Raw genomic sequence first — 84,493 nt, 5'->3', positions numbered from 1 at the left:
GGCGGCGGCGCTGGCCGCAGAGATCCACGGCGTGAAAAAAAACGCGCTGTACCGTCATGCGCTGGAGCAAGACGGGGAAAAGTGAGTTAACGGGGATGACAAGGACGGCGATTTGCCCTATCATCCGCGCCGGAGTTGACCAGACAGTCGCCGCTTCATTGCCGTCCCTTTCGGGGGAGACAGATGGAGGGGAGGAAAGTCCGGGCTCCATAGGGCAGGGTGCCAGGTAACGCCTGGGGGGCGCAAGCCCACGACAAGTGCAACAGAGAGCAAACCGCCGATGGCCCGCGCAAGCGGGATCAGGTAAGGGTGAAAGGGTGCGGTAAGAGCGCACCGCGCGGCTGGCAACAGTTCGTGGCACGGTAAACTCCACCCGGAGCAAGGCCAAATAGGGGTTCACATGGTACGGCCCGTACTGAACCCGGGTAGGCTGCTTGAGCCAGTGAGCGATTGCTGGCCTAGATGAATGACTGTCCACGACAGAACCCGGCTTAACGGTCGACTCCCTCACTTTCGACCGGCGTGTTGCTGATGCAATGCGCCGGTTTTTTTATTTCAGCATGGCTCCCTCGGCACATATTGCGGATACGCAAAATAGGTTTGTTACTGTAACGCGGTCCATCAAGGCGTATGCATCCATTCTAGCGCGATGTTTTTCGAACGTGGGCCGTCTGAGGATTGATAAACTGATAAATCATATTTTGCGTCTGTCATCATAGCCAAAACCAGTTTCACCGACGCTATAGCCGAAGCGATGAACACATTGTGCGTGACGGGCGCAGTCGTGATCTCCCCTAGTTGATATCTCTGCCTGGTCGCAAGGCCGTTATGCTGCAGTCCTGAGCGATACTGTATGTTTACTCCGGATGAAAAACAGTTTGCTTTAGTTAGTTTCGCTTCGCCGCATAGCCGTCTGGGAGTTCGGAGGGCGCGCAGTCAATAACTTCCTGATTGTTCAGACCACAGTCTTCAACGAATATAACCTTTGCAAACTCGTCTATCACTACCTTTGGGTAGGTTGGCCCGGCATCGCGATAGCGGCGCATCAGGTCGAGATGTTCATTTTGGAAGCAGATCGCCTTAAAGGGATCTTTGGCGACCCACTGTGGGAGGAAAATAACCCCATGCAGCTGCATCTCGCTGAAATTAATGGCTAAACTGACCGCTGTGCCGGTGGGTTCATCCCAAGAGCATTTGCAGATGTCGTCAGCCAGACGGACGATGTGGGCTTCTTGGTCACGTACCCAGCGCCCGCCGCCCATGCCGCTGTGCATGCGATAGTCGATGGTACGGGCGTTCTTCAGATATATCTCGTATTGCCAACCATTATCGTAGTTATAGATGAAGTGCTTGCCAAGGAACTGTGTGAGCTGCTCCGCTTTAGTAGACTTGAAAGGATCCGACATAAAATGTCTCCTTGTGTCATCAATATTTATGACTGATTTGCCCGAGGGGTTATTAAGATAATAGATAGGGGTACGAATTCTATCCAATGCATTGTTTCATTCGTTATCTTCTTCGTTGCAGATACCGCCGAGGCCGCTAAACGCCCGGATACGGTGGTCACTCTCACTAGGCTGGCAAATCCGGTATCTAAAGCTTACGTCAGCACTTCATTATCCGAACGTTTGGGATGCCATAACGAAATGACTCAACCCGCTCGATCGCTTCTGAGCGAAGTGTAATTTACGCTGGCTCAGGTCGACTGTGCGGAGGGCGGGGTGGAGACCGGGTGACTGCTGCGGGTGATGAGATGAATACGTTGCATAGATAACCATGACCTGTTTTTGTAGACGGTTACCCATGCTGATCTTGCAACTGGGTGGAGCTGACTTGGCGTTCTGTACCCGCCCTGATAGCGTGTTGGGAACTTATTTTACGCTCTGCATAACATTCATCCAGCCGCTCCAGGACTTGATGAGGGCGTGTGCTGGTTCAGTTGAACTTGGCCATCGCTGACAGTCCTTTCTAAAACAGGGACTCGGCCTGTCGATTCAAATTTTTTGACGCTTTTGGTCATCGTTATCCGACTGTTTTCCAACGATCTGACGCGTAGAGTAACGGCCATACACTCACCTGATTTCGACGCTGACCAAAAGGTACTGTTATGAACGTTTCCCGGATGCCCGCATTTTTCCTCGGTCATGGTAGCCCGATGAACGTGCTGGAAGACAATCTCTACACGGAGAGCTGGCGGAAACTGGGTGAAACGTTTCCCCGTCCGAAGGCGATAGTGGCGGTATCCGCCCATTGGTTTACCCGCGGCACCGCAGTGACGGCGATGGACGCGCCGCGTACGATTCATGATTTCGGGGGTTTTCCACAGGCGCTGTTTGATACCCAATACCCCGCACCGGGATCTCCGGCGCTCGCTCGGCAAATTCAGCAACTGTTGGCGCCCGTGCCGGTGCGTCTCGACGAACGCGATTGGGGGCTGGATCACGGCAGTTGGGGGGTCTTAATCAAGGTGTTCCCGCAGGCGGATATTCCGGTGGTCCAGTTGAGCGTCGATGGTACGCAACCGGCGGCGTATCACTATCAACTGGGGCAGCGTCTCTCCGCGCTGCGCGATCAGGGGGTGATGATGGTCGCCAGCGGCAATGTCGTCCACAACCTGCGTCAGATGAAGTGGGATGGCGAAGCGGCGCCGCATCCCTGGGCTAGCGCCTTTAACCAGTTTGTCCGAGATAATCTGACCTATCGCGGCGACAACCACCCGCTGGTGGATTTCATGCAGCACCCGGATGCGGCGCTCGCTAACCCGTCCCCGGATCACTTCCTGCCGCTGTTATATGTCTTAGGCTGTCGACAGGATAAAGAACCGGTGTCGATACTGATCGATGGTATCGAAATGGGCTCTCTCAGCATGCTGTCGGTGCAGGTCGGTTGAGCGGGACTCACGCCGGAGAGCCGCGTTGACGGCGGGCTCCTGTATGCGCTTTCGCCGCGTTAGGCCGCCTTTAAGGGGCCCTGTTCTCATCAATAAAGGCGATCATGTTGTCTGCGCCCTCTTTCAACTGCGGTGTGGCGTCCGGGTTATTTAAGGCTTTTTCCGCCCACTGCCTGGCCTGTTCAAAATCCCTCGGCAACTGCGGGTGTTTGCTCAAAATGACAGACATCAGCAGTTGGGCGGGAGCAAAATTGGCTTCGGCCGACTTTTTCAGGTAGATCAGTCCACTTTCCGGATCGTTTTCATTTGGCATTCTGCCAAGGTAAATCTTGGCCAGTCGGAATTGCGCCCGCGCATCATTGGCGTCCGCTTCCTGCTTCAACCATTTAATACCCTCCGTCCGATATGGCGGCCAGTTACTGCGAAGCAGCTGATCGGTGAGCTGATGTCGGTCTTCTTCGCTACCGCTCTCCGCCTTGTCCCTCAACGTGTTGAGCCGTTGTTCTTCCTGGGTGATTTCCTGTGCCAAAGAGCGGGGCGTCGTGTCTTGCGCGGCGGGTTCGTTTTGCGCGAAAGCTGCCGTATGAAGACCGGCCAGGAGTGCCATCACTAGCGTTTTTTTCATGTTCGTCCCTTGTGTTTAAGTGCATCAAAAAATCAAAACAGCCTTCATCGAGATGATTATGGTCATCACTGATTTCTACTGCGGCTGGATGAAATATTTAACCAAACGGAGGCGTTTTCAAAGCGCGAATAAAAGGGAGAAAATGATTTTCTTGCTGAGAACAGGGCCAACAAGTAAGAAAAACGGAGGTGCCGAAGACGGGGGGGCTGCCGCCTTCGGGAGCGTCAATCCAAAATGATGTGCGGATAAAAACGCGATAAATCCTGTGTAATCAGAGAGGTGTCTTCACGTAAGCCGATGCCGCCGGCTTTGTCGCCGACCAGCCAACTGCCGATCAGCGTGTAGCTGTCCCCGAATTTCGGCAGCGGATGGTACTGCTGCACAATTTTTCCCTCTTCGCCGTAAGGACCGTCGGCAGAGGCGATTCGCTGACCGCTCTGGACGATCTCGATGTTCGCGCCTTCACGTGAAAACAGCGGTTTGACGACGTAATTTTCCATCGGTGGATGTGCATCTTCCACGAAGTAGGCGGGAAGCAGGTTCGGATGATTGGGGAACATATGCCAAAGCAACGGCAGCAGCGCCTTGTTGGAGATAATGCTCTTCCAGCCGGGCTCCAGCCAGCGTACGCCCGCGTCGGCCAGCTTGGTGGAAAACGTTTCGCGCAGCATGAATTCCCACGGATAGAGCTTGAACAGATTGCTAATCACCTGATCCTGAGGATCGGTGAACTGGCCGCGTTCGCCCAGACCGATTTCGTCGATATACAGAAAATCCGTCGCGATGCCCGCTTCCTCAGCGCAATCCTGCAGATATTGGACGGTGCCGCGATCCTCTTCGGTGTCCTGACAGCAGGTGAAGTGCAGCAGGCCGAAGCCATACTGCTGATGCAGTGCGGCGAAGCGTTCAATCAGCTGCTCCTGAATGCTGTTGAACTGATCGGCATTCTGCGGCAATTTTCCGGCGTTGATCTGATCTTCCAGCCATCCCCACTGGAAGAACGCCGCCTCGTAGAGCGAGGTGGGGGTGTCGGCGTTGTTTTCCAGCAGTTTCGCCGGATGAATACCGTCGTAGGCCAGATCCAATCGGGAATACAGCGCGGGCTGCTGGCTTTTCCACGATTCACGTACGAAATCCCAGGTGTGTTTAGGGATGCGAAACTGGGTCAGCAGCGCTTCGCTGTCGACGACTTTGTCCACCACCTGCAGGCACATTTGATTCAGCTCTTCCGTCGTTGACTCCAGCTCTTCGATCTGCGCCAGCGTGAACTGATAGTAAGCTTCTTCGCACCAGTAAGGTTCGTCATACATCGTGTGGAAATTGAAGCCGAACTCGGCGGCTTTTTCACGCCAGTCAGGGCGTTCCGCTATCGCTATTCTTTTCATGGTGTCAGCGCCTTACCCACCCATTGAACTGTGGCTGCGGTAACTTGAACCCGAGCGGGAAGAGGCTTTGTCTCGCTCTTTTCTCAGTTGCTGTTGTTGTCTATTAATGGACTCGCCGAAGCCGCCGCGCATCGTTGTGGTGGTGGTCGCTGGTTTCGGCGTCATCGCGGTTTTAGGTACGGTGATTGTGCGGCCGCTTGTTGCGCTGCCATAGCTTTTGCCGCTTGCGTCGACGAACTGACCCTTAGCCGGGCTGGCCGCCGAACGCGAACTGAACAGCGGCTGCTGAGCATATCCGCCGCCGCTCATCATGCGACCCATCATATAGCCCGCCATTAACGGCATCCAGAAACTGCCGCTTTCATGCGGCTGCGCCGTCATACCGGCCTGGGCCGGTGAGTTTTGGTTCGATGCGGGTGTCTGCGTACACTGTGCTTCGCCGAATTCAGCGACGCAATCTTCCTGACTCCGATACTTCGGTGCGGTCTTCTCGGCTTCTTTCAGTGCGTTGTTATAGGTTGTGGTGCACTGGTCTTTCATGGACGGGTTAGCGCGAGTACAGTCGTCCGCGTTTTGATAAAGCGAAACGGTTTCATCCGTCTTTTCGCAGCCGGCCAACATGAATACGGAACCCATGGCCAGCGTCAGCGGTGCCAGAGGAAAGCGACGCCAACTTTTACGGAAGCGGTCATAGTTGATGTTGCGTGTTCTTTTCATTGTGTGGTGTCTTCCCGAGGAAAGGGCATCTTGCCCAACATAGCAATAAAGGTTTGTAGAATAGGTGAACAGCCTGGCTTTTAAAAGCCAGGCTCGGGTGGGCGCGAGCATTTTTACGCTGCTATACAATCCGCTCTGAAAGAAAATTTTCGTTTTGGAGGACGTTCTCTGTGAAGGGCGTTGTTGTGCAACGATGCGGCGAGGACAGGCTCCCGCCGCATCATGCTCCGGCTTTGTAAAAAGCGATTAATTACCGGCGGCGAAAACGGTGCGGGTGCTGTCGTCAGCGGTAGGCACCGGAGTCGTGGAAACCGGTTTGCCTAACGTGGCGTTCAGCGTGCGCAGATCGTTTTCGTTCAGCGTTCCCAGCGCGTATTTCAAGTTCAGCTCGTTGATCAGATAGTCGTAACGTGCGCCGGATAGCTGCTGCTTCGCGTTATACAGCGTGGTCGTCGCATCCAGAACATCAACGATGGTGCGGGTCCCTACCTGATAGCCGGCTTCCATGGCGTCCAAAGAACTTTGCGCGGAAACGACGGCCTGCTTGTAGGCGGCGATGCTGCTGATGGATGCGGCGATGTTGTTGTGAGACGAACGCAATGTTTGAATCATGCTGCGATGCGCGCTCTCCAGATTTTCGCTGGCGGCCACATAGCTATGCTGAGCCTGTTTGACCTGAGAGTTGGTCGCGCCACCGCTGTACAACGGCAGGGAGAAACTCAGACCGACCTGATTCTGGCCGATATCGCTGTCGTTGTAGCTGCCTTCTGTTGCGCGAGACCCGGAATAACGGGAGTTGCTTACGCCGGTAGAAGCGGATAAATCCAACGTCGGCATGTAACCGGTCTGCGCCGAGCGAATCTGCTCGCGGGCCAGATCTTGGCTCAAACGGGAGGACAACAGGCTCAGGTTGCGGCTTTCCGCCGTTTTCATCAGCGTATTAATCGGCTCGGGTTTTTTAGGCGCGAAGTTGTCGGTATTCACGCTGGCCAGTTCAGGGTAGACATTGCCGGTCACCTGACGCAGTACTTCCAGATAGTTGTCCAGCGCATTGCGGGCGGTGACTTCGCTTGCCAGCACGCTGTCGTACTGCGCACGGGCATTCTGCACATCGGTGATGGCGACCAGACCGACGTTATAGCGCTGAGTGGTCTGATCCAGTTCGCGATAAATAGAGGCTTTCTGGGCGGTGACATACGACAGCGAATCAATCGCTCGCAGGACGTTGAAATAGGCGGTGGCGGAGTTCAACAACAGCGTTTGCTGCGCGGTCTGATAGGTAACGTCTTCGACACCGGCTTGTTTTTCCTGCAGCGTCAGCGCGCGCCATTTGGACATATCAAACAGGGTTTGGGTCAACTGTAGCGAAGCGCTCTTGACGTTGTTATTCACGTCTTTGCTGTCACGGAAACCGCGGGTATAGGTATAATCCGCACCCAGACCCAGCTGCGGCAACAAAGGAGAACGCGCTTCATTGATTTTCTCGAAGGCGGCATCACGAGTCGCTGCGGAACTGCGTAAATCGGGGTTTGTCGTTTTAGCCTGCTGATAAATCTGTAGCAGATCTTCCGCCTGGCTCATGAAGCTGAAGCCGCTCAGACCCAAGCCTATAAGAAGAGGGAGCAATTTCTTCATTTGCATTCCTTGTTGTGCAGCAAAGTTGCTATGGTAGCGCCATCTGGAGACGATAAGTTGCCGATTCTAGCAGAATCTTACAATACGATGAGGTGGCTGAATGTGCCATCCTACGGCGACATCAGCGACCTGACGCATAATATCGACCGCCGCAAAGTGGGAACAATTTCCCGTTGATGCGCCCGGTTCCGTCAAAAAGCCGTGAGCATAAATTTACCGTTTCTGACGGTTTCGTTCTGTCTTGACGGTAACGTCGGACGTCAGGTTCGGGTCAGTATCGTTTCAATCGCCGGGGACTCCGGCCAACATCCCAAGTAGCAATATACACTGAGATTACGAGACTTATCACAGGAGTACAAAGATGGCGTCTTCAAAAACTCGTCCCTTCACCTTTACCAAAGACGATGTTGAAATTATTGCACGTGAAACGCTATACAAAGGTTTTTTTTCGCTGGACCGCTATCGCTATCGCCACCGTCTATTCAAGGGGGGCATGAGCGGCGAAGTCAGCCGTGAGATTCTCGAACGCGGCCATGCGGTTGTTTTGTTGCCCTACGATCCGGTGCGGGACGAGGTCGTGTTGATTGAACAGATTCGTATTGCCGCCTACGATACCAGTGATTCGCCGTGGCTGTTTGAGCTGGTCGCTGGCATTATTGATCCCGGCGAAAGCCATGAAGACGTTGCTCGGCGTGAAGCGCAAGAAGAAGCCGGGCTGACGGTGGGCCGTTGCCGTGAGGTGCTCAGCTATCTGGCGAGTCCGGGCGGAACGAGCGAGCGCCTGACCATTATGGTGGGAGAAGTGGATACCCGTAGCGCACAGGGCGTACACGGGCTGGCCGAGGAAAACGAAGATATTCGCGTTCAGGTGGTCAGCCGTGAACAGAGCTACCGCTGGGTCGAAGAGGGAGTGATTGATAACGCAGCCTCTGTCATTGCCTTGCAATGGCTGGCGTTGCACCATGAAAAACTGAAAACCGAGTGGGTGGATTGAATTAATGAAACGTTATACTCCCGACTTTCCCGAAATGATGCGGCTATGCGAAATGAACTTCGCGCAGTTGCGCCGTCTGCTGCCGCGTCAGGATGAGGTGGGTGAAAAAGTGGAGTATCACGTGCAGCAGGCTCGCTATCGTTTAACGATTCTTGAGTCTACCCGCTATACCTCGCTGGTGGAGATCCAACAGATTGCGCCAGCGGTCAGTTACTGGAGCCTGCCGACGCTGGTTGTGCGGCTCTACCATGATGCGATGGTCGCGGAAGTGTGTTCCAGCCAGCAGATCTTCCGCTTTAAGGCACGTTATGATTATCCTAATAAAAAGTTACACCAACGTGACGAAAAGCATCAAATCAATCAGTTCCTTGCTGATTGGCTAAAATACTGTTTAGCGTATGGTTCGATGTCGGTTCCGGTTTATTAGGCAGATTTCACAGACCAAGGACACCATTTGGAAAGCCAGTTGACACTTCCTGTGGCGCGTGGGGCCAGAATCAGGATTTTACAGATCACAGATACCCACCTGTTTGCTGGCAAGCAGGAAACCCTGCTTGGTGTAGATACCTATCACAGTTACCACGCGGTGCTGGAAGCTATCGCCGCGCAGCCACACGACTTCGATCTGATCGCCGCTACGGGCGATTTGGCGCAAGACCAATCGCTGGCGGCGTATCAACACTTCGCTGAGGGGATCCGCCGCTTTGACGTGCCCTGCGTCTGGCTGCCCGGCAATCATGACTTCCAACCGGCGATGGTGGATGCACTGGCGCTGGCCGGGATTGCGCCGTCCAAACATGTGCTGTTGGGAGACCATTGGCAGGTGATCTTGCTGGACAGTCAGGTGTTCGGCGTACCGCATGGCGAGTTGAGCGACTATCAGCTTGAGTGGCTGGAGCGGATACTGAGCAGCCATCCCGAACGCTTTACCCTACTGATGTTGCACCATCATCCTTTGCCTTCGGGCTGCACCTGGCTTGACCAGCACAGCCTGCGCAATGCTCACAGTCTGGATGACGTGCTGTCTCGCTACCCCAACGTCAATACGGTACTTTGCGGGCATATTCATCAGGAACTGGATCTGGACTGGCACGGTCGACGCCTGCTGGCGACGCCCTCCACCTGCGTGCAGTTCAGGCCACATTGTACCAACTTCACCATAGACAACGTCGCTCCGGGCTGGCGTTATCTGGAACTCTTGCCGGAGGGCGGCGTTGAAACGCAGGTTGTCCGTCTGGAAGGCAACGCCTTTCTGCCTGATATGGATTCGGACGGTTACTGATGCCTACCTTGCTTTATCTTCATGGGTTCAATAGTTCGCCTCACTCGGCGAAGGCAACGGCGCTGAGCCGTTGGCTGGCTGAACACCACCCTGACATCGATATGATCGTTCCCCAATTGCCTGCCTATCCGGCGGAAGCGGCGGAGCTGATGGAGAGTCTGGTCATGGAGCGCGCGGGTCGGCCGCTGGGCATTGTGGGCTCTTCGTTGGGCGGATATTACGCCACCTGGCTGTCCCAGTGCTTCCTGTTACCTGCGGTGGTGGTGAACCCCGCCGTCAGGCCGTTCGAGCTGTTGATCGATCATTTGGGGCCTCAGCACAATCCCTACACCGATGAACAATATGTGCTAGAGTCTCGGCACGTTTACGATCTTAAAACCATGCAGGTCGAACCGTTGGAATCCCCGGATCTGCTTTGGTGCTTGCTGCAAACCGGTGATGAACTCCTGGACTATCGGCAGGCCGTTGCCTATTACACCGCCTGTCGTCAGACGGTGGAGTCCGGCGGCAATCACGCGTTTATGGGATTTGAGCACTTTTTTGCGCCTATCGTTGATTTTCTGGGGCTGAACAAGCGCTGACTGCCATGACGTTCATGGCGGCGAACGGGCCGGAGCCACAGCGCAGGGGGCCCGTCATCCGAGTGCCGGTTGTACGACGTCATATCATTTCAAACAACGACTTAACTCATTCAAACCATGACACAATCAAGTTATAACGCTGACGCCATTGAAGTCCTCAGCGGACTGGAGCCGGTGCGCCGTCGTCCAGGTATGTACACGGATACCTCCCGCCCGAATCACCTGGGACAAGAAGTGATCGATAACAGCGTCGATGAAGCGCTGGCCGGTCATGCCCGTCGCATCGAGGTGATTCTGCATGCCGACCAATCGCTGGAAGTCATTGACGACGGCCGAGGAATGCCGGTCGATATCCACCCGGAAGAGGGGGTGCCCGCGGTCGAGCTGATCCTGTGCCGTCTGCATGCAGGCGGTAAATTCTCCAACAAAAGCTATCAGTTCTCCGGTGGTCTGCACGGCGTGGGAATTTCGGTGGTCAACGCCTTGTCTACGCGTGTCGAAGTCACCGTCCGTCGCGGCGGTCAAGTCTACGATATGGCGTTTGAGAACGGCGACAAAGTCCAGGATCTGACGGTAACGGGCACCTGCGGTCGTCGCAACACCGGTACGCGCGTTCATTTCTGGCCCGACGGCAGCTTCTTCGACAGCCCGCGCTTCTCCGTTTCCCGTCTGACGCATCTGCTGAAAGCCAAAGCGGTGCTGTGCCCAGGCGTAGAGATCATCTTCAAAGACGGCGTCAACAATACCGAGCAACGCTGGTGCTACCAGGACGGTCTGAACGACTATCTGAGCGAAGCGGTCAACGGCCTGCCGACGCTGCCGGAGAAACCGTTTACCGGCGCGATCAAGGGCGACAGCGAGGCGGTCGAATGGGCGTTGCTGTGGCTGCCGGAAGGCGGAGAGCTGCTCACGGAAAGCTACGTTAACCTGATCCCGACGCTGCAAGGCGGTACGCACGTCAACGGCCTGCGTCAGGGACTGCTGGACGCGATGCGGGAATTTTGTGAATTCCGCAATATTTTGCCTCGCGGCGTCAAGCTGAGCGCGGACGATATCTGGGAGCGCTGCGCTTATGTCCTGTCTGTGAAGATGCAGGACCCGCAGTTTGCCGGTCAGACCAAAGAGCGTCTGTCGTCACGTCAGTGCGCGGGCTTCGTGTCCGGCGTCGTCAAAGACGCTTTCAGCCTGTGGCTTAACCAAAACGTACAGGCGGCGGAGCAACTGGCGGAAATGGCGATCTCCAGCGCTCAGCGCCGTCTGCGCGCCGCGAAGAAAGTGGTGCGTAAAAAGCTGACCAGCGGACCGGCGCTGCCGGGTAAACTGGCGGACTGCACGGCGCAGGATTTGAATAAAACCGAGCTGTTTTTGGTGGAAGGGGATTCCGCGGGTGGCTCCGCTAAACAGGCGCGTGACCGTGAGTATCAGGCGATCATGCCGCTGAAAGGCAAGATCCTGAATACCTGGGAAGTCTCCTCCGACGAAGTGCTGGCGTCGCAGGAAGTTCACGATATCTCCGTGGCGATCGGTATCGATCCGGATAGCGAGGATCTGAGCCAACTGCGCTATGGCAAGATCTGCATTCTGGCGGATGCCGACTCGGATGGTTTGCATATCGCTACGCTGCTGTGCGCGCTGTTTGTCCGACACTTCCGTTCGCTGGTCGCAGGCGGTCATGTGTATGTGGCGATGCCGCCGCTGTACCGCATCGACCTCGGAAAAGAGGTGCACTATGCGCTGGATGAAGAGGAAAAAAACAGCACTCTTGAGCGTCTTAAACGCAAAAAAGGCAAGCCTAACGTTCAGCGCTTCAAAGGTCTGGGCGAAATGAACCCGCTCCAACTGCGTGAAACGACGCTGGACCCGAACACGCGCCGTCTGGTGCAGTTGACCATCGGCGAAGACGATGTCGAAAAGACGATGGCGACGATGGACATGCTGTTGGCGAAGAAGCGCTCGGAAGATCGCCGCAACTGGTTGCAGGAGAAAGGCGATGAAGCGGAAATTGAGGTCTGACGGCTAACGCAGTGGAATGCCGATGAAAGTCACGCTGGAAGAAATGCAGGCGTTTGTCGTGGTGGCGGACAGTGGTTCCTTCACCGCCGCCGCTGACCAACTGGGGCAAACCACCTCCGGCATCAGCCGGGCGTTAAGCCGGCTGGAGAACAAACTCGGCGTCACGCTGCTGCACCGTACGACGCGTCGGCTGGTCTTGTCCGAAGAAGGTCAGCTGTTTTTAGTGCATGCCCGCGGCGTCATTCAGGCGGTCGAGCATGCGGAAGAGCAGCTGGCGCTGTCGCGGGAGCAGCCCTGCGGGCGTCTGCGGATTAATGCCGCTGCCACCTTTATGCAGCACGTCATCGTCCCCCTCATTCCCGAATTTCGCCGCCGTTATCCACACATCGTCTTGGAGCTGAATACGGATGATGTCTTTATCGATCTGCTCGAACAGCATACCGACATCGCCATCCGCATCGGCGTGCTGCGGGATTCCACGATCCATGCCCGACGGCTCGGCGCCAGTCAGGTCAGAGTCCTGGCCAGCCCAGACTATTTACGGCGACATGGCGCGCCGCAATCTGTAGAGGCGTTAAATGAGCACACGCTGCTGGGCTTCACTCAGTCAGAAAGCCTGAATCAGTGGCCGCTACGGCACGCTGGCGGAGAGTTCTTCACGATCACGCCGACCATTTCGGCCTCTAACGGCGAAATGCTGCGCCAGCTGGCGCTACGGGGAGAGGGAATAACCCGGCTGTCGGACTTTATGACCTGCGAGGATGTGGCGGCGGGCCGATTGGTGCAGATTCTGCCGGAGCACACCGTTGATATGCGCCTGCCGGTGAATGCGGTGTATTACCGAACGCACCAGTTGGCAGGGAGAATCGCCTGTTTTCTTGATTTTTTGAGCGAAGAGATGGCGCAGCACCCGCTATAACCTGGACACAGGAGCGAAGGCTGCGCCGATGAGGATTAGTCGAAGATTCTGCCCAGGTGCTCGCGGTAGCGGGCGATATCGCCGTCGATGTCGGGCTGCTTGATCACGTCGTTACAGATGAACGTCGGGAGGGCGGCCAGTCCGATGAACTCATTGGCCTTATGGAACGGCAGATAAACGCCGTCCACGCCGACGCCGTGGAAGAACTGATCTTTGTCGGTGAACGCTTCTAACGGCGCGTTCCAGGTCAAGGACAGCATATAGGTTTTGCCTTGCAGCAAACCGCCTGAGCCGTACTTTTTGCTGTCGTCGGAACGGGTTCGCCCGTCACTGGCATACAACGAACCATGGCCTTCGGTAAAGACTTCATCGATGTATTTCTTCAGCGTCCATGGCGCGCCCATCCACCATCCGGGCATTTGATAGATGATGGTGTCGGCCCACAGGTAATTTTGGACTTCCTGCTGGATATCGTAACCATCGTCTACCTTAATAACGCGGACATCATAGCCTTTTCCGCGCAGGAAACTGGTCGCCACATCTGACATCGTGTCGTTCAGTTGTCCTTTGGAATGGGCAAAAGTCTTGCCCGCATTGATTAGCAAAATGTTATGCATAGCCGAGATCTCACCTTCGATGAGTCGTTAATGAATAAAGAGATAGTGTACTCAGCGGCGTCGGGGAGAAAAATGTGTGCTGGCGCACAACACTCTTGACTGGTAAGCAACAATCGTAGGGGAACGCCGGGGGCGACGGCCGTATCGGGCACTGTGACAGTCAGCCACAAGTTGCGGTACTATCGCGGGCAGCTTCTATCACACTGACGGGGTTGATCTGTTTGAAACAGCCAACGCCACGGTTTAAGGATAATCAATGAGTGAATTGACTCATGACGGCGCAGAACGCCTTGCGCTGCACACGTTTACAGAGAACGCCTATCTCAACTACTCCATGTACGTCATCATGGATAGAGCACTGCCGTTTATTGGCGACGGCCTGAAGCCGGTACAGCGCCGCATCGTTTATGCGATGTCGGAGTTGGGATTGAACGCCAGCGCCAAATTCAAGAAATCCGCGCGTACCGTCGGCGACGTGCTGGGTAAATATCATCCGCACGGCGACAGCGCGTGTTACGAAGCGATGGTGCTGATGGCCCAGCCGTTCTCCTATCGCTATCCGCTGGTCGACGGCCAGGGAAACTGGGGGGCGCCGGACGATCCGAAGTCTTTCGCCGCGATGCGTTACACCGAATCCCGCCTGTCCAAATACGCCGAAGTGCTGCTGGGCGAATTGGGCCAAGGTACGGTGGACTATACGCCAAACTTCGACGGCACGATGCAGGAGCCGAAAATGCTGCCGGCTCGACTGCCGAACGTGCTGCTGAACGGCACCACCGGTATTGCCGTCGGAATGGCGACGGATATTCCGCCGCACAACGTACGTGAAGTCGCGGCCGCTACGGTCGCGTTGATCGACAACCCGGACGCGACGCTGGACGAGCTGCTGGAACGGGTTCAGGGACCGGACTTCCCGACGGAAGCGGAAATCATCACGCCGCGGGAAGAACTGCGCAAGATGTATCGAACAGGCCGCGGCTCCGTCCGCATGCGGGCCGTATGGAAGAAAGAAGAGGGCTCGGCCGTCATCACCGCGCTGCCTCATCAGGTGTCCGGCGCCAAGGTGCTGGAGCAGATCGCCAGCCAGATGCGAGCCAAGAAGCTGCCGATGCTGGAAGACCTGCGGGATGAGTCGGACCACGAAAACCCCACGCGTCTGGTGCTGGTTCCCCGCTCGAACCGTATCGATTTGGAAATGGTGATGAACCACCTGTTCGCCACCACGGATCTGGAAAAAAGCTACCGTATCAACATGAACATGATCGGTCTGGATTCCCGCCCCAGCGTGAAAGGGTTGCGCGAAATCCTGACCGAGTGGCTGGTCTTCCGACGTGCAACCGTCCGCCGTCGACTGAACTACCGGCTGGAGAAGGTGCTTAAACGCCTGCATATCCTGGAAGGTCTGCTGATAGCGTTTCTGAATATTGATGAAGTGATCCACATCATCCGCACGGAAGACGAGCCCAAGCCGGTATTGATGAAGCAGTTCAGCCTGAGCGAAACGCAGGCGGAGGCGATTCTGGAGCTGAAATTGCGTCACCTCGCCAAGCTGGAAGAGATGAAAATCCGCGGCGAGCAGGACGACTTGGCGAAAGAGCGCGATCAGCTGCAGGCGCTATTGGCCTCCGAGCGCAAACTCAACACGCTACTGAAAAAAGAGATTGAAGCCGACGCCAAGGCGTATGGCGACGAGCGCCGTTCGCCGCTGCATGAACGTGGCGAAGCGAAGGCGATGAATGAGCACGACTTGCTACCGTCCGAACCGGTGACGATCGTGCTGTCCGAGATGGGCTGGGTACGCAGCGCCAAAGGGCATGATATCGATCCCGCTGGGTTGAGCTATCGTGCTGGCGACACGTTCCGGGCGGCTGCGCGTGGGAAGAGCAACCAGCCCGTGGTCTTCATCGACTCCACCGGCCGCAGCTATGCGCTCGACCCGTCGACGTTACCATCGGCCCGAGGGCAGGGCGAGCCGCTGACCGGCAAGCTGACTCCGCCGCCGGGCGCGACGGTGGAGCGGGTGCTGATGGCGGCGGACGACCAGCGCTTGCTGCTCTCTTCCGACGCCGGCTACGGCTTTATTTGCACCTTCAGCGATCTGGTGGCGCGCAACCGCGTCGGGAAAGGGGTGCTGACGTTGCCGAACAACGCTAAGGTCATGCCGCCGCTGAGCGTCCAGAGCGACGACGACCTGTTGTTGACGATCACCGCCGCCGGGCGGATGCTGCTTTTCCCTGTGGCGGACCTGCCGCAGTTATCGAAAGGAAAGGGCAACAAAATTGTCGCCATCCCTGCCGCTCAGGCGTCCAGCGGCGAAGACAAGATCGGCTGGCTGTTTATCATCACGTCGAAGTCCTCCGTGACGCTGTATGTCGGTAAACGCAAGCTGACCCTGCGGCCGGAAGATTTGCAGAAATTCCGTGCGGAACGCGGCCGTAAAGGCACGCTGTTGCCGCGGGGTCTGCAACGGGTGGATCGGGTGGAAGTGGTTTCTCCGCCGGCCCCTGAGGATAAGAGCGGCGACGCGTAACGCGCGCGTTGTCAGCGCCGCGGCGACCGCGGCTGAGATATTGACGCCTTATTTTTCGGTGTATTACACCGGGGAATAAGGCGTTTTTAGGTTGTACTTCTGACCACGACGTTCATGCTGAATATTGGATACATTCGGAAGCAAGGTTCGCCGTGTGTTTTGGAAGGAAGCCGCTATACTACGGCGGCAGTTGGCTAATGAGGTTGTTATGGTATTTCTTCTTCGCTTGGTGGTCGTGATAATGTCCGCGATCCTGATTTGTCTGTTTGGCTTTATTTACTGTTTATTCAGCCCGAAAAATCCGCAACACGTATCGACGTTTGGTCGTATGTTCGGGCGGCTTTCGTGGTTATTTGGCCTTAAGGTCGAAATTCGCATTCCTGACGATGTCTCTCGCTACGGCGACTGTATCTACATCGCCAATCATCAGAACAACTATGACATGATCACGGCGGCCAACGTCGTACAGCCTCGCACTATTACGGTCGGGAAAAAGAGCCTGGCCTGGATCCCGTTTTTCGGCCCGTTGTACTGGATTACCGGTAACCTGCTGATTGACCGTGACAACCGTACGCGCGCGCATGGCACTATTGCGCAGGTGGTGCAGCACATCAAAGAACAGCACATTTCCGTGTGGATGTTTCCGGAAGGTACCCGCAGTCGCGGGCGCGGCCTGATGCCGTTTAAAACCGGCGCTTTCCATGCGGCTATTGGCGCGGGCGTCCCCGTGGTGCCGATTTGCATCTCCAACACCCATAACAAAGTGAAGCTCAATCGCTGGAATAACGGTCTGGTCATCGTCGAAATGCTGCCGCCGGTCGATTGCAGCGCCTACGGGAAGGATCAGGTCCGGGAACTGGCGGCGCATTGTCACGATGTGATGGCGGAAAAAATTCAGCAGCTCGATGCGGAAGTCGCCGCTCGGGAAGCCGCTAAAAAACGGTAGCCGTTAGTCCAGCCGCACGGTCCGGTGGCGGCATTTCAGCAGGTCTGTACTTCCTTCGGGAAGTGATAGGTAGCATGCGGTTTTACAGGTTTTCGGAGTGATTATGTCATTAAGCCGGCGTCAGTTTCTTCGGGCATCTGGTGTGGCCCTGTGTTCCAGCGCCATACCGTTGACGGCCAAGGCCGATGTTTCTACCAACATGTTACCTATTCCCCCCCTTATCGAGTCTCGTCGCGGGCAGCCGGTCTTTCTGACTTTGCAGCGCGCGCACTGGGCTTTTTCCGGCAATCGCAAAGTCCCGGTCTGGGGAATCAATGGCCGCTATCTTGGCCCCACCGTCCGGGTTTACAGCGATGATGACGTCAAGCTGATCTACAGCAACCGCTTGGCTGAGCCGGTGTCGATGACCGTCAGCGGTCTGCAGGTGCCGGGCTCGCTGATGGGGGGCGCCGGCCGCATCATCCCGGCTGGTATGGATTGGTCGCCGGTGCTGCCGATCCGCCAGCCCGCCGCCACCTGCTGGTATCACGCCAATACGCCGAACCGCATGGCGCCGCACGTCTACAACGGTCTTGCTGGCCTGTGGCTGGTGGAAGATCGCATCAGCCAGTCGTTGCCGATCCCCAACCATTACGGTGTTGACGACTTCCCGCTGATGATTCAGGACAAACGGCTCGACGGCTTTGGCACGCCGCAGTACGACCCACCGAGCCGCGGCGGTTTCGTCGGCGATATCCTGTTGGTCAATGGCATGCAGACGCCGTTTGTCGAGGTGTCGCGCGGCTGGGTGAGGCTGCGGTTGCTTAACGCCTCCAACGCGCGCCGCTACGTGTTACAGATGAGCGATAATCGGCCGATGTACCTGATCGCCAGCGATCAGGGCTTCCTGCCCGCGCCGCTGGCGCTGAATCAGCTGCCGATCGCGCCGGGCGAGCGTCGTGAAATTCTGATCGATATGTCGAAAGGCGACGAGGTGACGCTGAACGCCGGGGAGTCAGCCGGCATTATGGACCGCCTCCGCGGCCTGTTTGAGCCATCCTCGATACTGGTGTCCGGCCAGGTTCTGACCTTGAAGCCGACCGGCATGCTGCCGCTGGTGACCGACACGCTGCCTATGCGGTTGATGGCGGACAACATTGTGGATAGCACCATCAGCCGCACCCGGGAATTCCGACTGGGCGATACCCTGCCGGGCATCAACGGTGCTATGTGGGATATGAACCGGACGGATGTGCAGACGCAGGTCGGACGCTGTGAGCGCTGGCTCGTGCATGCGGACACGCCGCAGCCCTTCCATATTCAGGGGGCCTCTTTCCTGGTGCGCAGCGTTAACGGCGGCAGAATTCCGCCGGAGGATAATGGCTGGAAAGATACGGTATGGGTGGAGAACGACGTGGAGCTGCTGGTGTACTTCAATCAGCCCTCGGTCGACCGCTTCCCGTTCCTGTATTACAGCCATACGCTGGAAATGGCCGACAAAGGGTCGGCCGGACAACTGGTGGTGCAGGCGAACGCCTAAACGCGTTCGCCCGATGAAGCTAGTGATGCGGGACTGAGGCGAAACGCCGCTGCAACTCCTGCCAGTCCGGCGCGCCATTTGCGCCGGGCCGTGATACCACGCAGGCGGCGACGCGATTCGCCAAATCCACCGCGTCGGCCAGCGGCCAGTGTGCCGACAGAGCGGCCAGCAGCCCGCCGCTGTGCGCATCACCGGCGCCGATAGTGTCGACCACCTCCACGGGATAGATCGGCGCGTGGCGAGGGGACTCGCCCGGTGCGCACAGCCAGGCGCCGTCTTTGTCCAGGCGGCAAATCAGCGTCAGATGATGGCGAGCGGCGTACTCTGCGGACAGGGCGATAGGATCGCCGTCGCCGCACAGGAAGTGTGTTTCGTCCCGGTTCAGCGTCAGCAACACGTTGGTGTTGTCCAGCGCCTTGATGAAGGCGGTCGGCACATCCGCAATACGCGGTCCGAGGTCCACGAGCTTAGGCTGAGGCTGGGCCAGCAGCCAGTCGCGCAGCAGCGCGCCATGCTCACCGCTGAGTTCGTAGCCGCTGGCATAGATCATCGCGTCTTCCGGAATGACCAACTGCGCCAGCTTCTCCTTCGACCACTGCGACTCACAGCCTGACACCGATATAAACGTGCGTTCGCCATTCTCTTCGGCCAGCGCGAGGCACCAGCCGTTATCCTGATCATCGCTACGAAGCTGCACGTCCAAACCCAGCGCGGCCATCTCCGCCTCGACGCGTTGACTCCACGGTCCGGTGCCGACGGTCATTCCGTTGATGACCGGTACCTGAAGTCGACGGAGGGCGCGGGCGACGTTGAAAGCGCAGCCGCCGATCTGGTAGCCCAGATCTTTCGCTTCAATATCTTCACCGCTTCTAGGCAGTCGCTTCACGGCCATGACGTTGTCGCCGACGGCGGCGCCGATCACCACCACAGGCGTGGTGGCCTGAAAGTCCTTCTTCATGATTTCTCCTTGGGGTTACACAGCAAATACAGACCGTACGTTGCCAGGCTAATGCCAAAAGAGAGGAAAATGCCCAGGCTGGAATTGGCGAAGATCCCGACCGCCAGCGGACCGTCGATGAACCCGGTTTTGGTGACCAGCAGGCCGCAGACGGAACCTAATAGCCAGCAGCCCAGCGGGATCCAGCGTACGCCGCGATTTTCTCCGTTCAGGCCGAAGAGCGACGCGGAGGAGTAGCCGCGATGCTGCCGCAGACTTAGATAGTCGAGGATAAACATCGCCGCCCATGAGCCGAGGAATACGCCGCAAAAGATCAGGAATGAAATGAATGGCGTGAGAAAATCGCCGGAAACGAACAGGACGTAAATCGCCACGCCCAGCATCAGAATGGCGTCGATGGTCACCGCTACCGACTGGCGGACTTTAATGCCGATGGTCAGCAGGTTGAGGCTGGCGGAGTAAAGGCTCAGTACCGCAATGGTGACGACGCCCGCGGTGGCGGTTAACAGATAGGGGACAGACATCCACGGCGGAAGCACGGTGCCGATCAGCGCGATGGGATTGGCTGAACTGGCGAGGTCGGTTAGCTGAGAAGAGAGCAGTATGCCTGCCAGCATCAGTAGAACTAACGGCAGGCAGGCGCCGCCGACCACGGAGGCGAAGATGCTTCGGCGCGGCGTGGAAGGGTGAAGATAGCGGCTGTAGTCCGCACCCGCGATGGTCCAGCCGACCCCGGTGCCTGCGGCAATCACGGAAAGCGCAGGCAGGAAACCGGTCAGCCAACTGCCGGACGGCATCGCCAGCACCTGCTGCCATGGCGTATTGAACAGAATGTAGATGACGACAATCAACGTCATGGTGCCGAAAATCTTGCTGAACCAGTTTTGCATCGCGAACAGCACATTTTGACCGAGCAGGCTGACGATGATGGTCAGGCCGGCGAACAGCACCAGACAGATAGCGGTCAGCGTATGGCTGGCGCTGAAGCCCGCCGCCGTAAATAGCGCGGCCAGCGTCATGGTGCCGGTAATGACGTTAACGGCTTCCCAGCCGATCAGGCAGAACCAGCTGAACGCGGTGGGGGCGATATTGCCGCGCAACCCGAAAATGACGCGAGAGAGCGTCAAGGTCGAGGTCCGGCCCGTTTGTCCGGCAAAGGAGGTGTAGCCAACGAGAGAGAAGCTGGCAACGCCGATGACGGCAGCCAGGACGGACTGTATGAAGGAGAGTCCGAAGGAGACGATTATGGCGCCGTAAACGATGCCGAGGATGCCGATATTGGCGGCGCACCAGATCCAGAAAAGCTGTAGCGGGGTGCCCGTTCGTTCGGCCTCGGGCACCAGATCAATCCCTGTTTCTTCTACCTTCCAACCTTTGGATTCAGGTTGTGTATCACCTCGTTGCGTTCCATCCATTCCAATGTGCTCCTCTTTATTCTGAATGCATAAAGTTTTGCAGCATGAGGAGTTAAGTCAATCTCATTGGCCTGATTGATGATGGAGACCCATGCTGCGGGAAAGGCATTGATGCCATGAAGCGCACCGCAAATCGCGGTGGCCATCGCGCCAATTGTATCCGTATCGCCGCCAAGATTGGCAGCTAATATCGCACAGCGTTGAGGTTGAGTGACGGCGAGGTCGACCAGCGCCAGCGCCATCGGCACGGATTCCAGCGTATCCATGCCTGCGCCCAGCGTATCGTACAGTTCTGAAAGCGCCAGAGCGTCAGGCACATTACGCAGCGTAGCGGCCTGGGTGAACGCCTGTTCGATGCGGCGGCTCAGTTTTGGACTGAAGGTGGTGATGCGCTGCAGTTGGACTTCCTCCGCCAGGCGAGGCAGTTCGTTTTTGATCGTCTTCCATTCCGCGCCGTCGATGGCGCGGCTGATGGCCCAGGCAATGACCACTGCGCCAGCAACGGCGATGTCGGACTGATGCGTCGGGCTACAGGAGAGCCGTACCGCGTGGATAAATGCGGCCTTATCGGCGGTGGACATCAGGCAGCCCATGGGTGCTACGCGCATGGCGGCGCCGTTGGTCACGCCGTTGGCGTTGATTTCATGCACGGGGGTGCCAGAACGAATGGCGTTCAAGGCGGCCTTGGAACTGGGTCCAAGAACGTTTTTTTCAAAAGCGTTGATACGTGTCGCCCACGCCAGAATGTGTCTGGCTATGCGTTCAGGCTCGACGGCGCCTTTGGCTTCGATCACCGCGTTAATCAGCGCGATGGCCTGCTGGGTGTCGTCGGTGAATTCCCCTGCGATGAGACCGCAGGCGGCGATATTGGTGTCTGGTCCTGGCAGAAAACGATCAATCCAGCCGAAGTGCCGACGGACCCGTTCCTGCGGCCAAAGTTCTGATGGCATCCCCATCGCGTCACCCGCCGCTTGCCCATAAAGACAACCGAGGATGGCGTCGTGGGGATGTTTTATTACGGTCATGAAGACCCCTGGTGTTGGCTTAGTTTCCTAATACCGTGGCTAATGTATAAAAAGCGTGCGTTAATTGCAAGTCCAATTTAAAGCCTTTATGATGCCAATGTAAATCCTAGGTACTTTACCCTGCATATTATAAGTATCCAGGCGGTGGGGAATTGATAAAAATTGCCTCATTAGAGACCCTAACCACAAGGCAGCTATGGAAGAATTTTTTATTCAGTTACGGTCCTTGCTGGACAAACCGTCATCGGCTCCGCGCTATATGCAACTGGCGAAAGCGCTCGAACTTACTATCCATCAACGGCGTGACCTGAGCGGTCATTTTTTACCGCCGGAGCGTCAGCTTGTGCAACTGCTGGGTCTGTCCCGCGTCACCGTTTCTCGTTCTCTTGCGCTGCTCGAGCAGAAAGGGTTGATTCTCCGCCAGCAGGGCGTTGGTACGCGCATCGCCCTCCAGCTCGACTATGCATTGACCAGCGACGAACCGGGTTTTTCCGCGCTGGTTCAACAGCGGGGCGGCGTAGCCAGTAACAATTGGTTGGAACGCATCACCGACGTCGCCATGACCCCGGCGCAGGCATTGACGATGAATCTTCCGGAAAGCGTGGTGTTGACCAAACTTCGCCGCGTAAGACTGCTGAACGATGAGCCAGCGTCGCTTGAGACGGTATGGATCCCACAGCGCTGGTTACCGAAACCGGAAGAGATTGAACATTCGCTGTACGGCTATTGGCGTGAACGACACATATTTCCAGAAAATCGGCGTTATCGTGTACGTGCCGTTAGCGCAACGCGGGAAATTTCGAAACTGCTGAAGGTGCCGAATGGTATGCCGCTGCTGTTCAGCCGTCAGCACACCTTCGACGCTAAGGGTGAGTTATTGGAATACTGCGAAATTTATTGCCGTAGCGATATCTACGAATTTGAAGTGTCTGACTAAATAACCACGCCCGCGGTAAATGCAGCACCGGTCAGACCGGCGCTGCGACGGCATGCTATTACTTACGCTTCTGCGGGGGGCTGATCCGGATCGGGGCCGAGGCGCTTGCCGCTGTCTAGCGTGGTAATTTGGCTCAATTCCTCTTTTTCGAGTTTGAAATCAAACACATCGAAGTTCTCGTGGATGCGCGTTGGCGTGACGGATTTCGGGATCACGACTAACCCGTTATCAAGATGCCAGCGGATCACGATCTGCGCCGGCGTCTTACCATATTTTTTCGCTAAATCGCGGATGATGGGTGTGTCGAATACGCCTTTCCCGCCTTGCGCCAGCGGGCTCCAGGACTCTGTCTGAATGTGATGCGTCGTGTTCCAGGCATGCAGCGAGCGCTGTTGCAGCAGCGGATGCAATTCGATCTGGTTAATAACCGGCATCACCCCGGTAGCTTCCTTGAGACGCTGCAAATGGTGCGGATGAAAGTTGCTGACGCCGATGCTTTTGGTCAGCCCTTGTTCCTGCAGTCGAATCAAGCCTCGCCATGCCTCAACATAGGTATCGTCTGGGCTGCCTTTGGGCGGCCACGGCCAGTGGATCAGGTAGAGGTCGACATAGTCCAGTTTCAGCTTACGAAGGCTCTCCGTCAGCGCTTGTACCGGGCGCCCTTGATCGCTGTTCCAGAGTTTGGTGGTGATATACAGCTCATTACGCGGCAGCCCGGCGGACTGTAACGCTTCCCCCACGGCGGCCTCGTTTTGATAGATGGCCGCGGTATCGATGGCCTTGTACCCCGTTTTCAGCGCTTCACTCACCGCCACAATCGTGTCTTCATGGCTGGCTTGCCATACGCCCAGTCCCAACTGCGGGATGGTTTTGCCGTCACTCAGTTTGATGATGGGTTGTGTCGTCATAGCATTCTCCTTGTTCCGGCCCGACCACGGAGCGCGGTCGATGCAGACTGCAGGTCCGCTTTCGGCTTGCCGTAAAGCGAATAACGGCGGTTTACGCGATGCGAAAACCGCCGGAGTGCGTGTTACCGCTGGGGGATGTTTTCCCGATTCGCAGCGCTAAACAGCAGTGTAGCTGAAAGATGAAGGGGGGCGATTTGTCTTAGCGAGCGGCCTCGTAGACGCGTTGGCTGTCGGCCAGCGTTATATCCTTGTGCTCACCGAGCGACGTCATGCCGTGCGCCTTGAGTTTTTCCACCAGCGCCGGGATGCTGCTACCGTCCAACTGATAGTCCGACATCCGCGTGGGGACGCCCATACGTTCGAAAAACCTACGGGTAGCTTTAATCGCGCCATCAATGCGGTCCTCTTCGCTGCCATCACGAAGATTCCATACCCGCTCAGCGTACTGTAGCAGTTTCTCCCGTTTCTGCGCTTTACGGTCACGCAGCATGGCGGGTAGAACGACCGCCAATGTTTGCGCATGGTCCAGACCGTGCATGGCGGTGAGCTCATGTCCCAGCATATGGGTGGACCAGTCTTGCGGAACACCGGCGCCGATCAGACCGTTTAACGCCAGCGTGGCGCTCCACATCACGTTGGCGCGCACGGCATAATTATCCGGTTCTTCCAGCGCGCGCGGACCTTCCTCGACAAGCGTCAGCAGCAGCCCTTCCGCGAAGCGATCCTGCACTTTCGCGTCGACCGGGTAGGTCAGGTATTGCTCCAGCGTGTGGACAAAGGCATCGACGACGCCGTTGGCGATCTGACGCTCAGGTAGGGTGTAGGTGACGACCGGATCCAGCACGGCAAACTGCGGACGCACTAACGTTGAGTGAAACGCCTGCTTATCGCCGCTGGCTTTCCGCGTGATTACCGCGCCGCTGTTGGACTCGGAGCCGGTTGCCGGCAGCGTCAGCACCACGCCGATGGGCAGTGCCTGAGTGATATCCTGCCCATTGGTCTGCAGGATATGCCACGGATCTTCTGACGCCGTATAGTTGGCTGCCGCCGCAATGAACTTGGTGCCGTCCGCTACCGAACCGCCGCCGACGGCAAGCAGGAAATCGATGTGCTCCCGCTGCACGACCTCCACGGCCTTCATCAGCGTTTCGTAAGTCGGGTTAGGCTCAACGCCGGGAAACTCCGTGATGCTGCGGCCCGCCAGTGCGGCGTGGACCTGATCGAGCACACCGTTGCGTTTGATGCTGCCGCCGCCGTAGACGATCAAAATATGTGCGTCTTCAGGGATTTCAGCGGCGATGCCGGCGATCTGTCCTTCTCCGAACAGAATTTTTGTCGGGGTATGCAGGGTAAAATTATTCATAGATTACTTATCCAGTTTGAAGCCTTGCTGAAGCAGGGCGGGTAGAACTTCGGGGAAGTAGATGTGCTGGTAATAGTCCGCAGTGTTGGATCCCCAGGCGGCGCCGTCGGTGCGGCCGATTTTTTCCCAGTGTTTCGTCAGCGTTTCATCGTATTGTTTGATGGCGTCATTCAGCGTGTCGTCCTGATACACTTCTTCATGACGGAAGGTGCTGATGGGCAGACGGGGCTTCTGATGCGCCGGCTGGTCGACGTGGCCCAGCACCAGACCGGCGACAGGGAACGTGTGTTCCGGCAGTTCGAGGAGCTTGATCATTGCTTGCGGATCGCGGCGGACGGCGCCGATGGGGACGATGCCCAGTCCATAGGAGTGTGCCGCGGCGATCAGGCTGCCCAGGGCAATGCCCACATCGGTACTGCCGGAGACAATGCTCTCCACGCTTTCGTGCGCATGCTGCTCGAAGCCTGCCAGGGCGATGGCACGTTCGCTTTTATGCATGTCCAGCACCAGCGTCAGGAAGACCGGAGCCTGCGCAATCCAGGCTTGTCCGCCGGCCAGTTCGGCGATGCGGGCGCGTCGTGCCGGATCGCGAGTGACGATAACGGAAACCTGCTGTGAATTAACGGAAGTGGGGGCGCGGTAGGCGGTTTCGATGATCGCGGAAAGGACGTCCTCAGGAATCGCTTTGTCCAGATAGCTGCGTTCGCTGCGATGGCTGTTTAATAACTTGATTGTCTCGTTCATGTTCTCCACCCCTTCTTGATTTGATTTTCTTCTGTCCATCGGGTTAGCCGACGGCATTGTCTGTGGTTCATTCTCGGGATCTGTCGGCGCGGGTACAATGCTCATTTCTGTTTCGTTATTGCCTATTTCTGCAAAGAAGTGCAGGAATTGATGCTTGACGGCCGGATTTATGTCATTTTATTGCCATATTCTGCAAAGGATGAAGATATGCAAAGCGAAACGCATCGCCAGCGACTGGCGAATATGGCCAGGCAATACGTGGGGCAGGGCTGTGTTACCGCCACACCGATCCCGCAGGTCAGAGTTATCTATGCCGAAGAGCACTGTGTGCGTCGGCCGGTGATGTATGACCCCAGTATCGTCATCGTGTTTCAGGGCCACAAAGTGGGGTTCATGGGTGAGAAAACCTTTCGCTACGATCCGGACAATTATTTGTTGATGACGGTGCCGTTGCCCTTTGAGTGCGAAACGTTCGCTACGCCGGAGCAACCGCTGATTGGCCTTTCGATAAGAATGGACAGCGCAATGTTGCAGGATCTGCTGATGGATATTGGCGACGATGAGTGTCCGGAACGTCCGCGCGCCGAAACCACCGGCGTGTGCAGCGTACCGCTTTGCGACAAGATGCTGTGTGCGGCGGAACGATTGCTGGAGGCGATGGCGACGCCTAGAGACGCCAGAGTGCTAGGGCCGGGGATCGTGCGTGAGATCATCTATCATGTGCTCTGTGGCATAGGCGGGGCGGCGCTGCAAGCGGTGGTCAACCGGCATACCCACTTCAGCCAGATCGCGCGCGCGTTGCGGCGCATCGAACACGACTATGCGAACAGCCTTAACGTAGAACTGCTGGCCGCGGACGTGAACATGAGCGTGTCGGCCTTCCATCACAATTTCAAGGCAGTGACGAATACCTCGCCGCTGCAATATCTGAAATCTTATCGTTTGCACAAGGCGCGATTAATGATGCTGCATGATGGACTGAAGGCCAGCGCAGCCGCGCTGCGGGTCGGGTATGAAAGCCCATCGCAGTTCAGCCGGGAGTTCAAGCGCTATTTCGGTACGACGCCGGGCGACGAGATGGTTCGGCTGCGGTCGGGCAGCGTGCTGGTGGAAGGTAATTAACAGACGTCGCCGCGCAGGCGTTCAGCCCGGCGGCGGAAGGCGGCGTCAAACGCTAACGCGTTTTTTACGCCATAGCATGATGGCGATACCGACCAAACTGCTGAGCAGCAACACGACGGGCAGCAGGCACAGTCCGGTCATCACCTGGTCTTCGTAGCGTTTCACCAGCGGAATGTGGCTGATGGCGTAGCCCAGCGAGACGATGCCGCAGACCCAGAGCAGGCCGCTTAGCCAATTGAAAACCTGAAAACGGGTATTGCTCAGCCCGGAAATCCCGGCGATGGTCGGAAGCAGCGTACGAACAAAGGCCAGAAAACGGCCGATCAACAGTGCCACCAGTCCATGCCGGTGGAATAGCGAATACGCGCGCTGGTGATAATGCACTGGCAGTTGTCCCAGCCAGGTTTTGACCAGTCGGGTGTGGCCCAGCCAGCGCCCTTGCAGGTAACTTAGCCAGCAGCCGAGGCTGGCCGCAATGGTCAGCAGCACCATGGTCGGGATGAAATTCATCACGCCTTTCGCGATCATCGCGCCCGCCAGCAGCAGCAAGCTGTCCCCTGGCAGGAAGGACGCCGGCAGCAGGCCATTCTCAAGAAATAAGGTGACGAAGAGAATGCCGTAGACCACCCAAATAACGTGAGGATCGGCCAGTGCGCTGAAATCCTGCTGCCATAGCGCCTGAATTATTTCGTGAACAACACTCATTTTGCGTCCTGTCTGGTTTTGCTGGAACCCTCTGAAGTGAACAACGTATTGCTGCTCCGTGCCGCGGTTCGGGTATGTAATAGGGTGAAAAACGTGGGTTTGTCGTTATAACTGCTGTGTAACGACCATAATACACGTTTTCCCCATTCAATCGCAGCGAAATCAGGGGGTGTAGCGCGACAGGAACCTTTACGATTCCTGAATTCTTCTGAACCCGTCGGCAAGATCCTCGATCAGATCGTCGCAATCTTCCAGTCCAATATGTAACCGAATCAACGTACCGTCGAAATCAACGCCGCCGGCCGGTCGAATTTTGGCTAGCTCTTCCGGCTGATTAGCCAGAATCAGCGATTCGAAACCGCCCCAGGAATAGGCCATGCTGAAGTGGTTGAAGTTATCAAGATAGCTGGCTAGCTGCGCAGGCGAGAGTTTTTGTTTAAACAAAAGAAAAAAGCCCGTTACAGCCGCTGAAGTCGCGCGCGAAGGTCGCGTGGCCCTTACATCCCGGCAGAGCGGGATGATTGACGACATCGACTTCAGGACGTTCCGCCAGCCAGCGCGCAATGCGCAGGCTGCTTTCCTGATGCTGCTTCAGACGCACGCCCAGCGTACGCAGACCACGGCTGGCGACATAGGCGCTGTCGGCATCCGCCATTTGTCCCATCAGATAAGACTGTTCGCGCAGCCTGTCCCAGCAGCGGGCATTGGCGACCGCGGTGCCAAGCATGGCGTCCGAGTGTCCAACGATGTACTTGGTGCCGGACTGCACGGAGATATCCACGCCTGCATCCAGCGCCTTAAACAGAAGGCCCGCCGCCCAAGTGTTGTCCATGATGATGACGATTTCAGGATTGACGCGGCGTACGGCGGCAACAATCGCGGGAACATCCTGCACTTCCATCGTGATGGAGCCAGGCGATTCCAAAAATACCACTTTGGTTTCCGGCTGGATCAACCCGGCGATGTCACTACCAATCATGGGATCGAAATAGGTGGTGCTGACGTTCATTCTACCCAGCACTTTGTTACAAAAGTCCTGCGTAGGTTCATAGGCGGAGCCGGTCACCAGCAGATGATCGCCCGATGAGATGAATGACAGGATCGCGTTAGCAATGGCCGCAGCGCCGCAAGGGTATAGCGCACAGCCCACGCCGTTTTCCAGCTCGGTCATGGCTTCCTGAAGAGAAAAGTGCGTCAGCGTACCTCGGCGGCCGTAGAACAGCGCGCCTTTAGCGCGATTGATGGTCGCTTGTTTCTTCTCTTCCACGCTGTCGAAGACGAGTGAGGAGGCTCGCTGGATCACGGGATTCACTGAACCTTGGGTAAATTTTTTCTGTCTTCCGGCGGAAACCAGTGCTGTGGCGGTTTTTTTGCTAGTCATGCTTCACCTGTTGCTCATCGGCCTTGATGGCTCCTGTCATTGAGGAGTGCGGCGGTTTTATCTCTTTAACACCTTTCTCTTTACGTTATCATGGCTGACACCGAGTGTGTCGGGCGGAAGGCTAAAAAGCACACTCTTGCTGCCAGTAAGGGCGGTAAAAGGGGATTGTGCTGTAAGGAAAGGCGGGGTGGTGGCCAGAAGCGCCGACTGCCATGGAGATATATGCGCAATAATAATGAGAATAGCTATCAATTAATTTTGGCTTTGGTATCATTTTGACCAAAATGGTTGACTAATGAATAGCACTGAACGATTGGCGGAGGAACAGCGTGAATACGGCTGACATTAAAGGAAAGCAGCAGGTTTCATCAGCCCGGCGGACGATTGGCGGCGCCTTTGGCGCAGCGTACCGGGGCCTGCTGGCGTTATTGCTGGTGGCGGGCTTTAGCGGTTTTGCGCTTGCCGCGCCTTCATCTTTACCGCTCTCCACGAACGGTGGCGACACGGCGGCGACATCTCCGCTCTCGCTGCCGCCAGGCCCCGACGCTGCTGCGCCGGGCAATCTGATGCAAATGGATTTATCCGTGCTGGGGATGTACCAACATGCGGACATCGTGGTCAAGATCGTGATGATCGGCTTGATCCTGGCATCGGTGATCACCTGGGCCATCTTCTTCGGTAAAAGCGCCGAGATGATCGGTGCGAAGCGTCGTCTGCGTCGCGAGCATGATGCGCTGAGCAACGTACGCTCGCTGGACGAAGCGGCGGAAATGGCGCGTCTTTGCAAAGTGGGCAGCGTCGCGCAACAGTTTGTTGCCGATGCGCAGGACGAAATCTCACTGTCGGCCCGTTCCGACGACAATCAAGGCATTAAAGAGCGCACCGCATTCCGCTTTGAGCGCCGTGTCGCTGCCAACGGACGCCATATGTCGCGTGGGACCGGGTACCTGGCGACCGTTGGCGCCATCGCGCCGTTCATCGGTCTGTTTGGTACGGTTTGGGGCATCATGAACAGCTTCATTGGTATCGCCCATACGCAGACGACCAATCTGGCCGTTGTCGCGCCGGGTATCGCCGAAGCGCTGCTGGCGACGGCCATCGGTCTGATTGCCGCTATTCCTGCGGTGGTTATCTACAACGTGTTCGCCCGCTCCACGACCAGCTACAAAGCGATGGTAGGCGACGTGGCGGCGCAGGTGCTGCTGCTTCAGAGTCGCGATTTGGACATCGCCGCCAGTGAAAGCAGCGCGGCGTCTTCTTCGACGCAGAAACTGCGGGCGGGTTGAGTCATGGCAATGCATCTGAACGACGGACAGAACGAAAACGGCGAAATGCATGACATCAACGTCACGCCGTTTATTGATGTCATGCTGGTGCTGCTGATTATCTTTATGGTGGCGGCGCCGTTGGCGACGGTCGATGTTCGCGTCAATCTGCCCGCCTCTTCCGCCGCGCCTCAGCCGCGTGAAAAGCCGGTCTATCTGACGATTAAAGCCGATAAACAGCTTTATCTGGGGGAAGACCCGGTCACGCAAGATACGCTGGCGCAGACGTTGAATGCGAAAACCAACGGTAATAAAGAGAACACCATCTATTTCCAGGCAGATAAAAGCGTGGACTACGAGACCATGATGCAGGTGATGGACGCGTTGCGTTCCGCCGGGTATCTCAAAGTGGGGTTGATGGGGATGGAGAAAGTGTCCCGTTAATCACACCCATGTAACACGTTTTACGTTAAGCGCGGCTTCTGCCGCGCTTTTTTGTTTCCGTTGTACGCTGCGGCATTGGCTGTGTTTGGCTTTGCGCGTCATTGCTTCTATCGAGGGGAGCTGGCGGCTGAGCGAGGGGGTAGCTTCTGGTCAGCCCCATGCTCAGGCAACGTCTTTTCCCTGTCGTGAAGGTGTCATCGTCGAATAGCATGATTAATAACCTTTTCGGGGCGTTTTCATCCTCGATGCGTAGTCACTCGCCCCACTGCGATGCGGGGCATTTACCAATGCTTTGAACTGATACTCAAATCCTGGATAAGTCATCAGCTGTTTCAGCCGTTCAAAAATGGCCTTTACTTGCTCTGGGGTCGTTTGGGCGGGGGGATGGCAAAGTTGATAGATACACTCCTGCGCTTCTGCCCGATGTGTTGAGTAAAAAAAGCCCTGATTTCCTCCCACAAGCTCATTGCCGGGGGCGTTTCCGATGCCAGGATATCGTTGGTTTTTTCACTGCTGATGTCTGCAGGGAAGTCGCCAGTCCCGACATAAAATGACATCACATCCCTCCATTCAATGAATGGCGTATGGGGAAACATAACGGGTAATACGGCGCGTTTGGATAGGGCGAAAGCCCGTTTTTTCGGGGCGGGTGACGGACAACCACATTGAACCAGGCGCGTCTTGGCCTGGTTCAATGCGCTGCGGGAAACCGGTGACGGGAGCGGTTTATCCGCGAGAGTCTGGGTGTCGCCAGTGGATGCGACTGGGGACGTAAATGCGTTTCTCGGGCAGGGCGCGACCATCGATCAGCGCGGTGATCATCTCGAAGCTTCGGCTGGCCAGCGCTTCGCAATCTTGCGCGACGGTATCGATTCGCAGCGGCAGACAGTCAAACAGATAGTGGTCGTCAAAGCTGCACAGTCGGATCTCGCTGTTCATTAGCTGGTGCTGGTTTAGGTAACGCAGCACCCCTTCCAGCAGGCCGCAGGCGGCGACAAACAGGGTTTTGGGCGGACGCCCGAGCGTCGCGCACAGCTCGGCAAACATCTCGTAGCCGGAGCTGGGACGATAGTTGCCGTGAATAATCCAGTCGGGATGACAGTTGACTCCGGCGCGCTCCAGCCCTTGTTGGAAACCGGCCAGACGGTCGCGGGTGGGCGAAATGCGGGACTGGCCGCCAATGAAATAGAACTCGCCCCGATGCTGACGCGCGACGGTTTCCACCAATTTGGCTGTCGGCTCGATCGACTCGGTGATCACCAGCGGCAGCTCGGAGTCACCTATCATGCGGTCGAACTGTACGACAGGCAGTTGCTGGTTAATCTTCTGATACTCGGCATCGTTCAGCATGCTGGAGGCAACAATCAGCCCGTCGACCTGGCGTTGAATCAGGCTATTCACCGCCATGATCTCCTGGCTGGGATTCTCGTCGGTACAGGCAATAAGCAGTTGCAGACCGGCTTCGCGGCACAGCATCTCCAGCTCGTGAGAAATCAACGCAAAGCCATAGTTGGTCATTTCCGGCACGACCAGACCGAGCGTGTTGCTGCGGGTAGAGCGAAGCGAGCGGGCGTGAATACTGGGAAGGTAACGATGCTGTTGAGCGAGAGCGAGAACGCGGTCGCGCGTGGCGTCCGAGACGCGAAACTCTTTACTACGACCATTTAAAACCAAACTGGCGGTGGATTTGGAAACCCCCGCCAGCTTGGCGATATCACTGATGGTTACGCGCTTAGTTTGTTTCACCACTCGTTCTTAATGGTAGAAAAAAGGGAAACTATTCTATCACGCATGGCGCTAACAGCCAGTGCTGCAGCGTCAACCTCCCTGAACCACTGAAACTGACGGTGGCATCCCGCAGTGGGAAATAGCGGGCCGACATCACGGCAGTACCGTGGTTGATGAAGATCTCCACGCTGGAGCGATCGCACAGGATATGCAGGTGGCGCAGTTCTCCGCGCCAGTAACGGTGTTCCGGCTCGCCCGTACGCAGGTTGTGACGACTCAGCGTCAGCCGTTCGCCGTCCCAGCACAACACCATAAGGCCGGCGAAGTTGATCTGGAACTCGCCCTGCGTATCCACCATCAGTTCGGCGCTGCCCACTGGCAGTACCGGCGCATAGTCCGCGACGCCTTTCCAGACATGCTTCTGCGTGCGCAGGCTCTGCAACTCCCGGGCGGGCTGCTGATAAAGCATGCCGTCCTGCATAGTCAGCTCACGCGGGCAGGTCATGGTATGCAGCCAGCCGTATTCGATGGTGGGCTGCTGGAACTCGTCCTGATCCGGAACCGCCATCCAGCCGAACATCAGGCGACGGCCATCCTGGCTCGTCGTGGTCTGTGGCGCATAGAATTCAAAGCCCAAGTCCAGCTCTTGGAAGTCTCCGTGGGTGAACTGTCCTTTGTCATAATCCAGCTTGCCGACGAAGTAGCCCGCCTGGAAGATGTTCAGGTAACGTTCTTCCTCGGCCGCCAACCCCTGAGGGCTGCAAATCAGTACGTCGTGCTGCCCCAATGGGAACAGATCCGGACATTCCCACATGTAGCCGAAATCGCCCAATCCGCCGAGGCGAGAGCCGGCGATTTCGCCCAGAGACTGCCATTGGTGCAGATCGTCGGAGGAGAACAACAGCACCTTGCCTTGCAACTCGGCGTCTTGAGCGCCGAGCACCATGTACCACTTGCCGTCATGACGCCAAACCTTGGGATCGCGCACATGACCGGTATAGCCTTCCGGCAGCGGCAGTACAGTGCCGAGCTTGTCGAACCCGCCGTCTGCATTTTCCCGCGCCAGGCACTGGTTAGCCGTGCGTGAGCCGTCGTCGTACTTCACGTTGCCGGTATAAACCAGCGTCAGCATGCCGTCGTCGTCTTCCACCGCAGAGCCGGAGTAACAACCGTGGCTTTCATAACTTTCTGCCGGTACCAGCGCCACAGGTTCGTGACGCCAGTTGACCAGATCGGCCGAGCTCCAGTGCCCCCAGAATTTCGCTCCGTGGGCGCAAGCTAATGGATTCCACTGATAAAACAGATGGTAACGCCCTTGGTGCTCAATGAATCCATTCGGATCGTTGAGCAGACCGACGTTCGGTGACAGGTGCCACTGCGGACGGTAAGGGTCATAGCACTGGCGCGATTGAGCCGACATCAAGGCATGAGCCATACGTTTTAATAAGTGGGTTTCTCTCATTATTTGCTATCCGTTTTGTATCTCAGGAGCAGTGAAAGCACGAAGGCTGTCCCAAACGCTATCAGCATGCCGATCACGTAACTGAGGAATGAGTCGGGTTTTACGATCGCCATGCCCGGAATACCGGTCAGGCCCACCGCGGTCATGCCGACGTGGTTCGCCACGACCCAGGCGCCGCCTAGCGCACCGCCAGCGATAGCGGCCAGGAACGGTTTCACAAAGCGCAGGTTGATGCCGAACAGCGCCGCTTCGGTAATTCCCAGCAGTGCCGAGAAACCGGAAGGGATAGCAATCGCCTTGATGCGGGCATCTTTGGTTTTGAAGTAAACCGCCAGGCAGGCGCCGCCCTGAGCGATGTTAGCCATACACCAGATCGGCAGCAGGAAGTTGACGCCGATATTCGGGTTGCCCAACAGGCCCGCCTCGATGGCGTGGAAGCTGTGGTGCACCCCGGTAATCACGATTACGGAATAGAGACCGCCGAAGAGCAGACCCGCGAACCAGCCTGCATGCGCGATCAGAGTGCTTAGCACCATGGAGATGCCGTCGCCCAGCATCCGGCCCGCAGGACCAATCACCAGCATAGCAACAAAGCCGGAGATGATGACGGTCAGGAACGGCGTCAGAATAATATCCAGCGCGTTAGGGATGATTTTGCGCAGGCGTTTTTCCACCAGGCTCATGAACCAGACCGCCAGCAGCACCGGGAACACGGTTCCCTGATAACCGATCATGGCGACGTCATAACCGAACAGGTGCATGGTTTTGAACCCTTCGGTGACGCCCCAGGCGTTGGTCAGCGCGGGGTGAGTCAAGATCCCCCCAAGCGTCGCGCCCAGATAAGGGTTACCGCCGAATTCGCGCGCGGAGGTGAAACCAATCAAGATCGGCAGAATGATGAAGGCGGCGGAGCTGAAGATATCCAGCAGAATGAAAATGGCGCTATCCGGATTCACCCAGTTATACGTTTTGATCATTCCCAGCAAGCCCATCAGCAGGCCGGAGGCGACGATAGCCGGAATGATAGGAACGAAGATGTTGGACAGCAGACGCGCCAAGCGCTGTAGCGGGTTCAGTTTTTTGGCGGCGGCCGACGCGGCTTCCGCTTTGCTGGACTCATGGACGCCAGCGGCTTTGATGAACTCCGCATGGACCTTGTTGACCAGACCAGAGCCAAAAATGACCTGCATTTGCCCCGAGTTTTGGAAACAGCCTTTAACGCCTTCCAGTTTCTCGATAGCGGCTTTGTCCGCCTTATTATCATCTTTTAACACCAGACGCAGTCGTGTGGCACAGTGTGCCGCGCTGGCGATATTGTCCTTCCCGCCCAGCAGGGTGAGAAGGGAAGCCGCAGTGGCTTTAATGTCCATAAGTTTCCTCATAAATCAAATAACACTACATCAGCTGAAACCGCGGCAATGCGAAGACGGCCGCGGGTAAAGGCTGAATCAATTAAAACCAGGTTTCCATCTGAACGCCGAAGGTCCATTCGCCGCCAGCCGTAAAGCCGGTGGAGCCGAAGGCATCCTCGTTAGAGTAGTTGTCCAGACGTTTATCCCAGTCCATGTAGCTGGCGAAAACGCGCAGCTCGGGCCGGCTGAAAAAGTTGGCGATATCGCCAACTTTGAAGGTGGGCGCAAAGGTCAGCTTGTAAAAACCGCCGCTGACCTGATTGCGCGCTAAATAGCCTTGCGGATCGAGATCCATGTACTGATAGCTACCTTCATACGCCAATGCGAAATTGGGAGTGATTTCCTGAATGAAGCGGGCGTTAAACGTTACCCACTGATAGTCATCTCCGGAGACATAACGATCTTTACTGCTCTGCGCCATTAGCGAGGGCGCGAAGCTCCAGGTCTGATTGATGGCGGTGGTACCGTAGGTCGCCAGACGCCAGGTATCGGCGTTTTGCGTCAAATTACCGTCGGAGCCGATCCCTTTGACTTCCGCGCCCAGGCCGTGACCGTACAGCAATGCAACGAGTGAGCTACCGTCCCGCAGGCCGTAGAAGTTGTCGCCGCGCCATGCCACCGCGGCGTGCACGCCGGAATCGCCAGCTTGGCTGTTGACGATATGGCTGGCGCTGTTGGCGCCGGTGTTGGTGGTGAGATCGTTGTTCTTCGCCCGCAGTCCACTCAGCATGAACTGGAACGGGCCGACGAAGTTATTGCTGGTCACGATGTAGTTCTGGATCTCGTTATCCAGCGCCTCGTTGTCGCCCAGGCTGCGGCCATACAGAGAGAAGTTGGTTTTCCAGCCGTCGACGGGTTGAACATCGTAGATACCGCCGCCGGTGCCGGCCAGGAAGACGACGTCGGAATCCAGCCAGTGGATATCGAAGTTGTCACGGTCGAAGCGTTTACCGGCCCACAGCGTGGTGTCCTTGAACGCGCCGGTAAAGGTCGGCAAAGAGCCTAACTCCACGAAGGCTTCGCGGATATTCAGGTCGCTGCTGTCCGCAGTCCAGTCGTTATAGCTGCGCTGTCCGTCGGCCATCATCACTTTGAAACGCGTGGTCGCGCCGTTATCAAGCTTGGTTTTATGCTCTAGCTTGAGTTCCAGATAGGTGTCGTCTTCGTTGCCCAGACGGCCGATGTTGCCGCCTACGCTGCCGGCGGGCGAGATGCCCGGACCGATATCCGCTTTGCTGCTGGTCGCGGAGTCATGTATCGCCAATCCTGATCGCGCATAGCCGTGAAATTCGAAGCCATCGGCGAGGCTGCCTTTGTCAGCCAGCGCGGTGGTGCGTTCCGCGACCTGTCGCGTCTGCTGCTCGTTTTGCGTGGTGCGCTGTTCGACTTGATGCGCCTGCTGTTCGATCTGAGCCGTGCGGGTAGAGAGCGTCTGGGCCTGCTTTTCCGCCGCGTCGGCGCGCGCTTCCGCCCGTTGAGCGCGCAGTTCGGCCTGCTGCACGCGCTGTTCCAGCGCATTGAGCCGATCTTCCAGCGTGGTAGTTTCCGCCCCGGCGGCATAATGAGAACACAGAAGGAGCCCTATCGTTGCAGAGAGGTAGTTGAGTTTCATGGTTTTTATTCTCTTTTTAGGTTGAGCTATATTATTTTTGCTAAATTGCTAAACCGGTTGCGCAGCGAAATTAAAGGGGAGTGAGGGGGTTGGCAAGGGTTTTTGCTAACTCGGTTCTCTATCTGTGATCCTGGCTACAAAATACCTGTTCCCGCGTCTTTTTTTTTACGCGGGAACAGGAAATTTTTAGGAAAGCGGCGTTGCTAGCTGATGCGCATAAGGCAGCGCCGTCATTGCGCCTTTGGCGGTGGTCGCGAGAGCGCCGCAGCGCTGCGCCTGATCCACGATATCCATCCATTGGGCGATGTTATTCAAATCGTCGTGCTGCGCCAGACCTTGCAGCAGGCCGGCGACAAAAGCATCGCCAGCGCCGGTCGTATCGACAGGAGTGACGTACGGGGCGTCGAAATGTTTCAGGTTCTTGCTGTCGCGCAGCCACACGCCGTTGCCGCCCTGCGTGACCAGCAGCAGTTTCAGGCCGTAGCGGGACATCAGCGTTTCCGTTCCTTGTTCGATCTCGGACGTACCGCTCAGGAACAGGAATTCATCTTCCGACAGTTTCACCGCATCGGACAGAGATAGCGCTTGGTCCAGACAGTCACGCAGTTCTTGTTCGCTTTCCCACAGGTCTTCACGGATGTTCGGATCGAAGCTGACCCAGCCCTGCGCTTCCCGGATGCGTTTCATCGCTTCCAGCGCTGTCCCGCGCGAAGGTTCCTGAGAAAGAGCAATAGAGCACAAGTGCAGCCATTCGCCGCGCTGAAAATCAGGCAGGTCGTGCGACTGAATAAACAGGTCGGCGCTTGGGCGCACCATGAAGGTAAAAGAGCGCTCGCCCTGATCGTCCAGCTCTACCAGCACGGTAGAGGTACGATGCTTACGGTCCAGCTGCATAAAACCGGTGTCCACCTGTTCCTCGATCAGTACCGTGCGCAGGAAACGACCGAAGGCGTCTTCGCCCACGCGGCCGATAAATGCGCTTTCACCGCCGAGACGGGCCACACCCACGGCGACGTTTGCCGGTGCGCCGCCCGGACATTTCAGATAACGATCCGTGCCTTCTGGAATCAGGTCAACTACGGCATCGCCCATGACCCACACTTTATGTGACATAACTATGCTCTTTAACTGGAATTGATAAACCGGCCGCTAAAATAGAAGAATCGGTTTAGCTAATCAACACCTTCCTGCGCCGAATGTTACCGACCGCACACATTAATCCTCAAATTAAGCGCGAGTCGGTGAAAAAACCGGCATTTTCGCCGAAATTGATAACGTGGAGAAGTCATTACCTATTGTGAATATTGCGGGCGAAAAATAAACGGGAGAAAGATAGAAAATAACGGCATGAGTCGCGTCGATGCAGTGGTATTTCGGTGAGTGGACCAGGCCGCGCCTAAGCGTCATGGGGTGAACTCCGCACCGTCAACGGGTGCCGATAGCGCGGGTGACTTCGTCAGCCGCCTCAAGGCGTGAGATGTTGATATATCGAGGTTAACGTTCACTCATTAAAACTACCGAAAAGAAACTATGTTATTGATGACTAAAATATCAAACGATGCCCTACGGAAAATAGATGGGCTATAAGGTTTATTCTCTCATTCCTCATGCAGATTTAACGCTGAGCGCGTCCTTTTATTGACCCTTTAATTAATATTGATATTTCGTTTTATTAATGCGATATGTTAATGGCGCGACTCAATTGGGATTGAATGGAAGGAAATGCGAGTGCTGGAAAATTTGAAAGCGTTCAGGATGGTCGTGGAATATCAGGGATTCAGATCCGCGGCGGTTGCAATGAAAATATCCCCCGCGATGGTGAGCCGACGAATAGAGCGGCTAGAATTCGAAGTAAAAACGCAGCTGATTAAACGTAATTCAAGAACAATATTACTGACTGCGGCCGGAGAGCAATTATATCAACGCTGTCTGTCGATCATTGATGATTACGAATCCTGCATGAGAGATGTGAAAAGCCTTAATGCTGAAGTCAGCGGATGTCTTAAAGTCGGTATTCCCCATTCGATTAATCATTTGCACGTTATTCCCAACCTCAGGAAATTTATCGAGCGCTATCCAAAACTTAAGCTTGAGACGGTGACCGGAAATCACTGTATGGAACTATTCAGCCATGGTTTTGATTTAGCGTTGCACTGTGGCCCGTTGCCTGACAGCAACCTTTACTACTCCCTATTAGGTTACTGGCGAAAACACACCTGCGTTTCGCGCGAATATGTGCAACAGCACGGTATTCCCCGTCACCCGGAAGATTTGCATAGCCACACCTGCCTATTCCATTTCGATAACCATCAGCGCTCATGGAAATTCATCGTCGAGGGTAAAGAAACCGATATTCGGCCTCATTGTACGTCCAGAGTCAGCAATAGTCTGGACCTCTATCAGATGGTGAAAAACGGCCAGGGAATATCTTATCTGCCTGATTTTACAATAAGAGAAAGCATTAACTCCGGCGAAATCATCTCCGTGCTTGATGAATTTATGCCGCCGCCGCTCCCTATGTATGTGGTGTATATCAATCCCCGGCCGTCGCCGAATGAGCAGGCGTTTATCGACTTTATCCGGACGTTAAATTTAGCGACGGTCGAGGGTCCAGCATCCTGAGAGGATGTAATCGTGTCACTGCATCGATTTGGTCAGGCTTCAGGCCGGCGTGGCGAAACCAACGTTCGCTGTCGATCAGCCACTGACTGACCTCCGGTTGTTCGATTTGGCCGAGATCGGAGCTGTACACCACATTGTTCACTCCTGAGAGCACGTCGTACATATCTTCTTCCGTTTGGTAGCCGAGGTAGACGGTAAGCGCGCACTGTTCAACGTAAAGCCAGTCGTAGCTCCCCAGCTCGGCGAGCTCCCGTGAAGAAAATCCGCTGATGGGATTCGCTGGCTGATTGAGCATCAATCGACAACCGCCCGCTTTCTCCACGGCTTCGATCAGGCGCAGAGTTTGGTCCTTCGTCGTATGACCTGATGAGATCACGATATTGTGATGCTGGGCGAACGAAATTAACGCCTTGAGTTCGGCGCGTATTTTCCCATCATCGTCGGTAATGGATAATGGGTGTTTGGAAAATTCACGTGCGTACTCGTTGGCGAAGGTCCGCGACAGCGCGCTACGGTGCGCGGTGCGGACAATCGTCGGCAGGTGTACCAGCAGCCGCGGCGCAGCGTCGAATTGATATTGGCTAAGCGCCTGCTTTACCGTATTCAGGCTCAGGCCGCCGGCCAGCGTATTCAGCACGACGGAGCCAAATACCGGTAATCCCAGCACTTGCATAGCGGTAGCCAGCGCGGATACGCTTCCCAGATGGCTTTTCAGCACCACACCGCCCTTGGCGCCGGCGTACTGCTGACCAGCTTCGAAGGCCGTGCAGCGTCTTCGGTAACTATCCGGACCGGCGTGATAATGAACGTCCAGAAAACGCAATCGCGACGCCCAATAATCGACAAAAGAGCATGTCATGCTTTCGACTCCCACGGCACCGCATAACCGAGCGTGTTTCTTGCCTCCTCCAGTTTTTTTCCCTCTTTGATCGTCCCGAGGATGCGCTGTTCTGTTTTTTCGACATTTTCAGCGCGCAGGATAACCTCCATCAGCCGTTCTCGCGGTATAGCTAATACGCCGTTATCGTCGCCCACGATCCAGTCATCAGGCGCGATCTTCACGCCATGAATAGTCAGTTCACACTGTTTCGCCCTGACGCGCGCGCGATTTTTCCCGGAGACCATGTACACGTTGCAGGCGTACAGGGGGTAATTCATTTTGCGGATATCGGCTATATCTCTGACGGACCCGTGGATCACCGTGCCTGCGATCTTCTGCTGCAGGGCTCGGGTCGTAAGGATATTGCCCCAGCTGGTGCAGTCTGTCCGCCCCTGATTATCGACGACGACGATCGCCCCTTCCGGCACCTCGTCAATGTAATTACCGGCATTCATAAAGGTATTTTTTTCCGGCTCGTAGGCTTCATATTGCACCGTGAAAGCAGGTCCGGCGATTTTCATATTCGATACCTGCGGTTTAATCCCTTGCAGTCCACCGGCGATGTAGAGGCTGTCCATCGCATCGGAGAGGGATGCCGTGTCTAGCGCAAGCAGGCGATCCCGAAGCTTAGTCAATGCGTTCATCGTGTTTTGGTCCATTGTGAATTGTCAGGGTGTTTAATACGCACCAGGCGGCGTATTCCGGGAGCGTTCGCGTCAGCAACGTTTTGTTATACGGGAAGGTTATGCTGTATTGTTTGCCGTCCTGACGGCTAATCGACATCGTCGTGTTTCCCACCAAATTATCGCTGGCAAGCAACTCGGAGAGGGGGGGCGCCACAGCAACCTCAACCTCGGTCGTCAATCCTGTGTCGACGGTGTGGTTTTCATCATGCAGACAGGCCGACAAGGCAGAATCGGCGGTGCGCCAGCGCACGTTGCCAATGTCACGCAACCGCTCCCTGGCAGTCTGGTTGTTTTTGCTGACCAGATACGGGCGGAAGATATCATCGGCGGCAGCAACAATAGATTGCGGCAATGGGCTATGCAGCGGCGTTTCTACCCGTACCAGGATATAGGGGCTTTTCCACAAAAAATGCACATCGCAGTTGGCAGACGGCAGTAATTGCTCGAATTTTGCCCCCACTTCGCTTTCGCTGATGCCGATTAGCATCCAATCATCGTTGTGGCTCGACGCTTCACCTTTATCGGTGAATGACAAATAGTGCTCGAGCATGGGCAACGCCTGGGAAGGGGGGCCGGGCAGCACAACGACCTGAGTGTTCTCCACCGTGACATGGAACCCTGGCGCCGTGCCCGAAGGATTCGGCAATACGCTGGCGCCCGACGGGAACAACGCCTGTAGGCGGTTGGAATCATCATGCTTGACCCCCAGCCTGCGTAACTGTTCCTGAATCGTTATCCAGACATTTTCATGATGAACCAGCGGACGATGGATGGCATTCGCCACGGCCTCGCGGGTTTTATCGTCGGAGGTCGGTCCTAAGCCTCCGCAAACGACGAACAGCGCGTCCTGACCGGCGCTAGCAATAATCAGGTCTCTGATTTGCTGAATATTATCGGCACAGACGGCTTGTGATCGGATGCGATAGTTCGCTGCAACCAACTGTTGGCTAATGTGCTGCTGATTACTATTGAGGTATTGACCGGACAACAGTTCATCTCCGATGGTCAACACGCTGGCCGTTTTGGCGGCGGTCGGCAAGGTGATGGCGCTGATGATCGCTCCCGCCATCTGCTGGGTCGTGGCTATGCCGCCGAGATCGTAGGTCGTCGTTTTCCCTTCGCGGATCACGTGGTCGACGGCCTGGTTTATGCGTTGAGCTTGCTGGCTAAAGCCCAGATATTCCACCATCATGGCGATGGTATAAAACATCGCAGAAGGGTTGGCTTTCCCTTTCCAGGCCATGCCCGGCGCGCTGCCGTGTACGGGTTCAAAGTAGGCGATATCGCTGCCGATATTAGCACTGGGGGCCAGTCCCAGCCCCCCCATAACCCCTGCAGCCAAATCGGATAAAATATCACCGAACATATTTTCAGCGACAATAACTCCGAACTCATGCGGTTTACGCACCAGCCATAACGCCATCGCGTCGATGTTCTGTATATCTGCTGAAATATCAGGAAAACGCGATGCCACCTCATGAAAAACAGTGGCGGCGAAGTGACCGCTTTCACGCATGACATTGGGCTTATCCGCAAACGTCACGCGGTTGAAATGGTGTGCACGCGCGTGATTGAACGCCGCGTCAAACAGGCGCTCCAGTCCGAAACGCGTTTGCAGACGTACCGTCCAGGCGGCTTCATCCAGTCCATATTTTTCCAGGTTAGGATGCTTAAGCCACCCAGAGACATTTGAGCCGACGCCTTTAAAATCCAGCCCGGAATAAAGCCCTTCGGTATTTTCACGGATGACGCAGCAACGGAAAGGTTGTCGATTTCCACCGACATATTTTACCGGGCGGACATTCGCAAAAAGCCCCAGTTTCTGGCGCAGTTGGATGACTGGCGATGTATACGTAATATTTTTATTCTGCAAATGCTCAGGCAGCGCCTGCTGCGCTTCCGCCTTGCCTTTGCTGGTAATCGCGCCCAGCAGCACGGCGTCCGCCTGACTGATTTTTTCCCACGTTTCAGCCGGAATCGGGTCGCCTGCTTTTTTCCAGCACTCCCAACCGATATCTCCCCAACAGAGCTTAATGGGTAAATTGAGCGCGTTAATAACGGGTAATGCCGCTTCACAGACTTCCTGACCGATGCCATCGCCCGGTAAAACAAGAACTTTTTTCATAGACCCTCGATCCATTCTTTGATCACTTGGTTAATGGCGGACCCATTGTCATTCCATGGCCGCATTCCTGCTTCCGGAATACATGCGTAGGTATGCGCGCGATGGCGGCTATGCGTTTGGTTATCCCAAGTGGCCAGCTGGGATTTTTCGCCGACGATGCCGAGATACTTACCGTGGTACTGCGCCATGGCTGGACGCGCGTCTAATTGCAATAAAATAGAAAATCCGGTTTTCATTCTGTCGATAGCCGTTTGTTGCAGGGAATCTGGAATGCGTAGCGTTCCAATCTGTGCGGTGTGGCCTTCGGGGACGACAAACTGATGTAAGGCCTCAATGGCCGAATCTATATGGCCGTTATCCAGCATCGACACGAGATAACCAATACGCTCTTTCAACAGCGGATCCGCATAACCCGGCGCGCTGATGGATATCACGCCAGTCAGGCAATCCAAACGCTGCGACAGCAGTTGAACCAGTGTGCCAGCCATTGCGAATCCCACTAAAAGGAAAGGAGAACGCGAGCGGGAGGCGAGTTCTTGCTGAACGGCCTCGACAGCTTGTTGTGGATTGGCGGTGGGAATGAGAGATAAGGTATCAATAATCGACACGTTGTAGCCTTGACTCGCCAGGAGTGAAACCAGCGGCGCGCAAAATTGTCCGTCGTCCCAAAGAGGCATGACGGGCGCCAGAATAACGGCATCCTTTTTTTTCATACCTGGCTCTCCGCGGTTAATTCTCTAATATGTCTGAATGAGGAAGATGATTTCTGTTTGAGAATATTTTCGACGGAACTTCTGTAATCAGCGCTGAGGTTCGTTAGCCCCATCACCATGTCAAGGACGCTACGTTTAGACGCGGAAAAAAAATCATAAGATTGCAAGCTTTCAACCTGATTGAATACGGTTTCAACATCGTAAGTCACGTCGTTTTTATAGGCATTAAGGAAAGTGAGCCAGGTTTCAAGCGCCAGATTTCCTGACCCTTTTCCCATTCCCGTCAGCGAGCAATCGATAAAAGTGGCCCCAGATTTGATAGCCTCAATGGAGTTTGCCATCGCAAGGCCAAGGTTATCATGCGCGTGAAACCCTATTTTAAGTTTCGTTGAGCATTTAATCATATGCACTAGGTTGGAAACCTGTTCAGGTAGTAAACTTCCGTTAGAGTCGGCCAGGCAAATAATATCAGCACCGGCCGTCTGAGAAAGATTCGCCAGCTCGATTAACCGACTGCTTTTTATCTGGCTGACTCGTACTACATTCATACTGACCTGTATGCCCGCCTTTTTGCAAATTTGCATAGCTCCAGTGCGGGTTGTGGATTGGCCGCTTTGATACACAAGCGCAGCATGCTGACGCCGTGCGCTTTCATTTTTGTAATATCGTCAGTGGTAATATTGTGTGGATGGGCGATAACAACAATCTTGACATTCGGTGCGGATTGATGAATGGCATCGATATATTTATCCGGCGATATTCCTGTTAGTCCAATATTGGGTATCGGTTTGAACGACCCGTTGCGATATCCTATTTCAATCCATTCTACTCCGCTTTCGGTCAGTGTCTTGGCATGTTTGACTGCGTAATTTGCAGGGAAACTAAATCCATTCTGATAACCGCCATCCCGTAAAGTCACATCAATATTGTTGATCATTTTGTTTCACTTTCTTTATTTTTCACATAATTCACAGAGGTCAATTGTCCAAGGAGGTAAATCACAAATCCAGCCACGCAAACTAAAGCAATGATCAGGGCCGTCATTCGAGGAGAATGGGCCGTTATTTTCCCGATAAGAAAAGACGATAGCGCCGCGCTTCCCAACTGCAATGCCCCCATCACACCTGAAGCCGTACCGGATGCCTGCGAATGGGCGGCGATAGCCGAAGCTGTGCCAAGCGGCAGTAAGAAGCCGTTTCCGAAGGTCAGAATAGAGATAGAGATTACGGTGGAAGCTAAGGCATGTGGGCTGAGAAACATTTGTAGCGCAAATATGATGCCGCCGACGACAAAAACCAAATAGCCTTTGCGAAGGGTCGATTCAATACTTTCCGTCCGTGATACTCTTTTTGCCGTTAAATTACCGGCGACATAACTTGCTGATAACAGCACGTAGGTATATCCCACATAAACGGGTGATAATCCCAGTTTGCTTAGCATAAAGGGTGATTCGACAATATAGGCAAAATAAGCGGAATAGGCGAAGCAGGGAATTGCCGCGTAATATAAAAAACTTTTATTGAGTAAAACGTGATAGGTGCTTTTGGCCGACAGTGTCAGGCTGAGACGCTGCCGTTTTTCCGGAGGTAAAGTTTCTTTCAATGAGGTGAAGCATAATACTAGAGTCAGAATAATAAATGCCGTGAGGAAAATAAAGCATGAGTGCCAACCGAAATGCTGTGTTAATACGCCGCCGATCATGGGAGCTATGGCAGGTGACATCCCGACAAAAGGGAAAATAACCAGATATAATTGCGCCGAGGCTTTTTTATCCATCATATCGTTGATGACCGCCCGACTAATGGTAATGCCGGCGCAAGAGCCTATTCCTTGAAGAAGCCGAAGGAACAATAGCTCATTAATGTTCGTGCTATATATTACGGCGATAGTAGATATGAGCCATATAATCCCGCCAGCGATAAGGACTTTCTTTCTTCCCAGACTATCGCTTAATGGGCCGTAAATAAGCTGAGAGAAAGAAACGCCAAATAAGAAAATAGCGATGGCGTTTTGAATCTGTGCTTCGCTGACTTTATAAAACTCGCTCATATTACCGAGCGCGGGAAGAAATATATCTGTGGAGATCAACCCGCCTACAGATAGGCACGCGATCAACACCACCAGGGGCATTGCGAGAGTATTTTTCATTAGACGTTAATAACAATCTATTGTTGGGTAGCTGGAAGATAAATTAAACGGGGAATAACTAAAATCCTTAACTGCTAAACGCACTGTTGCAGATCAGTAAACAGCGGCCGTTTCATCGAGCGACAGAAACCGCCCCTGGGTATATATGGAATCGCCATCGGTGATGTGTTGCGTTGACTGTCGATGCAGACTAAGGCGACGGCGAAGTGCGTTACGAAGCGGTGCGGCCCGCAGTTTCTGTGTATACCGCCGTGAGGCAGCACGGCCTGCTATGCTTAGGATGACGCAAAGGGAGGTGAATCATTATGAAGGCAGAGCATGATTTGGCGTCAATATCGCGTTACCTGCGACGAAATCACGTCCTGACGCTGTGCGCGGGCGATGCCGTCAACCTGTGGTGCGCCAACGCTTTCTACGTTTATGACGCCGAGGTGGCAGCCTTCGATATGATGACCCCGGCGGACACGCGACATGCCCAACTGATGCGGGACTTCCCGCAGGTGGCGGGCACCGTCAGCGATCAGCAGAAAAACGAGATGTTGATTCAGGGCGTGCAGTTCCGGGCCGAGGCCCGCCTGCTGCAAGGCGCGGAGGCTCACGTTGCACGCGATCGTTACAATGCGCGCTTCGCCCATGCTCGACGCTCCAGCGCGCCGCTATGGCGCTTGACGTTGACGGAACTGAAGATGACCGATAACCGGCTCAGATTTGGCGCCTGTTTACTGTGGCAGCGGGAGGTTGTAGACGCGGATTCACGATGACGCTTCAACGCAGGCGATGGATGACCTGATTGCTGCTGCCGCGCCAGATTAGCGAGGGATCCTTCAAATCCTGTACAAATTTACCGTCCACCAGCACGTTGATGAGGTCTACTACCTGACGCTGCTCCGGCGTCAGATCCGCCAGCACATATCCTGTCCAAATCCAGATATCCTTGCCCTCGCACTCGCGGCGAATACGTTGCACCAGACGCAAAATGTCCGGCACGTTCTGCGGATGCAGCGGATCGCCGCCGGAGAGCGTTACGCCCTGACGCGGGATGTCGGTGTCTTGCAGATCGGCGATGATCCGATCCTCCTCAAGCTGCGTAAATGGCTGACCGGCGCTGAGACGCCAGGTCGTTTTGTTGTAGCAGCCTGGACATTGATGTTCGCACCCCGCGACAAACAGCGTGCAGCGTGTGCCGGGTCCATTGACGACATCCACGGGGTAGTACTGAAGATAATTCATCACGGTGTCCCTATCCGGGGTCGTCCGGAGACGGCCTGACTTGATATGCGAGTGGTTCGAATCTTAAGACGACTGCGTATTGGCGCTTGATGCGCCGCAGGGAGAGTCAGCGCCTGACCGCGGCGTAAATGTATCGGTCAGGCGCTGAGAACGCGGGGGTTAACCCAGCTGTCCGTTGGCCAGGTGTTTGATTCTGCGTTTCACTTCTTCCTGCTTGCCCGCGTTAAACGGACGCGCGTCCGGGCTGCCCAGATAGCCGCATACACGGCGGGTGACGGAAACACGGGAGGAGTCGTGGTTCCCGCATTTCGGGCAGGTGAAACCTTTGCTGGTGCAGGCGAACTCGCCGGTGAAGCCGCACTCGTAGCATTCGTCGATCGGCGTATTGGTGCCGTAATAAGGGACGCGGCTATAGCTGTAATCCCAGACGTCTTCCAACGCTTTCAGGTTGTGCTGCAGGTTGGGGTATTCGCCGTAACAGATGAAGCCGCCGTTCGCCAACGCCGGGTAGGGCGCTTCGAAATTGATTTTTTCGTACGGGTTCACTTTCTTCTCAACGTCGAGATGGAAGCTGTTGGTGTAATAGCCTTTATCGGTGACGCCCGGGACCACGCCGAACTCCGAGGTATCCAGACGGCAAAAGCGGTCGCACAGGTTCTCGCTCGGCGTGCTGTACAGGCTGAAACCGTAGCCGGTTTCTTCTTTCCAGCGGTCGGTCGCCGCTTTGAGATGCGCCACGATTGCGACGGCTTTTTCACGCAGCGTTTCGTCGTCGAAGAGGTGTTTCTCGTTGCCGAACAGCGCATTGATGGTTTCATGCACGCCGATATAGCCGAGAGATATGGACGCGCGGCCGTTCTTAAAGATTTCAGCGACATTGTCGTCGGCTTTCAGGCGTACGCCGCAGGCGCCTTCCATATAGAGGATGGGCGCGACGCGCGCTTTCACGTTTTCCAGGCGCGCCACCCGGGTCATCAGCGCTTTCTTCGCCAGTTCCAGTCGCTGGTCGAGCAATGTCCAGAACTGCGACTCATCCCCTTTGGCTTCCAGGGCGATGCGCGGCAGGTTCAGGCTGATCACGCCGAGATTGTTGCGGCCGTCGTGGATCTGCTCGCCGTTCTCTTCATAGACGTTGAGGAAGCTGCGGCAGCCCATCGGCGTCTTGAATGAACCGGTGACTTTTACCACCTGATCGTAGTTCAGAATATCCGGGTACATGCGTTTGCTGGCGCACTCCAGCGCCAGCTGTTTGATGTCGTAGCTTGGGTCGCCCGGTTTGTGGTTGAGACCGTCGCGCACGGCGAAGACCAACTTCGGGAATACGGCGGTTTTGCGATTTTTACCCAGCCCGGCGATGCGATTGCGAAGGATGGATTCCTGAATCAGGCGAGACTCCCAACTGGTGCCTAGCCCGAAGCCGAAGGTGACGAACGGGGTCTGACCGTTGGCGGTGTGCAGCGTGTTGACTTCGTATTCCAGCGACTGGAAGGCGTCATAACACTCTTTTTCGGTGCGGCTGTGCGCATAGCGTTCGGCATCGGGGATATTCCACTCTTCCGCCACGGCCTGATGCTTCTTGTAACTGGCGGCGACGAACGGGGCCAGAATTTCGTCAATGCGGTTGATGGTGGTGCCGCCGTAAATATGGCTGGCGACCTGCGCGATGATCTGGGCGGTGACCGCTGTCGCGGTGGAGATAGAGCGAGGCGGCTCGATCTCGGCGTTGCCCATCTTGAACCCCTGAGTCAGCATTCCGTTCAGGTCGATCAGCATGCAGTTGAACATAGGGAAGAACGGCGAATAATCCAGGTCGTGGTAGTGAATTTCGCCACGCTCATGCGCCAGTACCACGTCACGCGGCAGGATATGCAACTTGGCATAGTGTTTGGCGACGATACCGGCCAGCAGGTCGCGCTGAGTCGGGATCACCTTGCTGTCTTTATTGGCGTTCTCATTCAGCAGGGAAACGTTGCTCTGTTCGACCAGACCTCGGATTTCCTGCGTCAGGCGTCCCTGACGCTCGCGCGAGACGTCGCGATCGTGGCGATATTCGATATAGGCGCGGGCGACGGGTTTGTAGTTGCTCGACATCAGCAGGTTTTCGACCGCGTCCTGTATTTCGCGGATTTCGACGCGAGAGCGATCCTGCATCTGCGCGGTGACGGCGGCCGCCACGGTGGCGCAAAAATCGAGATCGTCAACGCCCGTAGCGCTGGCGGCTCGTTCCACCGCCTCACGGATACGAATTTCATCAAAAGGTACCTGACAGCCGTTCCGTTTAATCACCACTGGTTTCACGTTCGCGTCCTCATTAATGTCTGTGCAGTAGTTATCCACAGGCACAACCACGTCGCGTAAGGGCTGCACGAGGTTGTGGATGATTTTGTGGATAAACGCTATATGTAGGTCTAATTAAGAGTATAGACACTATATATTGAATTTTGCCAAGCGGGATTATAGTGATTTTGATTGGGAGGTTTATCTCCAATTTCATGCTGCGGTTGATGCAGAACAAAGAAATTTCAAAACAGCTTAAATTAGAGACGAATAGCGTGATGCCTTTTTTGTAAACGTTCGACATGGCGTTGGAAACCCTGTTTAAACGCCCAAAAAGGCATTAAAAAAATAGGGTTTTTGGTCCTTTGTCAGCCGTTTTTTTAACGACTGTTTTCCCATGTGGATTCGTCACGTAGCCTGGCCCTTGAGCGCACGCTTTTTGCATGTGTCGCGGAACACATTTCCGGGCCGCTCGTGTTCTACATGGGTGACGTTGTTGCGCTATGGACTGAATTTTTCCCCCGGTCTGTGTGCCGGAGGAAAAGGCGCTTCTTCCCGTATGCTTGTAGGTCGCGGAGGGCTTACCGTATTGCCGTTGGGAGGGCGCGCACGGCGGCAAGGCGGAACAGATGTAAGGCGTAGAAGCTCTCCCGATTTTTAGCTATCAAGGCTTCTAGACATCTATACGACTTTTTTTGTAAGGTGGACCCCCATTTTTTCAGTTTCGCTGAGTAAGGAAGGACGATGTCAAAGAACGTGCTGATTCTGGACGGCGGCATGGGCCGTGAACTGGCGCGCATTGGCGCGCCTTTCCGCCAACCCGAGTGGTCGGCTTTAGCGCTGCTGGAGTCTCCGCAACATGTACGACAAGTGCACGATAGCTATATCGCCGCCGGATCGCAGGTCATCACCGCGAACAGCTACGCCATCGTGCCGTTCCATCTTGGCGATGATCGATTTCATCAGCGCGGCCATGAACTGGCGGCGCTGGCGGGAAAGCTGGCGCGTGAAGCGGCGGACGCCGCGCCACACTCCGTGCGAGTCGCCGGTTCGCTGCCTCCGGCGCTGGGCTCCTATCGTCCCGATCTGTTTTCCGCCGACGCCGCTGCGCCTATTTTACGGGTGTTGATAGACGCCCTTGATCCCTATGTTGACGTCTGGCTGGCTGAAACCCAGGGTTCACTGGCGGAGGTGACGCTGGTGCGTCAATTGCTGGCGGACGACCCGCGCGAACTATGGCTTTCTTTCACGCTACAGGACGAATTGGATGAGCAGGGCCGCGCACGATTGCGTTCCGGTGAGACGATCGCCGAGGCGGCCGAAGGCGCCATTGCGCTAGGCGCCGCCAATCTGCTGTTCAACTGTAGTCGTCCGGAAGTCATGGCCCCCGCCGTTGCGGAGGCTCGTGCTCAGTTTAGCGCGCAGGGCGCGACCATCGGCATCGGCGTGTACGCCAACGCATTTGAGCCGGAAGATAATCGCCGCGAAGCGAATGACGGCCTCAGCCGACTGCGCGCCGATACGCATCCTGAAGGGTATCAGCAGTGGGCCGCCGAATGGGTGGCGCAGGGCGCGACGCTGGTCGGCGGTTGCTGCGGCATTGGTCCCGAACATATTGCCCGCCTGGCGCAGGCATTGCCGCACCGGGACTAAACCCCGATCGGCGTCTATAACGATAATAACCTCTCGCCACGCGCAGGGGACTACAGGGGAATACATCATGAATCGTCGTCACTTTATCAAGAACGCCTGCGCGCTTTCGGTGGCTACCGCCACCGCGGGCTGGCCGCTCGGCCAGGCGTGGGGCGCGGACGCGACCGAAACGCCGAAGAAAGGCGGCCATTTGGTCGTCGGCGTAGATAACGCTTCCAGCACCGATCGCCTCGATCCGGCATTTTGGTTCGAAACCTACATGTATTTTGTCGGCTCCCAGTTGTTTAATAATCTGGTCGAGCTGGATGAGCGCGGTGAACTCAGCCCGTCGCTGGCGGAGTCCTGGGATAGCCAAGAGGGCGGCCGCGTCTGGGTGCTGAAAATCCGGCAGGGCGTACAGTTCCATGATGGACGCACGCTGACCGCCAAAGACGTCATCTATTCGCTGAATCATCACCGCAGCGCAGTCTCTAGCTCGTCGGTGAAAGGCTATCTGGAGCCGGTCACGGCGCTGGAAGCGACCGGCACGCACGAAGTGACGATCCGACTCAATGCGCCGAACGTTGAGTTCGTGGCGCTGCTGAGCGATGTGCATTTCGCCATCACGCCGGAAAACGAATCGTTCGATAAAGGCATCGGCACCGGCGCTTTCGTTCTGGAAAGCTTCCAGCCCGGCGTGCGCACGTTGGTCAAACGCAACCCGAATCACTGGAACAGCGCGCGCGGCCACGTCGACTCGGTCGAAACGCTGGCGATGAACGACTCCACGGCCCGCGTCGCGTCGTTGGCGAGCGGTTCCGCGCATCTCATCAACCGCGTCAATCCGCGCATCGTCGGTCGTATCGAGAAGATGCCGAATCTACAGCTGCTGCGGTCGCACGACAGCCAGATCTTCACGTTCCCCGGCCTCGGCAGCCTGCCGCCGTTCACCTCGCAGGACGGTCGACTGGCGCTTAAATACGCGATCGATCGCCAGCAGATCATCGACACCGTGCTGGGCGGTTATGGCACCGTCGCCAACGATAACCCGGTGTTCCCTTCTAGCCGCTACTTTGCGAAAGACATCCCGCAGCGCCCGTACGACCCGGAAAAGGCCAAATGGCACTGGCAGAAAGCCGGTTTTGATGGACCGCTGGTGCTGTCCGTCGCCGATGCGGGCTTCCCCGGCGCGGTGGATGCGGGCCAGCTCTATCAGGCTTCCGCTCAGCGAGCGGGAATTCCATTGAAGGTGGAGCGTGTACCGGACGACGCGTTCTGGGACAATGTGTGGATGAAGAAGCCGTTCGTGTCTTCGAACTGGTCTATGCGTCCGACGACGGATGCGTTGCTGTCGCTGGTGTTCACCAGCGGTGCGCCGTGGAACGAATCCGGCTGGAAAGAGCCGTCTTTCGACCAACTGGTGCAGTCGGCCCGTGGTGAAGTCAACGAAGACAAACGCCGTCAGATTTATCATGATATTCAGCTGATGCTGGTGGAAAAGGGCAGCGAAATCATTCCGCTGTATGCCGACTCTCTCGACGCTTGCAGCCAACGCGTTAAAGGGCTGACGGCAATTCCTGGCTTCCCGCTGAGCGGCAACCGCGCCGCAGAAAAATTGTGGCTGGCATAAGGATTGCTCGGCCGATAGGTGAGATAAGATGAGCGTGCTTGATAGCGTAAGTGCCCGCATGCCGCTGCTGACGATGATTTTGCGTCGTTTGCTGGCGGGCGGGGTGATGATTGTGGTGGTGTCGGCGCTGATTTTCGCCGGGATCCAGCTGTTGCCGGGGAATGCGGCGACCGCCATCCTGGGACAGACGGCCACGCCGGACGCCGTGAAGGCGCTCAATCTTCAGCTCGGGCTGGATCAACCAGCGTTGGCGCGCTATGTCAGCTGGTTGTCGGGTATCGCCCACGGCGATTTCGGTCATAGCTTTACCAGCCGCCAGCCGGTCGGACCCGTGTTGGCTTATCGGCTCGAAAACACGCTATTTCTGGCCGCCTGCACGTCAGCGGTCGCGGTGCCGCTGGCGCTGCTCATCGGCTTTCTATCGGTGCGTTATCAGGGCAGCTGGCTCGATCAACTGCTTAACCTGTTTACCCGCACGGCGGTGGCGTTGCCGGAGTTTTTTTCGGGCTATCTGCTTATCCTCGTGTTTTCTATCACGCTATATTGGCTACCGAGCAACAGCAGCGTGAATGAGGGGATGCCGTTCGCGGACCGCGTAACCGCCGTCGCGCTGCCCGCCATGACGCTGTTGCTGGCGGTACTGGGTCATATGAGCAACATGACGCGCGCCGCGCTCATCAGCGCCCAGAATGCCGCGTATGTCGATACCGCGCTGCTGAAAGGGCTGTCGCCTTCCGGCATCCTCTTGCGCCACGTGCTGCCCAACGCCTGGGGGCCAATCATTAACGTGATCGTGTTGAATCTGGCCTACCTAATGGTGGGCGTGGTGATTGTGGAAAATGTGTTTGTGTATCCCGGACTGGGACAGTACATGGTCGACAGCATCAGCAAACGCGATATTCCGGTGATCCAGGACTGCGCATTGGTGCTGGCCGCTATTTATATTCTGCTAAACCTGCTGGCGGACGTGGTCGCGTTGATGGCCAATCCGCGTTTACGCCATTCCCGGCAGTCGAACTGATGAACCCGCGCGGTACGACCCGCAACAGGGTCCCGATGGTAATGGATAAGAGTACATGCCTCCTGTGAAACCTTCCGTTGTACTCGGCCTGTCAGGGCTGAGCCTGTTTATTCTGGTGGCCGTTTTCGCCCCCTGGATTGCGCCTTTTCCAGCCGATCAGGTGATCGGCGGCGCATGGTTAGGGCCGATGGATCGCGCATGGCTAGGCACCGATAATTTGGGCCGCGACCTGTTTTCCCGACTGATTTGGGGGACGAGGACGTCGCTGACCGTGACGGCGCTGGCGGCCGCGTTGGCGTTTGTTCTCGGCACGCTGCTTGGCTTTCTTGCCGGGGTATGCGGCGGCGTGGTCGATCAAATCATCTCGCGCGTCAACGATGTGCTGATGGCGATCCCGACGCTAATCCTGGCGCTGGTGGTGCTGGCGCTGCTCCCGAAAAGCCTGTTCGTCATTATCGTTGTGCTGGGCGTGCTCGAAGCGACTCAGGTACTGCGCGTGGCGCGGGCGCTGGCGGTCGATCTGGCGACGCAGGAGTTTATCGAAGCCGCGCGGATGCGCGGTGAATCAATGCGCTGGATCCTGTGGCGGGAAATCTTGCCGAATGCGCTGACCACGCTGATCGCGGAGTTCGCGTTGCGTTTTATTTTCATTCTGCTGTTCCTCTCCGCGTTGTCGTTTCTGGGGATGGGCATCCAGCCGCCGACCGCCGATTGGGGCGGGCTGGCGCGGGATAATAAAGATGGCATTCTGTTTGGCGTCTGGGCCGCGCTGGTGCCGGGCGCGGCGATAGCGCTGCTGGCGATATCGCTCAGCGTGGTGGCCGACTGGCTGTTGAGTCGCGACGGCCGTCGCTGGCAGGGAGGTCGACATGGGTGAGCTGCTGCGAGTCGACGCATTAAAAGTGGTGGCGGGGGACAGCACGCTGGTTCAGGACATCTCGTTCTCGCTGAAAAAAGGCGAGGTGCTGGGGCTGATTGGCGAGTCCGGTGCGGGCAAGTCCACCATTGGTCAGGCGATTCTCGGTCACTGCCGCCACGGGATGCAGATTCAGGGTGGTCATATCTGGTACCAGGGAACCGATCTGGCGGCGTTGTCGGAACGCCAGCTGCGCCGGGTGCGCGGTCCCCGCATCGCTTACGTTGCGCAGTCCGCCAGCACGGCCTTCAATCCGGCCCGTAAGATCGGTGAGCAGGTGATCGAAACAGCGGTGCGTCACCGCGTGATGTCGCGTCGGCAGGCGATAGAACGGGCGATGACGCTGTTCGCTCAGCTGTCGTTGCCGGATCCGTCGAGCTTCTTCCAGCGTTATCCGCATCAGGTGTCCGGCGGGCAGTTGCAGCGGGCGATGATCGCGATGGCGATGTGCGCGGGACCGGATCTGATTATCTTTGATGAACCGACGACGGCGCTGGACGTCACGACCCAACTGGGCGTGCTCAAAGCGATCGACGACATCATCCGCATGACCGGAGTGGCGGCACTCTACATCAGTCATGACCTGGCGGTGGTGGCGCAGTTGAGTCAGCGCATCATGGTGCTGCGCCGTGGTCGGCAGGTGGAAGTCGGCGCGACGGAGGCGATTCTGGCGCGCCCGACGCAGGAGTACACCCGTCAGCTGTTGCAGGCGCGCGGCGAACCCAAAATGGCGCAGCCGGATGAGGGCGAGGTTCTGCTGGACATCGAGCAGTTAGAGGCGCGCTATCAGCGTCAGCCGGTGCTGCAGGACATTTCGCTGCGTTTGGCGCGCGGGCGTACGCTGGCGGTGATTGGTGAGTCCGGCTCGGGCAAATCGACGCTCGGGCGGACGGTGTGTGGATTACTGGCGCCCAGCCGAGGAGATATCCGACTGCGGGGAGAAACGCTGCCCGCGACGTTGGCGAAACGTAGCCGACGACAGCTGCAGTCTATTCAGATGATTCACCAGCACCCGGACATGGCGCTGAATCCGCGTCTCTCTGTGAGCGTGCAGATCGAGCGAGCGATGGTCTGCCTGACGGATCTTGGCCTCGCCGCACGCCGCGCGCGTGTTAATGCGTTGCTCGAGCAGGTCGGGCTGTCCGCCGACATTGCTCAGCGTCTGCCCACGTCGCTCTCGGGCGGCCAGAAGCAGCGTGTCTGCATCGCCCGCGCGCTGGCCGCTCAGCCGGCACTGATTATCTGTGATGAACCGACGTCCGCGCTGGACCCGCTGGTGGCTCGCGATGTGTTGGCGCTGCTGCGTCGGATCCAGCAGGAAACCGGCGTTTCTTACCTGTTCATTACGCATGATTTGCATGTGGTGCGGGAAGTCGCGGACAGCGTCGCGGTGTTGCGTCAGGGGCGGATAGTCCGTCAGGGACGAGTAGAGGAAGCGCTGTCGTCGCCACTCGACGACTACACCCGCAAGTTGCTGATCGCCGTACCAGAGATGCGCTGCGGTTGGCTGCAGGAAGTAATGGCGGAGAACGAGAGCGACGCCAATTAAGGGATGTGTGCGTTTCCGCGCCGCTATTCTAAACGACTTCGAAAGGTCGATACCCTGACTCGGAGATCAAAAAAGACGCGCCTTTCGGGTCGCGTCTTTTTTACTGGCAAGCGTGCGGCGCTTAGCGGCGAACGGCAATGGCCTCGATTTCGATTTTCACGTCTTTCGGCAGGCGTGCTACTTCCACGCAGGAGCGGGCCGGGAACGGGGCATCGTTTTCATTGAAGAAAGCTTCGTAAGTCGCGTTCACCGTCGCAAAGTCGTTCAGGTCTTTGACGAATACCGTCATTTTCACCACGTCGCTCACCTTCAGATCGGCGGCTTCAACGATGGCTTTGACGTTTTCCAGCGACTGACGCGCCTGCGCGGAAACGTCATCGGGAACCAAACCGGTTTTAGGATCGACTGGGATCTGACCCGAGGTGAGTACCATGTTGCCCAGATCAACGGCCTGAACATAAGGACCGATAGCGGCGGGAGCGTGTTCCGTACTGATAATGCGAGACATGTTTTCTCCTGATTGAGTCCGAATGAGTGCTTGCAGCATTCATTATTCCTGAAACGTAACCTCATTCTACCCCGCGAGACGCTTCACGAGGCAATAGGTTTCTGATATCAGCTCGCTCAGCGGCTGTTCAGCACCGCCTGACGTTCAAACTCTTTTTCGCAGTATTTGCACTTCAGCAGCACTTCGTTTTCGTGAGATTTTACGGTGAAGGAAGAGGTGACCGGTTCGCTGCGGCTGATGCAGTTGCTGTTCGGGCAGGTCAGGATGCCGTGGACATGCTCAGGGAGTTGGGGATGCAGCTTGCGTACGACGTTGTATTGGTCGATCTGGTTGACGGTCGCCTGTGGCGCGTACATCGCCAACTGATTGGCCTGTTCTTCCGTCAGGAACACGTTTTCGATCTTGATCAGATCTTTGCGGCCCAGCTCGTTGGACGGCAGATTCAGACCGATGGTGATGCGCTGGTCGGTGTCGGTGAACTTGAACAGGGTGAGCAGCTTGAAGCCGATTTGCGCCGGAATGTGGTCGATCACCGTACCGCGTTTGATGGCTTCCACCTGTAATTTGTTGTCGTGAGTCATGTGTCTTCCTCTCTTACAGAACCAATTCGCTGTTCAGCACCAGGGCCAGCAGGGCCTGACGCGCGAAAATGCCGTTGCCGGCCTGCTGGAAATAGTAGGCGTAGGGCGTGCCGTCGACGTCGGTGGTGATTTCATCGATACGTGGCAGGGGGTGCAGCACTTTCAGATTCGCGCGCGCCTCGGCGAGATCTGCGGCATGCAGGATGTACTGCGCTTTGATATTGATGTATTCGGATGGATCAAGCCGCTCCTTCTGGACGCGCGTCATGTAGAGGATATCCAGCTCCGGCACGACTTCTTCGATGCTGTTATGCAGACTATAAGGAATGTTCCGGTCGTCCAGCATTTTTAAAATATAGTCCGGCATGGCCAGCGCATCGGGCGCGATGAAGTAGAAGCGGTTGCCCTCGAACTTGGCTAGCGCCTGTGTCAGTGAGTGAACGGTGCGACCATATTTCAGGTCCCCGACCATAGCGATGTTGATGTTATCCAACCGCCCCTGAGTCTCTTGGATCGTAAACAGGTCGAGCAGCGTTTGGGAGGGATGCTGATTGGCGCCGTCGCCGGCATTAAGGACGGGGATGCCATGAGAGAACTCCGCTGCCAGACGAGCCGCGCCTTCCTGAGGATGGCGCATCACGATGGCGTCCACATAGTTGCTGACCACGGAAATGGTGTCCGCCAGCGTCTCGCCTTTTTTTCCGAGCGACGTGTTGCTGCTGTCGGCGAAGCCCACCACGGAGGCGCCCAGACGGTGCATGGCGGTTTCGAACGAAAGACGGGTGCGCGTGGACGCCTCGAAGAAGCAGCTGGCAATCACTTTATGTTTCAACAGCTCGGGCTGCGGGGTGGCTTTCAGGCTGGCGGCGACTTTCAGCGTCAGCAGCAGATCGTCCCGGCTGAGGTCGTTGATTGAGATAATGTGTCTTTTATAAAGCGGATTGACCATTTGGCTATTCTCCTAACGGTTCGGCACGGTCTACAGGTTGGCGGCCTGACGCCCTTTTCGACAGACAAAAAAAAGCCCCTCAACGAGGGGCTTTTTTCAATGAAATAGGATGTACGGGGAGGAAAAACGCGGCGTGGCTGCCAGAAGGCAGTTGCGGTTGATGACCGACAAAGTTGGCTGCGTTGAACATGATTCCTCCCGGCAAATTGCCCGGAATTATACGCGCGGAAGAGGCGAATTCAAGCGAAAAACGCAGGTTTTGCGTGCATGCAATCGGTTGCGAGCGCGTCTGTTTCACCGCCGTCGACCGGTTGATCACAGGGCCGGGACGGCGGTGGCGGCTGATTACATGCTGGTACTTAGGGTCGCGACCATCACGGCTTTGATGGTGTGCATCCGGTTTTCCGCCTGATCGAACACGATGCTGTGCTTGGACTCGAAAACCTCATCGGTGACTTCCATGCCGCCGTGCAAGCCATATTGTTCGGCCATCTGCTTGCCGATGGTGGTTTGGTCGTCATGAAAGGCGGGCAGACAGTGCAGGAATTTCACCTGCGGATTGCCCGACGCCGCGATCATCGCCATGTTGACCTGATAGGGTTTCAGCAAATTGATACGTTGCGCCCATACGTCTTTGGGTTCGCCCATGGAGACCCACACGTCGGAATAGATGAAGTCGACGTCTTTGACGCCCGTCCCCACGTCTTCCGTCAGCGTGATGCTGCCGCCGGTTTTTTCTGCCGCAGCCTGACATTCCGCTACCAGCCCCGCTTCCGGCCAGCAGCTTTTCGGTGCGATCAGACGCAGATCCAGTCCGGTCAACGCCGCCGCTTCCAGCATGGTGTTACCCATATTGTTGCGGGCGTCGCCGACGTAAGCCAACTTCAACTGGGACAGTGAGCGGCCGGGCGCGTGTTCTTGCATCGTCAGCAGGTCCGCCAGCAGCTGGGTGGGGTGGAATTCATCAGTCAGTCCGTTCCACACCGGAACGCCGGACAGCTCCGCCAGCGTTTCGACACGCTCTTGCCCGTAGCCGCGATACTGAATGCCATCGTACATCCGGCCCAGCACGCGCGCCGTATCCTTCATGGACTCCTTGTGACCAATCTGGCTGCCGCTGGGGGCCAGATAAGTGACTTGCGCCCCCTGATCGTACGCAGCAACTTCGAAAGAGCAGCGAGTGCGGGTCGAATCTTTTTCGAAGATGAGTGCGATGTTTTTCCCTTGCAGGCGACGGGTTTCAGCCCCGTTTTTTTTGTCTGATTTTAGTTTTGCCGACAGGGATAACAAGCTGCTGATTTCTGCTGGCGTAAAATCCATGAGTCTCAAAAAATGACGTTTGTAGAACGGGTTCATAGTGCTTATCTCCGTGCGAACAATCCTTATGATTGAATTAAAATTCACTTTATATGTGTAAATATTCAATTTCAAGTGCCGAGGTCAAACTTTGTGGTGGAGCCGGGTGCGGGGCTGTGGGACAATGCGGCGATATCTCGCCGATTAATGAGGACTGAGTCATGGTAAACCGTGAATTACTGGAAGAGCAGCGTGAAGAAACGCGGCTGATTATTGAAGAGTTGCTGGACGATGGCAGCGATCCTGACGCGGTCTACACTATCGAGCATCACTTCTCCGCTGAGAAGTTCGAAGAGCTGGAAAAGGTGGCGGTTGACGCCTTCAAACTGGGCTACGAAGTCACGGATGCGGAAGAGCTGGAAGTTGAAGAGGGCGTATTGCTGATGTGCTGCGACGTGATCAGCGAAGTGTCGCTCAACGCCGAAATCATCGACGCTCAGGTCGAACAGCTGCTGGCATTGGCCGAGCGCCATGAGGTCAATTACGATGGTTGGGGCACTTACTTCGAAGACCCGAACGGCTCTGACGAAGACGATGAGGGAGAAGGTGAATTTTACGACGAGGATGATGACGGCAAGCGTCACTAATCCTTCAACCTCTGCGGCGGCTCGCTTCTCCGGGCCTCGCGATGTTGCCGGCGTCGCCGCCGGCAGCCATTTCTTATAGCGGCCTCATCATTCTCACTTCACAGTCCACATGACCGGTACTCCCTAATGCATAGGGAATTTGGTGAAATCCTAACTTTTCGTAAAGCCGAATGGCGCTGGTGAGGTGGCCGGTCGTCTCCAGATAGCAGCGGGTAAAGCCGTGCTGACGGCCAAACTCCAGAGCTTGCTGCGCGAGCTGTCTGGCCAGCCCCCGTCCGCGTGCGACCGGTAAAAAATACATCTTCTGCAGCTCGCAAATTTTCGCATCCCCCCCTGACAGTGGGGCTACGCCGCCTCCGCCGACCACTTCGCCGCCGCACTCCACCACCCAATAAGCGCACTGCGGGCGGTTGTACAGTTGGAACAGCGAATCGAGATCGGGATCGGCGATGGTGTAGCCTTTGTCCGCCGTCAACCCGAACTCAGCCGACACGCGGCGGATCACGCCAGCCATCGCGACGTTGTCGGCCGCGGTGATGGGGCGAGTCAAAAGTTGAATGGGCGTTGCGATTGTCATGGTGCTTGGATGCTCGCTTTTCAGTTGATCGTTGTGACCGAATGAGGGAAGTGGATACACCGACTGTAATAACACTTTATCCAGCTCGAATGCAATCGTCGGAATTATCCTGCCACGAGCCGCCTCCCCAGATTGTTCAAAGGTTTGCGTTACGTGTATCGATATTCCCCCGATGGGACGGCGTTGTGTGGATGAGAGGTATTAGGGAGCAATAAAAAAGGGAGATCTGGGCGATCTCCCTTTGTGTCGGCCGCCTGATGTTTACAGGCGGCAGGCGCTTCGACTTACAGCGCGGCGATGGTCGCCTGCTGTTCCAGCAGTTTGGCTTTCGCGTCTGCGTAGTGGGTCAGTTTCTCGCGCTCTTTGGCGACGACCGCTTCCGGCGCGCGCGCCACAAAACCTTCGTTCGCCAGTTTGCTTTCGATACGCGAGATTTCGCCATCAATCTTCGCGACCTCTTTCGCTAAACGATCCAGCTCGCTAGCCTTGTCGATCAGACCGGCCATCGGGATCAGCAACTCGGCGCCGTCCACCAGCTTGGCGACGGAAACCGGGCCTTTATCGCCGGCGGGCAGAACGTCGATGCTCTCGAGACGCGCCAGCGTTTTGATGAAGCTGAGGTTCTCTGCGACCCGGCGCTGCGCCTCGGCATCGCTGTCGCGCAGCAGCATTTCCAGCGGTTTGCTGGGCGCAATGTTCATCTCGGCGCGAATGTTACGTACGGCGATGATGGTTTGCTTGATCCACTCCAGATCGTGCAGCGCCTGGCTGTCTTCCAGCGCGGCATCGAAGGCCGGGAACGGCTGTAGCATGATGGTATCGGCATCGATGCCTTTCAGCGTTTTTACGCGCTGCCAGATCGTTTCCGTAATGAACGGAATAATCGGGTGCGCCAGACGCAGCAAGGCTTCCAACACCTGTACCAGCGTATGACGGGTGCCGCGCAGCTCCGCTTCGTTGCCGCCGTTCATCACCGGTTTGGCCAGTTCCAGATACCAGTCGCAGAACTGGTTCCAGGTGAACTCATAAAGGATGTTCGCCGCCAGATCGAAGCGGTAGCTGTCCAGCGCTTCACGGTAGGTTTTCACCGTGCGATTGAATTCAGCCAGAATCCAGCGGTCGGCCAGCGACAGGACACGTTCGCCGCCTTGCATACCGCAATCCTGTCCTTCGGTGTTCATCAGGACGAAACGGCTGGCGTTCCATAGCTTGTTACAGAAGTTGCGATAGCCTTCCAGGCGCTTCATGTCCCAGTTGATGTCGCGGCCGGTGGAGGCCAGCGCCGCCAGCGTGAAGCGTAGGGCGTCGGTTCCATGCGGTTCGATACCGTTCGGGAACTGCTTCTCTGTACGCTTGCGGATTTTTTCCGCCAGCTGCGGCTGCATCATGTTGCCGGTACGTTTTTCCAGCAGCGCTTCCAGAGAGATGCCGTCGACCATATCCAGCGGGTCGATGACGTTCCCTTTGGATTTGGACATTTTTTGGCCTTCGTCATCGCGAATCAGACCGGTCATGTAGACGGTGTTGAACGGCACCTGCGGCTGGCCATTTTCATCTTTGATGAAATGCATCGTCAGCATAATCATGCGGGCGATCCAGAAGAAGATGATATCGAAGCCGCTAACCATCACGCTGCTGGGATGGAAGGCTTTCAGCTCTGGCGTTTGTTCCGGCCAACCCAGCGTGGAGAAGGTCCACAGCCCAGAGGAGAACCAGGTGTCCAGCACGTCTTCGTCCTGCGTCAGCGTCACATCGTCCGCCAGGTGGTTTTCGCTGCGCACTTCGGCTTCATCGCGGCCGACATAGACGTTGCCGTTGGCATCGTACCAGGCCGGAATACGGTGACCCCACCACAGCTGACGGGAAATACACCAGTCCTGAATGTCGCGCATCCAGCTGAAGTACATGTTTTCATACTGTTTCGGTACGAACTGGATTCGACCGTCTTCGACGGCTTCCACCGCCTGTTTGGCCAGCGGCGCTGCGCGAACGTACCACTGATCGGTCAGCATCGGTTCGATCACCACGCCGCCGCGGTCGCCGTAAGGCACTGTCAGGTCATGCGCCTTGATCTCTTCCAGCAGACCCAATTCGTTAAAAGCGGCCACGGCCGCTTTACGCGCGGCGAAACGCTCCATGCCGCGGAAGGTTTCCGGGATAGTGTCGTCATAGACATCGGAGGCATTACCGTTAGTATCGAATACTTCCGCCTGCTGACGGATGTCGCCGTCAAAGGTCAGGATGTTGATCATCGGCAGCGCGTGGCGTTTACCGACTTCATAGTCGTTGAAGTCGTGGGCTGGCGTGATTTTTACGCAGCCGGTGCCCTTTTCCATATCGGCATGTTCGTCCGCAATGATAGGAATGCGGCGGCCGATCAGCGGCAGAATGACGTCTTTACCGATCAGATCTTTATAACGAGGATCTTCGGGGTTTACCGCCACGCCGGTATCGCCCAGCACGGTTTCGGGACGGGTAGTGGCGACGACCAGATAGTCTTTGCCTTCCGCTGTTTTGGCGCCGTCGGCCAGCGGGTAACGCAGGTGCCACATGGAACCTTTGACGTCGCGGTTCTCCACTTCCAGATCGGAGATGGCGGTACGCAGTTTCGGATCCCAGTTCACCAGGCGTTTGCCGCGATAGATAAGATCTTCTTTGTAAAGGCGGACGAAGACTTCCTTCACGGCGTCGGACAGGCCTTTATCCATGGTGAAGCGCTCGCGCTCCCAGTCCACGGAGTTGCCCAGACGTCGCATCTGGCGCGTGATGGTGCCGCCGGATTCTTCTTTCCACTGCCAAATTTTGTCGATGAAGGCTTCGCGACCGTAATCATGGCGCGTTTTGCCTTCTTCGGCGGCGATTTTGCGCTCAACCACCATCTGCGTGGCGATACCGGCATGGTCGGTCCCCGCCTGCCACAGCGTATTTTTGCCCTGCATGCGCTGATAGCGGATCAGAGTATCCATAATGGTTTGCTGAAAAGCATGACCCATGTGCAGGCTGCCGGTGACGTTGGGCGGCGGAATCATGATGCTGAAGCTTTCTTGCTCGGTATCGCCGTTTGGCTTGAAGTAGCCTTGTTTTTCCCAGTGCTCGTAAAGCGGCTGCTCTATATCGTGCGGGTTGTATGTCTTTTCCATTATGCTCAAAATTCAGTGGGTTGGCGGTGTAGCCGTGGTCAATCGGAAGCCGACGCTGCGATAGGCTTTATAACGGTCGCGCGCCAACTGTTTCAGGGATTCTTCGTAAGGGACAAAGTCTATCACTTCATGGAAAGCGGTGGCAAAATCTGCGAACTGAGGCTGTAGGTTGATTAGAACCTCGCGCGGCGAGTTGCCTCGCTTGTGAGGCCAGGCCAGCTCTACGGCGGCGCCCTGACGCGGACCTTCCCCCGCCAGGTTGTGCGGCACGAAAGCCTGCGGCGGACGCTGCCACAACGCTTCATCCAGCCGCTGCGCCTGCTCCTCGTCTTCACAGGCCACGAGTACCCGTTTGCCTGATCGCCACAGTGTGGCGGCCAGCTCGCAGGTCAGCGCTTCCACCGCGTTGAGTTCTCCGCTTTGGTCTTCTGTTTCGAGAAGATAGAACGTTGCGTTTTTCATGATTACCTAAATTTCCGTCGCTGGTTTCTGACTGGAGCGGGTCGACAAGGCCTGCGTTAAACGCAGATTCCCGCCTGCGCGGGAATCGCCTAAGCGTCGTGATGCGCCGGATGCAACGTCAGCGCGGGGAGGTACCCTTACTCGACGTCGTTCAGACCGGCACGGTTCAGCAGGAACTGCGACAGCAGTGCTACCGGACGGCCCGTTGCGCCTTTAGCTTTGCCCGAACGCCAGGCGGTGCCGGCGATATCCAGGTGCGCCCAGCTGTATTTACGCGTGAAGCGAGACAGGAAACAGGCCGCAGTAATGGCGCCGCCGGGACGCCCGCCGATGTTCGCCATATCGGCGAAATTGGACTCCAGCTGTTCCTGATATTCGTCCAGCATCGGTAAACGCCATGCCCGGTCGCCAGCCTGTTCTGAAGCGCCCAGTAGCTCATGCGCCAGCGGATTGTGATTCGACATCAGGCCGGTGATGTGGTGGCCCAGCGCAATCACGCAGGCGCCGGTGAGCGTGGCGATATCGATAACCACATCCGGTTCGTAACGCTCGACATAGGTCAGGGCGTCGCACAAGACCAGACGGCCTTCCGCATCAGTATTCAGGACTTCCACCGTTTGGCCTGACATGGTGGTCAGAATATCGCCCGGACGATAAGAGCGCCCGTCAACCATGTTCTCGCAGCCCGCCAATACGCCGATGATGTTTAGCGGCAGTTCCAGTTCCGCCGCCATCCGCATGACGCCATACACCGTAGCGGCGCCGCACATGTCGTATTTCATTTCGTCCATGCTGTCGGCGGGCTTGATGGAGATGCCCCCGGAGTCGAACGTCAGTCCTTTGCCGACCAGCACGACGGGTTTAGCGTCGGCGTCTGGGTTGCCTTTATATTCAACCACCGACATCAGCGACTCGTTTTGAGAGCCTTGTCCCACGGCCAGATAGGCGTTCATCCCCAGCTCTTTCATCTGCTGTTCGCCGATGACGCGGGTGGTGATGTAGCCGTAGGTGTCAGCCAACTGACGGGCTTGCGAAGCCAGATAGGCGGCGTTACAGATGTTGGGCGGCATGTTGCCAAGGTCTTTGGCGGCTTTGATGCCGGAGGCAATGGCCAGACCGTGCTGAATGGCGCGTTCGCCCGAGGTTAGCTCACGGCGAGTCGGGACGTTGAAGACCATTTTTCGCAGCGGACGACGCGGCTCGACCTTATTGGTTTTTAGCTGATCGAATGTGTACAGCGTCTCTTTCGCCGTTTCAACGGCCTGGCGCACTTTCCAATAAGTGTTACGACCTTTTACATGCAGCTCGGTCAGGAAGCAGACGGCTTCCATCGAGCCGGTATCGTTAAGGGCGTTGATGGTGCGCTGGACTACCTGCTTGTACTGGCGCTCGTCGAGCTCGCGCTCCTTTCCGCAGCCGATAAGCAGGATGCGTTCGGAAAGAATGTTCGGTACATGGTGCAGGAGCAATGACTGGCCGACTTTGCCTTCCAGCTCGCCACGGCGCAGCAGGGCGCTGATATAGCCGTCACTGATTTTATCCAGTTGTTCGGCGATAGGTGACAGACGACGCGGTTCGAACACACCGACGACAATGCAGGCACTGCGCTGTTTTTCCGGGCTACCGCTTTTTACGCTGAACTCCATGTACTCTCCTGAATCTTTAAAGACAATAGCGGGTGCTATGGTTAGAATGTGGCACTCCGTAATACTTTCCCACCGTCGCGTTAACATAACCTGTGTTAATCTGAACGACGTAGCGAATCTGTAATAAGGCTTTGCAGGTTCTGATAGCACATCCCGAACGCAGGATGTTGTAATACCGGTTTAGCTACGAGAAGGTTGCCACAAATGAGTATAAATGGCGAGTTAGCGAAAAAACTATCGACTTTCCTGCAAAAAGACAAGTTTTCACAGGCGTATTGAGCGTGATCATCATTCGATATCTGGTACGGGAAACCTTTAAAAGCCAGCTGGCTATCCTGTTTATTCTGCTACTGATTTTTTTCTGTCAGAAATTGGTGCGAATACTGGGCGCGGCGGTGGACGGTGATATCCCGACTAATCTGGTTTTATCCCTTTTGGGACTGGGCGTGCCGGAAATGGCGCAGCTTATTTTGCCGCTAAGCCTGTTTCTCGGGTTGCTGATGACCTTTGGGCGACTGTATGCCGAAAGCGAAATCACCGTGATGCACGCATGCGGACTGAGCAGAAATGTGCTGCTGAAGTCTGCCGCGTGGCTGGCGTTAGCGACGGCCGTGGTGGCGACGGTCAACGTGCTGTGGCTAAGCCCTTGGTCGTCGCGGCATCAGGACGAGGTGCTGGCCGAGGCCAGGGCGAATCCTGGCATGGCGACGTTGGCGGAAGGGCAGTTCCAGCAGTCTCAGGACGGCAATTCGGTGTTATTTGTGGGTAACGTCAGCGGCAAGGAATTCGAACATGTCTTCCTGGCCCAGATGCGCCCCCGTGACAACGCGCGGCCTTCCGTGGTGGTGGCCGATCACGGCACCGTCGCGCAGGGCGACGACGGATCGCAGATCGTGACGTTGAACAAAGGCACCCGCTATGAAGGGACGGCCATGATGCGTGACTTCCGCATTACGGACTTCACGGACTATCAGGCGTTGATAGGACATCAGGCGGTCACCGTCGATCCTAACAACGTTGAGCAGATGGACATGAGGACGCTGTGGCGTTCCGACGAAATCGGCGCTCGCGCCGAGTTTCACTGGCGTCTGACGCTGATCTTGTCCGTACTGGTGATGGCGATTATCGTCGTACCGCTCAGCGTGGTGAATCCCCGTCAGGGGCGCGTGTTGAGCATGCTGCCGGCCATGTTGCTTTATCTGATTTTCTTCCTGCTACAGACTTCGCTGCGATCCAATGCCGGTAAGGGCAAGCTCGATCCGCTGGTATGGATGTGGCTTACCAACGCGGTTTATGTAGCGATTGCCTTGGCGCTTAACCTGTGGGACAGCGTTCCGTTGCGTAAATTGAGATACCGCCTGACACAAAGAGGAGCGGCCTAATGTTTGGTGTTTTAGACCGCTATATCGGTAAAACCATTTTCAATACCATCATGATGACGCTGTTCATGCTGGTATCGCTATCCGGCATCATCAAATTCGTCGAGCAGCTGCGCAAAGTCGGGCAGGGCGGTTATTCGGCATTGGGCGCGGGGTTCTATACTTTGCTTAGCGTCCCGAAAGATATTGAAACATTTTTCCCGATGGCGGCGCTGTTAGGCGCACTGTTGGGACTAGGAACGCTGGCGACGCGCAGCGAGCTGGTCGTCATGCAAGCGTCCGGTTTTTCCCGACTGCAGATTGCAGGCGCGGTCATGAAGACCGCTATCCCGTTGGTGCTGCTGACAATGGCCATTGGCGAATGGGTGGCGCCGCAGGGCGAACAGATGGCGCGCAATTACCGTTCGCAGATGATGTTCGGTGGTTCGATGCTGTCTACCCAGAACGGGATGTGGGCCAAAGATGGTGCTGATTTCGTTTTCATTCAGCGTGTTGTGGGCGAAAAAGAGCTGGCGGGTGTGAGTATTTATCACTTCGATAACGACCGTAAGCTGTTGTCGGTCCGTTATGCGGCCTCTGCCACCTTTGACGGCGGCGTATGGAGGCTGTCGCAGGTTGATACATCTGAACTAACCGACAGCAAAAAGATCGGCGGCAGCCAGACCTTAAGCGGTGAGTGGCATACGAGCCTGACGCCCGACAAGCTGGGCGTGGTGGCGCTGGAACCCAGCGCGCTTTCCATCAGCGGGCTGCATAACTACATCAGTTACCTGAAACAGAGCGGACAAGAGTCGGGCCGATACCAGCTCAATATGTGGAGCAAGGTCTTCTCTCCGCTGTCTGTAGCGGTGATGATGCTGATGGCGCTGTCGTTCATTTTCGGTCCATTGAGAAATGTGCCTGCGGGTGTGCGTATTGTCATTGGTATCAGCTTCGGCTTCCTGTTTTACGTGCTTGACCAGATCTTCGGCCCGTTAAGTTTGGTCTACCACATGCCGCCGCTGCTGGGCGCTTTGCTGCCGAGTCTCCTGTTCCTGGCAATCAGCGTAATGCTGCTGCTGAAACGGCGCTAGACGTGCTCCATTGGTGATGTAAACGGGCCTGCGGGCCCGTTGTCTTTTGCAACGAATCTTCGGCCAAAGCGCGGCTTAAGCGCGCAGCATGACAATCAGGCCAGGCAGTTGCGACAGCAGATATAGCCCCAATCCAATACTTCCCCCCACCAGCGTGCCGTTGATGCGAATAAACTGGAGATCTTTACCGATATTCAGTTCGATCAAATGCGACATCTCTTGCGCATCCCAGCTTTTCACCGTATCGCTGATATGGCGCGTCAGAAAGTCGGCGAACTCTGGCGCAAGAGCGCGCACCGCCTCTTCCAGATGATGATTCAGCGACGTTCGCAGTCCCTCATCCTGCATCAACGTTTGTCCTAGCCACTGACCGATGGCGCTAATGCGGGTTTGTATGGCGGAGTCGCTTTGATTGAGGTCGGCCTTGAGCCAGGCGCGCAGGTCGGCCCAAAGATCGCTCAGATAGTGATTGAACGCTTCGTCATTTTTTAAATAAAGCTTTATCGCTTCGGCCCGCCGCGCCATTTCCGGGTCGGTGCGAAGTCGTTCAATCAGCCGTACGACGGTGCGATTAAAGTGCCGTCGTAGCTCATGACCCTCGTCGCGCACCACCTCGTCGAGCAGCGTGTTGACCGCATTGGCGACGGCCTCGGCGCTGCGTTCGCCCAGCCATTCCGAGGGCAGGATCTTTTCCGTCATCGGATGCTCCCGTTTCAACCAACGAACGATCTGGAGCGCGATAAATTCGCGTGTCGCAGGTTTGTTCACCCTCCTCAGCAGTTGTTCAATGACCGTGTCCAGCAACTCTTGGTGGCGATTATGTTTGGTCAGACTGTCCAGCAGAACGGCGACGGATTGGGTGAGGTCCACTTTATCTATAGCTTTGTGGACCGCACGGCGGATGAATCGCTGAATACGTCGGTCATCCGCCATATCTAAAATGCCGCGCATAAACTGCAGCAGGTAGCTGCCTAGCCGTTCGGCGTTCTCGGGGGTTTGCAGCCACCGCCCCACGATGTGAGCGGGATTGTGTCGACGAATCAGTGCTAACAGCGATTCGGTATCGAGAAACTTTTCCTGAACAAAGCGGGCCAGATTGTCTGCTATCCGCGTTTTATTGCGCGGAATAATCGCGGTATGGCGGGATATCAATGGCAGCGGCACCCGGCGAAATAGGGCTACGACGGCGAACCAGTCCGCCAGAGCCCCAACCATCGCCGCTTCGGCGATCGCTTTCGCTCCACTAACCCAAAAGTTGGGGAGGAGGCACAGGGTAATCACAAAGATGGCGGCCGCAAGAGCGAGCCATGACAGCGCCATACGTTTGGCGCGTTTCAGTTCAGCTTCTTTATTCATACAATAAGGTTACCCTGTTTTGCTCTGAACAGGCCAAGCGATTATGCATATCAGCCGCTGACGACTCTGTGGAACCTGGCTGTCATCGGGCAGGGCGGTGATGAGACGAATTTTTCATCACTTAGCCGCGGATTGATGGATTAAGGTTGCGCGGACGTGGCTGCACGGTATAATCCCCCCGTTTTCCGCATACTACTTCAGTGCCGAAGTGGCGAAATCGGTAGACGCAGTTGATTCAAAATCAACCGTAGAAATACGTGCCGGTTCGAGTCCGGCCTTCGGCACCATCGGAACATCAATAGACGTCAACGGACGTCTTTTTTTGTGCCTGAAATCCAGTATTTACCTATCTTTCCCGCTATATTAACTCTCTCAAGGTCAACCGACATCAACGTACATCTACCAACAAGTGTTGGTACAGATGATGGTATTTCCGGTTCGATAATGCTTGTACCAACAGGGAGGGGATAAGCATGGCTCTAACAGATATCAAAGTCAGAACAGCTAAGCCGACAGATAAGCAATATAAGCTGACCGATGGCAACGGTATGCATCTTCTCGTCCATCCCAATGGTTCAAGATACTGGCGTTTGCAGTACCGCTTTGGCGGAAAGCAAAAGATGCTGGCTTTAGGGGTTTACCCTGACGTATCTCTTGCAGATGCCAGAGCCCGCCGTGATGAAGCTCGTAAGCTTTTGGCAAACAGCATCGATCCGGGAGATAAAAAGAAAAATGATAAGGTTGAGCTGGAAGAGGCGCGTACTTTTGAGCAGCTCGCTATTGAGTGGCATGCCACAAATAAAAAGTGGTCGGAAGAACATAGCCGACGTGTGCTGAAAAGCCTGGAAGACAATCTCTTTCCTGCCATTGGCAAACGTAATATTGCCGAACTAAAAACGCGAGATCTGTTAGCCCCTATTAAAGCTGTAGAACTTTCGGGGAGGCTAGAAGTGGCTTCCCGGCTACAACAGCGAACTACTGCAATTATGAGATATGCCGTTCAGAGTGGTTTACTTGATTACAATCCCGCACAGGAAATGGTTGGTGCTGTTGCTTCAAGTAACAGGCAGCATAGACCTGCATTGGAGTTGAAACGTACCCCTGAACTGCTTCAACGCATTGACCGCTATACAGGCAGGCCACTAACTCGCCTTGCTGTTGAGCTAACTCTCTTGGTCTTTATCCGCTCCAGTGAACTACGTTTTGCCCGTTGGTCTGAGATCGATTTTGAAACATCGATGTGGACGATCCCAGCAGAGCGAGAAGCTATTGAAGGGGTGAAGCACTCCCAGCGTGGCTCAAAAATGCGTACGCCTCATTTGGTGCCGTTATCTCGTCAGGCGTTAGCAATCCTTAAACAGGTACACAAACTTAGTGGCGATCGCGCTTTTGTTTTCATTGGCGATCACGACCATCGCAAACCGATGAGTGAGAACACGGTGAACAAGGCGCTGCGCGTTATGGGTTATGACACGAAGGTAGAGGTTTGTGGACATGGTTTCAGAACAATGGCCTGTAGTTCATTGATTGAGTCTGGATTGTGGTCGAGGGATGCCGTGGAACGGCAAATGAGCCATATGGAACGTAACTCAGTACGTGCAGCTTATATTCATAAGGCTGAGCATCTTGATGAGCGCAGACTGATGCTGCAGTGGTGGGCTGATTTTCTTGATGCGAATCGGGAACAGGCAGTGAGTCCATTTGATTTTGCGAAGTTTTTCTCTGGTAAGTCTTAGTCCGATGTGAGCCAAACTATGGTTGGAAGACTGGCTTCGGGATAAACTAATCGTCATTCAAGAAGATGACACATTATTGACTGTTGCCAGCTTCCGAGCCGAACATGCTAGGCGTCAGATTTCGTAACTCACTGACTCATAGCCTCTTTTAATCAGGAACGTTGAATTGAACGAAGTAACTATCACTCTGAGTCAGCTTGAAAACCATCTTTGGGAGTCAGCAAATATCTTAAGAGGTCCCGTTGATGCTGCTGATTTTAAAACATATATTTTCCCGCTACTTTTCTTTAAACGCATCTGTGATGTATGGGATGAAGAATTCAAAGAAATTCTTGTCGAATCGGGTGATGAATCCTTGGCACATTTTCCCGAATCCCATCGTTTTCAGATCCCTGATGATTGCCACTGGAATGATATTCGCTCCAAAGCGGTAAATGTGGGGGCTGCTCTCCAGCGGGCTATGCGTGAGATTGAAAAGGCTAACCCAGAGACCCTGTACGGCGTTTTTGGTGATGCTCAATGGTCAAATAAAGAAAGACTTTCAGATGCTTTGCTTAAAGATCTTATCGAGCACTTTTCAAAATTCCCATTTGGTAATAAGAACATCAACTCTGATCTACTTGGTGATGCGTATGAATACTTGATCAAGAAGTTTGCAGACGCAACGAACAAAAAAGCCGGGGAGTTTTATACCCCGCGAAGCGTCGTCCGGTTGATGATCGACATGCTCTCTCCTGAAGAGACTGACACTATTTACGATCCCGCCTGTGGTACAGGTGGGATGTTACTGGCCGCAGTACAGCATGTGAAAGATAAACACGGTGATGTGAAGCGTCTTTGGGGCAAACTCTTTGGCCAAGAGAAAAATCTTACTACGTCCTCTATTGCCCGAATGAACCTTTTTTTGCATGGAATAGAAGATTTCCAGGTAGTGCGTGATGATACCTTGCGCAATCCTGCTTTTTTTGATGGGGACCAGCTGGCTACATTTGATTGTGTGATTGCAAACCCTCCGTTTTCACTTGAAAAATGGGGTGAGGAGCTTTGGGTAAATGATCCCTTTGGCAGAAACTTTGCTGGACTTCCTCCCTCAAGCAGCGGTGATTTTGCTTGGGTGCAGCATATGGTCAAATCCATGGCTGAAGGCACTGGGCGAATGGCCGTGGTATTGCCTCAAGGAGCTTTGTTTCGCAAGGGCGCTGAGGGGAGTATTCGCCAAAAATTACTGCAAATGGATTTGGTTGAGGCTGTCATAGGGCTGGCCCCAAATCTATTTTATGGCACGGGCTTAGCCGCTTGTATTTTAGTGTTACGTAAGAAAAAAACTGTGGAAATGCAGCATAAAGTTATGGTTGCCGACGCGTCACGTTTGTTCAAACGCGGTAGAGCTCAAAACTTTATGGAACTTCAGCATGCTGCTGAGATTTTGCGGTGGTATCAAAACCTTAGCGATGTCAAAGATGCTGTCAGCATAGTCAACCTATCTGATATTGAGGCGGAAGATTGGACGCTGAATATATCACGCTATGTTCTCCCTCCAGTGCAAGAAGAAATCCCTGAACTACCTGATGCGATCGAAGCTTTTAAGGACGTTCTGGCTCGTTGTAAGGCTGCGGAAGAGAGACTTGAGCAAGTAATGAAAGAGGGAGGATGGCTGAAATGAGTCGTATAACTCAACAGGAACTTGAGAGTTACCTTTGGGGAGCTGCTGTATTATTGCGTGGTTTGATTGATGCGGGTGATTACAAGCAGTTCATTTTTCCGTTGTTGTTTTTCAAGCGAGTGTCTGATGTTTGGGATGAAGAATATCAGTCGATACTTGAAGAATCTGATGGAGATCTTTCTTACGCTCAGTTCGCTGAAAACCATCGTTTCCAGATTCCTGAAGGAGCTCACTGGAATGACATAAGGCAAACTCCAAGGAATGTGGGAGCTACCATTCAGCAGGCAATGAGGGATATCGAATCAGCTAACCCAAATATGCTTGACGGTATATTTGGTGATGCGGCATGGACAAACCGTGAGCGCCTGCCTGACAAGACCCTTAAAGATCTCATTGAGCATTTTTCTACCCGAGTGCTATCAGTCGCTAATGTACCTGAAGATGAACTGGGTAATGCTTACGAATTTCTGATCAAAAAATTTGCGGATGACTCTGGGCATACGGCTGCCGAATTTTATACCAATCGTACGGTTGTCCATTTGATGACCCAGCTTTTGGCTCCAAAAGCTGGCGAATCGATCTATGATCCCACGTGTGGCACCGGTGGTATGTTGATCTCGGCATTAGACGAAGTAAAACGTTCTGGTGGTGAATATCGGACATTGAAGCTCTATGGGCAGGAGCGCAATTTGATCACTTCTTCCATCGCGAGGATGAATCTCTTTCTGCATGGTGTTGAAGATTTCGAGATCATTCGTGGTGATACTTTAGCCGAACCTAAGCACATCGAAAATGACAGTCTCCGTCAGTTTGACGTGATCCTCGCTAACCCCCCTTACTCAATCAAACAGTGGAGCCGTGAGGCTTGGAGTTGTGATCCGTGGGGGCGCAACATGTTTGGTACTCCACCTCAGGGACGTGCCGACTACGCTTTCCAGCAACATATTTTGGCCAGTCTCACCAAAAAAGGGCGGAGTGCTGCGCTTTGGCCACATGGTGTGTTGTTCCGTAACGAAGAACAAACGATGCGCACCAAAATGATTGAGCAGGATTGGGTCGAAGCAGTTATAGGTCTGGGGCCAAACTTGTTTTATAACTCACCAATGGAATCATGCGTACTCGTTTGTAATCGAAACAAACCAGCTAGCCGTAAGGGCAAAGTACTTTTCATTGATGCCGTTAATGAAGTAACCCGTGAACGAGCACAAAGCTTCCTTACAGAAGCACAGCAACAACGGATTTTAGTTGCGTATAAAGAATTTGCCGATGAGCCCGGATTTGCAAAAGTCGCAACGCTAGCTGGCATCGAAGCAAACGCGAACAACTTATCGATCCCACTCTACGTTAAGAAAATTAATACCGCGTCCGCTAAAGATGCCGATGGAGATACTCTCTTATTAAATTCTGCATGGGAGCAATGGCAGAATGATGGTCGTGTTTTTTGGCAACAAATGGATTCGTTAGTTGATGCATTGGATAACTTGAACTGAGGAAGGGAGTAGCATGAAGCTTGAAACAATTCGGTTATCAGGTTTTCAGTCTTTTGGTCAGGAACCAACTGAGCTGAGCCTGGAAGATATTACCTATCTAATTGGTCCTAATGGTTCAGGTAAGACTGCAGTACTTCAGGCTTTATGCCGGCTCTTTGCATTCGATCCGACATTGCGACGTGTCCAGCGTTCAGATTTCCATGTCCATTTTGAAGAGGAGGAGGTTCCTCCTGAGCGCGAGTTGTGGATAGAAGCAGACTTTTTATTTCCCGAACTTGCAGGAGACGAAGATAACAGTACCGTAGCACCTCATTTTGGCCATATGCGATTAGATGAGCCGGAAGGTATTCCACGAGTGCGTTTTCGCCTCACGGCTACTATGGGACTGGATGGGGATATCGAGGAGAATTTCGTATATGTATTAGATATCAATGCCGATGGCTCTCCTCAAAATATCGCACAGGTTCCACGGGCAGAGCGTAATCATATCCAGGTACATTATCTGCCTGCCAGACGTGATCCTGCGGATCATATTGCTTACGGTGCAAACGCCTTACTGGGTCGTCTGCTTCGCGCTGTACGTTGGGATGCTGAGCGCGAGACGATTAAGGGGTTGACCGATCAAATAAGCGACAGCCTCGCGGCAAACCCTTCTGTAAATGCATTTAGTGAAAATTTAAAAACAAGCTGGGCTACTCTGCATAAAGGTAAATTCTTCGCTGATCCGAAAATCACCTTTGTAACATCGGAGATTGAAGCGCTGTTGCGGCATTTGTCGGTATCTTTTACCCCAGGGCACGATGGTTCACTTGTCGATTTCTCGCGGTTGAGTGATGGTCAAAAGTCAATGCTTTATCTTTCCCTAGTATTATCATCTCAAGCGATTGGAAGAGCTGTACTCGCTGAGGAAGATGTATCTTTTGATCCCGATAAGTTACGTCCGCCGGTCTTTACTTTGGTTGCCTTGGAGGAACCAGAAAATAGTCTTTCTCCACATTACCTAGGACGTATCGTCAGTGCTTTGAATATCATGACGAAAAATGTGGATGCACAAGCTCTCATTGCTACACATGCGCCCACAATGCTGCGTCGCGTTGCTCCTGAGTTAATACGTTATTTACGGTTAACTGAGTCTAGAAAGACACGAGTCACCTGTATTAAATTGCCTGAGAAATCTGATGATGCACACAAGTTTGTTCGGGAAGCAGTCCAGGCATTTCCTGAGATCTATTTCTCGCGTCTGGTAGTGCTGGGCGAAGGTGATAGTGAAGAGATTGTATTGCCACGTTTGCTTCAGGCCAAAGGTGCGCCCGTTGACGAATCGGCTATCACAATAGCTCCATTAGGCGGTAGACATGTTAATCACTTCTGGCGTTTACTTTCTGCTTTGAAAATCCCGTATTTCACTCTGCTTGATTTGGATGTTGCTCGTCATCAGGCTGGCTGGGGACGGATTAAGTATGCTAATGATCAGTTGGGTGAGCATAGGCCGAAGAAGAAACTTCCGGAAGATCACCACATTCCAAAATGGAATTCTGCTACCAATAAGGTTCGAGAATTCTCAAACTATTGCGAGTTGCTAGAAGAACGTGGCGTTTTTTTTTCCTCCCCAATGGATTTAGACTTTTCAATGTTATTAGCTTATCCCGAAGCTTATGATGTTGATAAAGAAAAACCGGACGAGTCAACAATCAAGGCCGTCCTCGGGAAAAGCCATTACGATTCTTCTCAATACAGTGAAGACGAATTAACGTTGTTCAGCACCTATCACAAACGCTTTAAGCTTGGCAGCAAACCTGCAGCACACATTGAGGCATTAACTCAGCTAACGGATACTGAATTGCTTGAAAACATGCCTGAGTCACTAAGCAGGCTAGCAGATGTGGTTATTGCCAAACTCGAGGAGTTGCCAGAATGATTGCTGCAGAAGCATGGCAACCCGCCGATGGCCTGACGCTGGAACCAAATGCAAAAAGAGCAGCAAAAGCACGTAAGCGCTGCTTGGCACTCACAGCTGGACCTGGTGCGGGTAAAACGGAAATGCTTGCGCAACGAGCTGACTTCCTTTTACGTACAGGAACATGTCGGTATCCTAAGCGGATTCTCGCGATCTCCTTCAAGGTTGATGCCAGCAGAAATCTAAAAGAGCGTGTAGAACGGCGGTGCGGGTCCAATCTTGCCTCGCGTTTTGACAGCTATACCTTCCATGCATTTGCCAAGCGTATCATCGATCGTTTCAGGCCGGTGCTCACGGGGAAAGATGCCTTGGATGCGGGTTATACAATTGTAGATAAGAAAAATGGCCCCTCTCGTACTCAAATTGAATTCGGCGATCTGGTCCCGTTGGCAATCCAAATATTGCAAACCTCAAAAATTGCCCGTAATGCAATTCAGCAAACTTACAGCGATATTTTCTTGGATGAGTTCCAGGATTGCACGAATTTACAGTATGAGTTAGTTAAGCTTGCTTTCCAAGGGACTAGTCTTCGCCTTACTGCGGTAGGTGATACTAAACAAAAAATTATGGCTTGGGCTGGAGCGCTGGACGGTATTTTCCAAACCTTTGTCAATGATTTTAATGCTGTACCACTTAACATGTATCGCAATTTCCGTTCTAAACCACAATTGCTGCGGGTTCAGAACGAAATTATTCGTACGCTTGATCCTGACTCTATTATGCCTGATGAACAATTGGATGGCGATGAAGGAGAGGTTTATGCCTGGCGTTTTGAAGACAGCTGTAAAGAAGCAGTCTATTTGGCTGATCTAATAAATGGGTGGATAAATACAGAACAATTACCACCTGCAGAAATTGCAGTCTTGGTTTCTAAACAGTTGGAACTTTATGCTGACCACCTTATGACCGAGTTGGACGCTCGCGGTATTCCATATCGTAACGAGCAACAATTGCAGGATATCACTATAGAACCTGCAGCACGTTTGATCGTAGATTATTTATCATGTCTCTACGGTAAGCGTGAACCTAAGGCTTGGATTCGATTGATGAATCAATTGATTCCTTTTGCCGATGAGGAAATACAGTCAAGTGCGAGAAAGGATCTTGACCTATTAATTAAAAAACAACGCAAAAAAGTATCTGATGCTAGGAGTACGGATTCGCCGTTTTCGGATTGGGTACAATTGGCGATAGAATTTATAAAGTATATTGGTACCAAAATGTTGGTCGCTTTATCACCTGACTATGAAACTCGTGCACGTTTAAAAGATGTTATACGCGAAACCTTTGCACGGATTAAAGAATTGCTAAAGTCAGACCCAGATTTGCCAAAAGCGTTGGGACGTTTTGCGGATGATCAGGCTGTACGCATTCTGACTATTCATAAAAGTAAGGGACTCGAATTTGACTCAGTTATTATTTTAGGCATCGAGAGTCAAACGTTCTGGGGAAAACCTGATGCAGAGCGTTGTGCATTTTTTGTGGGTATTTCACGTGCGAAAAAACGTTTGGTTCTTACTGTTTCTGATCGCAGAGAAACGCCGCCTTCAAATCCGTATCGATGGCAAGAAAATAGAACACAGCATGAAGAATTTATCGGATATGTTACGCCATTTTTGAGAATACAGTAATGACAGAAAAAATTGTAAAACCGAACTGGAAAATTTGGCGTTTTGACCAGATGGCTACCAATGTCAATGTCCGTATTGACAATCCGTCTGAATCGGGCATGGAATACTATATTGGTCTCGAACATCTCGATTCAGACTCGCTTAAGATTCGTCGTTGGGGAAGTCCTGATGATGTTGCCGCTACCAAACTGATGTTCAAGGAGGGTGATATCATTTTTGGTCGCCGTCGAGCCTATCAACGCAAGCTTGGTGTTGCTGAGTTTGATGGGATTTGTTCAGCCCATGCAATGGTTTTACGAGCGAAACCGGAAGTGGTATTGCCTGAGTTTTTACCGTTTTTCATGCAGAGTGATGTATTCATGAATCGTGCGGTCGAGATATCAGTTGGTTCTTTGTCACCGACTATAAATTGGAAGACAATGGCAGAACAACAATTCATGTTGCCTCCGATGGAGGAGCAAAATAGATTGGTGTCAGCTCTCTTTTCTTTTGACAATTTATCAAATGAGATGAGCATAGCTCATGATAAATTGAGAGTTTCAGAACGTGCAGCAATTCAGTTTGTGTTAGGTCAGGAACATAGCTGGCGCATCGTGAAAATGAAAAATATTGTAAAAAATATTGAGGCTGGAAAAAGCCCCAAAGCATCATCATTGCCAGCAAAACCTGAGCAATTAGGTGTACTAAAAGTAAGCGCTGTGGGTTCAACCGGATATAATCCAGCAGAAAATAAAACTCTACTGAACCCAGAAGATTTTGTTCAAGATGCCATCGTCAGGGCTGGTGATTTTCTTGTGACAAGAGCAAATGCACAGCCTCAGGGTGTTGCTCGTACATGCATAGTTGAATCTTCACCAAGTAATCTCATGCTGAGTGATAAAACTTGGCGAATTAATTTTAATGAGGATGCTCCTCCGCTAGATTTTATATTAGCTTGGACGAAGCTTCCAATATTCCGTTCATATATTGAAGCACTTTGCTCAGGAACAGAGGCAAAGAATATTTCTCAAAATAAATTCCTAGCAGGACCAATGGTTGATCTGACGAAAGACCAGCGTGAGCATATGTCTCATATTCTTAAGCAGACAAATATAGCAAAAAAAATGTTAATTGAAAGAAATGATGTTGTTAAATCTATGAAGCAGAGGTTCTTGCAAGAAATTTTTGGAGAGAGCTTTCAATGATTTTTAACGAGTCGAACACTGTCGAGGCTTACCTTAGGGACTTACTGGTTGGCTCGCTACAAAAAGAGTTAACAACAGCTCTTTCTTTCAGTAATGTTTCTGTGGAGAAAGGCATTGGTTGGGACTATGCCGCACCTGCGGAAATACCACGACAGATTCAGGAGATCTTGGTCGAATCTTGGTTGCGAGATGCATTGAGCCGTCTAAATCCCGAAATCGCAGCGCAACCCGATCTCGCCGACGAAGTGCTCTACAAACTACGTGCCATTATATTATCGGTGCGCTCAGATGGTCTAATCCGCGCTAATGAAGAAATGACTGCTTGGATGCGCGGAGAACGGTCTATGCCGTTCGGCCAAAATAACGAACATGTGCCGGTGCGGCTTATCGATCTTGAGGATCTGTCTCAAAACCAATATGTTGTAACCCAACAGTTCACTTATCGCGCAGGTGCCACTGAGCGACGGGCTGACTTGGTCCTATTAATAAATGGTTTACCATTAGTTCTCATTGAAGCAAAAACTCCGGTTAAAAAGTGCATTAGTTGGATTGATGGCGCAATACAGGTGCATGACGACTATGAGAAGTTTGTTCCAGAACTTTTTGTCTGTAACGTTTTCTCGGTAGCTACTGAAGGCAAGTTATTCCGTTATGGTTCTGTTGGCCTGCCAGTAAAAGACTGGGGGCCATGGCATCTGGATGGCGACGATAATGATGGTCAGCATCACCCGCTGAAGTCACTCAAAGCATCTGTCGAAAGTATGCTACGGCCTCAAGTGCTGCTCGATATTTTGAGTAATTTCACCATATTTGCTACGGATAAGAAAAAGAGGCGTATTAAGGTCATCTGCCGCTATCAACAATTTGAGGCGGCGAATAAGATCGTTGAAAGGGTGCTGGTTGGTTATCCCAAAAAAGGATTGATATGGCATTTTCAGGGATCGGGTAAATCGCTATTAATGGTTTTTGCAGCGCAAAAATTACGTATGCATGTCGGATTGAAAAATCCAACTGTTTTAATTGTGGTTGATCGTATCGATCTTGATAGCCAGATTACGGGTACATTTACTGGTGCGGATATCCCTAATCTTGAAAAGGCTGATAGTCGCGAGAAACTACAGCAACTGCTATCACAAGATGTGCGCAAGATTATTATCACGACCATTTTTAAATTTGGTGAGGCTAACGGCTGTCTAAACGAGCGTAGCAATATAATTGTTCTGGTAGATGAAGCACATCGTACCCAGGAAGGTAACCTTGGACGTAAGATGCGAGAGTCGTTGCCGAATGCATTTCTGTTCGGCCTGACAGGTACACCAATTAATCGGTCAGATCGTAATACCTTCTATGCTTTCGGGGCGGAAGAAGATGACAAAGGCTACATGAGTCGTTACGGTTTCGACGAATCAATCCGTGATGGGGCAACGCTTAAGTTGCATTTTGAACCCAGATTGATCGATCTGCATATCGACAAGGCGGAACTGGACGCAGCATATAAAGATTTGACTGGTGGTCTGTCTGACCTCGACAAAGATAATTTGGCAAAGACTGCTGCAAAAATGGCAGTTCTGGTAAAAACACCCGAGCGTATTCGCAAGGTATGTGCAGACATTGTCCAACACTATCAAAGCAAGATAGAACCAAATGGTCTCAAAGGTCAGATAGTTACGTTTGATAGGGAATCCTGCTTGCTCTTTAAAGCTGAGTTGGACAAGCTTTTGCCATCAGAAGCGACAGATATCGTGATGTCTGTTCAGGCGTCAGATAAGAAAGAGCATCCTGAATATGCTCCATACGATCGTACCCGTGACGAAGAAGAAAGATTACTGGATCGCTTCCGCGACCCAGCAGATCCGCTTAAGCTCATCATTGTGACCGCTAAACTTTTGACTGGTTTTGATGCGCCTATTCTGCAAGTTATGTACCTCGATAAACCACTGCGCGACCATACGTTGTTACAAGCTATCTGCCGAGTAAACCGCACCTATTCCGAGCAGAAGACCCATGGCCTTATTGTTGACTATCTGGGGATTTTTGATGATGTAGCTGCAGCCTTAGAATTCGATGATCAAAGTGTTAAGCAGCTAGTGAGTAATATTCTGGAGCTGAAAGAGAAGCTACCCGAAGCTATGCAGAAGTGTTTGGCTTTTTTTGTTGGCTGTGATCGAACGTTGAAGGGGTATGAAGGTTTGATTGCTGCTCAGCAATGCTTGCCTAACAACGAAATCCGAGACAATTTTGCTTCTGAATACAGTGTCCTTTCCCGTATATGGGAAGCGTTATCACCCGATGTTGTTCTCGGTCTTTTTGAGAAAGATTACAAGTGGTTGTCTCAGGTTTACCAGTCAGTCCTGCCTTCTAGCGGCCATGGAAAATTAATCTGGCACTCGTTGGGGGCCAAAACTATTGAGTTAATCCATCAGAACGTCCATGTCGATGCAGTTCGTGACGATCTTGATACTCTAGTGCTTGATGCCGATCTGCTGGAAGCCGTTCTTTCAAATCCTGAACCTAAGAAGGCCAAAGAGATTGAAATCAAACTCAAGCGACGGCTACGAGGGCATGGTAATAATCCCAAATTTAGACATCTCTCTGAACGGCTTGATGCGCTCAAAGATCGTTTCGAATCAGGTCAAATCAACAGTATTGAGTTTTTAAAACAACTACTCGAAATAGCTAAAGAAACACTACAAACAGAGAAAACAACGCCTCCAGAAGAGGAATTGGATCATGGCAAAGCTGCTTTGACCGAATTATTCAATGAAGTAAAGACAGCAGATACACCAATTATAGTTGAGCGAGTGGTTGCAGACATAGACGAAATTGTTCGTCTGGTCCGTTTTCCTGGTTGGCAAAGTACGCTAGCTGGTGAGAGAGAAGTTAAGAAGGCGTTACGAAAGGCACTATTCAAATATAAGTTACATGCAGATGACGAACTTTTTGAGAAAGCATACAGCTATATTAGGCAGTATTATTAAAGCTCATCGGCATCTTAGTGCAATATAAGGCTATACGATATCTTATATTTGCTTCGTTGGAATGCTAAAGCTGGAGGCTGAAGAATGAATGTTTACAAGTTGAACGTACGGACACAAGGTTACTGGTTTTTAAATAAAGATGAGTATGAGCAACGTACAGCTCGCCGCTCGCCGTGGTATAAAATGAGTGATGAAGGGAAACCGCGCTATTTTGCTATTTGTCCTGCATGCAACAATCCAATACAGATCATTGGGTTCTACAAGTTACCATCAAATGTTAATTCTCCATTTGCCAAACACTATGGAAAATCAGTTCCTGGGGTTGGTATTTTTGATCATGAAGCTTATTTAGATTGTCCTTATTCTGATACAAGAAAATCAACTTCATCTGATAAAGGAAAGCGAACTCCCAGCGAGCTTAGTCGACAGATACTTGAGATACTTATCGAGAATTTTGATAAAGTGATTTGGATGCTAAGTACTGTGACAGGTATAAGGATCGATGAGAAACTAGCTTTGGATATGCTGAAACAATACAAGCAAGAAGAGGGATGGTTGTACTCGAAAGCCACGTTAATGAATATCCCATGGATATTTGCTTATATGTCTGATAATCAGAAGTTTCTTTTCAAAAAAATAAATGATCTTAAGTTCCTACAAAAGCTTGTGTCGCTTGCTCCTGATGAGTTAGATATGACATCAAGAGGATATATTGTTAAAGCTACTACTTGTAAAAAAAGGATTGAGTTAAGTTTATACTATACACGACATCATTCTGCAGTAACTGAGCATATCCTAAGTGAATCCATGGATATGGTTATTCTCTTGGAAGTCAATGGCGAAAAACCTAGAGAGCTTTATCGTAAATCAATAGATTTTGATTTTAATTATTTCAACAATATAGTGAACTTTTCTTCATGGAAGAGTACAGAAGTGGGTAATAAATTATTGGCGCATGCAAAAGACATATTAAGTGAATGTCTATGAACGGAGACAAGTTATGTGGTTTTTATTACATGGGGTTTATATTGATTTATTAAGATGAAAGGCTATTCAGTGTCATGGTATTTTTATTTTTTAAATGCAATAACTAAGTTATTTTTGTGTGTGCAAAGAATAGAGCTATTCCTTCTTTTTGAAACTCATCGTTGAAGGTGCGCTTATTACCACGCAACCATCAATGCCATTTATCTTCAATACCCCCTCCTTGAACTTCGTATGTTCTTGCGTTGAACGTGTGCAGTCCCACAGGAAGCTGATGATATAAGAATTTTTATAAATTTCGTCAACACGATAGAGAGAAGCATCTTCGGCGATTTCTCCAATTAATGTTGGAAAAGATTTTTTTGTATCTTTTCGGTACTTTACTTCAATAATTGTGTGCAGTGATGGCAAATAAAGGTCAATGCGGGGATTTTTTTGTCCAACAGGCTGAAGATTCACCTCATCTGCAATATCGTTGAATATTGGTGCAAGTAGAATATAAAGCAGATTCTGAACATGATATTCATTATCGACTTGCCATTGTACGGGTTCTGCGCCTTTGGTTCGCCCTGAGTCTTCCCATGTCCACCGTTTCAGCCCGGCAGGGATATGCTCCAGAAATCTTAGCAGGTCATCTAGGGTCCATCCAGAGGGTGGAGCAATGGCAATTTCCTGATTAATTTGATTAAAAAC

General features: G+C 54.2%; 70 protein-coding genes, 1 tRNA gene, 1 other RNA gene and 2 pseudogenes. 36 read left to right on the top strand and 38 right to left on the bottom strand.

Annotated elements, in window-relative coordinates; genetic code table 11:
- Both AU511_RS17095 and rnpB read left to right on the top strand, forming a co-directional pair.
- Positions 1 to 85 (top strand): annotated as a pseudogene (locus AU511_RS17095) (16S rRNA methyltransferase); the annotation flags it as partial.
- A 46-nt stretch (positions 86 to 131) separates the two neighbouring features.
- Positions 132 to 510: RNase P RNA component class A (gene rnpB, locus AU511_RS07760), an RNA gene on the top strand.
- A gap of 377 nt (positions 511 to 887) precedes the next feature.
- Here the strand turns inward: rnpB and AU511_RS07755 are convergent.
- Positions 888 to 1,406 carry a phenolic acid decarboxylase gene (locus tag AU511_RS07755; RefSeq protein WP_094109302.1) on the bottom strand — a complete coding sequence of 173 codons (519 nt, stop codon included), beginning with the start codon at positions 1,404 to 1,406 and terminating at the stop codon, positions 888 to 890.
- A 701-nt stretch (positions 1,407 to 2,107) separates the two neighbouring features.
- On the opposite strand from AU511_RS07755, the gene ygiD reads away from it, so the two are divergent.
- A complete protein-coding gene (ygiD, locus tag AU511_RS07750; RefSeq protein ID WP_094109301.1) occupies positions 2,108 to 2,890 on the top strand; it encodes a 4,5-DOPA-extradiol-dioxygenase in 783 nt (260 codons plus the stop codon).
- 70 nt (positions 2,891 to 2,960) lie between these two features.
- On the opposite strand, the gene AU511_RS07745 is transcribed toward ygiD, so the two are convergent.
- Positions 2,961 to 3,515, bottom strand: a complete 555-nt coding sequence (locus AU511_RS07745) for a tetratricopeptide repeat protein (RefSeq protein WP_094100803.1) — start codon at positions 3,513 to 3,515, stop codon at positions 2,961 to 2,963.
- A 19-nt stretch (positions 3,516 to 3,534) separates the two neighbouring features.
- Here AU511_RS07745 and AU511_RS07740 point away from each other — a divergent pair, with 19 nt between their 5' ends.
- On the top strand, positions 3,535 to 3,753 hold the full coding sequence (locus AU511_RS07740; RefSeq protein WP_094109300.1) for a hypothetical protein: 219 nt from the start codon (positions 3,535 to 3,537) through the stop codon (positions 3,751 to 3,753).
- Here AU511_RS07740 and AU511_RS07735 read toward each other — a convergent pair.
- From AU511_RS07735 to tolC, 3 genes are all read right to left on the bottom strand, one after another.
- Entirely contained in the window at positions 3,740 to 4,900 is a 1,161-nt protein-coding gene (locus AU511_RS07735; RefSeq protein ID WP_094109299.1) for a glutathionylspermidine synthase family protein, read from the bottom strand. The two genes, AU511_RS07740 and AU511_RS07735, sit on opposite strands and share 14 nt — an antisense overlap.
- A 12-nt stretch (positions 4,901 to 4,912) precedes the next feature.
- Positions 4,913 to 5,617, bottom strand: coding sequence for a DUF1190 family protein (locus AU511_RS07730; RefSeq protein WP_094100801.1), 705 nt, complete (start codon positions 5,615 to 5,617; stop codon positions 4,913 to 4,915).
- Positions 5,618 to 5,863: 246 nt separating this feature from the next.
- The gene (gene tolC, locus AU511_RS07725; protein WP_094109298.1) at positions 5,864 to 7,252 is read right to left on the bottom strand and encodes an outer membrane channel protein TolC; all 1,389 of its coding nucleotides are present in this window, start codon (positions 7,250 to 7,252) and stop codon (positions 5,864 to 5,866) included.
- Positions 7,253 to 7,613: 361 nt separating this feature from the next.
- On the opposite strand from tolC, the gene nudF reads away from it, so the two are divergent.
- The 6 genes from nudF (at position 7,614) to AU511_RS07695 (ending at position 13,041) form a co-directional block, all read left to right on the top strand.
- A complete protein-coding gene (nudF, locus tag AU511_RS07720) occupies positions 7,614 to 8,246 on the top strand; it encodes an ADP-ribose diphosphatase (protein ID WP_094100799.1) in 633 nt (210 codons plus the stop codon).
- 4 nt (positions 8,247 to 8,250) lie between these two features.
- Positions 8,251 to 8,673 carry a DUF1249 family protein gene (locus AU511_RS07715; RefSeq protein ID WP_026744045.1) on the top strand — a complete coding sequence of 141 codons (423 nt, stop codon included), beginning with the start codon at positions 8,251 to 8,253 and terminating at the stop codon, positions 8,671 to 8,673.
- 27 nt (positions 8,674 to 8,700) lie between these two features.
- Positions 8,701 to 9,528, top strand: coding sequence for a 3',5'-cyclic-AMP phosphodiesterase (gene cpdA, locus AU511_RS07710; RefSeq protein WP_094109297.1), 828 nt, complete (start codon positions 8,701 to 8,703; stop codon positions 9,526 to 9,528).
- A complete protein-coding gene (gene yqiA, locus AU511_RS07705) occupies positions 9,528 to 10,109 on the top strand; it encodes an esterase YqiA (RefSeq protein WP_094100796.1) in 582 nt (193 codons plus the stop codon). Before cpdA ends, yqiA begins: the two co-directional genes overlap by 1 nt.
- 117 nt (positions 10,110 to 10,226) lie before the next feature.
- Positions 10,227 to 12,122, top strand: a complete 1,896-nt coding sequence (gene parE / locus AU511_RS07700) for a DNA topoisomerase IV subunit B (protein ID WP_094100795.1) — start codon at positions 10,227 to 10,229, stop codon at positions 12,120 to 12,122.
- Between the two features lie 22 nt (positions 12,123 to 12,144).
- Entirely contained in the window at positions 12,145 to 13,041 is an 897-nt protein-coding gene (locus tag AU511_RS07695; RefSeq protein ID WP_094109296.1) for a LysR family transcriptional regulator, read from the top strand.
- Positions 13,042 to 13,076: 35 nt separating this feature from the next.
- Here the strand turns inward: AU511_RS07695 and AU511_RS07690 are convergent, their stop codons facing one another.
- On the bottom strand, positions 13,077 to 13,658 hold the full coding sequence (locus tag AU511_RS07690; RefSeq protein ID WP_094109295.1) for an NAD(P)H-dependent oxidoreductase: 582 nt from the start codon (positions 13,656 to 13,658) through the stop codon (positions 13,077 to 13,079).
- A gap of 256 nt (positions 13,659 to 13,914) precedes the next feature.
- On the opposite strand from AU511_RS07690, the gene parC reads away from it, so the two are divergent.
- From parC to ftsP, 3 genes are all read left to right on the top strand, one after another.
- A complete protein-coding gene (gene parC, locus AU511_RS07685; protein WP_094100792.1) occupies positions 13,915 to 16,188 on the top strand; it encodes a DNA topoisomerase IV subunit A in 2,274 nt (757 codons plus the stop codon).
- A gap of 208 nt (positions 16,189 to 16,396) precedes the next feature.
- Entirely contained in the window at positions 16,397 to 17,134 is a 738-nt protein-coding gene (locus AU511_RS07680) for a 1-acylglycerol-3-phosphate O-acyltransferase (RefSeq protein ID WP_094100791.1), read from the top strand.
- Positions 17,135 to 17,237: 103 nt separating this feature from the next.
- Positions 17,238 to 18,653 (top strand): cell division protein FtsP, encoded by a 1,416-nt coding sequence (ftsP, locus tag AU511_RS07675; RefSeq protein WP_027063967.1) that lies wholly within the window; start codon positions 17,238 to 17,240, stop codon positions 18,651 to 18,653.
- Positions 18,654 to 18,672: 19 nt separating this feature from the next.
- Here ftsP and AU511_RS07670 read toward each other — a convergent pair whose 3' ends face one another.
- Genes AU511_RS07670 through AU511_RS07660 form a run of 3 tightly spaced genes read right to left on the bottom strand, consistent with a single transcriptional unit; the run spans position 18,673 to position 22,051 of the window.
- Entirely contained in the window at positions 18,673 to 19,611 is a 939-nt protein-coding gene (locus AU511_RS07670) for a PfkB family carbohydrate kinase (protein WP_094109294.1), read from the bottom strand.
- The gene (locus AU511_RS07665) at positions 19,608 to 21,026 is read right to left on the bottom strand and encodes a purine-cytosine permease family protein (protein WP_094109293.1); all 1,419 of its coding nucleotides are present in this window, start codon (positions 21,024 to 21,026) and stop codon (positions 19,608 to 19,610) included. Before AU511_RS07665 ends, AU511_RS07670 begins: the two co-directional genes overlap by 4 nt.
- Complete coding sequence (locus tag AU511_RS07660) at positions 20,972 to 22,051, bottom strand: ADP-ribosylglycohydrolase family protein (RefSeq protein ID WP_094109292.1); 1,080 nt, start codon at positions 22,049 to 22,051, stop codon at positions 20,972 to 20,974. Before AU511_RS07660 ends, AU511_RS07665 begins: the two co-directional genes overlap by 55 nt.
- 196 nt (positions 22,052 to 22,247) lie before the next feature.
- Between AU511_RS07660 and AU511_RS07655 the strand changes: the two genes are divergently transcribed.
- Complete coding sequence (locus tag AU511_RS07655) at positions 22,248 to 22,988, top strand: GntR family transcriptional regulator (protein WP_094109291.1); 741 nt, start codon at positions 22,248 to 22,250, stop codon at positions 22,986 to 22,988.
- Positions 22,989 to 23,050: 62 nt separating this feature from the next.
- Here the strand turns inward: AU511_RS07655 and dkgA are convergent, their stop codons facing one another.
- From dkgA to AU511_RS07640, 3 genes are all read right to left on the bottom strand, one after another.
- Positions 23,051 to 23,896: a 2,5-didehydrogluconate reductase DkgA gene (gene dkgA / locus AU511_RS07650; protein ID WP_094109290.1), complete on the bottom strand. Its 846-nt coding sequence runs from the start codon at positions 23,894 to 23,896 to the stop codon at positions 23,051 to 23,053.
- A 199-nt stretch (positions 23,897 to 24,095) separates the two neighbouring features.
- Positions 24,096 to 25,259, bottom strand: coding sequence for an alcohol dehydrogenase (gene yqhD, locus AU511_RS07645; protein ID WP_094109289.1), 1,164 nt, complete (start codon positions 25,257 to 25,259; stop codon positions 24,096 to 24,098).
- Positions 25,260 to 25,262: 3 nt separating this feature from the next.
- A complete protein-coding gene (locus AU511_RS07640; protein ID WP_094109288.1) occupies positions 25,263 to 26,003 on the bottom strand; it encodes an NADPH-dependent oxidoreductase in 741 nt (246 codons plus the stop codon).
- A gap of 207 nt (positions 26,004 to 26,210) precedes the next feature.
- Here AU511_RS07640 and AU511_RS07635 point away from each other — a divergent pair, with 207 nt between their 5' ends.
- Positions 26,211 to 27,125 carry an AraC family transcriptional regulator gene (locus tag AU511_RS07635; protein ID WP_094109306.1) on the top strand — a complete coding sequence of 305 codons (915 nt, stop codon included), beginning with the start codon at positions 26,211 to 26,213 and terminating at the stop codon, positions 27,123 to 27,125.
- A gap of 45 nt (positions 27,126 to 27,170) precedes the next feature.
- Here the strand turns inward: AU511_RS07635 and AU511_RS07630 are convergent, their stop codons facing one another.
- Entirely contained in the window at positions 27,171 to 27,830 is a 660-nt protein-coding gene (locus tag AU511_RS07630) for a DedA family protein (protein ID WP_026740748.1), read from the bottom strand.
- Positions 27,831 to 28,019: 189 nt separating this feature from the next.
- Positions 28,020 to 29,211 (bottom strand): annotated as a pseudogene (gene metC / locus AU511_RS07625) (cystathionine beta-lyase).
- Positions 29,212 to 29,540: 329 nt separating this feature from the next.
- Between metC and exbB the strand changes: the two are divergent.
- Both exbB and exbD read left to right on the top strand, forming a co-directional pair.
- A complete protein-coding gene (gene exbB / locus AU511_RS07620; protein WP_094109287.1) occupies positions 29,541 to 30,497 on the top strand; it encodes a tol-pal system-associated acyl-CoA thioesterase in 957 nt (318 codons plus the stop codon).
- Between the two features lie 3 nt (positions 30,498 to 30,500).
- Positions 30,501 to 30,920, top strand: coding sequence for a TonB system transport protein ExbD (gene exbD / locus AU511_RS07615; protein WP_074728878.1), 420 nt, complete (start codon positions 30,501 to 30,503; stop codon positions 30,918 to 30,920).
- A 726-nt stretch (positions 30,921 to 31,646) separates the two neighbouring features.
- Here the strand turns inward: exbD and AU511_RS07605 are convergent.
- The 5 genes from AU511_RS07605 to AU511_RS07585 all read right to left on the bottom strand — a co-directional run bounded on the left by AU511_RS07605 (position 31,647) and on the right by AU511_RS07585 (position 38,247).
- On the bottom strand, positions 31,647 to 32,666 hold the full coding sequence (locus tag AU511_RS07605) for a LacI family DNA-binding transcriptional regulator (RefSeq protein ID WP_094109285.1): 1,020 nt from the start codon (positions 32,664 to 32,666) through the stop codon (positions 31,647 to 31,649).
- Positions 32,667 to 32,697: 31 nt separating this feature from the next.
- Positions 32,698 to 34,110 (bottom strand): sucrose-6-phosphate hydrolase, encoded by a 1,413-nt coding sequence (locus AU511_RS07600; RefSeq protein ID WP_094109284.1) that lies wholly within the window; start codon positions 34,108 to 34,110, stop codon positions 32,698 to 32,700.
- Positions 34,110 to 35,480 carry a sucrose-specific PTS transporter subunit IIBC gene (locus AU511_RS07595; RefSeq protein WP_094100779.1) on the bottom strand — a complete coding sequence of 457 codons (1,371 nt, stop codon included), beginning with the start codon at positions 35,478 to 35,480 and terminating at the stop codon, positions 34,110 to 34,112. Before AU511_RS07595 ends, AU511_RS07600 begins: the two co-directional genes overlap by 1 nt.
- Positions 35,481 to 35,562: 82 nt before the next feature.
- Positions 35,563 to 37,134 carry a carbohydrate porin gene (locus AU511_RS07590; protein WP_094109283.1) on the bottom strand — a complete coding sequence of 524 codons (1,572 nt, stop codon included), beginning with the start codon at positions 37,132 to 37,134 and terminating at the stop codon, positions 35,563 to 35,565.
- Between the two features lie 186 nt (positions 37,135 to 37,320).
- On the bottom strand, positions 37,321 to 38,247 hold the full coding sequence (locus AU511_RS07585) for an aminoimidazole riboside kinase (RefSeq protein WP_094100777.1): 927 nt from the start codon (positions 38,245 to 38,247) through the stop codon (positions 37,321 to 37,323).
- Between the two features lie 609 nt (positions 38,248 to 38,856).
- Between AU511_RS07585 and AU511_RS07580 the strand changes: the two genes are divergently transcribed.
- Positions 38,857 to 39,756: a LysR family transcriptional regulator gene (locus tag AU511_RS07580; protein ID WP_254900213.1), complete on the top strand. Its 900-nt coding sequence runs from the start codon at positions 38,857 to 38,859 to the stop codon at positions 39,754 to 39,756.
- Here the strand turns inward: AU511_RS07580 and AU511_RS07575 are convergent.
- The 7 genes from AU511_RS07575 to AU511_RS07550 are packed head-to-tail and all read right to left on the bottom strand — an operon-like array spanning position 39,710 to position 46,308.
- Positions 39,710 to 40,615 carry a DUF6282 family protein gene (locus AU511_RS07575; protein WP_094109282.1) on the bottom strand — a complete coding sequence of 302 codons (906 nt, stop codon included), beginning with the start codon at positions 40,613 to 40,615 and terminating at the stop codon, positions 39,710 to 39,712. The genes AU511_RS07580 and AU511_RS07575 overlap by 47 nt on opposite strands.
- Complete coding sequence (locus tag AU511_RS07570; protein ID WP_240503791.1) at positions 40,612 to 41,280, bottom strand: RraA family protein; 669 nt, start codon at positions 41,278 to 41,280, stop codon at positions 40,612 to 40,614. Before AU511_RS07570 ends, AU511_RS07575 begins: the two co-directional genes overlap by 4 nt.
- Positions 41,264 to 43,447 carry an isocitrate/isopropylmalate dehydrogenase family protein gene (locus AU511_RS07565; RefSeq protein WP_094109280.1) on the bottom strand — a complete coding sequence of 728 codons (2,184 nt, stop codon included), beginning with the start codon at positions 43,445 to 43,447 and terminating at the stop codon, positions 41,264 to 41,266. The genes AU511_RS07570 and AU511_RS07565 overlap by 17 nt, the downstream gene beginning before the upstream one ends.
- Positions 43,444 to 44,160, bottom strand: a complete 717-nt coding sequence (locus AU511_RS07560; RefSeq protein ID WP_094109279.1) for an alpha/beta fold hydrolase — start codon at positions 44,158 to 44,160, stop codon at positions 43,444 to 43,446. The genes AU511_RS07565 and AU511_RS07560 overlap by 4 nt, the downstream gene beginning before the upstream one ends.
- Positions 44,157 to 44,708, bottom strand: a complete 552-nt coding sequence (locus AU511_RS17715) for a beta/alpha barrel domain-containing protein (protein WP_240503790.1) — start codon at positions 44,706 to 44,708, stop codon at positions 44,157 to 44,159. The genes AU511_RS07560 and AU511_RS17715 overlap by 4 nt, the downstream gene beginning before the upstream one ends.
- Positions 44,705 to 45,097: a beta/alpha barrel domain-containing protein gene (locus AU511_RS17710; RefSeq protein WP_240503789.1), complete on the bottom strand. Its 393-nt coding sequence runs from the start codon at positions 45,095 to 45,097 to the stop codon at positions 44,705 to 44,707. The genes AU511_RS17715 and AU511_RS17710 overlap by 4 nt, the downstream gene beginning before the upstream one ends.
- Positions 45,094 to 46,308: a multidrug effflux MFS transporter gene (locus tag AU511_RS07550; protein WP_094109278.1), complete on the bottom strand. Its 1,215-nt coding sequence runs from the start codon at positions 46,306 to 46,308 to the stop codon at positions 45,094 to 45,096. The genes AU511_RS17710 and AU511_RS07550 overlap by 4 nt, the downstream gene beginning before the upstream one ends.
- Before the next feature lie 305 nt (positions 46,309 to 46,613).
- Here AU511_RS07550 and AU511_RS07545 point away from each other — a divergent pair, with 305 nt between their 5' ends.
- Positions 46,614 to 47,069 (top strand): YhbP family protein, encoded by a 456-nt coding sequence (locus AU511_RS07545; RefSeq protein ID WP_094109277.1) that lies wholly within the window; start codon positions 46,614 to 46,616, stop codon positions 47,067 to 47,069.
- Between the two features lie 4 nt (positions 47,070 to 47,073).
- Here AU511_RS07545 and nrdG read toward each other — a convergent pair whose 3' ends face one another.
- The gene (nrdG, locus tag AU511_RS07540) at positions 47,074 to 47,538 is read right to left on the bottom strand and encodes an anaerobic ribonucleoside-triphosphate reductase-activating protein (protein ID WP_094109276.1); all 465 of its coding nucleotides are present in this window, start codon (positions 47,536 to 47,538) and stop codon (positions 47,074 to 47,076) included.
- A gap of 159 nt (positions 47,539 to 47,697) precedes the next feature.
- Positions 47,698 to 49,836, bottom strand: a complete 2,139-nt coding sequence (gene nrdD, locus AU511_RS07535; RefSeq protein WP_094100772.1) for an anaerobic ribonucleoside-triphosphate reductase — start codon at positions 49,834 to 49,836, stop codon at positions 47,698 to 47,700.
- Positions 49,837 to 50,559: 723 nt separating this feature from the next.
- On the opposite strand from nrdD, the gene AU511_RS07530 reads away from it, so the two are divergent.
- The 5 genes from AU511_RS07530 (at position 50,560) to AU511_RS07510 (ending at position 56,563) form a co-directional block, all read left to right on the top strand.
- Positions 50,560 to 51,468, top strand: a complete 909-nt coding sequence (locus AU511_RS07530) for a homocysteine S-methyltransferase family protein (RefSeq protein WP_094109275.1) — start codon at positions 50,560 to 50,562, stop codon at positions 51,466 to 51,468.
- A 67-nt stretch (positions 51,469 to 51,535) separates the two neighbouring features.
- A complete protein-coding gene (locus AU511_RS07525; RefSeq protein WP_094109274.1) occupies positions 51,536 to 53,077 on the top strand; it encodes an ABC transporter substrate-binding protein in 1,542 nt (513 codons plus the stop codon).
- Between the two features lie 28 nt (positions 53,078 to 53,105).
- Positions 53,106 to 54,098: an ABC transporter permease gene (locus tag AU511_RS07520; RefSeq protein ID WP_094100769.1), complete on the top strand. Its 993-nt coding sequence runs from the start codon at positions 53,106 to 53,108 to the stop codon at positions 54,096 to 54,098.
- A 55-nt stretch (positions 54,099 to 54,153) separates the two neighbouring features.
- Positions 54,154 to 54,975: an ABC transporter permease gene (locus AU511_RS07515; RefSeq protein WP_094100768.1), complete on the top strand. Its 822-nt coding sequence runs from the start codon at positions 54,154 to 54,156 to the stop codon at positions 54,973 to 54,975.
- Entirely contained in the window at positions 54,968 to 56,563 is a 1,596-nt protein-coding gene (locus AU511_RS07510; protein WP_094109273.1) for an ABC transporter ATP-binding protein, read from the top strand. The genes AU511_RS07515 and AU511_RS07510 overlap by 8 nt, the downstream gene beginning before the upstream one ends.
- Positions 56,564 to 56,684: 121 nt before the next feature.
- Here AU511_RS07510 and ridA read toward each other — a convergent pair whose 3' ends face one another.
- The 4 genes from ridA to argF all read right to left on the bottom strand — a co-directional run bounded on the left by ridA (position 56,685) and on the right by argF (position 59,957).
- A complete protein-coding gene (gene ridA, locus AU511_RS07505) occupies positions 56,685 to 57,071 on the bottom strand; it encodes a 2-iminobutanoate/2-iminopropanoate deaminase (protein ID WP_094100766.1) in 387 nt (128 codons plus the stop codon).
- A gap of 116 nt (positions 57,072 to 57,187) precedes the next feature.
- A complete protein-coding gene (gene pyrI / locus AU511_RS07500; RefSeq protein WP_094100765.1) occupies positions 57,188 to 57,652 on the bottom strand; it encodes an aspartate carbamoyltransferase regulatory subunit in 465 nt (154 codons plus the stop codon).
- A 13-nt stretch (positions 57,653 to 57,665) separates the two neighbouring features.
- Positions 57,666 to 58,601, bottom strand: a complete 936-nt coding sequence (gene pyrB, locus AU511_RS07495) for an aspartate carbamoyltransferase (RefSeq protein WP_094100764.1) — start codon at positions 58,599 to 58,601, stop codon at positions 57,666 to 57,668.
- A gap of 345 nt (positions 58,602 to 58,946) precedes the next feature.
- Positions 58,947 to 59,957 (bottom strand): ornithine carbamoyltransferase, encoded by a 1,011-nt coding sequence (gene argF / locus AU511_RS07485; RefSeq protein ID WP_094109272.1) that lies wholly within the window; start codon positions 59,955 to 59,957, stop codon positions 58,947 to 58,949.
- 161 nt (positions 59,958 to 60,118) lie between these two features.
- On the opposite strand from argF, the gene rraB reads away from it, so the two are divergent.
- Entirely contained in the window at positions 60,119 to 60,544 is a 426-nt protein-coding gene (gene rraB, locus AU511_RS07480) for a ribonuclease E inhibitor RraB (protein WP_094109271.1), read from the top strand.
- A gap of 73 nt (positions 60,545 to 60,617) precedes the next feature.
- On the opposite strand, the gene AU511_RS07475 is transcribed toward rraB, so the two are convergent.
- The 4 genes from AU511_RS07475 to pepA form a co-directional block, all read right to left on the bottom strand.
- On the bottom strand, positions 60,618 to 61,121 hold the full coding sequence (locus AU511_RS07475; RefSeq protein WP_094109305.1) for a GNAT family N-acetyltransferase: 504 nt from the start codon (positions 61,119 to 61,121) through the stop codon (positions 60,618 to 60,620).
- 284 nt (positions 61,122 to 61,405) lie between these two features.
- Positions 61,406 to 64,261: a valine--tRNA ligase gene (locus tag AU511_RS07470; protein ID WP_094109270.1), complete on the bottom strand. Its 2,856-nt coding sequence runs from the start codon at positions 64,259 to 64,261 to the stop codon at positions 61,406 to 61,408.
- Positions 64,262 to 64,273: 12 nt separating this feature from the next.
- Positions 64,274 to 64,723: a DNA polymerase III subunit chi gene (locus tag AU511_RS07465; RefSeq protein ID WP_094109269.1), complete on the bottom strand. Its 450-nt coding sequence runs from the start codon at positions 64,721 to 64,723 to the stop codon at positions 64,274 to 64,276.
- Between the two features lie 137 nt (positions 64,724 to 64,860).
- Positions 64,861 to 66,369: a leucyl aminopeptidase gene (pepA, locus tag AU511_RS07460; protein WP_094109268.1), complete on the bottom strand. Its 1,509-nt coding sequence runs from the start codon at positions 66,367 to 66,369 to the stop codon at positions 64,861 to 64,863.
- A 281-nt stretch (positions 66,370 to 66,650) separates the two neighbouring features.
- Here pepA and lptF point away from each other — a divergent pair, with 281 nt between their 5' ends.
- Both lptF and lptG read left to right on the top strand, forming a co-directional pair.
- Entirely contained in the window at positions 66,651 to 67,751 is a 1,101-nt protein-coding gene (gene lptF / locus AU511_RS07455) for an LPS export ABC transporter permease LptF (protein ID WP_094109267.1), read from the top strand.
- The gene (gene lptG, locus AU511_RS07450; protein ID WP_094102275.1) at positions 67,751 to 68,821 is read left to right on the top strand and encodes an LPS export ABC transporter permease LptG; all 1,071 of its coding nucleotides are present in this window, start codon (positions 67,751 to 67,753) and stop codon (positions 68,819 to 68,821) included. The genes lptF and lptG overlap by 1 nt, the downstream gene beginning before the upstream one ends.
- Positions 68,822 to 68,896: 75 nt before the next feature.
- Here the strand turns inward: lptG and AU511_RS07445 are convergent, their stop codons facing one another.
- Positions 68,897 to 70,177 (bottom strand): DUF445 domain-containing protein, encoded by a 1,281-nt coding sequence (locus AU511_RS07445; RefSeq protein WP_094109266.1) that lies wholly within the window; start codon positions 70,175 to 70,177, stop codon positions 68,897 to 68,899.
- Between the two features lie 202 nt (positions 70,178 to 70,379).
- On the opposite strand from AU511_RS07445, the gene AU511_RS07440 reads away from it, so the two are divergent.
- The 9 genes from AU511_RS07440 (at position 70,380) to AU511_RS07400 (ending at position 83,803) form a co-directional block, all read left to right on the top strand.
- Positions 70,380 to 70,464: transfer RNA gene (locus AU511_RS07440), tRNA-Leu, on the top strand.
- 186 nt (positions 70,465 to 70,650) lie between these two features.
- On the top strand, positions 70,651 to 71,913 hold the full coding sequence (locus tag AU511_RS07435; RefSeq protein WP_094109265.1) for a tyrosine-type recombinase/integrase: 1,263 nt from the start codon (positions 70,651 to 70,653) through the stop codon (positions 71,911 to 71,913).
- Positions 71,914 to 72,079: 166 nt separating this feature from the next.
- Entirely contained in the window at positions 72,080 to 73,576 is a 1,497-nt protein-coding gene (locus AU511_RS07430) for a type I restriction-modification system subunit M (RefSeq protein WP_094109264.1), read from the top strand.
- Positions 73,564 to 75,066, top strand: a complete 1,503-nt coding sequence (locus AU511_RS07425; RefSeq protein ID WP_420843440.1) for a type I restriction-modification system subunit M — start codon at positions 73,564 to 73,566, stop codon at positions 75,064 to 75,066. The genes AU511_RS07430 and AU511_RS07425 overlap by 13 nt, the downstream gene beginning before the upstream one ends.
- 13 nt (positions 75,067 to 75,079) lie before the next feature.
- Positions 75,080 to 76,984: an ATP-dependent nuclease gene (locus AU511_RS07420; protein WP_094109263.1), complete on the top strand. Its 1,905-nt coding sequence runs from the start codon at positions 75,080 to 75,082 to the stop codon at positions 76,982 to 76,984.
- Positions 76,981 to 78,654: a UvrD-helicase domain-containing protein gene (locus tag AU511_RS07415; protein WP_094109262.1), complete on the top strand. Its 1,674-nt coding sequence runs from the start codon at positions 76,981 to 76,983 to the stop codon at positions 78,652 to 78,654. The genes AU511_RS07420 and AU511_RS07415 overlap by 4 nt, the downstream gene beginning before the upstream one ends.
- Entirely contained in the window at positions 78,654 to 79,838 is a 1,185-nt protein-coding gene (locus AU511_RS17540; protein ID WP_050117357.1) for a restriction endonuclease subunit S, read from the top strand. Before AU511_RS07415 ends, AU511_RS17540 begins: the two co-directional genes overlap by 1 nt.
- Positions 79,835 to 82,816: a type I restriction endonuclease subunit R gene (locus AU511_RS07405; protein ID WP_205756435.1), complete on the top strand. Its 2,982-nt coding sequence runs from the start codon at positions 79,835 to 79,837 to the stop codon at positions 82,814 to 82,816. The genes AU511_RS17540 and AU511_RS07405 overlap by 4 nt, the downstream gene beginning before the upstream one ends.
- An 84-nt stretch (positions 82,817 to 82,900) precedes the next feature.
- Positions 82,901 to 83,803 (top strand): hypothetical protein, encoded by a 903-nt coding sequence (locus AU511_RS07400; RefSeq protein ID WP_094109261.1) that lies wholly within the window; start codon positions 82,901 to 82,903, stop codon positions 83,801 to 83,803.
- 135 nt (positions 83,804 to 83,938) lie between these two features.
- Here AU511_RS07400 and AU511_RS07395 read toward each other — a convergent pair.
- Positions 83,939 to 84,493: PD-(D/E)XK nuclease domain-containing protein (locus tag AU511_RS07395; RefSeq protein ID WP_094109260.1), on the bottom strand; the 555-nt coding region annotated here is incomplete at its 5' end.

This window comes from Lonsdalea iberica (assembly GCF_002111585.1).
GTDB lineage: Bacteria > Pseudomonadota > Gammaproteobacteria > Enterobacterales > Enterobacteriaceae > Lonsdalea > Lonsdalea iberica.
The sequence above is the reverse complement of the archived record's forward strand: the minus strand, read 5'-3'. Positions and strand labels throughout refer to the sequence as shown.

What these genes read in the sequence shown, in the direction of transcription:
- AU511_RS07755 (WP_094109302.1), bottom strand. Translation starts at nt 1,406, where the DNA reads ATGTCGGATCCTTTCAAGTCTACTAAAGCGGAGCAGCTCACACAGTTC.
- ygiD (WP_094109301.1), top strand. Translation starts at nt 2,108, where the DNA reads ATGAACGTTTCCCGGATGCCCGCATTTTTCCTCGGTCATGGTAGCCCG.
- AU511_RS07745 (WP_094100803.1), bottom strand. Translation starts at nt 3,515, where the DNA reads ATGAAAAAAACGCTAGTGATGGCACTCCTGGCCGGTCTTCATACGGCA.
- AU511_RS07735 (WP_094109299.1), bottom strand. Translation starts at nt 4,900, where the DNA reads ATGAAAAGAATAGCGATAGCGGAACGCCCTGACTGGCGTGAAAAAGCC.
- AU511_RS07730 (WP_094100801.1), bottom strand. Translation starts at nt 5,617, where the DNA reads ATGAAAAGAACACGCAACATCAACTATGACCGCTTCCGTAAAAGTTGG.
- tolC (WP_094109298.1), bottom strand. Translation starts at nt 7,252, where the DNA reads ATGAAGAAATTGCTCCCTCTTCTTATAGGCTTGGGTCTGAGCGGCTTC.
- nudF (WP_094100799.1), top strand. Translation starts at nt 7,614, where the DNA reads ATGGCGTCTTCAAAAACTCGTCCCTTCACCTTTACCAAAGACGATGTT.
- AU511_RS07715 (WP_026744045.1), top strand. Translation starts at nt 8,251, where the DNA reads ATGAAACGTTATACTCCCGACTTTCCCGAAATGATGCGGCTATGCGAA.
- yqiA (WP_094100796.1), top strand. Translation starts at nt 9,528, where the DNA reads ATGCCTACCTTGCTTTATCTTCATGGGTTCAATAGTTCGCCTCACTCG.
- parE (WP_094100795.1), top strand. Translation starts at nt 10,227, where the DNA reads ATGACACAATCAAGTTATAACGCTGACGCCATTGAAGTCCTCAGCGGA.
- AU511_RS07695 (WP_094109296.1), top strand. Translation starts at nt 12,145, where the DNA reads ATGAAAGTCACGCTGGAAGAAATGCAGGCGTTTGTCGTGGTGGCGGAC.
- AU511_RS07690 (WP_094109295.1), bottom strand. Translation starts at nt 13,658, where the DNA reads ATGCATAACATTTTGCTAATCAATGCGGGCAAGACTTTTGCCCATTCC.
- parC (WP_094100792.1), top strand. Translation starts at nt 13,915, where the DNA reads ATGAGTGAATTGACTCATGACGGCGCAGAACGCCTTGCGCTGCACACG.
- AU511_RS07680 (WP_094100791.1), top strand. Translation starts at nt 16,397, where the DNA reads ATGGTATTTCTTCTTCGCTTGGTGGTCGTGATAATGTCCGCGATCCTG.
- ftsP (WP_027063967.1), top strand. Translation starts at nt 17,238, where the DNA reads ATGTCATTAAGCCGGCGTCAGTTTCTTCGGGCATCTGGTGTGGCCCTG.
- AU511_RS07670 (WP_094109294.1), bottom strand. Translation starts at nt 19,611, where the DNA reads ATGAAGAAGGACTTTCAGGCCACCACGCCTGTGGTGGTGATCGGCGCC.
- AU511_RS07665 (WP_094109293.1), bottom strand. Translation starts at nt 21,026, where the DNA reads ATGGATGGAACGCAACGAGGTGATACACAACCTGAATCCAAAGGTTGG.
- AU511_RS07660 (WP_094109292.1), bottom strand. Translation starts at nt 22,051, where the DNA reads ATGACCGTAATAAAACATCCCCACGACGCCATCCTCGGTTGTCTTTAT.
- AU511_RS07655 (WP_094109291.1), top strand. Translation starts at nt 22,248, where the DNA reads ATGGAAGAATTTTTTATTCAGTTACGGTCCTTGCTGGACAAACCGTCA.
- dkgA (WP_094109290.1), bottom strand. Translation starts at nt 23,896, where the DNA reads ATGACGACACAACCCATCATCAAACTGAGTGACGGCAAAACCATCCCG.
- yqhD (WP_094109289.1), bottom strand. Translation starts at nt 25,259, where the DNA reads ATGAATAATTTTACCCTGCATACCCCGACAAAAATTCTGTTCGGAGAA.
- AU511_RS07640 (WP_094109288.1), bottom strand. Translation starts at nt 26,003, where the DNA reads ATGAACGAGACAATCAAGTTATTAAACAGCCATCGCAGCGAACGCAGC.
- AU511_RS07635 (WP_094109306.1), top strand. Translation starts at nt 26,211, where the DNA reads ATGCAAAGCGAAACGCATCGCCAGCGACTGGCGAATATGGCCAGGCAA.
- AU511_RS07630 (WP_026740748.1), bottom strand. Translation starts at nt 27,830, where the DNA reads ATGAGTGTTGTTCACGAAATAATTCAGGCGCTATGGCAGCAGGATTTC.
- exbD (WP_074728878.1), top strand. Translation starts at nt 30,501, where the DNA reads ATGGCAATGCATCTGAACGACGGACAGAACGAAAACGGCGAAATGCAT.
- AU511_RS07600 (WP_094109284.1), bottom strand. Translation starts at nt 34,110, where the DNA reads ATGAGAGAAACCCACTTATTAAAACGTATGGCTCATGCCTTGATGTCG.
- AU511_RS07595 (WP_094100779.1), bottom strand. Translation starts at nt 35,480, where the DNA reads ATGGACATTAAAGCCACTGCGGCTTCCCTTCTCACCCTGCTGGGCGGG.
- AU511_RS07590 (WP_094109283.1), bottom strand. Translation starts at nt 37,134, where the DNA reads ATGAAACTCAACTACCTCTCTGCAACGATAGGGCTCCTTCTGTGTTCT.
- AU511_RS07585 (WP_094100777.1), bottom strand. Translation starts at nt 38,247, where the DNA reads ATGTCACATAAAGTGTGGGTCATGGGCGATGCCGTAGTTGACCTGATT.
- AU511_RS07580 (WP_254900213.1), top strand. Translation starts at nt 38,857, where the DNA reads ATGCGAGTGCTGGAAAATTTGAAAGCGTTCAGGATGGTCGTGGAATAT.
- AU511_RS07575 (WP_094109282.1), bottom strand. Translation starts at nt 40,615, where the DNA reads ATGACATGCTCTTTTGTCGATTATTGGGCGTCGCGATTGCGTTTTCTG.
- AU511_RS07570 (WP_240503791.1), bottom strand. Translation starts at nt 41,280, where the DNA reads ATGAACGCATTGACTAAGCTTCGGGATCGCCTGCTTGCGCTAGACACG.
- AU511_RS07565 (WP_094109280.1), bottom strand. Translation starts at nt 43,447, where the DNA reads ATGAAAAAAGTTCTTGTTTTACCGGGCGATGGCATCGGTCAGGAAGTC.
- AU511_RS07560 (WP_094109279.1), bottom strand. Translation starts at nt 44,160, where the DNA reads ATGAAAAAAAAGGATGCCGTTATTCTGGCGCCCGTCATGCCTCTTTGG.
- AU511_RS17715 (WP_240503790.1), bottom strand. Translation starts at nt 44,708, where the DNA reads ATGAATGTAGTACGAGTCAGCCAGATAAAAAGCAGTCGGTTAATCGAG.
- AU511_RS17710 (WP_240503789.1), bottom strand. Translation starts at nt 45,097, where the DNA reads ATGATCAACAATATTGATGTGACTTTACGGGATGGCGGTTATCAGAAT.
- AU511_RS07550 (WP_094109278.1), bottom strand. Translation starts at nt 46,308, where the DNA reads ATGAAAAATACTCTCGCAATGCCCCTGGTGGTGTTGATCGCGTGCCTA.
- AU511_RS07545 (WP_094109277.1), top strand. Translation starts at nt 46,614, where the DNA reads ATGAAGGCAGAGCATGATTTGGCGTCAATATCGCGTTACCTGCGACGA.
- nrdG (WP_094109276.1), bottom strand. Translation starts at nt 47,538, where the DNA reads ATGAATTATCTTCAGTACTACCCCGTGGATGTCGTCAATGGACCCGGC.
- AU511_RS07530 (WP_094109275.1), top strand. Translation starts at nt 50,560, where the DNA reads ATGTCAAAGAACGTGCTGATTCTGGACGGCGGCATGGGCCGTGAACTG.
- AU511_RS07525 (WP_094109274.1), top strand. Translation starts at nt 51,536, where the DNA reads ATGAATCGTCGTCACTTTATCAAGAACGCCTGCGCGCTTTCGGTGGCT.
- AU511_RS07520 (WP_094100769.1), top strand. Translation starts at nt 53,106, where the DNA reads ATGAGCGTGCTTGATAGCGTAAGTGCCCGCATGCCGCTGCTGACGATG.
- AU511_RS07515 (WP_094100768.1), top strand. Translation starts at nt 54,154, where the DNA reads ATGCCTCCTGTGAAACCTTCCGTTGTACTCGGCCTGTCAGGGCTGAGC.
- AU511_RS07510 (WP_094109273.1), top strand. Translation starts at nt 54,968, where the DNA reads ATGGGTGAGCTGCTGCGAGTCGACGCATTAAAAGTGGTGGCGGGGGAC.
- ridA (WP_094100766.1), bottom strand. Translation starts at nt 57,071, where the DNA reads ATGTCTCGCATTATCAGTACGGAACACGCTCCCGCCGCTATCGGTCCT.
- pyrI (WP_094100765.1), bottom strand. Translation starts at nt 57,652, where the DNA reads ATGACTCACGACAACAAATTACAGGTGGAAGCCATCAAACGCGGTACG.
- pyrB (WP_094100764.1), bottom strand. Translation starts at nt 58,601, where the DNA reads ATGGTCAATCCGCTTTATAAAAGACACATTATCTCAATCAACGACCTC.
- argF (WP_094109272.1), bottom strand. Translation starts at nt 59,957, where the DNA reads ATGAACCCGTTCTACAAACGTCATTTTTTGAGACTCATGGATTTTACG.
- rraB (WP_094109271.1), top strand. Translation starts at nt 60,119, where the DNA reads ATGGTAAACCGTGAATTACTGGAAGAGCAGCGTGAAGAAACGCGGCTG.
- AU511_RS07475 (WP_094109305.1), bottom strand. Translation starts at nt 61,121, where the DNA reads ATGACAATCGCAACGCCCATTCAACTTTTGACTCGCCCCATCACCGCG.
- AU511_RS07470 (WP_094109270.1), bottom strand. Translation starts at nt 64,261, where the DNA reads ATGGAAAAGACATACAACCCGCACGATATAGAGCAGCCGCTTTACGAG.
- AU511_RS07465 (WP_094109269.1), bottom strand. Translation starts at nt 64,723, where the DNA reads ATGAAAAACGCAACGTTCTATCTTCTCGAAACAGAAGACCAAAGCGGA.
- pepA (WP_094109268.1), bottom strand. Translation starts at nt 66,369, where the DNA reads ATGGAGTTCAGCGTAAAAAGCGGTAGCCCGGAAAAACAGCGCAGTGCC.
- lptG (WP_094102275.1), top strand. Translation starts at nt 67,751, where the DNA reads ATGTTTGGTGTTTTAGACCGCTATATCGGTAAAACCATTTTCAATACC.
- AU511_RS07445 (WP_094109266.1), bottom strand. Translation starts at nt 70,177, where the DNA reads ATGAATAAAGAAGCTGAACTGAAACGCGCCAAACGTATGGCGCTGTCA.
- AU511_RS07435 (WP_094109265.1), top strand. Translation starts at nt 70,651, where the DNA reads ATGGCTCTAACAGATATCAAAGTCAGAACAGCTAAGCCGACAGATAAG.
- AU511_RS07425 (WP_420843440.1), top strand. Translation starts at nt 73,564, where the DNA reads ATGGCTGAAATGAGTCGTATAACTCAACAGGAACTTGAGAGTTACCTT.
- AU511_RS07420 (WP_094109263.1), top strand. Translation starts at nt 75,080, where the DNA reads ATGAAGCTTGAAACAATTCGGTTATCAGGTTTTCAGTCTTTTGGTCAG.
- AU511_RS07415 (WP_094109262.1), top strand. Translation starts at nt 76,981, where the DNA reads ATGATTGCTGCAGAAGCATGGCAACCCGCCGATGGCCTGACGCTGGAA.
- AU511_RS17540 (WP_050117357.1), top strand. Translation starts at nt 78,654, where the DNA reads ATGACAGAAAAAATTGTAAAACCGAACTGGAAAATTTGGCGTTTTGAC.
- AU511_RS07405 (WP_205756435.1), top strand. Translation starts at nt 79,835, where the DNA reads ATGATTTTTAACGAGTCGAACACTGTCGAGGCTTACCTTAGGGACTTA.
- AU511_RS07400 (WP_094109261.1), top strand. Translation starts at nt 82,901, where the DNA reads ATGAATGTTTACAAGTTGAACGTACGGACACAAGGTTACTGGTTTTTA.